Annotated in this window: 113 protein-coding genes, 2 tRNA genes and 1 other annotated feature (1 of these 116 running past the window's edge); of the genes, 98 read left to right on the top strand and 17 right to left on the bottom strand. The window is 46.1% G+C overall.

Features of this window, described 5'->3' with window-relative positions; genetic code table 11:
• Positions 1-130 precede the first annotated feature (130 nt).
• From dinB to AC5162_RS00015, 3 genes are all read left to right on the top strand, one after another.
• A complete protein-coding gene (dinB, locus tag AC5162_RS00005; RefSeq protein ID WP_496533213.1) occupies positions 131-1,240 on the top strand; it encodes a DNA polymerase IV in 1,110 nt (369 codons plus the stop codon).
• A gap of 90 nt (positions 1,241-1,330) precedes the next feature.
• A complete protein-coding gene (locus AC5162_RS00010; RefSeq protein ID WP_496533214.1) occupies positions 1,331-2,296 on the top strand; it encodes a DHH family phosphoesterase in 966 nt (321 codons plus the stop codon).
• A 20-nt stretch (positions 2,297-2,316) separates the two neighbouring features.
• A complete protein-coding gene (locus tag AC5162_RS00015) occupies positions 2,317-3,675 on the top strand; it encodes a DEAD/DEAH box helicase (protein ID WP_496533215.1) in 1,359 nt (452 codons plus the stop codon).
• 94 nt (positions 3,676-3,769) lie between these two features.
• Here the strand turns inward: AC5162_RS00015 and AC5162_RS00020 are convergent, their stop codons facing one another.
• Positions 3,770-4,714 (bottom strand): YslB family protein, encoded by a 945-nt coding sequence (locus AC5162_RS00020; RefSeq protein WP_496533216.1) that lies wholly within the window; start codon positions 4,712-4,714, stop codon positions 3,770-3,772.
• A gap of 97 nt (positions 4,715-4,811) precedes the next feature.
• On the opposite strand from AC5162_RS00020, the gene murI reads away from it, so the two are divergent.
• The 4 genes from murI (at position 4,812) to queA (ending at position 8,507) form a co-directional block, all read left to right on the top strand.
• Positions 4,812-5,627, top strand: a complete 816-nt coding sequence (gene murI, locus AC5162_RS00025) for a glutamate racemase (RefSeq protein WP_496533217.1) — start codon at positions 4,812-4,814, stop codon at positions 5,625-5,627.
• A 21-nt stretch (positions 5,628-5,648) separates the two neighbouring features.
• Positions 5,649-6,251: an XTP/dITP diphosphatase gene (locus AC5162_RS00030; protein WP_496533218.1), complete on the top strand. Its 603-nt coding sequence runs from the start codon at positions 5,649-5,651 to the stop codon at positions 6,249-6,251.
• 75 nt (positions 6,252-6,326) lie between these two features.
• Entirely contained in the window at positions 6,327-7,385 is a 1,059-nt protein-coding gene (gene ruvB, locus AC5162_RS00035) for a Holliday junction branch migration DNA helicase RuvB (RefSeq protein WP_496533219.1), read from the top strand.
• 60 nt (positions 7,386-7,445) lie between these two features.
• Positions 7,446-8,507 (top strand): tRNA preQ1(34) S-adenosylmethionine ribosyltransferase-isomerase QueA, encoded by a 1,062-nt coding sequence (gene queA, locus AC5162_RS00040; protein ID WP_496533220.1) that lies wholly within the window; start codon positions 7,446-7,448, stop codon positions 8,505-8,507.
• Positions 8,508-8,539: 32 nt separating this feature from the next.
• Here the strand turns inward: queA and AC5162_RS00045 are convergent, their stop codons facing one another.
• The gene (locus AC5162_RS00045) at positions 8,540-10,270 is read right to left on the bottom strand and encodes an MFS transporter (RefSeq protein WP_496533221.1); all 1,731 of its coding nucleotides are present in this window, start codon (positions 10,268-10,270) and stop codon (positions 8,540-8,542) included.
• Positions 10,271-10,420: 150 nt separating this feature from the next.
• On the opposite strand from AC5162_RS00045, the gene AC5162_RS00050 reads away from it, so the two are divergent.
• On the top strand, positions 10,421-10,987 hold the full coding sequence (locus AC5162_RS00050) for a TetR/AcrR family transcriptional regulator (protein WP_496533222.1): 567 nt from the start codon (positions 10,421-10,423) through the stop codon (positions 10,985-10,987).
• Between the two features lie 60 nt (positions 10,988-11,047).
• On the opposite strand, the gene budA is transcribed toward AC5162_RS00050, so the two are convergent.
• Positions 11,048-11,764, bottom strand: a complete 717-nt coding sequence (budA, locus tag AC5162_RS00055) for an acetolactate decarboxylase (RefSeq protein ID WP_496533223.1) — start codon at positions 11,762-11,764, stop codon at positions 11,048-11,050.
• Positions 11,765-11,870: 106 nt separating this feature from the next.
• Between budA and tsaE the strand changes: the two genes are divergently transcribed.
• Genes tsaE through AC5162_RS00070 form a run of 3 tightly spaced genes read left to right on the top strand, consistent with a single transcriptional unit; the run spans position 11,871 to position 13,413 of the window.
• The gene (gene tsaE / locus AC5162_RS00060) at positions 11,871-12,326 is read left to right on the top strand and encodes a tRNA (adenosine(37)-N6)-threonylcarbamoyltransferase complex ATPase subunit type 1 TsaE (protein WP_496533224.1); all 456 of its coding nucleotides are present in this window, start codon (positions 11,871-11,873) and stop codon (positions 12,324-12,326) included.
• A complete protein-coding gene (locus AC5162_RS00065; protein ID WP_496533225.1) occupies positions 12,326-12,883 on the top strand; it encodes a GNAT family N-acetyltransferase in 558 nt (185 codons plus the stop codon). Before tsaE ends, AC5162_RS00065 begins: the two co-directional genes overlap by 1 nt.
• Positions 12,880-13,413, top strand: coding sequence for a 3'-5' exonuclease (locus tag AC5162_RS00070; protein ID WP_496533226.1), 534 nt, complete (start codon positions 12,880-12,882; stop codon positions 13,411-13,413). The genes AC5162_RS00065 and AC5162_RS00070 overlap by 4 nt, the downstream gene beginning before the upstream one ends.
• A 52-nt stretch (positions 13,414-13,465) precedes the next feature.
• Here AC5162_RS00070 and AC5162_RS00075 read toward each other — a convergent pair whose 3' ends face one another.
• Together AC5162_RS00075 and AC5162_RS00080 are read right to left on the bottom strand one after the other, a co-directional pair.
• Positions 13,466-14,284 carry an exodeoxyribonuclease III gene (locus tag AC5162_RS00075; RefSeq protein ID WP_496533227.1) on the bottom strand — a complete coding sequence of 273 codons (819 nt, stop codon included), beginning with the start codon at positions 14,282-14,284 and terminating at the stop codon, positions 13,466-13,468.
• A gap of 76 nt (positions 14,285-14,360) precedes the next feature.
• Positions 14,361-15,200, bottom strand: a complete 840-nt coding sequence (locus tag AC5162_RS00080) for an NAD(P)H-hydrate dehydratase (protein ID WP_496533228.1) — start codon at positions 15,198-15,200, stop codon at positions 14,361-14,363.
• Between the two features lie 124 nt (positions 15,201-15,324).
• Here AC5162_RS00080 and pepV point away from each other — a divergent pair, with 124 nt between their 5' ends.
• The 11 genes from pepV to AC5162_RS00135 all read left to right on the top strand — a co-directional run bounded on the left by pepV (position 15,325) and on the right by AC5162_RS00135 (position 24,278).
• Entirely contained in the window at positions 15,325-16,740 is a 1,416-nt protein-coding gene (pepV, locus tag AC5162_RS00085) for a dipeptidase PepV (RefSeq protein WP_496533229.1), read from the top strand.
• A 196-nt stretch (positions 16,741-16,936) separates the two neighbouring features.
• The gene (gene pdxS, locus AC5162_RS00090; RefSeq protein WP_496533230.1) at positions 16,937-17,821 is read left to right on the top strand and encodes a pyridoxal 5'-phosphate synthase lyase subunit PdxS; all 885 of its coding nucleotides are present in this window, start codon (positions 16,937-16,939) and stop codon (positions 17,819-17,821) included.
• 14 nt (positions 17,822-17,835) lie between these two features.
• Entirely contained in the window at positions 17,836-18,390 is a 555-nt protein-coding gene (gene pdxT / locus AC5162_RS00095; protein WP_496533231.1) for a pyridoxal 5'-phosphate synthase glutaminase subunit PdxT, read from the top strand.
• 122 nt (positions 18,391-18,512) lie between these two features.
• Positions 18,513-19,805 (top strand): trigger factor, encoded by a 1,293-nt coding sequence (gene tig, locus AC5162_RS00100; RefSeq protein ID WP_496533232.1) that lies wholly within the window; start codon positions 18,513-18,515, stop codon positions 19,803-19,805.
• A gap of 73 nt (positions 19,806-19,878) precedes the next feature.
• Positions 19,879-21,132 (top strand): ATP-dependent Clp protease ATP-binding subunit ClpX, encoded by a 1,254-nt coding sequence (gene clpX, locus AC5162_RS00105; RefSeq protein WP_496533233.1) that lies wholly within the window; start codon positions 19,879-19,881, stop codon positions 21,130-21,132.
• Positions 21,133-21,134: 2 nt separating this feature from the next.
• Positions 21,135-21,719, top strand: a complete 585-nt coding sequence (gene yihA / locus AC5162_RS00110) for a ribosome biogenesis GTP-binding protein YihA/YsxC (RefSeq protein WP_496533234.1) — start codon at positions 21,135-21,137, stop codon at positions 21,717-21,719.
• 70 nt (positions 21,720-21,789) lie between these two features.
• Entirely contained in the window at positions 21,790-22,314 is a 525-nt protein-coding gene (gene msrA / locus AC5162_RS00115; protein WP_496533235.1) for a peptide-methionine (S)-S-oxide reductase MsrA, read from the top strand.
• Positions 22,314-22,751, top strand: coding sequence for a peptide-methionine (R)-S-oxide reductase MsrB (gene msrB / locus AC5162_RS00120; protein WP_496533236.1), 438 nt, complete (start codon positions 22,314-22,316; stop codon positions 22,749-22,751). The genes msrA and msrB overlap by 1 nt, the downstream gene beginning before the upstream one ends.
• A 179-nt stretch (positions 22,752-22,930) precedes the next feature.
• The gene (locus AC5162_RS00125; protein WP_496533237.1) at positions 22,931-23,350 is read left to right on the top strand and encodes a helix-turn-helix transcriptional regulator; all 420 of its coding nucleotides are present in this window, start codon (positions 22,931-22,933) and stop codon (positions 23,348-23,350) included.
• Positions 23,351-23,852: 502 nt separating this feature from the next.
• Entirely contained in the window at positions 23,853-24,020 is a 168-nt protein-coding gene (locus tag AC5162_RS00130; protein WP_496533238.1) for a hypothetical protein, read from the top strand.
• A 36-nt stretch (positions 24,021-24,056) separates the two neighbouring features.
• Entirely contained in the window at positions 24,057-24,278 is a 222-nt protein-coding gene (locus tag AC5162_RS00135) for a hypothetical protein (RefSeq protein ID WP_496533239.1), read from the top strand.
• A 35-nt stretch (positions 24,279-24,313) separates the two neighbouring features.
• On the opposite strand, the gene AC5162_RS00140 is transcribed toward AC5162_RS00135, so the two are convergent.
• Positions 24,314-24,760: a DUF3021 domain-containing protein gene (locus AC5162_RS00140; RefSeq protein ID WP_496533240.1), complete on the bottom strand. Its 447-nt coding sequence runs from the start codon at positions 24,758-24,760 to the stop codon at positions 24,314-24,316.
• A complete protein-coding gene (locus AC5162_RS00145; protein ID WP_496533241.1) occupies positions 24,757-25,200 on the bottom strand; it encodes a LytTR family DNA-binding domain-containing protein in 444 nt (147 codons plus the stop codon). Before AC5162_RS00145 ends, AC5162_RS00140 begins: the two co-directional genes overlap by 4 nt.
• Positions 25,201-25,447: 247 nt before the next feature.
• On the opposite strand from AC5162_RS00145, the gene AC5162_RS00150 reads away from it, so the two are divergent.
• From AC5162_RS00150 to AC5162_RS00210, 13 genes are all read left to right on the top strand, one after another.
• Positions 25,448-26,563, top strand: coding sequence for an AAA family ATPase (locus AC5162_RS00150; protein WP_496533242.1), 1,116 nt, complete (start codon positions 25,448-25,450; stop codon positions 26,561-26,563).
• A gap of 60 nt (positions 26,564-26,623) precedes the next feature.
• Positions 26,624-29,044 carry a primosomal protein N' gene (priA, locus tag AC5162_RS00155; protein WP_496533243.1) on the top strand — a complete coding sequence of 807 codons (2,421 nt, stop codon included), beginning with the start codon at positions 26,624-26,626 and terminating at the stop codon, positions 29,042-29,044.
• A 115-nt stretch (positions 29,045-29,159) separates the two neighbouring features.
• On the top strand, positions 29,160-30,122 hold the full coding sequence (gene fmt, locus AC5162_RS00160) for a methionyl-tRNA formyltransferase (RefSeq protein ID WP_496533244.1): 963 nt from the start codon (positions 29,160-29,162) through the stop codon (positions 30,120-30,122).
• A gap of 11 nt (positions 30,123-30,133) precedes the next feature.
• Complete coding sequence (gene rsmB, locus AC5162_RS00165; protein ID WP_496533245.1) at positions 30,134-31,483, top strand: 16S rRNA (cytosine(967)-C(5))-methyltransferase RsmB; 1,350 nt, start codon at positions 30,134-30,136, stop codon at positions 31,481-31,483.
• Positions 31,484-31,488: 5 nt separating this feature from the next.
• Positions 31,489-32,325 (top strand): PP2C family protein-serine/threonine phosphatase, encoded by an 837-nt coding sequence (locus AC5162_RS00170; protein WP_496533246.1) that lies wholly within the window; start codon positions 31,489-31,491, stop codon positions 32,323-32,325.
• A complete protein-coding gene (pknB, locus tag AC5162_RS00175; protein WP_496533247.1) occupies positions 32,325-34,136 on the top strand; it encodes a Stk1 family PASTA domain-containing Ser/Thr kinase in 1,812 nt (603 codons plus the stop codon). The genes AC5162_RS00170 and pknB overlap by 1 nt, the downstream gene beginning before the upstream one ends.
• A gap of 75 nt (positions 34,137-34,211) precedes the next feature.
• Positions 34,212-35,120, top strand: coding sequence for a ribosome small subunit-dependent GTPase A (gene rsgA, locus AC5162_RS00180; protein WP_496533248.1), 909 nt, complete (start codon positions 34,212-34,214; stop codon positions 35,118-35,120).
• Positions 35,121-35,159: 39 nt separating this feature from the next.
• Positions 35,160-35,816, top strand: a complete 657-nt coding sequence (rpe, locus tag AC5162_RS00185) for a ribulose-phosphate 3-epimerase (RefSeq protein WP_496533249.1) — start codon at positions 35,160-35,162, stop codon at positions 35,814-35,816.
• A gap of 58 nt (positions 35,817-35,874) precedes the next feature.
• Complete coding sequence (locus AC5162_RS00190) at positions 35,875-36,525, top strand: thiamine diphosphokinase (RefSeq protein ID WP_496533250.1); 651 nt, start codon at positions 35,875-35,877, stop codon at positions 36,523-36,525.
• Position 36,526: 1 nt separating this feature from the next.
• A complete protein-coding gene (gene trxA, locus AC5162_RS00195) occupies positions 36,527-36,844 on the top strand; it encodes a thioredoxin (RefSeq protein WP_496533251.1) in 318 nt (105 codons plus the stop codon).
• A 90-nt stretch (positions 36,845-36,934) separates the two neighbouring features.
• Positions 36,935-37,135 (top strand): 50S ribosomal protein L28, encoded by a 201-nt coding sequence (gene rpmB, locus AC5162_RS00200; protein WP_047974341.1) that lies wholly within the window; start codon positions 36,935-36,937, stop codon positions 37,133-37,135.
• Between the two features lie 147 nt (positions 37,136-37,282).
• Entirely contained in the window at positions 37,283-37,642 is a 360-nt protein-coding gene (locus AC5162_RS00205; protein WP_496533252.1) for an Asp23/Gls24 family envelope stress response protein, read from the top strand.
• A 4-nt stretch (positions 37,643-37,646) separates the two neighbouring features.
• A complete protein-coding gene (locus AC5162_RS00210) occupies positions 37,647-39,353 on the top strand; it encodes a DAK2 domain-containing protein (protein WP_496533253.1) in 1,707 nt (568 codons plus the stop codon).
• 58 nt (positions 39,354-39,411) lie between these two features.
• Here AC5162_RS00210 and AC5162_RS00215 read toward each other — a convergent pair whose 3' ends face one another.
• A complete protein-coding gene (locus AC5162_RS00215) occupies positions 39,412-39,651 on the bottom strand; it encodes a DUF4044 domain-containing protein (RefSeq protein WP_496533254.1) in 240 nt (79 codons plus the stop codon).
• Between the two features lie 106 nt (positions 39,652-39,757).
• Here AC5162_RS00215 and AC5162_RS00220 point away from each other — a divergent pair, with 106 nt between their 5' ends.
• The 23 genes from AC5162_RS00220 to cls all read left to right on the top strand — a co-directional run bounded on the left by AC5162_RS00220 (position 39,758) and on the right by cls (position 63,625).
• A complete protein-coding gene (locus tag AC5162_RS00220) occupies positions 39,758-40,099 on the top strand; it encodes a hypothetical protein (protein WP_496533255.1) in 342 nt (113 codons plus the stop codon).
• 151 nt (positions 40,100-40,250) lie between these two features.
• Positions 40,251-40,682 carry a division/cell wall cluster transcriptional repressor MraZ gene (gene mraZ, locus AC5162_RS00225; protein ID WP_496533256.1) on the top strand — a complete coding sequence of 144 codons (432 nt, stop codon included), beginning with the start codon at positions 40,251-40,253 and terminating at the stop codon, positions 40,680-40,682.
• Positions 40,683-40,711: 29 nt separating this feature from the next.
• Positions 40,712-41,668: a 16S rRNA (cytosine(1402)-N(4))-methyltransferase RsmH gene (rsmH, locus tag AC5162_RS00230; RefSeq protein WP_496533257.1), complete on the top strand. Its 957-nt coding sequence runs from the start codon at positions 40,712-40,714 to the stop codon at positions 41,666-41,668.
• Positions 41,669-41,713: 45 nt separating this feature from the next.
• Positions 41,714-42,088: a cell division protein FtsL gene (locus tag AC5162_RS00235; protein WP_496533258.1), complete on the top strand. Its 375-nt coding sequence runs from the start codon at positions 41,714-41,716 to the stop codon at positions 42,086-42,088.
• A gap of 6 nt (positions 42,089-42,094) precedes the next feature.
• Positions 42,095-44,239, top strand: coding sequence for a peptidoglycan D,D-transpeptidase FtsI family protein (locus AC5162_RS00240; protein WP_496533259.1), 2,145 nt, complete (start codon positions 42,095-42,097; stop codon positions 44,237-44,239).
• Positions 44,239-45,195 (top strand): phospho-N-acetylmuramoyl-pentapeptide-transferase, encoded by a 957-nt coding sequence (gene mraY / locus AC5162_RS00245; RefSeq protein WP_496533260.1) that lies wholly within the window; start codon positions 44,239-44,241, stop codon positions 45,193-45,195. The genes AC5162_RS00240 and mraY overlap by 1 nt, the downstream gene beginning before the upstream one ends.
• A gap of 51 nt (positions 45,196-45,246) precedes the next feature.
• Positions 45,247-46,602, top strand: coding sequence for a UDP-N-acetylmuramoyl-L-alanine--D-glutamate ligase (gene murD / locus AC5162_RS00250; protein WP_496533261.1), 1,356 nt, complete (start codon positions 45,247-45,249; stop codon positions 46,600-46,602).
• A gap of 12 nt (positions 46,603-46,614) precedes the next feature.
• Complete coding sequence (murG, locus tag AC5162_RS00255) at positions 46,615-47,721, top strand: undecaprenyldiphospho-muramoylpentapeptide beta-N-acetylglucosaminyltransferase (protein ID WP_496533262.1); 1,107 nt, start codon at positions 46,615-46,617, stop codon at positions 47,719-47,721.
• 13 nt (positions 47,722-47,734) lie between these two features.
• Positions 47,735-48,439: a cell division protein FtsQ/DivIB gene (locus AC5162_RS00260; protein ID WP_496533263.1), complete on the top strand. Its 705-nt coding sequence runs from the start codon at positions 47,735-47,737 to the stop codon at positions 48,437-48,439.
• Positions 48,440-48,547: 108 nt separating this feature from the next.
• Positions 48,548-49,894, top strand: coding sequence for a cell division protein FtsA (gene ftsA / locus AC5162_RS00265; protein WP_496533264.1), 1,347 nt, complete (start codon positions 48,548-48,550; stop codon positions 49,892-49,894).
• A gap of 24 nt (positions 49,895-49,918) precedes the next feature.
• On the top strand, positions 49,919-51,190 hold the full coding sequence (ftsZ, locus tag AC5162_RS00270) for a cell division protein FtsZ (RefSeq protein WP_496533265.1): 1,272 nt from the start codon (positions 49,919-49,921) through the stop codon (positions 51,188-51,190).
• 13 nt (positions 51,191-51,203) lie between these two features.
• Positions 51,204-51,647: a cell division protein SepF gene (locus tag AC5162_RS00275; RefSeq protein ID WP_496533266.1), complete on the top strand. Its 444-nt coding sequence runs from the start codon at positions 51,204-51,206 to the stop codon at positions 51,645-51,647.
• 6 nt (positions 51,648-51,653) lie between these two features.
• A complete protein-coding gene (locus AC5162_RS00280; RefSeq protein WP_496533267.1) occupies positions 51,654-51,914 on the top strand; it encodes a YggT family protein in 261 nt (86 codons plus the stop codon).
• A complete protein-coding gene (locus AC5162_RS00285) occupies positions 51,914-52,708 on the top strand; it encodes a YlmH family RNA-binding protein (protein ID WP_496533268.1) in 795 nt (264 codons plus the stop codon). The genes AC5162_RS00280 and AC5162_RS00285 overlap by 1 nt, the downstream gene beginning before the upstream one ends.
• A gap of 26 nt (positions 52,709-52,734) precedes the next feature.
• Positions 52,735-53,499, top strand: coding sequence for a DivIVA domain-containing protein (locus AC5162_RS00290; RefSeq protein WP_496533269.1), 765 nt, complete (start codon positions 52,735-52,737; stop codon positions 53,497-53,499).
• Between the two features lie 274 nt (positions 53,500-53,773).
• Positions 53,774-56,569 (top strand): isoleucine--tRNA ligase, encoded by a 2,796-nt coding sequence (gene ileS, locus AC5162_RS00295; RefSeq protein ID WP_496533270.1) that lies wholly within the window; start codon positions 53,774-53,776, stop codon positions 56,567-56,569.
• Between the two features lie 97 nt (positions 56,570-56,666).
• Positions 56,667-57,140, top strand: a complete 474-nt coding sequence (gene rpsP, locus AC5162_RS00300) for a 30S ribosomal protein S16 (RefSeq protein WP_496533271.1) — start codon at positions 56,667-56,669, stop codon at positions 57,138-57,140.
• A gap of 97 nt (positions 57,141-57,237) precedes the next feature.
• Positions 57,238-57,768, top strand: coding sequence for a ribosome maturation factor RimM (gene rimM / locus AC5162_RS00305; protein ID WP_496533272.1), 531 nt, complete (start codon positions 57,238-57,240; stop codon positions 57,766-57,768).
• On the top strand, positions 57,758-58,501 hold the full coding sequence (gene trmD / locus AC5162_RS00310; protein ID WP_496533273.1) for a tRNA (guanosine(37)-N1)-methyltransferase TrmD: 744 nt from the start codon (positions 57,758-57,760) through the stop codon (positions 58,499-58,501). The genes rimM and trmD overlap by 11 nt, the downstream gene beginning before the upstream one ends.
• A gap of 33 nt (positions 58,502-58,534) precedes the next feature.
• Positions 58,535-59,491: a ribonuclease Z gene (rnz, locus tag AC5162_RS00315; RefSeq protein WP_496533274.1), complete on the top strand. Its 957-nt coding sequence runs from the start codon at positions 58,535-58,537 to the stop codon at positions 59,489-59,491.
• Positions 59,478-61,571, top strand: coding sequence for a single-stranded-DNA-specific exonuclease RecJ (recJ, locus tag AC5162_RS00320; RefSeq protein ID WP_496533275.1), 2,094 nt, complete (start codon positions 59,478-59,480; stop codon positions 61,569-61,571). The genes rnz and recJ overlap by 14 nt, the downstream gene beginning before the upstream one ends.
• A gap of 20 nt (positions 61,572-61,591) precedes the next feature.
• Positions 61,592-62,125: an adenine phosphoribosyltransferase gene (locus tag AC5162_RS00325; RefSeq protein WP_496533276.1), complete on the top strand. Its 534-nt coding sequence runs from the start codon at positions 61,592-61,594 to the stop codon at positions 62,123-62,125.
• A gap of 33 nt (positions 62,126-62,158) precedes the next feature.
• Entirely contained in the window at positions 62,159-63,625 is a 1,467-nt protein-coding gene (gene cls, locus AC5162_RS00330; protein WP_496533277.1) for a cardiolipin synthase, read from the top strand.
• A 99-nt stretch (positions 63,626-63,724) separates the two neighbouring features.
• Here cls and AC5162_RS00335 read toward each other — a convergent pair whose 3' ends face one another.
• On the bottom strand, positions 63,725-64,444 hold the full coding sequence (locus AC5162_RS00335; protein ID WP_496533278.1) for an SAM-dependent methyltransferase: 720 nt from the start codon (positions 64,442-64,444) through the stop codon (positions 63,725-63,727).
• Between the two features lie 91 nt (positions 64,445-64,535).
• Here AC5162_RS00335 and AC5162_RS00340 point away from each other — a divergent pair, with 91 nt between their 5' ends.
• The 8 genes from AC5162_RS00340 to AC5162_RS00375 all read left to right on the top strand — a co-directional run bounded on the left by AC5162_RS00340 (position 64,536) and on the right by AC5162_RS00375 (position 73,282).
• Complete coding sequence (locus AC5162_RS00340; protein WP_496533279.1) at positions 64,536-65,210, top strand: uracil-DNA glycosylase; 675 nt, start codon at positions 64,536-64,538, stop codon at positions 65,208-65,210.
• 63 nt (positions 65,211-65,273) lie between these two features.
• The gene (pta, locus tag AC5162_RS00345; RefSeq protein WP_496533280.1) at positions 65,274-66,257 is read left to right on the top strand and encodes a phosphate acetyltransferase; all 984 of its coding nucleotides are present in this window, start codon (positions 65,274-65,276) and stop codon (positions 66,255-66,257) included.
• A gap of 87 nt (positions 66,258-66,344) precedes the next feature.
• Positions 66,345-67,808: a glycosyltransferase gene (locus AC5162_RS00350; RefSeq protein ID WP_496533281.1), complete on the top strand. Its 1,464-nt coding sequence runs from the start codon at positions 66,345-66,347 to the stop codon at positions 67,806-67,808.
• Entirely contained in the window at positions 67,793-68,626 is an 834-nt protein-coding gene (locus AC5162_RS00355; RefSeq protein ID WP_496533282.1) for a glycosyltransferase, read from the top strand. The genes AC5162_RS00350 and AC5162_RS00355 overlap by 16 nt, the downstream gene beginning before the upstream one ends.
• Before the next feature lie 24 nt (positions 68,627-68,650).
• Complete coding sequence (asp1, locus tag AC5162_RS00360; RefSeq protein ID WP_496533283.1) at positions 68,651-70,099, top strand: accessory Sec system glycosyltransferase Asp1; 1,449 nt, start codon at positions 68,651-68,653, stop codon at positions 70,097-70,099.
• An 11-nt stretch (positions 70,100-70,110) separates the two neighbouring features.
• Positions 70,111-71,649 (top strand): accessory Sec system protein Asp2, encoded by a 1,539-nt coding sequence (gene asp2 / locus AC5162_RS00365; RefSeq protein ID WP_496533284.1) that lies wholly within the window; start codon positions 70,111-70,113, stop codon positions 71,647-71,649.
• Positions 71,649-72,221: an accessory Sec system protein Asp3 gene (gene asp3 / locus AC5162_RS00370; RefSeq protein WP_496533285.1), complete on the top strand. Its 573-nt coding sequence runs from the start codon at positions 71,649-71,651 to the stop codon at positions 72,219-72,221. Before asp2 ends, asp3 begins: the two co-directional genes overlap by 1 nt.
• Positions 72,222-72,244: 23 nt before the next feature.
• Positions 72,245-73,282: a hypothetical protein gene (locus tag AC5162_RS00375; protein ID WP_496533286.1), complete on the top strand. Its 1,038-nt coding sequence runs from the start codon at positions 72,245-72,247 to the stop codon at positions 73,280-73,282.
• A gap of 53 nt (positions 73,283-73,335) precedes the next feature.
• On the opposite strand, the gene AC5162_RS00380 is transcribed toward AC5162_RS00375, so the two are convergent.
• The 3 genes from AC5162_RS00380 to AC5162_RS00390 form a co-directional block, all read right to left on the bottom strand.
• On the bottom strand, positions 73,336-73,992 hold the full coding sequence (locus AC5162_RS00380; protein ID WP_496533287.1) for an NAD(P)-dependent oxidoreductase: 657 nt from the start codon (positions 73,990-73,992) through the stop codon (positions 73,336-73,338).
• 135 nt (positions 73,993-74,127) lie between these two features.
• Positions 74,128-74,928 carry a sulfite exporter TauE/SafE family protein gene (locus AC5162_RS00385; RefSeq protein ID WP_496533288.1) on the bottom strand — a complete coding sequence of 267 codons (801 nt, stop codon included), beginning with the start codon at positions 74,926-74,928 and terminating at the stop codon, positions 74,128-74,130.
• Between the two features lie 83 nt (positions 74,929-75,011).
• Positions 75,012-75,095: transfer RNA gene (locus AC5162_RS00390), tRNA-Leu, on the bottom strand.
• A gap of 172 nt (positions 75,096-75,267) precedes the next feature.
• On the opposite strand from AC5162_RS00390, the gene serC reads away from it, so the two are divergent.
• The 4 genes from serC to AC5162_RS00410 all read left to right on the top strand — a co-directional run bounded on the left by serC (position 75,268) and on the right by AC5162_RS00410 (position 78,821).
• Entirely contained in the window at positions 75,268-76,356 is a 1,089-nt protein-coding gene (gene serC / locus AC5162_RS00395) for a 3-phosphoserine/phosphohydroxythreonine transaminase (RefSeq protein ID WP_496533289.1), read from the top strand.
• On the top strand, positions 76,356-77,534 hold the full coding sequence (locus AC5162_RS00400) for a 3-phosphoglycerate dehydrogenase family protein (RefSeq protein WP_496533290.1): 1,179 nt from the start codon (positions 76,356-76,358) through the stop codon (positions 77,532-77,534). The genes serC and AC5162_RS00400 overlap by 1 nt, the downstream gene beginning before the upstream one ends.
• Positions 77,535-77,536: 2 nt before the next feature.
• Positions 77,537-78,025 (top strand): phosphatidylglycerophosphatase A family protein, encoded by a 489-nt coding sequence (locus AC5162_RS00405; RefSeq protein ID WP_496533291.1) that lies wholly within the window; start codon positions 77,537-77,539, stop codon positions 78,023-78,025.
• A gap of 70 nt (positions 78,026-78,095) precedes the next feature.
• On the top strand, positions 78,096-78,821 hold the full coding sequence (locus AC5162_RS00410) for a YebC/PmpR family DNA-binding transcriptional regulator (protein ID WP_496533292.1): 726 nt from the start codon (positions 78,096-78,098) through the stop codon (positions 78,819-78,821).
• Between the two features lie 73 nt (positions 78,822-78,894).
• On the opposite strand, the gene AC5162_RS00415 is transcribed toward AC5162_RS00410, so the two are convergent.
• Positions 78,895-79,359 carry a flavodoxin domain-containing protein gene (locus tag AC5162_RS00415; protein ID WP_496533293.1) on the bottom strand — a complete coding sequence of 155 codons (465 nt, stop codon included), beginning with the start codon at positions 79,357-79,359 and terminating at the stop codon, positions 78,895-78,897.
• Positions 79,360-79,635: 276 nt separating this feature from the next.
• Positions 79,636-79,850: a binding site (T-box leader), on the top strand.
• Positions 79,851-79,926: 76 nt separating this feature from the next.
• Between AC5162_RS00415 and thrS the strand changes: the two genes are divergently transcribed.
• The 7 genes from thrS (at position 79,927) to AC5162_RS00450 (ending at position 87,900) form a co-directional block, all read left to right on the top strand.
• Positions 79,927-81,903 carry a threonine--tRNA ligase gene (thrS, locus tag AC5162_RS00420; protein ID WP_496533294.1) on the top strand — a complete coding sequence of 659 codons (1,977 nt, stop codon included), beginning with the start codon at positions 79,927-79,929 and terminating at the stop codon, positions 81,901-81,903.
• Positions 81,904-81,977: 74 nt separating this feature from the next.
• Complete coding sequence (locus AC5162_RS00425) at positions 81,978-83,339, top strand: amino acid permease (protein ID WP_496533295.1); 1,362 nt, start codon at positions 81,978-81,980, stop codon at positions 83,337-83,339.
• A 116-nt stretch (positions 83,340-83,455) separates the two neighbouring features.
• A complete protein-coding gene (locus AC5162_RS00430) occupies positions 83,456-84,115 on the top strand; it encodes a VTT domain-containing protein (RefSeq protein WP_496533296.1) in 660 nt (219 codons plus the stop codon).
• Between the two features lie 86 nt (positions 84,116-84,201).
• Complete coding sequence (locus tag AC5162_RS00435; protein ID WP_496533297.1) at positions 84,202-84,765, top strand: XRE family transcriptional regulator; 564 nt, start codon at positions 84,202-84,204, stop codon at positions 84,763-84,765.
• On the top strand, positions 84,762-86,153 hold the full coding sequence (locus AC5162_RS00440) for a nicotinate phosphoribosyltransferase (protein WP_496533298.1): 1,392 nt from the start codon (positions 84,762-84,764) through the stop codon (positions 86,151-86,153). The genes AC5162_RS00435 and AC5162_RS00440 overlap by 4 nt, the downstream gene beginning before the upstream one ends.
• 201 nt (positions 86,154-86,354) lie before the next feature.
• The gene (locus tag AC5162_RS00445; RefSeq protein WP_496533299.1) at positions 86,355-87,212 is read left to right on the top strand and encodes a fructosamine kinase family protein; all 858 of its coding nucleotides are present in this window, start codon (positions 86,355-86,357) and stop codon (positions 87,210-87,212) included.
• A gap of 85 nt (positions 87,213-87,297) precedes the next feature.
• Positions 87,298-87,900: an ECF transporter S component gene (locus AC5162_RS00450; RefSeq protein WP_496533300.1), complete on the top strand. Its 603-nt coding sequence runs from the start codon at positions 87,298-87,300 to the stop codon at positions 87,898-87,900.
• Positions 87,901-88,017: 117 nt separating this feature from the next.
• Here the strand turns inward: AC5162_RS00450 and AC5162_RS00455 are convergent.
• A tRNA-Arg gene (locus tag AC5162_RS00455) sits at positions 88,018-88,090 on the bottom strand.
• A gap of 139 nt (positions 88,091-88,229) precedes the next feature.
• Between AC5162_RS00455 and upp the strand changes: the two genes are divergently transcribed.
• The gene (upp, locus tag AC5162_RS00460) at positions 88,230-88,859 is read left to right on the top strand and encodes a uracil phosphoribosyltransferase (protein WP_496533301.1); all 630 of its coding nucleotides are present in this window, start codon (positions 88,230-88,232) and stop codon (positions 88,857-88,859) included.
• Positions 88,860-88,877: 18 nt separating this feature from the next.
• Positions 88,878-90,296, top strand: coding sequence for a D-alanyl-D-alanine carboxypeptidase family protein (locus AC5162_RS00465; protein ID WP_496533302.1), 1,419 nt, complete (start codon positions 88,878-88,880; stop codon positions 90,294-90,296).
• A gap of 56 nt (positions 90,297-90,352) precedes the next feature.
• On the opposite strand, the gene AC5162_RS00470 is transcribed toward AC5162_RS00465, so the two are convergent.
• Positions 90,353-90,721, bottom strand: a complete 369-nt coding sequence (locus tag AC5162_RS00470) for a hypothetical protein (protein WP_496533303.1) — start codon at positions 90,719-90,721, stop codon at positions 90,353-90,355.
• Between the two features lie 164 nt (positions 90,722-90,885).
• Between AC5162_RS00470 and map the strand changes: the two genes are divergently transcribed.
• The 8 genes from map (at position 90,886) to AC5162_RS00510 (ending at position 99,708) form a co-directional block, all read left to right on the top strand.
• Positions 90,886-91,674, top strand: coding sequence for a type I methionyl aminopeptidase (map, locus tag AC5162_RS00475; protein ID WP_496533304.1), 789 nt, complete (start codon positions 90,886-90,888; stop codon positions 91,672-91,674).
• 21 nt (positions 91,675-91,695) lie between these two features.
• A complete protein-coding gene (locus tag AC5162_RS00480; RefSeq protein WP_496533400.1) occupies positions 91,696-93,063 on the top strand; it encodes an RsmF rRNA methyltransferase first C-terminal domain-containing protein in 1,368 nt (455 codons plus the stop codon).
• A 25-nt stretch (positions 93,064-93,088) separates the two neighbouring features.
• Entirely contained in the window at positions 93,089-93,430 is a 342-nt protein-coding gene (locus AC5162_RS00485; protein WP_496533305.1) for a cysteine desulfurase, read from the top strand.
• Positions 93,427-94,080, top strand: a complete 654-nt coding sequence (locus AC5162_RS00490) for a histidine phosphatase family protein (protein ID WP_496533306.1) — start codon at positions 93,427-93,429, stop codon at positions 94,078-94,080. The genes AC5162_RS00485 and AC5162_RS00490 overlap by 4 nt, the downstream gene beginning before the upstream one ends.
• Before the next feature lie 61 nt (positions 94,081-94,141).
• Entirely contained in the window at positions 94,142-96,733 is a 2,592-nt protein-coding gene (gene recD2 / locus AC5162_RS00495; protein ID WP_496533307.1) for an SF1B family DNA helicase RecD2, read from the top strand.
• Between the two features lie 67 nt (positions 96,734-96,800).
• The gene (locus AC5162_RS00500; RefSeq protein WP_496533308.1) at positions 96,801-97,763 is read left to right on the top strand and encodes a ribose-phosphate diphosphokinase; all 963 of its coding nucleotides are present in this window, start codon (positions 96,801-96,803) and stop codon (positions 97,761-97,763) included.
• Positions 97,764-97,765: 2 nt separating this feature from the next.
• Positions 97,766-98,713, top strand: coding sequence for an SGNH/GDSL hydrolase family protein (locus tag AC5162_RS00505; protein WP_496533309.1), 948 nt, complete (start codon positions 97,766-97,768; stop codon positions 98,711-98,713).
• A gap of 2 nt (positions 98,714-98,715) precedes the next feature.
• Positions 98,716-99,708: an aldo/keto reductase gene (locus AC5162_RS00510; RefSeq protein ID WP_496533310.1), complete on the top strand. Its 993-nt coding sequence runs from the start codon at positions 98,716-98,718 to the stop codon at positions 99,706-99,708.
• Positions 99,709-99,741: 33 nt separating this feature from the next.
• On the opposite strand, the gene AC5162_RS00515 is transcribed toward AC5162_RS00510, so the two are convergent.
• The gene (locus tag AC5162_RS00515) at positions 99,742-100,299 is read right to left on the bottom strand and encodes a YiiX/YebB-like N1pC/P60 family cysteine hydrolase (protein ID WP_496533311.1); all 558 of its coding nucleotides are present in this window, start codon (positions 100,297-100,299) and stop codon (positions 99,742-99,744) included.
• A 148-nt stretch (positions 100,300-100,447) separates the two neighbouring features.
• Between AC5162_RS00515 and brnQ the strand changes: the two genes are divergently transcribed.
• The gene (gene brnQ / locus AC5162_RS00520; RefSeq protein ID WP_496533312.1) at positions 100,448-101,812 is read left to right on the top strand and encodes a branched-chain amino acid transport system II carrier protein; all 1,365 of its coding nucleotides are present in this window, start codon (positions 100,448-100,450) and stop codon (positions 101,810-101,812) included.
• A 97-nt stretch (positions 101,813-101,909) separates the two neighbouring features.
• Here brnQ and AC5162_RS00525 read toward each other — a convergent pair whose 3' ends face one another.
• Positions 101,910-102,857, bottom strand: coding sequence for a sugar-binding transcriptional regulator (locus AC5162_RS00525; RefSeq protein ID WP_496533313.1), 948 nt, complete (start codon positions 102,855-102,857; stop codon positions 101,910-101,912).
• Positions 102,858-103,143: 286 nt separating this feature from the next.
• On the opposite strand from AC5162_RS00525, the gene AC5162_RS00530 reads away from it, so the two are divergent.
• The 10 genes from AC5162_RS00530 to dnaG form a co-directional block, all read left to right on the top strand.
• Positions 103,144-104,298 (top strand): NAD(P)-dependent malic enzyme, encoded by a 1,155-nt coding sequence (locus AC5162_RS00530; protein WP_496533314.1) that lies wholly within the window; start codon positions 103,144-103,146, stop codon positions 104,296-104,298.
• Complete coding sequence (gene citC, locus AC5162_RS00535; protein WP_496533315.1) at positions 104,295-105,368, top strand: [citrate (pro-3S)-lyase] ligase; 1,074 nt, start codon at positions 104,295-104,297, stop codon at positions 105,366-105,368. Before AC5162_RS00530 ends, citC begins: the two co-directional genes overlap by 4 nt.
• Positions 105,358-105,651: a citrate lyase acyl carrier protein gene (gene citD / locus AC5162_RS00540; protein WP_496533316.1), complete on the top strand. Its 294-nt coding sequence runs from the start codon at positions 105,358-105,360 to the stop codon at positions 105,649-105,651. The genes citC and citD overlap by 11 nt, the downstream gene beginning before the upstream one ends.
• Positions 105,651-106,562: a citrate (pro-3S)-lyase subunit beta gene (citE, locus tag AC5162_RS00545; protein ID WP_496533317.1), complete on the top strand. Its 912-nt coding sequence runs from the start codon at positions 105,651-105,653 to the stop codon at positions 106,560-106,562. The genes citD and citE overlap by 1 nt, the downstream gene beginning before the upstream one ends.
• The gene (gene citF / locus AC5162_RS00550) at positions 106,552-108,090 is read left to right on the top strand and encodes a citrate lyase subunit alpha (protein WP_496533318.1); all 1,539 of its coding nucleotides are present in this window, start codon (positions 106,552-106,554) and stop codon (positions 108,088-108,090) included. The genes citE and citF overlap by 11 nt, the downstream gene beginning before the upstream one ends.
• A gap of 105 nt (positions 108,091-108,195) precedes the next feature.
• The gene (gene citG, locus AC5162_RS00555) at positions 108,196-109,605 is read left to right on the top strand and encodes a triphosphoribosyl-dephospho-CoA synthase CitG (protein ID WP_496533319.1); all 1,410 of its coding nucleotides are present in this window, start codon (positions 108,196-108,198) and stop codon (positions 109,603-109,605) included.
• Positions 109,606-109,634: 29 nt separating this feature from the next.
• Positions 109,635-110,432: an alpha/beta fold hydrolase gene (locus AC5162_RS00560; protein WP_496533320.1), complete on the top strand. Its 798-nt coding sequence runs from the start codon at positions 109,635-109,637 to the stop codon at positions 110,430-110,432.
• A 71-nt stretch (positions 110,433-110,503) separates the two neighbouring features.
• Complete coding sequence (locus AC5162_RS00565; protein WP_496533321.1) at positions 110,504-111,835, top strand: 2-hydroxycarboxylate transporter family protein; 1,332 nt, start codon at positions 110,504-110,506, stop codon at positions 111,833-111,835.
• Between the two features lie 145 nt (positions 111,836-111,980).
• Positions 111,981-113,300 (top strand): 2-hydroxycarboxylate transporter family protein, encoded by a 1,320-nt coding sequence (locus AC5162_RS00570; RefSeq protein ID WP_496533322.1) that lies wholly within the window; start codon positions 111,981-111,983, stop codon positions 113,298-113,300.
• A 181-nt stretch (positions 113,301-113,481) separates the two neighbouring features.
• Positions 113,482-114,899, top strand: the 5' portion of a protein-coding gene (gene dnaG, locus AC5162_RS00575; RefSeq protein ID WP_496533323.1) for a DNA primase. It continues 472 nt past the right edge of the window; the window shows 1,418 of its 1,890 coding nt (coding positions 1-1,418); its start codon is at positions 113,482-113,484; its stop codon lies off the right edge, out of view.

Below are 114,899 nucleotides of genomic sequence, written 5' to 3' on the forward strand. Positions count from 1 at the left end.
GACTGACGCCGATTGAATATCGGGCATCAGTCCTCAAGGCCGCTCAATGACATGTCCTAATTTTGGGGTTCATATCACACAGTGGGAGCTTTTTCTTTTACATAATTTTTAGTCGAAAGGAGGGACGGTTATGGCAGAATTTTTGCAGGCGAAAGATGAGCGAAAAATTTTACATGTCGACTTAGACGCCTTTTATGCCCAGGTTGAAATGCGGGATAATCCCAAATTAAAAACCGTCCCCCTGATTATTGGCCGTGACCCGGACTTACACCATGGACACGGCGTTGTTGCCACGGCCAATTACATTGCCCGTCAGGCTGGCGTTCATTCGGCGATGGGGTCAATTGAGGCCAAAAGAGCCTGCCCGAATGCCACCTTTGTCCAGCCAGACTTTGATAAGTACCGGTCGGTTTCAGCCCAAATCCATGCCGTTTTTGCTGAATTTACCGATAAGGTCGAGCCGGTTGCCTTAGACGAAGCCTACCTGGATGTGACTGATAACCCCTTGGCTGGGGCAACTTTAGCCGCCCAACTCCGTCACCGGATTTTTCAAGAAACCCAGTTAATTTGTTCGGTCGGGATTTCCTATAACAAGGTCTTAGCCAAGCTCGGTTCTGAATACAATAAACCTAATGGGGTGACGGTGATTTCACCAGAAGTGGCGCTGGACTTTGTGGCGGCGCTGCCGATTAAAGACTTTCGTGGCGTTGGTAAAAAAGCTCAGGAGAAGTTTCAGAAATTGGGAATCAAAACCGGGGCAGACTTACGGGAAATGAGTCAAGATGACCTGCGCGTCCACTTCGGCTCCTTTGGCGACCAGCTCTACTGGCAGGCCCGGGCGACTCACTTCGGTCAGGTCAAAGACCACCGGGTCCGTCAATCGGTTGGTAAGGAAAATACCTTTGAGTTTCCGCTGACAAACCGGGGCCAGGTCTTGTCAACCTTTAAGGATTTGTCCCAAAAGGTAGTGGCGGCCATGCAGCAAAAGCACTTGGTTGGTCGGACGTTGAATATCAAGGTTCGTGACGATGACTTTAAGACTCAGACCCGGTCAATTACCCAGGACAAGGCCTTTGACCTCGATGCTGACTTTTTGGCCCGTAAGGCCCAGTCAATCTTTGATGATTTGTACTTGGATGATTTTTCAATCCGCTTGCTGGGCATTACTTTTTCAAATGTCTCGGCTCAAAATTTTCAGCCGTTATCTTTATTTGACTATGATCAAAAAGGCCAAGATTAAGTCTGATTAAGCCAAGTTATTTCTTGCCTTACTAAGGGTGGGGGAAGTACGGTATAATAAAGGATAGTAGGAAAAAATGAAAGGGCAACCATGGCCAAGATTCAAGCAGATATTTTAGAACAAATTAAGCGTTACGACACGATTATTATCCACCGCCACCAGCGGCCTGACCCAGATGCTTACGGGTCACAATTGGGGCTAAAGGCCATCTTGCAAGCCTCTTTCCCTCAAAAAAAGGTCTATGCGGTTGGAAAAGAGATTCCAGGACTTGCTTGGATTGGGGATGGTCAGCCATTGGTTGATGATGTGCCGGATTCAGCTTATAAGAAGGCTTTGGTCATTGTCTGTGACACTGCCAATGACCCTCGGATTGATGACCAGCGTTGGAACCAGGGGTTGGAGATTGTTAAAATCGACCACCACCCCAATGTTGAACCATACGGGGACTGGCAGTGGGTTGAAGATGAAGCTTCGGCTACTTCTGTTTTGATTTACAAATTTTATGAAATGCTCAAAGACCAAGGCTTAAAGATGACTAAGGAAGCTGCCCGGTTCTTGTATATCGGAATTATCGGTGATACTGGTCGCTTTATGTACTCGCTTGACCAAGAAACCTTCGATGTAGCGGGTAAGTTGGTTGCCTATGACTTTGACTACCAAAAGATTTATAACGCGATGACAACTTTGTCTGAAAACGCGGTTAAGTTCTCAGGTTATGTCATGCAACACATTAACGTTTTGCCATCTGGCTTTGGCTACGTCGTCTTGAAGCGCGACTTGATTGACAGCTTTGACCTTGGCAATGCTGGGACTTCCTTTGTGGTTTCAATCCCATCCCGGGTTGATTCTGTGAAGGCCTGGGCAATTTTTGAAGAACAAGAAAACGGCGATTACCGCGTGCGCTTGCGGTCTCGGTCAGTCGTGATTAACACGATTGCCCAAGACTTTGATGGTGGTGGTCACCCAATGGCCTCTGGGGCCTGGGCTTACAGCGAGGCTGATATTCAAGAAATTATTGGCCGAGTAGAAGCTGAGCTTGAAAAGAGCCAAGATTAGTAACTTTTAAAGGACAAAAAATGACAACAGTTAACCAACAGTTTGCCGAATTTAATTTAAAGCCTGAGGTCCTAGCGGCCTTAAAGGCGATTGGCTTTGACCGGCCAACCCCCATCCAAGCCAAGTTGATTCCAACAATTTTGCGGGGTGGGGATGTCGTCGGCCAGTCTCAGACTGGTTCAGGTAAAACTCACACCTTTTTGGTGCCAATTTTTAACCAATTGAAGCCAACGCTGCAACAAACCCAGGTCGTGATTGCGACGCCCTCACGGGAATTAGCCGCTCAGATTACCAAGGCTGCCCGCGAATTTGCCGAAAAAATGGGCTTGGAAAAGGTTTCGATTGCCGAATATGTCGGTGGGACCGATAAGGCTCGGCAAATCCGTCAGCTAGAAAAGCACCAAGCCCAGATTGTCGTCGGAACACCCGGTCGATTGAAAGACTTGGTCCAAAGTTCTGCCTTGGTCGTTAACCAGGTTCAGACCTTGGTGGTCGACGAAGCCGATATGACGATGGATATGGGCTTCTTGAATGAAGTCGATTTCTTGGCCGGAGCGATGCCAAAGGACTTGCAGACTTTGGTCTTTTCAGCCACTATGCCAGAAAAGTTGAAGCCGTTTTTGAAAAAGTACTTGGATAACCCAGCCTTTCAAACGATCCCAACGGAAGCCACCATCGCTGATACGATTGATAACTGGTTGGTGCCAACTAAGTCCAAGGATAAGGAAGAAGTCATTGACAAATTGTTGACGATTTTCAACCCTTACCTGGCCTTGATCTTTGCCAATACCAAGGAGCGGGCCAAGGAATTGGCTGCCCACCTCCGTGGCCAGGGCTTAAAGGTTGCCGAGATTCACGGCGATATCCCACCCCGTGAGCGGAAGCGAACGATGAAAGGTATTTTGCACCTCGACTACCAATACGTGGTGGCCACTGATTTGGCTGCTCGCGGAATTGATATTGAAGGGGTTTCCCACGTCATTAATGACGGGGTGCCAAACGAATTGGAATTCTTCGTTCACCGGGTTGGCCGGACGGGCCGGAATGGGTTGGCCGGTACGGCCGTGACCTTGTATGGACCGGATGAAGAAGATAAGATTGCCGAATTGGAAAACTTCGGGGTTCACTTCGCTCATAAACAAATCCGGGGTGATGAAATCGTCGATGTCAAAGACCGTAAGGCCCGGGTCCAACGCCAGGCCACGACCAACAAGCTTGACCCCGAAATGGTCGGGATGGTCAAGAAAAAGAAGAAAAACGTTAAGCCTGGCTATAAGCGCCAAATTAAGAACAAGATTAAGCGTAAGCGCCAAATGGATCGTCGGATTGAGATGCGTCAAGAACGGCGGAATACCCGTCGCCAAAATAAGGAAGGTTAAGAAACAAGCCGACCGAGTCTAAGTACTTAATAGTTAATAAATTCATAAAAAATGTCCTCACCGTAAATGGTGAGGACGTTTTTATTTACTAAGGTTACTTTTCCAAACTAGAGCTTGAGTTCTTCTTCGCTTGGCGTTCCTGGCTAAAGGCCAAGAGTGAGTTGGTAATTGATTGTTCGATAGATAATGATTCGCCCATGGCATCCATTGGTCCTTCTTCGAAAGTATCAACTTGGTCGTCTGTTTGTTCTACAAAGCTGGCCTGGCTCGCTGAGAAGGATTGGCTGGCAGCACTAGTACTTGTGCTTGCTGGTGCTTTGGCTTCTTCGCTTTGGCTAGTGGCAGGAGTTGCTACTGGTGCGGTGCTTTCAACCGGTTCCTTTATTTCGGGCTCTTCAACTGCTGGACTTTCAACCTGGCTTTCTTCTTCAACCAATGGCGTTGATGGGGCAGCGCTTGAAGCGGGCACATCTGCTTGGCTAAAGGTAGCAGGTTCTGAAACGTCGATTTCTTCAGTTGAAGCGGCGGCGATTTCTTCACCACGTTCCAAGAAGAGGTCGCGCAAGGCGACTTCTTCGTTAGCTGCTAAGGCATCAATCTTGTGTGAAATGTCCGTTAAGACCGTTACCATCACGGCTTGCTGGCGGGGAAGAACTTGAAAAGTTCCTTCGGCCACAATCTGGTTTTGGTTTTCGATTTGTTGGGCAATAAAGCCGGCTTCAAGCGAAAAGTCTGCCTGTGGGTTGGTGGCCAACCGGCTTTGAACCATTGGACCAGCGATTACCCACTGTTGCTGGTCTGGACCTTGGTACTTAATTGTTAAGTCACCAAAGGCCGCTTGGGCAAAAAAGTCAGGGATATCAGCACTGGTATCGACAGGAAAGCGACGGGCTAGGTCCTTACCAGCCCAATAAGTAATGTTTCCGTAGTCATCATGAAGGAGGTTTCCAAGCAAAACGTCCCGGATTAGAAGTGGTGCAAACGCACTGACAGTAGTGTTTTGCAACCGACTTTTAGCATTAAGATCAGCTTTTGACATGAGTAGAAAATCCTTTCTTTGGGCTATTATAACAAATGTAGACTGATTCGGGGTTAAAAGGCTTGCATTTTCTTGCAAAGGGCTGATAATTATAATTATGAAGAAAAACGAACAACCAATCGGCATGATGGATTCCGGGATTGGTGGCTTAACGGTCTTAAAGGCGGCTGTTGCCAAAATGCCAAATGAATCCTTTGTTTATGTTGGTGATACGGCCCGGATGCCTTATGGTCCAAAGGACCCCGAAGAGGTCGCGGCCTACACCAAGCAAATCGCCGAATACTTAATTGAAAAACATAATATTAAAGCCTTAGCGATTGCCTGCAACACGGCAACCGCCTGCGCCTTACCAGCCTTAAACGATGAATTACCAATTCCTGTGATTGGTGTGATTGATTCAGGGGTCAAGGCGGCTGTTGCTGCCAGCAAGACCAAGAAAATTGGGGTGATTGCTACTCAAGGGACTGTTGATTCCGGCCAGTACCAATCAGAAATTAAGGAAGTCGCTCCAAATGCTGAAGTCACGGCCCAAGCAGAGCCGGACTTTGTCCAACTAGTTGAAAAAAACCAGTACCAGGATGCCGGCACTAAAGCTTTGGTGGCTGACCACTTGGCACCATTGAAGGCGGCAGGGGTGGATACCCTGGTTCTTGGCTGTACCCACTTTCCTTTGCTGGCTAAAAGTATCCAGCAGGCGATGGGCGACCAGGTGACTTTAGTCGACCCAGGAGTCGCAACCGCTGCTTTGTTACAAGAATTTTTGGCAAATAAAGAGCTCTTAGTCGCCGACCAAGCGGCCGGGACTTATTCACTGAACACCACTGGGGATGTTGACCAATTTGCCACGATTGCTAAGCAGTGGCTGGGTACGGACAAGAACTGGGTCTTTGGTCACGTTGATTTGACCAAGTAATTTGTAGGAGAGGAAGCGACGATGCGTTTAATTATCGCAACTGGCAATGCTAACAAGGTTAAAGAAATCAAGGCCGCTTTGGCTAAAAGCCAAATTGACTTAACCGTTTTGTCTTTAAAGGACCTGGACTCTGTGCCAGAAATTATTGAAGATGGGACGACCTTTGCCGAAAACGTCCATAAGAAGACGACGGCCCTGGCTGCTGTTTACCCAGCTGACATTATTATGGCCGATGATTCCGGTTTGACAATTCCAGCTCTTGGTGGCGAACCAGGCGTTTACTCAGCCCGGTATGCAGGAGACCACGATGATGCCGCCAACAACGACAAGGTGCTAACCAAGTTAGCGGGTAAGGCCGGGGCTGACCGGGAGGCCTATTTTACAACGGTGATGGAAGTCTTAGGGCCAGACCGTCAGGCTTTAGTCGTTGAGGGCCGGGTTAACGGTCAAATTACGGCAGAGCCAGCCGGTGATAACCTCTTTGGCTACGATCCAATTTTTTTCTATCCAGAAAAGGACAAGACCTTTGCCCAAATGACGGTTGCAGAGAAAAACGAAATTTCTCACCGGGGTCGGGCCTTGGCTAAGCTAGTCGCTGAATTACCAGACTGGCTAGCAAAATAATGAAATTTAAAACCGGCGGAGGCCGGCTTTTTTAATTGGAAAACGCTGACTGCAAATGCGTTATAATATTAAGTAATGACTGACGAAAACCCACAATTTAATACCTGGTTTGAGGGGCAAGACGAGACTGATGCGCTCTTGCGCGATGCGGCTGCTAACCAAAACGACCAGCAAGATGAGCTTTCTTTACGGCCTAAGTACCTGCGTGAATACATCGGCCAAAAGCCCTTAAAAGAAGAATTAGCGGTTTACTTAAAAGCTGCTAAAATGCGCGAAGAGGCCTTGGACCACGTCTTACTCTTTGGCCCTCCCGGACTTGGAAAAACAACTTTGGCGATGATTATTGCCAACGAGCTTGGCGTGAATTTGAAAACGGCTTCAGGACCTGCCATTGAAAAGGGGGGCGACTTGGTGGCCCTACTGAACGGCTTGGAACCAGGCGACGTCTTGTTCATCGATGAAATCCACCGCCTGCCCACCAATGTGGAAGAAATGCTCTATTCGGCGATGGAAGACTACTTTGTCGACATCATGGTTGGCCAAGGGCCGACAGCCCGGGCAGTCCACTTTCCATTGCCGCCCTTTACCTTGGTGGGGGCGACGACTCGGCCGGGGATGCTTTCAAAGCCCTTGCGTGACCGCTTTGGCATCATTAACTCCTTGGAATACTACCAACCAGAAGATTTGGAACAGATTGTCGTGCGGACCGCCGATATTTTTGAAGCCCCAATCACCAAGGAGGGAGCTTATGCCGTTGCTTCTCGGTCGCGGGGAACACCGCGGATTGCCAACCGCTTGTTAAAGCGGGTTCGTGACTTTGCCCAGGTTGCTGGTAAAGAAGCGATTGACACCGACTTGGTCCAGCTGGCTTTGGACAAATTAAGGGTTGACCAGCGCGGCCTAGATGAGACCGACCACAAGTTATTGAATGCCATGATCGACTTTTACCATGGTGGCCCAGTTGGGTTAAATACCCTGGCCGCTAATATCGGTGAAGAGTCTGATACCTTGGAAGCAATGGTCGAACCATACTTGCTCCAACTTGGCTTTATCCAACGGACTCCCCGTGGTCGGGTGGTGACTGAAGCGGCTTACCGCCACTTGGGCCGGCCGGTTCCGGAACAAAAACAGTAAATTTATTTGAAAAAGGGTCGGTGACAGCAAGGCCAGTATTAAGGATTGAAACGATTTTTTATGACAAAAGAAAAGCACTACCAACTAACCGATTTTGACTATGACTTGCCCCAAGAACTAATTGCTCAAACGCCCTTGAAGCAGCGTGACAGTTCCCGGTTGTTGGTCTTAAACGCCGAAACTGGTGATTACCAAGACAAGCACTTTTACGACATCTTGGACTATTTGAACCCTGGGGATGCCTTGGTGATGAATAACTCTCGGGTTTTGCCTGCCCGCTTGCACGGCATCCGGCCTGAAACCGGGGGCCATGCTGAAGTCTTGCTTTTACGTCAAGACCATGATGATGTTTGGGAAACCTTGGTGAAGCCAGCCAAGAAGTCACCAGTTGGGTCGACGATTATTTTTGGTAATGACCCAGACCACCCAGTCATGACTGGAACCGTTGTTGGTGAGTTGGAACACGGTGGTCGCTATGTGGACTTTTCTTATGATGGAATTTTCATGGAGCGGTTGAACGAACTGGGCGAAATGCCACTGCCTCCTTATATTAAGGAAAAACTGGCCGACCAGGAACGGTACCAAACCGTTTATTCCAAGGTTGACGGATCGGCTGCTGCCCCAACAGCCGGTCTGCACTGGACCCCAGAATTATTGGAAAAGGTGGCAGCCAAGGGTGTGAAGTTGGTCGAGTTGACCTTACATGTTGGTCTTGGAACCTTTCGACCAGTCGAAGAAGATAATATTGAGGACCACAAGATGCACTCTGAGTTCTACCAGTTGAGTGAAGCAGCAGCCGAGACCTTGAACGAGGTTCGTGATAACGGTGGTAAGATTGTGGCGACCGGAACAACTTCTATCCGGACCCTGGAAACCATCGGCTCAAAGTTTGATGGGGCAATCCAGGCTGATTCCGGTTGGACCGATATCTTCATCAAACCTGGCTACCAGTGGCAGGTTGTTGACGCCTTTATCACCAACTTCCACTTGCCAAAGTCAACCTTGGTCATGCTGGTGGCCGCCTTTACTGGCCGCGAGCATATCTTAAATGCTTACGAACACGCGGTGGCTGAAAAGTACCGGTTCTTTTCCTTTGGGGATGCGATGTTTATTCATAAGTAAAAAGAGCCTGGATATATATCCAGGCTTTTTTTCTATTCTCGTTTTTTAAACCAAGGCAATAGTGTGAGAGTTACTAGTGGAATCCAGCTCATAACTAGATAAACATTAGAGAAAGCATTAATCATTTTGACTTTAATATGACTTCGAATTTTATTAATAATAGTATTAGTGGTTTTAGTTGTTTGTTGTTCCTGTTGCTTTATTTTAGGTAAGAGTGAGGTATTAATATGTTCTTTAGTTTCTTGTTTTGTTGACTCTGGGATTTGGTCAATTGTGATATCTTGTTTTGCTGCAATTGCAGCAAATGCTTGTTGATAAGCATTATTTAATGCTGAGGTTTCAAGGTTCTTGTGATTATAATTGACCATAATTTTGTTATTTGTGTTTGTGGTACTTGAGTTATTCGGATTGAGTTTAGTTTCAATTTTTGCATTAATCTTTGTTTTCACTGTTGAATTAATTGGTTGAGTTTTAACTACTTGATGTCCGTAATCAATTGTTTGTTGCTTTGCATCTTTGATGTTGCTTGATAAAATTGAAGAAAAAAGAGCAATAGCGATAATTAATCCAATTTGCCTGAAAATATTGGCAACACTTTGTGAATCAGTTAAATCACTTCCAGAGAAGTCAGCTGCAACAAGAACATTGGCAGTAGCTGCTACAAGTCCATATCCTAAACCAAGTAAAATATCAGCAATGATTAAACGTGTGTAATTTGTTTCGATTTGTAGATGTGAAAATAGAAAGTAACTAGCAGCAATTGTGATAAATCCTAATCCGATGAGTAGTCGATTATTAATTTTTTTAACGAGTCGTGATACAATAACGACTGTCATTGTGACACTAACAGAATAAGGTGTAATTAGTAGAGCAGAATTTAATTCAGATTCTCCCATTACTTTAGTTAGAAGGGTTGGAATTAGGATAACCATTCCGCCCATAAAGTAGTTACAAAATAAAAGTGCTAAACTCGATCCTTTAAAATTATTGCTTTTAAATAATTTTAAATTAATCATTGGATATTGATTACGTGTTTCTTGAATAATGAATAAAATAAAACCGATTAAAGAACCGAAAAGTAGAAGTAATACGCTGACTGAGCTCCAACCCCAATCGTTGCCTTTAATTAAACCAAGTGAGAGAGCAGACAGAGTTAAACAGCTTAAAAGAGCACCAACCCAATCGATTCTAATTTCACGTTTCTTTTCGTTCTTGATGTTTAATACTAATGGATAAATCATTACAAGAATAATAATAAGTGGAACGTTGATAAAAAATACCCAACGCCATTCCCAATATTGTGAGATAAATCCTCCAATAGTTGGCCCTAAGGCGACAGCAAGGCCTTGAGCTCCTGCTAAGGCACCAATTACTTTATCGCGGTTATTTTGGTTACTGTGTTCAAGGCCGATTACCATACTAATTGGTGTAATAATAGCTGCACCAATACTTTGAATACCTCGAGCAACCAACATGGTTGGTAAGTTAGGAGACAATCCTGTCAGTAATGAGGCTAGTCCAAAAATAATTAATCCAATAAATACAAATCGATTTTTACCAATTCTTTCGGCTAAACGTCCAAAGGGAATGATTAAAGTGGCAAATACGATGGTGTAAATATTAATTGCCCATGTTAAGTTTGAAAGATTTTCGTTGAAAGCTGTCTGAATCTTAGGAATGACGATGGTCATGATAGAAACATCCATCATACATAAAAGATTGGCTACAAGCAGGATTGGCAGTAAAAGTTTTTTTGTTTTCATTTTCCCTCTCATTTCTGATAAAATCTAAGTGCAAATAAAAATGTACCACGTGTGACATTTCAATATGAATTATATTTTTGTAGTTTATAAAAAGCTAGCAAACTGAGCGAAGTGACACACAAAGCAAAAATTGTGAAGGAGATATAAGTAATGAATGGCCATCAAAAATTAGTTTTACAGTCAAAAAAGTGGTTACTAAAATCTTTTTTTGAGTTGTTAAATCAAAAAAGTTATGACAGTATAACGGTTAAGGAAATTGCTGATAATGCTAAGCTGTCTAGAAGAACGTTTTATCGATCATTTACTGATAAAAATGAGCTATTAAATTATTATATCGATTTATTAACTGATGAGTATTTGCAGTCGTTGATAGAATTTAATCGGACACAGGTGAGTTTTGGGGATGTTGTCAAGTTTTTCTTCTCTTTCTGGTGGCGCCATAAAAATACTGTGCAATTACTGATAGAACAGGATTTATTTAGTAAAGTTACCAAACGAATGGGCGAGAGCTCAGATAAAATATATGAGTTATTCACATTACCTTGGCATATTGATGGTGATCCCTATGAGGTTAATTATGTCTTAACGTTTTTCTTGGGTGGACTATGGAATGTTTTGGAAAGTTGGATTGTTAAGGATGAGCCAGAAAGTTATGAAGAGGTAGCCACGATATTGATGAAATCAGTCCAGAAAATTAAAGACGTGGAAATGAATTAAAAAAAGGTTCAGAAATCAAATCTGATTTCTGAACCTTTTTTGTACAGTTGGTTTCAAATTTTATTCCGCACCTTCAATGGCCTTGTGGACCATTTCAAGGTCGGACAAGTCAGCGTTTTGGAAGTCGGGGTTGTCGACAGGCAAGACCTGTTCGGAAGTATCGAACTTTTGCACCTTGATGGTTGCTTGACCAATCTTAGCGCTCAAGACGTGACCGGAAATTTGGTGGTCATCTGACAAGAAGTGGGAATGGAAGCCGGCAACTGTCGCACCCTGGAAAATAGCAGGGGCGTAGTAAGAAAGCAAGCGCCCCTTGACCTTTTGGCCGTCAAAGGTTTGTTGCTTTTCGGCAGCTTCGGTTAAAGTTGGATAGGGCTTGGTTGAACCAGCAGCTGACCGGGTGGTAATGGTTTCAAATTCACCTTCTACTAGCAAGGCGGCAAATTGGTTTTGAGCCTTGAGATGGTTAATAGCGTGCTGCATGGCATCGTTTAATACCTGGTTGCCAGCAGAGCCGAATTCCTGGAAGTCGCCAAAGTGAGCGGCAGCAAATGGCGATGAGAAGTCACTGTTGACGTCTAGTTCTTCGCATTCGCCAGTTACGGTCGTGTGGTAGGCTTTACCGTCTAAGATAATCAGTTCGCCGTCCAAGCCCTGGCCGGTACCGATACCAAAGTCGCCATGGGCTAACAGGTCCTTTAATGGCGCAGTTCCGTCTAGCAAGCCGTTGGCCAAAATTTGCATGGTACCGACTTGGTAAAGAGATGATTTTTTCATGGTAAATATCCTTTCAAATTTGCTCTGATTTAGTCTTATTATAGTCCTAATCGTCGATTGATTGCCATGGTTTCTGCCTAAGATTTGCCCGTGGTATAATGGGTGCATGAAAAGTTATCAAACACATCAACCAGCCGAAACACAGAAGCTGGCAGAACAAATTGCTGACCTGGCTTACCCAGGGTTGGTGATCACCTTACAGGGAGACTTAGGGGCCGGTAAGACGACCTTTACCCAGGGTTTTGCTAAGCAGTTAGGGATTACTAGTCGGGTGAAAAGTCCAACCTTTAATATTTTGACTCCTTACGAAGAAGGTCGGATCCCAGTTTACCACTTTGATGCCTACCGGCTAGAAGTTAGCGGGGCGGCTGACCAAGGCTTTGAAGACTATCTTGGGACCGATGGGGTGGCCTTGATTGAATGGCCTCAGTACATGGAAGACCTTTTGCCAAATGACCGGTTGGAACTAACCTTTACCCGACTTGGCACTGAAGAATCGGACCGAGAAATTACGGTCCGTGGCTTGGGGCAAGTGGCACAGTTGGAGGACAAGTTGGACTAATGGCAGAAGAAGTGGACTTTGAATATTCCTTGATTGGTCTGGATTTGAAAGATGCCATTGCTGCCCAAGACCTGATTGCTACTTTGCGCCAGGAAACCGATACCTTTGAGTTGGCGGAAAGTCGTGATGGCCAAACGGTCGCAGCCGATGACTTGGCTGTTTATGAGCCGGCCGAACCACAATCAACCATGCCACAAAAGACCTGGTTGTTGTGGGCGGAACCGATTAATGGGGCGGATACGCCGTCATCTAACTCAGACCAGGATGACCGTTTTCTAATTGGAATTGCCTCAGTAGTCGATGGTGAAATCGGCCTGGCAGTTTTAGCAGATTTCCAGGGCTTGGGCCTTGGAACTGCGATGATGGGGGCAATGGTCGATTGGGCCAAGCAAAACGGCTACCAGACAGTCTGGCTCGATGTTAAAAAGGATAATGCGGTCGCTCGGCACTTGTATGATCAGGCCGGCTTCCAAGTCGTCCAAGACCCCACCGCTGGTGCCTACCAAAACCAGCCAGCCCCACTGGAAAACTTAATTCGAATGGAGTTGACCCTATGAACTTTGCAGCCTTTGACTTTGAAACGGCTAGTGCTGCCCGCCATTCGGCGGTTTCACTGGCATTAGTGGTTGTCCGTGATGACCAGGTGGTTGACCAGTTTTACTCGCTGATTAACCCGCCAACCCCGTTTTCGGCCCGAAACTCACAGATCCATGGAATTTACCCGGAAGACGTGGTCGATGCGCCGACTTTTGCTGAAATTTGGCCAACGATTGCCCCGCTTTTCACGGAAGAAAAGCTAGTTGTTGCCCATAATTCCCCCTTTGATACTTCGGTTTTGCGGGCCTGCTTGGACTACTACGGTCTACCAGAAGCTCACTACCAGGTCTTAGATACGGTTAAGACCTCAAAACGGCTCTTACCAGAACTGCCAAACCATAAACTTAATACGGTTTCAGCAGCCTTAAACATCCGCTTGGACCATCACCACAACGCCTTGGCCGATGCCTTGGCTTGCGCTGAAATTTTGGTTAACCAGAGCAAGATGTTTGGTAACGATATCTTAAAAGAATATGTCCGTAACAAATAAAGACCCGCTGGCAGGTGCCAGCAGGTCTTTTAATTTGCTTAAAAATTTGAAATTAAAGGTCAATTGTTAATTCGATGGGAGCGTGGTCCTGGCGGGCCCCGGTGTCAACGACTGTGATGTCTTGGACTTGATCGGCAATTTGGTTGGAAACTAGGTAGTAGTCAATCCGCCAACCTGAATTGTTGATCTTAGAGGTCTTGACCCGTTGGGCCCACCAGGTATAGATGTCGGCTTGGTCGGGGTACTTGGCCCGGAGGGTGTCGGTATAACCGGCAGCCAGGAGGGTAGTAAAGTGTTCCCGCTCTTCATCGGTAAAGCCGGCCGAGTGGTGGTTGGTGTTGGGGTGCTTCAAGTCAATTTCTTCGTGGGCGACGTTAAAGTCACCGGAGAAGATCACGGGCTTTTTGGCATTTAAGCCATCGATGTAAGCTCGGTAGGCATCGTCCCAGTCCTGCCGGTCGTCTAGCCGGTCTAATTTGGAACCGGAGTTGGGCGTGTATACGGTTGAAACATAGAAGGTTGGGTATTCCAGGGTGACAATCCGACCCTCTTGGTCCATTTCACCAGGGGCACCAATGGTAGGGTAGTCAACAGCGATTGGTTCGTCCTTGGCAACCATCATCGTACCAGCATAGGACTTGCGGGCGGTCGATGAGTTGGTGTAAAAGTGGTAGCCGGGAAAAAGGGCTGTTAAGGCTTCTTGGTGTTTTTTAGTGAGGCCAGAATCCTTTAACTTGGTTTCTTGGATGGCCAAGACATCTGGCTTTTTAGCAGCGAGTCCTTCGAGGACGGCCCAGGTCATCTTGCCCCGGTCAGAACCGTGCTCGACGGCGGCGTTAATTGAATCGATGTTCCAGGAAATAAATTGCATAGGGACTTCCTTTAATTTAGTCTTTTAAATATTATACCGTGAAAAATCAGAAAGGCGAATACCGTCTGAATTGGCCCTAAAAATCCGGGTCTTGAACGGCCATTTTTTGCATATAAGCTGGAATCTGCTCAGCAATCTGACTTGGCAACGTCACATAGGCGGTTTGGGCTAGGTCACTGGCAATCGCTGAATGACTGTAAGTGGCTGCCAAAATAGCCATGCCCAAGTCTTTTTGACCAAATTGGGCAACAAAGCCAGCAACCATGCCGGCTAAAGTATCACCCATGCCACCAGTGGCTTGGTAGGGGCCACCAACGCTGAGCTGGTAGACCTTGTTCTCCAAGTAAACCTGGGTGGCATCGGACTTTAAGACTAGGATTGGTTCGGGGTCTAAGTTGACCAGGGCCTCCCAGTTGTTATCCTCTTTATCTTGGTCTTCAATTTCAACCTGGCTAAACCGCTCCCACTCTTTTTGGTGCGGGGTCATAATGACCTTTGCTTGTGGCAGTGGGGTGTTGCTTGCTGCCATCATCGTGATGGCGGACCCGTCTAAGATAATGACCTGACTCTTTTGAACAGTGGCTAAGACTTTGTCTAGAATTTCTTTTTCTTGGCCTAAGCCAGAGCCAACCAGAACAACGTCAGCTGATTGGACCAGACTGGTTAAGTCCTGGTGGTAGTCGACGACCATCGCTTCAGGTAGGCGGGAGTGGATGGCGGTTTTATTGACTGGGTCGGTGGCGACTGTCACCAGACCAGCCCCGGAATAAATCGCTCCCTGGGTGTTCATGATAGCGGCCCCACCCAGGTCTTGGTTGCCAGCCACGATCAAGACCCGGCCGTAAGTACCTTTGTGAGACTTGCTCTGGCGAATGGTAACGACTTCTTTGACAATCTTTTCTGTTAATTCAATCATTTTTCACCTCTAAGGAGCATTTTACCTTAATCTTGTGTATAATGAAAAATAAATAATGAGAAAATTATGATAATATCTGGTAATTTTTCCATATATTATCATTTAATGACTAGGAGGGCTTGAAATGGTGGATTGGCAGCAAAAAGCAAAGGAAGAAGAAAGTGCCTATTTGGCAGATTTACGGGACTTTTTGAAGGTTGAATCGGTCCGTGATGATACCAAGGCAACCAAGGGAGCACCGTTAGGCCCTGGCCCAAAGGAAGCCCTGGACCATATCCTTTCTTTGGCCGACCGGGATGGCTTTGTCACCAAGAATATTGATAACTTGGTTGGTTATATCGAAATTGGTCCTAAGGATGCCGATGAATATGTGGCCTTGCTTTCACACGTTGACGTTATGCCGGCCGGTGAAGGTTGGGAAACCGACCCATTTGACCCCGTGATTGAGGATGGCAAAGTGATTGCCCGTGGGGCTTCGGATGATAAGGGACCTGGATTGGCCGCCTACTATGCCTTTAAGATGATCCGTGATTTGAATTTGCCATTGAACCGTCGGGTCCGGTTGATTTTTGGAACCGACGAAGAAAACGATTGGACGGGGATGACCAAGTACTTTGAGGTCGAACCTGCGCCAGCCTTTGGTTTCTCACCTGATGCTGAGTATCCAATTATTAATGGGGAAAAGGGAAACTTGCAGGTGAACTTAACGGCCGATGGGTCAAATGGGGATGGCGCTCAGCTTGTTTCCTTTGATTCTGGAATTCGGACGAACATGGTGCCCGGGATTGCCCGAGCTGAGGTGACTGGGGTGGCCGTTGACCAAACCCTGGCCGCCTTTAAGACTTTCTTGGCCGACCACCCACAAATTAAGGGGACAGCCAAAGCAAAGGGTGACGGGGTTACCTTTGAATTGATTGGCCACCAGGTTCACGGGTCACTGCCCGAAACCGGTGAGAACGCCGGAACCTATTTGGCTAAGTTCTTAGACCAATATGACTTTGGTGCTTCGGCTGCCGGGTTCTTGCACTACTTGGGTGACTTGGCCCACGATGACCCAACCGGTAAGAAGCTTGGCGTTAACTATGAAGATGACGTGATGGGCGCCTTGTCAATGAACATTGGAATCCAGAAGTTTGATTTGACCGATGGGGCCTTTATTAACTTCAACTTCCGTTATCCAAAGGGGATTGAACCAGACTTTATCGAAGGTCAGTTGGCCAAGGCTTTGCCAGAATGGGACTTCAAGGCGGCCATTGGTGGTCACTCACAGGTACCACACTACGTGGCCCCTTCTGACCCAGTTGTGCAAACCTTGTTGAAGATTTACCATGACCAAACGGGCTTGGAGGCTTACGACCAAGTGATTGGTGGTGGAACATACGGTCGGTTGATGGAACGTGGGGTTGCTTTTGGAGCCTTGTTCCCTGATTCACCGGAAACGATGCACCAGGTCGGTGAGTTCGCCTTAGTGGATGACTTGGTTCGGTCGATGGGAATTTACGGCCAAGCGATTGTCGAATTGGCAAACTTGCCGGAATAAAAGTGAATTGGTTGGAAGAGGGACTGGGGAGACCTGGTTCTTTTTATTACATATTCCGCAACCTTTGTTAAATTAAAATAATATTAGAATAATTATAAAATGATATAATTATGACTATACAAAGTTCGTATTTTATCAGCTATTTGATTTGAATAGACGATAAAGTTAACTTAATTTTACAAAAGGGGAAGAAAACATGAAAGAAGTTGGATCAACGTTAGTAAAGCGGGGGATGGCCCAGATGCAAAAGGGTGGCGTGATTATGGATGTCGCCAATGTTGAACAGGCCAAGGTCGCCGAAGCAGCCGGGGCGGTCGCTGTCATGGCCCTTGAACGCGTTCCTTCCGATATTCGTGCCGCTGGTGGGGTTGCTCGGATGTCAGACCCAGCTATGATTGAAGAAATCATGGCAGCTGTTAGTATTCCAGTAATGGCTAAGGCTCGAATTGGCCATCAAACCGAAGCCCATGTCCTGGAAGCCATTGGTGTTGACTACATTGATGAAAGTGAAGTTTTGACGCCGGCCGATGATGTTTACCACATCGACAAGAACGAGTTTACTGTCCCCTTTGTTTGTGGTTGCCGGGACTTAGGCGAAGCCCTCCGCCGCATTGGTGAGGGAGCTTCAATGTTGCGAACCAAGGGGGAACCTGGAACGGGGGATGTTGTTGAAGCAGTTCGCCACATGCAACAAGTCAACCAGCAAATTCGTCAAATTGTGGCCGAAAAGCCTGAAAACTTGATGGTGATTGCCCGTGACCTGCGAGCTCCATTGGACTTAGTCAAAGAAATCCATGAAACTGGCAAGTTGCCAGTCGTCAACTTTGCCGCTGGAGGAATCTCAACCCCAGCTGATGCAGCTTTGATGATGAACCTGGGTGCCGACGGGGTCTTTGTTGGTTCAGGAATTTTCAAGTCTGAAAACCCAGCTAAGTTTGCCAAGGCAATCGTCGAAGCAACCGCCAACCCAACCGATTACAAGAAGATTGCCGAAGTTTCCAAGAACTTGGGGGCTGCGATGAAGGGAATCGATACTGCTAGCTTGGCTGACCAAGACAAGATGGCTCCCCGCGGAATTTAAGAGGAGGCTGACAAATGAAAATTGGTGTTTTAGCCTTACAAGGTGCCGTTGATGAGCACCTGCAAATGTTAGCTGACTGCGATGTGACCGGCACAGAAGTTCTGACAAAAGCGGACTTGGATGACATAGACGGTTTGATTATTCCCGGTGGGGAAAGTACGGCAATTTTGAACTTGTTGGAGAAGTTTGACATGGTTGAAACCCTTCGCCAACAAATCCGGGATGGTCTGCCAGTCTTTGGAACTTGTGCCGGCATGGTTTTACTAGCCCGTGAAGACGCCTTAGCTGGCTTCCACGGCACGGTTGAACGCAATGGATTTGGCCGGCAAAAAGATAGCTTTCAAGAAAGTCTAACAGTTGCCGGCTTTGAAGGTGACTTTGAGGGTGTCTTTATCCGGGCGCCATATCTTCATGATGTTGGTGCCGATGTTAGTGTCTTAGCAACCGTTGATGATAACCGGATTGTGGCCGTGCAAAAAGACAATGTTTTGGCGACCGCCTTTCATCCGGAATTATCTGGCGATACCCGGTTGCATGAGCGGTTTTTGGAGATGGTGGCTAAGGCTTAATTTGCTAGGAAAAGTAAATGCTTTGGTAAATGAAAATAAAGGTTCAAAGTCTGTCTGCCTAGCTTGAAAAAATCCCTCCGATAGTCTAAAATTATATGGAACACATTATTGGAGGATTTCACATGTCTAACTGGACAGCAGCTGCGGATGCAAACCGTGGTACTTTAGAATTTTCAATTGCACAAGAAAACGTGCAAAAGGCTTTGAAGCAAGCCTTTGATAAGAACAAGGACAAGATTGCCGTACCTGGCTTCCGTAAGGGAAAGGTACCAATGCCTTTGTTCTTGCAAAAGTTTGGTGAAGAAGCCTTGTACCAAGACGTGATGGACATTGTTTTGCCAGCTGCTTATGAAGCTGCTGTTGCTGAACAAGGCATCACAGTTGTTGGTCGCCCTGACATTGCTCCAATCTCAATGGACAAGGGTGCTGACTGGCAAATGAAGGCCGAAGTAGCCATCGCCCCAGAAATCAAGTTGGGTGACTACAAGGGCTTGTCAGTTGAAAAGCAAGACACAACGGTTTCAGAAGAAGACGTTGATGCCGAAATCAAGCGCCAACAAGAAAACCAAGCTGAATTGGTTTTGCAAGAAGACGGAACGAAGGCTGAACAAGGCGACACTGTCGTAATCGACTTTGATGGTTCTGTTGATGGCGACCACTTCGAAGGTGGCCAATCAAAGGATTACTCTTTGGAATTGGGTTCAGGTTCATTTATTCCTGGCTTCGAAGACCAATTGGTTGGGCACACTGCTGGTGAAGACGTTGACGTTAAGGTTACCTTCCCAGAAGACTACCAAGCCAAGGATTTGGCTGGTAAGGAAGCTTTGTTTGAAGTTAAGCTTCACGAAATCAAGCGTAAGTCATTGCCTGAATTGGACGATGAATTTGCTAAGGATGTTGACGAAGACGTTGATACTTTGGCCGAATTGAAGGAAAAGACCAAGAAGAACTTGCAAGAAGCACGCGACCAAGCTGCTAAGGAAGCATTTGAAGATGCTGCCGTTCAAGCGGCCGTTGACAATGCTGAAGTTGCCGGTGGTTCAATTCCTGAAGAAATGATCAACGAAGACGTTGACCGTCAAATGCAACAATACCTTGCTCAATTGCAACAACAAGGTATTTCACCTGAAATGTTCTTCCAAATCTCTGGTCAAAACCAAGATTCATTGAAGGAACAATTCAAGGATGGTGCTGAAAACCGGGTTAAGACGAACTTGGTTTTGGAAGCAATCATCAAGGCTGAAAAGGTTGAACCTACGGATGCTCAAGTTGCTGAAGAAGTGAAGTCATTGGCAGAACAATACAACATTTCTGAAGAACAAGTTAAGCAATCATTGTCAGATGCTTTGTTGAAGCATGACATCGCGATGAAGGCAATCGTTGATAAGATTGTTTCAGAAGCAAAGGCTAAGTAAGCCACACATGTAAAAAGCCCGACCGGGCTTTTTTTCATATCTAAGTACTTTTTGTAAGAAATTAGGAGGATTTATGGCACAGACTCCAGATGAAACGATGCCCGTCCACTGCTCTTTTTGTGGTAAGGACGCGGATGAAGTGAAGAAGTTAGTTGCGGGACCGGATGGACTCTACATTTGTAATGAATGTGTGGCTTTAGCGGACCAAATTATCGACGAAGAAATCCAAGTTGACCAAGCAAATGAACAAATTGCCTTGCCAACACCAAAGGAAATCGTTGAGAGCTTGGGCGACTATGTGATTGGTCAAGACGATGCTAAAAAGACTTTGGCCGTTGCCGTTTATAACCACTACAAGCGGGTCAATGAGAACGCCTTGAAGACCACTGACGTGGAATTGCAGAAGTCAAATATTGCCTTGCTTGGACCAACTGGGTCAGGAAAGACTTATTTGGCCCAATCGTTGGCTAAGATTTTGCAGGTGCCATTTGCCATTGCGGACGCGACGACTTTGACTGAAGCCGGTTATGTCGGTGAAGACGTTGAAAACATCTTGTTGAAGCTCTTGCAGGCGGCTGACTTCGACGTGGAATCAGCTCAACGCGGGATTATCTACGTTGATGAAATTGATAAGATTGCTAAGAAGTCCGAAAACGTTTCGATTACGCGAGATGTTTCGGGTGAAGGGGTCCAACAGGCTTTGCTAAAGATGCTTGAAGGCACTGTTGCTTCTGTGCCACCTCAGGGTGGCCGTAAGCACCCCCAGCAAGAACTAATCCAAGTGGATACCACCAATATCTTGTTCATTGTTGGTGGGGCCTTTGCTGGTTTGGATACGTTGATTAAGGAACGGTTGGGAAACCGGGTAATTGGCTTTGGGTCGACAACCTCTGACCAGGCCAAGGCTTTGGATAATCCCAACGTTTTGCAAAACGTTGAGCCCGAAGATTTGACCAAGTTTGGTTTGATTCCTGAATTTATTGGACGGTTACCAATTATTACCGTCTTAGATGAATTGACAGTGGAAGATTTGACTCATATTTTGACGCAGCCAAAGAACGCCTTGGTTAAGCAGTATAAGGCCTTGCTTGGTTTGGATGACGTTGACTTGGAATTCCAACCTTCAGCATTGTCGGCGATGGCCAACTTAGCTATCGAACGGGGAACCGGTGCCCGTGGTTTGCGGTCAATTATTGAAAACGTGATGAAGGACGTGATGTATGACATCCCAAGTCGCGACGACATTGAAAAGGTTGTGATTACGAAGGCAGCAGTTTTGTCCGGTAAGGAACCTAATTTGGTGTTGAAGAAAGCTAAAAAGGACTAATTATGGACGTTCATAACGTTGAAATGGTGATGTCCGCCGTTTCGCCCACTCAATATCCAACCGATGGCCGGGCTGAATTTGCCCTGGTGGGTCGGTCAAATGTCGGTAAGTCATCGTTAACCAATACGTTGATCAACCGAAAAAACTTCGCCCGGACTTCCAGTCAGCCTGGTAAGACCCAGACTTTGAACTTTTACGATGTCGAAGGGGAGTTGTACTTCGTCGACGTTCCCGGCTACGGCTATGCCAAAGTTTCTAAGAAGAAGCGTGAAGAGTTCGGTCAGATGATTGAAACCTACATTACTTCCCGGAAGCAGTTGCGTGGGGTCATCTCATTAGTGGATGCCCGCCATGCGCCAAGTGAAGAAGATGTAATGATGTACCGCTGGTTGAATTATTACCATATTCCAATCTTGTTGGTTGCTACGAAGGCTGATAAGGTTGCCCGTGGCAAATTAAACCAGGCTGAATCAATCATTAAGAAAAAGGTTGAATTTGACCCGGAAAATTCAGACTTCCAATTCTTTTCTTCACTGACTAAGAGTGGAAAAGACGAAGTTTGGCAGTGGATTGAAGACCGAATTTAATTAAAAAATCGCAACTATACCATTGACAGCTTTAACGGTTTATTTACAATAGTAGGTAGGAGGTAAGACAATGTCTCAAGATACCGCAATTTTTGCCGGAGGATGCTTTTGGTGCATGGTAGAACCATTTGATTCACTACCAGGGATCGAAAAAGTTCGTTCTGGCTATACCGGTGGCCACGTGGCCAACCCAACCTATGAAGAAGTTTGCTCGCACACAACTGGGCATACGGAAGCCGTTAAGATTTGGTTCGACCCAGACAAGTTCTCTTACAAGGACTTGGTTGAACTTTATTGGCAAGTTGCTGACCCAACCGATAACACTGGTCAGTTCGCTGACCGCGGTGATTCTTACCGTCCCGTTATCTTTGTTAATTCACCAGAACAGCGAGGAGTTGCAGAAGCTTCTAAAAAAGCTTTGGACGAATCTGGGCGCTTTGACAAGCCAATCCTAACGAGCATCGAAGATGCCAAGCCTTTCTATGAAGCCGAGGAATACCACCAAGACTTCTATCAAAAGGACCCATTGCGTGAAGCAATGATGATGGCACCCCGTCACCAGTATCAAGCAAAGTATTGGGAGGATAAGCAATAATGGCAAAGTATGACCAAGAAGAATTGAAGCAACGTTTGACCCCAGAACAGTTCGAAGTGACCCAAAATGCAGCCACTGAACGACCATTTTCTGGTAAGTATGACCAATGGTGGGATGATGGCATCTTCGTTGATGTTGTTTCCGGCGAACCATTGTTCTCATCAACTGATAAGTACGATTCCGGCTGTGGTTGGCCATCTTTCACCAAGGGGATTGATGACGTTGATTTGAACGAATCAACCGATAACTCCTTTGGCATGACCCGGACAGAAGTCCGGTCAAAGGATGCTGACTCACACTTGGGCCACGTCTTTAATGATGGTCCAGTTGACCGAGGTGGTTTGCGTTATTGCATTAACTCCGCCTCATTACGGTTTGTACCCAAGGCTGACCTCGATAAGGAAGGCTACGGCAAGTATAACTACTTGTTTAACTAAAAGTGATTTTAAAAGTCCACGAGAGTGGGCTTTTTTTGTTGGTGAATTTTCGAGATTGTCGTTGGCAAATCAAAAGGGTGCGTTGCTCATTAGATTTGCTGTAATTTCAAGTAACTTTTGCTTTGCAATTAATGGGTTTTGGATATACTAGAATTACCTTTAAGAAAGAGAGAACGGTAATGGAATTTACTTTCAATGAAAATTTTCTTCGCCTTCGTAAAGAAAGGGGGATTTCTCAAGAAGTTTTAGCAAAGGAATTATTTGTTACTCGGCAAACTATTTCAAAGTGGGAGACTGGCGAAGTGACACCAGATTTGAATAAGATTGCGTCTGTTGCTAAATACTTCGGTGTTGAACCAGAAGAAGTTTTATTTGGAAAACGAGAGATGATTGGCGTTAAAGAAAAGCTACACCATAAAGCTGATGAGTTTTTGACAGAAGATGAAAAGGACAAAGATTGGCATAAAAATCATCGTTGGCGAGAATGGCAATATGGACCAATAAATAATGGCTGGGAATTTCTAGCTCGTTATTATTGGATTATTTTTGCCTTGATTGCTTTTATTGGTTGGGCTTTTGGATTGAAAGCTTTTCAATAAAATGAGTCAAATATAAACGATTATTGTTAATCGTAAAAAGACAGCAATACTGGGTATGCTAAAATCATTTCTAATAAACTGAATTATATTTCATTTTTTATTGGAGAGTGTATGAAAATTAGGGCGAAGCAGTATCGACTTATTTTGTTATCGGTGGCCGTTTATCAGTTTGGTATTATAGGTTTTCTTGCTTTTATTGCTGGAAATAAATATGATTGGGCGAATTATCTTTTAAACACATGTGGTATTTTTCTGTTATTTGTTGTATTTGACTTTGTTGGTCGATGGATAGTTGCTCGGTTTATCAAATAATAAAGACTGTCTTACCAAATGGTAAGACAGTCTTTATTTACCTTCTATTCTAAGTTATTAGATATTTTCTAAGCGAATTTACTACTTGAAAATCAAAAGCAATGGTACAGAAACATTCTTAAACTGGTTAAAATTTTGGGGTGCTAAGATAGTGATATCTAAACTGCGTATTTTATGAAGGAGAAGTTTGATGGGGTATTACATTGGTAAGTTCGGGGTTTTGTTAGTTTACATTGCATCGATCTTGCTACTAATCGAAACACACCACGAGGCCTATTCGAAAGAAAAAATTTCTAAGATTCGAATTGCAACCTTGGCCTTGATTTGGGTGGCTGATATCGCTCTTCTTTTTTCATAAAAAATACTTAGAAGTAAAACGCTATAGGAGTATCTTATGAAAGCTAATTTTGCTATGTTTACAACCAAGTATCCCCGCTGGTCGGGTGTAATTGTTGTTGCCATTATTAACTTGGTTTATATTTTGCTCGCCAACCTCTTTTTACCAGGTCAGTCACTCTTTGGCTGGACGGTTAGTTTTTCATTAAACGTTGGTTTTTTCTCGATTATCATGGTCGCCAGTTGGCTGTGGTCTCGGTATTCAAAGAAAAATAGTTAAAAAGTTCCTGCTCGAAAGAGTAGGAACTTTTTGTTTTAGTGATTAATTTCTTGGTTTAATTGGTTAACGAGTGCTTTGGCTTTGGTCATTGAAATCAGCCAAATGACCACGTAGGTGCAGACATAGATGATGGTGAAAATGATGAACCAGACGACGTTGAACGGGAACCAGCCAGCCAAAACAGCTAAAAGGCTATAGCCAATATAGGTAACCAGAAAATGCAGGATGGTTTCTTTGGTGATACTGGAATGGTCATGCTTGAAGATCATACCTGATAGGCCAAATAAGGTGCCCATTAAAGCCCATAGTAAAATTGAGACGGTAAAGGCATCGATGGGATTTTGGAAGTGGTCATAAAAATTAGGATTGCTAGCATAGATGTTGTTTAATTTGAATAAATAAGAAAAGCAAAGGGCAAATAATAAGCCGATTGTAATTCCGGTGGTAGCTGACGACAAAATCTTTTTTACATACTTAGTCATTTGAGGAACTCCTTTTTGATAGCTTGCATATACCTTCTAGAGACGTAAGTCATGGTTTGATCTTTTAGGATAACCTGGTAAGCCCCGGTTTTGCTGAGCTCAAATTTATCAATGAAAGACCGGTTGATGATTTCTGACTGTGAAATTTGTAGGAATAACTTATCGGGTAGGAGGTCGGCCAGTTCATAGATCCTTTTTTTGACTTTAAAACGTTTGTCTTGGACTTGGCACCAAACCACTTGTTGGTCGGTGTACAGCCGGTCGATTTTAAAAATCGAAATTTGCTGGTAGTCACCACCGTCTTTAACAACTAGATAGTTATTGGCCACTACGGCTTCGATTCCTTGCTTAATCGCTTGAATTTCAGCCGAATCCCTTGGAGATTCAATGGTGATTTGGCTGTTTTTGACCTGTGAGTCAATCGATAAATTTACTTTCATTTGTCTCTCCTTAACGGTTTAAGTATACAAAAATTGCTTAAAAAAGGGTTGGATTTTAAGTATTTGGTCAAAATAGTTAGATATTTGGTAAAAAATCTACACATAAAAATCTATTAATTTGTCAAAAGGAACTCGAAGTGAGTCCCTTTTTTTGTTTGTCCGAATGTTTGGTATAATGTTAGCAACACGTCATTTTGAAAATGACGGTCAAGTAATCGATTTGATAATCGAGGAAGCATCGGAGAACATGGTAAAGTCAAACTTAGTCAAAGCCAACTTAACAGGGGACCGGATTGGGGTTTTCTTCGGAACGCTGGCACCAATGCACATTGGTCACCAGGCTGAAATCTACAAGGCGGCAGCCTTGAATGACGGGGTCGTGGTGATTACTTCTGGTTACACGGGTGACCGTGGTGACCAGATTGGACTGCCGGTTGAAAAGCGGTTCCGTTATTTGCGTGAAGCCTTTAATGACGAAGAGAATATCAAAGTTGACTACATTAACGAAGATGATATTCCGCAAATGCCAAATGGCTGGCAGGAGTGGACGGACCGGTTAACCAGTACGATTCGCCGCAATATTGTTAATCCAGATGCGAAGATTACCCTCTATACTGGGGAACCGGACTATAAGGAAATGTTGGAAAAACTCCTGCCCCAAGATGGAACTTTCCAGGTTTCTTTGATGGACCGGACAATTTTGAAGGTTTCGGCGACGGCTGTCCGGAATGACCCCTTGGGGAACTGGGACTACATTAACCGGGTCTTCCGCCGTCACTTTGCCAAGAAAATCTTGGTGGTTGGGGCACCGTTGACGGGGAAGTCGACTTTGACCAGGCGGTTAGCCCGGACCTCAAACTCACCATTTTCAATTGAGTTTTCTCGGACCTACCAAGAGAAGTCAAACGTCTTTGATAGCGAATTGCTATTGAAGGATTATTCACGGATTATCCAGGGACAGTACGATGCTAACTCGGCTGAAATCAACTCACCAGCCAACAATGGCCTGACTTTCTTTGACACTGATGCCATGGTAACGATGGCGGAAGCAAGAGCCTGGTTACCAAAGACTGACCGTGACAAATTACAGCCTTTATTTGACAACACAATTGCCGAAGAAGAATTGGACTTAATCTTAGTGATTCCACCAGAAGTAGCCGTGCAAAACGGGGCTGACGAAGACGAAAGCCATGATTTTGACGCTCACTTGTGGCAGGTAATTAAAGACTATGGCTTTGAACAAAAGGCCGTCGCCCTGGACCGGACCGGTGGTCCGGATGACCATGCCGGTTATTACGCCCGCTATTTGCAAGCCTTGGAAATTATCGAAGACAAGGTTGGCGTGAATTTGACCAAAGTCTAAAAAAGACTGACCTGTGTGTCAGCCTTTTTACTTAGAAACTCTTTTGAAAGGAGAAAGCCAATGGTACGCTATGCGCAAGTGGTTGTCGATGTTCCAACCAAACAAACGGACCGCCCCTATACGTACTTAGTTCCAGACGATTTAAGTGGCCAGGTCTTACCCGGGGTCCGGGTTCTAGTAGCCTTTGGTCACCGGTCGGTCTTGGGCTATGTTTTAAAAACAGACCAAGACTTACCGGCTGACTTAGAAGCTGACCAGGTCAAAGATATCTTGTCAGTCTTAGATGACCAGCCGGTTTTGAGCCAGGAATTATTAGACCTTGGCACCCGACTATCGGCCCAAAATTTCTCCTTTCAGGTTTCCTTTTTGGCGCTGATGCTACCAACGGCCTTGAAGGCCTCTTACCGTAAGGAAATTACAGCGGGGGCTGGTTTGACCGATGTTGACCGAGTGGCTTACTTAGACGGCCAACAAAGCCGGTTAGTGAAAACCAAGGACTTCTCTGCCAAAGAATGGCGGGCTCTCCGCCAATTAGAAGCTGCTGGCGCCGTTCATATTAAAACTGTGATTGAAAACCAGGGCCGGGTGAAGACAGAGCTTGGTTACCAGGTGGTTGATGATGAGGACTTGTTGCAAGGCGCTCGGGCTAGTTTGAAAAAGTCGGCGAAGAGTCAGGCGACCTTGCTCGACTTTGCTCTGGACCATGTCGGTCAAACCTTTAGTAAAAAGGACTGGTTAGCCCAGGTGGATGTCGCAGCGGCGACTTTGACAACCGGGGTGAAAAACGGTTGGTTGGAAAAGGCCCAATTAGAGGTGAAACGTCGACCCGAAAACTTAGTGGTTGGCAAGAATGAACCAGTAAAGGTCTTAAACGACGACCAACAGTCAGCTTATGACGAAATAACGGCCGCCATTGACAACAATCAAAGCAAGACGTTCTTACTAGAAGGAATTACCGGTTCGGGAAAAACCGAGGTTTATTTACAAGCGGCGCAACAGGCGGTTGACCAGGGTGGCCAAGTCTTATTTTTGGTGCCAGAAATTGCCCTAACCCCTCAGATGCAACGTCGAGTCGCCGAACGGTTCGGGGATAAGACGGCCGTTTTACACTCCGGTCTGTCGGCTGGTGAACGCTATGATGAATGGCGGCGGATTCAAGCGGGCCAGGTGGATGTGGTTGTTGGGGCTCGGTCAGCGGTCTTTGCCCCCTTGCAGAAGCTGGGATTGATTATCGTTGATGAGGAACATGAAAGTTCTTATAGTCAAAGCGAAAACCCACATTATTCAGCCCGCGATGTCGCCTTGTGGCGGGGTGACTACCACCAAGCACCTGTTGTGTTAGGGTCGGCCACACCGTCCTTAGAAAGTCGGGCTAGGGCTCAAAAAGGGGTTTACCAGCTTCTGAAGCTGACCCACCGGGCCAACCCTTCGGCTACTTTACCAAAAGTTGAAATCGTTGACATGCGTGAGGCCTTGGCCGGTCAGGGTGATACTAATTTTTCACCAGACTTATTAGAGAAATTAAAGGCTCACTTGGATAAGGGTGAGCAGGCGGTCTTATTATTGAACCGTCGCGGCTTTTCTTCCTTTGTGATGTGCCGAGACTGTGGTTATGTGCCAAGGGACCCCAACTGTAACTTAGCGATGACCCTGCACATGGATACCAAGACTTTGAAGTGCCACTACTGTGACTTTCAGGCGCCAATTCCAAAAATTTGTCCAAATTGCGGGTCCAACCGGATTCGCTACTATGGAACTGGGACGGAAAAGGTTGAAGCTGAATTAGCAAAACTGTTGCCCGGTTACCCAGTGATTCGTTTAGACCAGGATACAACCCGGAAAAAGGGTGCGATGGCCAAGGCCTTAGCTGAATTTGGCCAGAAAAAAGCTCAAATTTTATTGGGGACTCAAATGGTCGCCAAAGGACTGGATTTTGAGGATGTAACGCTGGTTGGCGTCTTAAACGCTGATACAGGCTTAGGGTTACCAGACTTTCGGGCTAGTGAAAAAACCTTTGACCTGTTAACCCAGGTAGCTGGTCGGGCTGGCCGTGGTGACCGTCAAGGTGAGGTTGTTATTCAGACCTTTAACCCTGACCACTATGCGCTGACTTACGCCAAAAACCACGATTACGAAGGCTTTTACCGGCAGGAAATGGCTATCCGCCACGCCGGTGAATTTCCACCATACTACTACACCATTCAAATTCAAACCTCTCATACCGATGAAAATGCGGTGGCGGTCCAAAGTGCTAAGATCGGTGCTTGGTTACAAAAACGGCTACCAGAAGAGGTCGTGATGTTGGGACCTTCACCACAATCAATTGCTAAGTTAAAGGGCCGGTATTACTTCCAGATTTTGCTGAAGTTAAAAAAGCCTCACGAGGCTGAAGACTTGCTCAGGGACCTTGTAGTCCAGTCACAAAAAGCTGAGGTCGGCTTTCAGTTGGAAGTCCGCCGCGACCCGGTAAACTTTATTTAAGGTTGGCTTGCTAAGGCCTAGGTTGGGTTTGATTTGCTAGTGGAAAAGTGGTCTGAACCGATTTGTTATAATAGAGAATACGAACACTTTTTTTAGAAATTACGTGAGGAAGAAAATGACCTACCGGATTGTTTTTATGGGAACGCCTAGTTTTGCGGTTCCGCTCTTAGAAGCTTTAAACCAAGATGACCAGTATGAAGTGGCGGCTGTGGTAACGCAACCAGACCGGCCTCAGGGTCGTAAGCAAAAGTTAACTCCTAGTCCGGTGAAAGAGGCGGCCTTGGCGGTCGGCTTGCCGGTCTTACAACCAGAAAAAATTGGCGGTTCTGCCGAAATGGACCAAATTATTGACCTGGCCCCTGACTTTATCGTGACGGCGGCCTTTGGTCAGTTCTTGCCAGACAAGTTGTTAGCGGCTGCCAAAATTGCAGCGGTCAACGCCCATGCTTCCTTGCTACCAAAGTACCGCGGTGGGGCGCCAGTCCACTATGCCATTATGGATGGTAACCAGGAGACTGGGGTGTCCTTGATGTACATGGTAAAGAAGATGGATGCTGGTGATGTGATTGACGTTGTCAAGGTGCCAATTGACCATGATGACAATGTTGGTACCATGTTTGACAAGTTGAGCCAAGTGGCAGCACCATTGGTCTTGGAAAACTTGCCCAAGTTGGCGGCGGGAACGGCGACGGCAACACCACAGGACCCAGACCAGGTTACTTTTTCACCAAATATCAGCCGGGACCAGCAGGTCTTGCACTTTGACCAAGAAGAAGCGAGCCGATTGGACTACCATATCCGTGGTTTGTACCCAACTCATTCGGCTCATGCTGATGTGGGTGGTGCCCGAGTGAAGTTTGTGTCTGCTACGGCTTTGCCGGATAAGACGGATGTCAAGCCGGGTGTGATCGTTGAAAAAACCAAGAAGAAATTAGTGGTGGCTGCTGCCAATGGCACAACCTTACAAATTGACCAACTTCAACCAGCCGGCAAGGCTGTGATGGCTGTTGCTGCTTACCTAAACGGGGCTGGTCAGAAATTTAATGTAGGCGACCAGTGGGTTGACCTCGGGGAATAAAGCAAAAGTAAATGGCAAAAAATACAGTAAAAAATAGTCAAAATCCTCGGCTTTTAGCCGTTGATACCCTGGCGAAGGTAAAAAACGGGGCCTACTCGAACTTACAATTAAACCAGGTTATTAAAAACCACGACTTGAAGCCAACGGACCGGGGCTTGCTAACCACCCTGGTCTATGGGACGATCCAATACCGGCTATTATTGGAATACTGGCTAGCTCCTTTCATCAAGGGCAGGAAGCTTGACCCTTGGGTGAAGGAGTTGCTTTTGACGGCTTTGTTCCAGTGGCATATGTTAGACAAAATTCCAAAGCACGCCATCTTTAACGAAAGTATCCAGGTTGCCAAAGACTTGGGTCATTCTGGCACTGCTAAGTTTGTGACGGCCATCTTGCATCGCTTGGACCGTGAAGGGGTCCGCGATGTTAAAGAGATTACCCATCCCTTGGAACGATTATCAGTTGAATACTCGTTACCTCAGTGGTTGGTGGAAACTTTGATTGACCAGTTAGGTGAGGCGAAGACCAAGAAAATTTTGGCCTCATTGAATGAAGCACCAGCCCAAACGGTCCGGGTTAATACTAAGAAGACGACCGTTGACCAGGCTAAAAAAGACCTTGAAGCCGAAGGCTTTACGGCCCGGTTATCCAAGGTTAGTGGGTCTGGCTTAGTGGTTACTGGTGGTCATGTTGCATCCTCAAAGCCGTTCTTGGATGGATTATTGACGGTCCAAGATGAATCGGCGATGTTACCAGTCGAATCTTTGCAAATTAACGACCAGGTTCAAACCGTGTTGGACGCGGCTGCTGCACCGGGTGGAAAAACCACTCAAATCGCCCAAGAATTAGCCGACGGGGCCACGGTGACCGCTCTAGATATCCATGACCATAAGGTTAAGTTGGTTAAGGACAATGCGAAGCGCTTAGGGTTGGCTGACCAAGTTGAAGCCCAGGCATTGGATGCCAGACAAGTACCAACGGCCTTTGACCATGACTTTGACCGAATCTTGGTTGATGCCCCATGTTCTGGGCTAGGGTTACTGCGCCGTAAGCCGGAAATTCGCTATGAAAAGTCCTTGCAGGATGTTTTGCATTTGGCCGACTTACAGCTAGAAATTTTAAATGCGGCTGTTAAACGACTGGCCAAAAATGGTATCTTAGTCTATAGTACTTGCACGATTTTAGACCAGGAAAACGATGGGGTGGTTGAACAGTTCTTAGCTGCTAACCCGGAAATCGAATTGGTTAAGACCAAGACGGCCTTAGATTTGAAGGCCGACCGGTCAGAAGACGTGTTAAAGATTTACCCAGATGATTATCAAACGGATGGCTTTTTCGTGGCAACCTTTCAAAATAGGGGGTAGTGTCAATGGCAATTGCTTATATCAGTGAAAAAGGACCTAGACGGTCCGATAACCAAGACGCAGTTGGCGCCTTTTTCAACCGGGCTGGTGAGCCCTTAGTCCTAGTGGCTGATGGGGTGGCTTCCAACCCTGGTTCGAAACAGGCTAGTCAGCTGGTTGTCAATGCTTTAGGAGCGGCCTGGGAGTCTAAAAGCCTATCAGACCCTGAAAGTGTTAAAGATTGGTTGGTTCATCAAGCTGATTTAGCCAATAAGTCAATTTTATTAGCGGGGCAAAATAACCCAAATGTCAACCAGATGGCAACCACGATTGTTTTGGCTGTTAGTTTACCAGATCAAATTTTGGTGGCGAATGCTGGCGATTCTAGGGCCTATTTGCTACGCAACAAGGAAACAGAGTTGCTGACCTTTGACCACACGTTGAAAAACGAATTGGAACGGAGCTCTGGCCAGATTTATGGGTCAGATTTGCCAGAAGCTAATTCGTTGACTCGGTACTTAGGGGTTAACCAGCAGGTTGACTTGGAGTGGACGACCTTTAAGCCCCAAAAGGGTGACTGGTTATATTTAACCTCTGATGGTTTGTCGAAGGTCTTGTCCTTAGAAGAACAGGTCAATATTATCCAACCAGGCCGGCTCCGTCCAGGCAACTTACCTAAATTGGGCTCAATTTCGGATTTGTTAGAGCGAATCAAGGCCTTGATGACAGCTGCGATTGCTCGTAATGCGCCCGATAACATTACTGCTTTATTGGTAACGGACTTAACCAACCCAAAGCAGCGAGTGGCCAACGATGAACAAGATACCAAGCACCAACACCACGAAGCAGGGGGAACCGACTAATGCCAGAAGGAACGATTATTGATAGTCGCTATAAAATCGTCAAATCCCTTGGAAACGGCGGAATGGCGAACGTTTACCAAGCATATGATCTGTATCTAAAGCGCTATGTGACCTTAAAGGTGATTCGCTTAGATATTAAAGACGAATCGAATGCAGTTGCCCGGTTCCAACGTGAAGCCAAGGCGGCTACGGAACTTTCAAATGACCACATTGTTCAAGTTTATGATGTTGGTGAGTACCAGGGACTGTCTTATTTAGTGATGGAATATGTGGAAGGCATGGACTTAAAGGCCTATGTCCAAGACCGCTTTCCAATCCCATATAAGCAAGTTGTCAACATGATGGAACAAATCCTGGAGGCTGTTAATGCTGCCCACCAGGCTGGGATTATTCACCGGGACTTGAAGCCACAAAATATCTTGGTCGATGATAACGACCAGGTTAAGATTACGGACTTTGGAATTGCAACGGCCCTAAAGCCCTTTTCTTATCCAAATAAAACGACTAGGGTGATCGGGTCAATCCATTATTTGGCACCCGAATTGCCAACCGGCCAGTCGGCTTCCGTGAAGTCTGACGTCTATGCTTTAGGAGTTATCTTGTATGAGATGTTGACCAACCAGGTTCCTTACCAAGGGGACACGGCTGACCAGGTCGCTTACAAGCACGGCAATGTCCCAATGCCATTTGTCCGTGACTTTGACGAACAAATTCCGCAGGCTTTGGAAAACGTCATCTTAAAGGCGACAGCCAAGAACCCAATGGACCGGTACTTGTCAGCCGAGACAATGGCAGATGATTTGAAGACCTCTTTGTCAAAGCGTCGGTCACAAGAACCCCGCTTTGTCCCAGAGACGTCTGATGAGACCCGTTTAGTTGATACGGACTGGGCAAAGCACCCGTATGTCGATGATGACCCGGATGATATCTATGATGTGGAAAAAGAAAAGCCAGTCGACCAAAAAATTATTGATTATGCCCAACAGGGTTATTCGGTTAAAAAGATTGCTCGGATGGTTGATCGGACGCCAAAGTATGTCCGGAAAGTTTTGGATGAAAACGGGATTAAGTACCGGTCTGCTAAAAAATGGGTCGTTGGAATTTTCTTCCTAACAATTGTTCTTGCTGGTGTCTTTGGTGCTGCTTACTGGAAGGGCCTTTATGTCGAAATGCCGGATGTAACGGGGATGACCAAGGCCCAGGCTGAAAGCAAGATTTCGGATGCTGGTTTGTCAGTTGGAAACGTGACAACTTCTAGTTCAAAGACGGTTTCAAAGGGAAATGTGATTAAGTCTAGTCCGGTGGCTAATTCCAATATTGAAAAGGGCAGCACAGTTAACCTGGTGGTTTCTTCTGGAAATGATCTGGTAACCCTCTCTGACTATACGAGCTGGACCTATTCATCTGCCTCATCAGCTTTGACCAAAAAAGGTTTTACTGTTAATAAAAAGACGCAGTCCAGTTCCGATGTTGCGAGCGGGGATGTGATTTCACAATCTGTATCAGCTGGTTCATCAGTTGACCCAAGTTCAACTACGATTACTCTGACGGTCTCTTCTGGGGCAGCCAAAGTGACCCTGCCAAACTTGGTTGGTGAAACACAGTCTGAGGCTTTGTCTTGGGCCAATAATAACAACGTTCAGTTGAGCTTTACAACGCAAAACTCATCGACAACAGCCGGCCAGGTCTTGAGCCAAAGTTCATCTGCCGGAACACAGTTTGCGGTCAACAACGTTTTGACGTTGACAATTTCAACGGGAACGAGTTCAAGCTCAAGTTCGAGCGCCTCATCGTCTTCATCAGGTAGTTAAAATTAAATTCTATGACGGGAATGTCATTTGGATTTTCCCGTCATTTTTATTTACAAAAGATGCTATACTTAGGCTATGAAAACAGGACGGATTATCCGGTCTTTAGCCGGTTATTATGACATTATGCAAGAGGGTGGTTCGGTTGAACGGACCAGAGCCAGAGGACAGTTCCGCCAAAAAAAGAACCGACCATTAGTTGGGGACTTTGCTGACTTTGAGTCAGAAAATGGCGAGGGCTTTATTTGGGCATTGCATGACCGGCAAAATGACTTGGTCCGCCCGCCGATTGCTAATGTTGATTTGGCAATTGTCGTGACTTCAATGGTCGAACCGGCCTTTTCACAAAACTTATTAGACCGGCAGTTAGTTGCTTTGGAAGCAGCCAAGGTCCAACCAATCTTATTCTTTTCCAAGATTGACTTGGTTGACCAGGAGGGGTTAGAGGTCTTAGCAAAGGCCGTGGCGGACTACCGAGGAATTGGTTATACGGTCATTTTGTCAACTGACGATTTGGAAGCAAGTTTCGCGCCGGTCCTAAAAAACCAAGTCGTAGTGGCGATGGGACAAACCGGGGCTGGTAAGTCGACCTTGCTGAACCGGTTAGCACCGGAACTAAAATTGGCGACTTCTGAAGTTTCTAAAGCCTTGTCGCGTGGAAAACACACCACCCGTCAAGTTTCTTTGATCGAAGTGCCAAAGTTTGAAACGCTGATTGCTGACACGCCTGGTTTTTCATCGTATGAAGTCTTTGACTTCCCGGTTGAAAAACTTGGCGATTATTTCCCGGAAATCAAGAAAGTCAGTGCTTTTTGTAAGTTTCGGACGTGTTCTCATTTGAACGAACCAGGTTGTGCGGTCAAAGAGGCGGTCGACCTTGGCAGTATTTCAGAAGCACGGTATAATAGTTATGAACTCTTTTACCAAATCATTAAAGGTAAGCGCCCAGTCTACCAGAAAACTAGCCAGAAATGGCGGCAGCAGTAGGTTGTAGCGGTTGGAAGTTCGCTGAGAAAGAGGAGAAACATGGCTGGAATTATCGCCCCATCAATTTTAAGTGCCGACGTTACCAAGTTGGGTGAAGACGTTGCAACAGTTGAACAAGCTGGTGCAAAGTACCTTCACATCGACTTGATGGATGGAACTTTTGTTCCATCAATGGCTTATGGACCCGCTTGGGTTAAGCAACTCCGCCCACAAACTAAGTTGTTCTTGGACGTTCATTTGATGGCTGTCCACCCTGAAAACCATGTAGAAGAGCTGGCTGAGGCTGGTGCTGACTTGATTGGTGTTCACGTTGAAGCAACTGACCACATCCACCGTGTCTTGCAAATGATTAAGGCAGCAGGCGTGAAGGCTGAGGTTGTCATTAACCCTGGAACCCCTGTTTCAGCCATTATCCCAGTATTGTCAATGGTCGACCAAGTTTTGGTGATGACGGTTAACCCTGGTTTTGGCGGCCAAGAATTCTTGCCAGAAATGGTTGAAAAGATTAAGGAATTGACTGCCTATAAGCAAGAAAATGGCTTGGACTTTGATATCGAAGTTGATGGTGGGATTAACGATAAGACGATTGCCTTGACAGCTGCGGCTGGTGCCAACGTCTTCGTGGCTGGATCATATGTTTATGATAAGGTTGACCCAGCGGCTAAGGTTCAAAAGTTAAAAGAATTAACTGATTAATTTGATGTTAGCCAGAAAAGATTTTCTTTTCTGGCTTTTTTAGTAAGGGGAGTAGGGGATGCGTGTCAATATTCTAGCTGGCGGGCCAACAGATTTTTGGCCCAGTGATATTTTTGACCGACCAGGAACCTGGGTTGGGGCAGACCGTGGGGCTTGGCGGCTCTTGCAAGCTGGCGTTGATTTTGCCATGGCGGTGGGTGATTTTGATTCACTGTCACCAGCGGAATTTGACGAGCTGACCAGTCATTTGGAAAAGCACAGCATCCATCGTTTTATTCCTGAAAAAGACTATACCGATGTTCAATTGGCAATTAAGTATGCCGATGCTAAATTAGGCGCGGATGAAATTTATGTCTATGGGGCGACTGGTGGCCGGTTGGACCATTTATTGGCCAATTTAACCATTCCCTCGATGACTGGTTTTCATGAATTGACGGAAAAGATTTTTCTGGTTGACCAAGATAACGTCGTTTCTTATTTGTTGCCTGGGGAAAAGACGGTTCACCAAGTTCCTGGGATGAAATATTTAGGGTTTATGCCATTGGGTATAGTTGATAATTTGAAGATTATTGACGCTAAGTACACCTTGACACAGCCTAAAAGTCGGGCTATAATGTGGTCATCAAATGAATTTATTGGCGAATTGGTACACATCTCGTTCGAGACTGGTATCATCGTCGTGACACAGAGTAAGGATGGAGGTCAATAACATGGCAGTAACAGCAATTACCGATGCAGATTTCGCAAAAGAAACTGATTCAGGCGTTTCAATTACCGATTTCTGGGCAACTTGGTGTGGCCCTTGCAAGATGCAATCACCAGTTTTGGATGCTTTGTCTGAAGAAGACGGTGTCAATAACATCAAGTTTTTGAAGATGGATGTTGATGAAAACAAGGAAACACCATCGAACTTCGGCATCCGTGCCATTCCAACTTTGGTTGTCATGAAAGATGGCCAAGCGGTCGAACGGTTGACTGGTTTTCACAACAAGGAACAACTAGCTGAAATTTTGCAGAAATACGCTTAAGTTCTTGCCAAGGTCGGTCCTTTCTGGTAAAATATTGTATTGTTGATAAGAAGAGCATGAACAACCTCGGCTCGGATAGGAGGGTCAGACATGGCAAAAGATGCAATTACTGGTGCACGCACCCGTTTTGGTAATCAACGTTCACACGCCTTGAATTCAAGTCGTCGTAGCTGGAAGCCAAACTTGCAAAAGGTTACTGTTAAGATTAACGGTTCCGCACCTAAGAAAGTTTACTTAACGGCACGTACTTTGAAGGCCGGATTAAAGAACGGTTCAATCGAACGTGTTTAAAAACCACTCACTTCGGGTGGTTTTTTTATTTAAACTAGGAAATTTAAGATGCTGTTTTAAATCTAAGGTAGGTCGACCTTAAGCATGGTAAAATAGAATTATCAGGTTTAGAAAGGAACGTGGGGACTTTTCCTCACAAGTAATCAAATGGCAATTAAGATTCAAACTAAAAATGGTGAAATCAAGGTTGAAAATGACGTGATTGCTTCAGTTGTTGGCGGCGCCACAATTGAAAACCCAGGCGTGGTTGGGATGGCCTCACGTTCTGCTTTAAAGGATGGAGTTAACCAGATTTTGAAGCGAGAAAACTATAGCCGAGGGGTTGTGGTTTCGCAAAGTGATGCCGGCATGTCAGTCGATGTTTATATCGTCGTTCAATACGGGATGAAACTGGCTGAAATCTCTGCCTCTGTCCAACGCAAGGTGAAGTACTACCTTGATACCTACCTGGGTCTGCATGTCCCAGAAGTGAACGTGATTGTTCAAGGAATTGCAACCAAGGATTAAAGGAATGACTGTAGAAAAAATAATGACGGTAACCGCTGCTGATTATGGCAAGATGGTCAATGCCGCCGCTGCTAAGCTTTCTGCTAATGCAGAAAACATTAACAAATTAAACGTTTTCCCCGTTCCTGATGGCGATACTGGGACTAATATGGCCTTGTCGCTTGCTTCAGGGGCCCAGTACGAGCGGGATTCTCAAGATGAAACTGTCGGCTTATTAGCCAAAGCAACCGCTAAGGGGCTTTTGATGGGCGCCCGTGGTAATTCTGGTGTCATCTTGTCGCAAATTTTCCGGGGAATGGCTGATTCGTTGGCGGACAAGGATAACTTGTCTGCCCGCGATTTGGCGGATGCCTTGATGGAAGCGGCCAAAGTAGCCTACCAGTCGGTGATGAAGCCGACCGAAGGGACAATTTTGACGGTTATCCGGGAAGCGGCGTCGGCTGCCGACCGGTCTGTTAAAGACGGAGCTGATTTGCCAACGATGATGACAGCGGTCGCTCAAGCTGCCCAGGTAGCTTTAGATAAGACACCAGAAATGTTACCCGTCTTAAAAGAGGTTGGCGTAGTTGACTCTGGTGGCCAAGGCCTGGTCTTAGTTCTGTCAGCCTTTGCAGAGGTTATTGCTGGAACGGTCAACGATGAAGACCTGCAGGCACCTGATAATGCTGAATTAGACCAGATGGTTGCTAAGCTTCATGCTGGGGCTCAAGCCAACGAATCCCTCCGCCCTGAAGACATTAAGTATGGTTATTGTACCGAAGTGATGGTTGAACTCGGCCATGGGACAACCTATACTAAGGACTTTGACTACCAAGAATTTTATGATTACATCGCTGACCGTGGAGATTCATTACTAGTCATTAACGATGATGATGTGGTGAAGGTTCATGTTCACACCGAAGATCCTGGTGCGATTATTCACTGGGGAACGGAATTTGGTTCCTTACTGAAGGTCAAGGTTGACAACATGCGCGACCAACAGCAGGCAGTGATTGACGAGCAGGCGAAGGAAGATGCTGAGAAAAAGGTCGGTCAGGCAGAGACAAAGCCCGTACCTGCAGTTGCCATTTTTGCGGTTGCTTCAGGCGCTGGGGTGGCTGAACTTTTTGAATCGCTTGGTGTCTACCAAGTCATTACTGGTGGGCAAACGATGAACCCATCTACAGCTGACTTTGTTGACGCAATCCAGGCTTCCGGTGCTGAAAACGCGATTATTTTGCCAAATAACTCCAACATTTTCTTGGCTGCTGACCAAGCAAAGGACTTAGTCGAAGTTCCGGTTGAAGTGGTGAAGTCAAGGACGGTCCAACAAGGGCTGACTGCCATGCTCGGCTATAACCCAGATGCTTCTGTGGCAGATAACCAGGCGGCAATGACGGAAGAATTGGCAACAGTTATTTCCGGTCAAGTAACCAAGTCTGTCCGTGATACGACTTTAAACGGTCAAACAATCAAAAAGGGTGACTTTCTGGGCATGGTTGACGGTGAGATTGCCGTTGTTGGTCAGAAGTTACTTGAAACCTCGACAGATATGTTAAAAAAGATGCTAGATGACGATAGTGAAATCGTGACCATTATCACTGGTAAGGGTGCGAAGGCGAAGGATGCCAAGGCCTTGACTGCAGCGATTGAAGAAATTGATGAAGACTTGGAAGTCGAAGTTCACGACGGTGGGCAGGACTTGTACCCATTTTTAATTTCAGTCGAATAATTTGATAAGCAAAAAACGCTACTTGTACAAGTAGCGTTTTTTACTTTGCTTAAAGTTGTTATTTAATAGCAGCGATAGCGGCATAGATAACAGAACCGGCCATAACTACCACCATAAAGATGGCCATGATCCAAGTCCAAACTTGGAACTTACTCTTCTTTTTCTTTTCCACGCGTGGGATTGGCTTGCGGTCTAATTGACGGTTGACCTCGGCTTGTAATGCTTGGTCAACGTCAGCGCTGGTTGTGTTTGTGGCTGTTTGGGCCTTTTCAACTTTTTTGTTCTTCTTTTTAGGCATATTAGTAACCCTTGTCTCCTGATAATCTAAAAATATCATACCATAATCGTAGTTAAAATTGAAATTCTAGCCGGTGCTTGGTAGAGTAATTCTAGAGGTAAAGACGATGAATTGGTATATTTGGCCGGCAATCTGGCTTTTAGTAATTTTATTAATGACGATTTGGCGGTTGTTTTACCGGGCCTTTCCAAGCCTTGGAATTTTAGACTTAGCCATGGTGCCCACTTGGGTTTTAGCCTATTTTTTGTGGGGTGCAGCCTTTTACCGGTCTGATATTCTAGCCATCTTGGTTGCTTGGCTGATTATTGGGGCGATCTGGTCTTTTGCTTCAATTCGACGGGGCCGAACAATTCGAGTGTTTTTACACCGTTATTGGCAAGTTACAGCTGTCATTGGTGTCATCTTAATGTTGGCTTTGTCGGTAGCAGCCGTTATTTTAGTAAAATAGGGAAAATCCCCCACCAGGCATAAACCTTGATTTATCAAGGTTTATGCCTTTTTTGTTACTTATTTTTCGAAAAAATGTCAATAAAAGTGGAGGAATGTGGGGGAATGTGGTAAATTAATGTTAAGTTAAATTTAAGAAAGGAGGTGAGCCTATGTTCATGGGAGAATCTTCACATAATTTAGATCCTAAGGGTAGGCTCACTATCCCAGTTAAATTTCGAAACCAGCTGGGCGAGTCCTTTGTCATCGTCCGTTGGATGGAACATGCCCTAAGGGCAATGCCAATGTCTGTCTGGCAAAACCTAGAAGAACAGTTAAATGACTTACCGCTCGGGAAGAAAGAAGCCCGGGCTTTTAAGCGTTTTGTTTTGGCGGGCGCCAAGGAGGCCGAGTTTGATAAGCAGGGCCGAGTGATTGTTGACGGTAACCTGAAAGACTACGCTCAGATTGATAAAGAAGTAGTTGTGACGGGTGCTGGTGACTCGTTTGAAATATGGTCAGCAGAGAACTGGCAAGAATACACCGCTGCAACGGCTGAAAACTTCGACGACATTGCCGAAGGCTTGGTAGATTTTGATTTTTAAGAAGATGAAGAGGAAAGGAGGACAAGCAAATGGCATTTGAACACATCACGGTCCTCCAAAAAGAAGCGGTCGACTTACTAGACGTTAATCCAACCGGAACCTATGTTGACGCCACCCTTGGTGGGGGTGGCCACACTGGTGAGATTTTAAAGAAGTTGACGACTGGTACTCTTTATTCCTTTGACCAAGACCAAACGGCCATCGACCATAACAAGGCCCAGTACGAACAAGAGATTGCAGCTGGCAAGTTGGTGCTGGTTTTCCAAAACTTTCGCACTTTGAAAGATAGTCTGGCTGCCCACGGTGTAACGGCCGTTGATGGTGTCTTGTATGATTTGGGTGTTTCTTCTGTGCAATTTGACGAAGGAGACCGGGGCTTTTCTTATAACCATGACGCCCCCTTGGATATGCGGATGGACCAGCGCCAAGACTTGACGGCCTTGACGATTGTTAATGACTGGCCTTTTGCCGACTTAGTCCGAGTCTTAACCCGGTACGGGGAAGACCGGTTTGGCAAAGCAATTGCCCGTAAGATTGAACAGACCCGGGAAAAAGAACGGATTGAAACAACCTTTGACCTGGTTGAAATTATCAAAGAAGCAATTCCAGCACCAGCTCGCCGGCATGGTGGCCATCCGGCCAAGCGAACTTTCCAGGCTTTACGAGTTGCCGTTAACGACGAACTTGGGGCTTTGGAAGATTCGCTTAGCCAAGCGTTAGACTTGTTGGCTGTTGACGGTCGGATTGCTGCGATTTCTTTCCAGTCTCAAGAAGACCGGTTGATTAAGCAGATGTTTCGTGAAAAGACGGCCTTGCCGGATGTACCACGAGGCTTACCACTTTTGCCAGAGCAAATGCAGGCCGACTACAAGTTGCTCACTCGAAAGGCAATTAAGCCTAACGAAGAAGAACAAAGTGAAAACCACCGTTCCACCTCGGCACAGTTACGCGGCATCGTCCGTTTAAAAGTTGACGAGACCAAGTGATTGTTTTTCAAGTTAACCCAGTGAATTTAAGTAAAGGAGTTTCCAATGGCACAAAATGCTTACCGATACCAAAACGTTGCGACAGCCTTACCCAAGCAAGATGTCCCGGCGGTCAAAAAAGTCCGGACCAAGAAGCGCTACCAGGCGGCCGTCTGGACGAAGCGCGAACGAGGACTGGTTGTCTTTATGGCAGCAGTTGTGGTGTTCTTGATGCTTGGAACAGTGGCTACCACAGTTTCAATGCAGCGAGTTGCTGTTGAAAATCAAAGTGTGACTTCAAAAATTACTCAGGTTAAAGAAGAAAACGATTCTTACCGTGGCGATATTCAGTCAAAAACTAACCAAGAAAACTTGGAAAAGGTCGCAAAATCGGCTAATATGGAACAGAGTACTAACAATGTCCGCAATGTAAACCAATAGTAAAATATGAGTAAAGATAAAAGACGACAACCTGGTAAAAAAGTAACCAAGAACGCAAAAGTTTTTGGCGGCCTCCTATTCATGGGGGCTTTCTTTGTTATTTTGATTATGGCTGGTCGTCTTTTTCAAATTGCTGGCATTAAAGTCGTTAATGGCCACAACCTGACCACCGCTACCCGGTTGACCTTTTTGCAAAAGGATACGGTTCAAGCAACCCGTGGCCAGATTTTAGATTCAACTGGCCAGGTGTTGGCCGATAATTCAACGGTTTACGATATGTATGCCGTCTTAGATAAAAAACAAGTCACTAGCGGTGGTAAGCCTGACTATGTTGTCAATAAAAAGGAGACTGCTGAAAAGCTCAGTGAAACTCTTGGCATTTCTTACGAAACCTTTTATAGTCAATTAACTTCGGGTAAGCTCCAAGTTGAATTTGGCTCAAAGACCAAGAGTTTAAGTGTTGACCAATATAATAAAATTAAGGCGTTGAAGCTGCCGGGAATTAAGTTCACCTCACAGCCAGCCCGGTATTACCCAAACAACCGGATGGCTTCTGAAATTATTGGTTTGACTAATTCCGTACAAAACGCTGTTGGTCAGCGGACATTGAACGGAATTCTTGGTGTTGAAGCCTTTAAGAACAAAATCTTACGAGGGAAAGACGGGGTAACCACCTCACTTGGGTCTCAAGTTCAAACTTCTAAGAAAAACCAAGTTCAAAATGGTGATAACGTCACTTTGACCATCAATGAAAAGCTCCAAGCAACTTTGGAAAACCGGATGGATGTTTTGTTCTCAGCTACCAAAGCTAAGTCAGCCGTAGCGGTAGTGATGGAAGCGAAGACTGGTAAGATTGTGGCAGAAACACAACGGCCAAACTTCGATCCCAATACCCAGGACGGTTTGAGTGATGCTTGGGAAAACTTGTTGAACCAAGGTTCCTTTGAACCAGGGTCAACGATGAAGACCATCACCTTGGCGGCTGCCATTCAAGAGGGGAAGTGGAAGCCAAATGACACTTACCAGTCTGGAACCTATGAAATTAATGGTCAGAAGGTTGTCGATGCCTTTGGGAATAACGAAGGGACATTGACCTTTGAACAGGCCTACGAACGGTCTTCAAACGTTGGTTTTGCCCACGTGGAACAGTCGTTGGGGGCTAAAACCTGGCTGTCTTACTTAAAGAAGTTCTTGTTCTTGCGTAAGACTGGTTTGGAATTGCCAAACGAAGAGTCTGGTTCAATTTCCTTTACTCAGCCAATTGACCAAGCCAACACGGCCTATGGTCAGGCAATCCGAGTCACACCAGCACAACTCTTGCAGGCTTATTCAACCTTTGCCAATGGTGGTAAGGAAATTAAGCCGTACTTAGTTGAAAAGATTACGGATCCAACGACCGGAAAGGTTGTTTATAAGGGAAAGACCGAAACGGTTGCTAACCCTGTTTCCGCGTCAACAGCTAAGCAGGTTTTGGCAAGTATGAATAACGTTGTCAACGCCGATGATGGAACAGCCAAGGCTTACTCATTGTCTGATGTTGGTTACCAGGTCGGTGCTAAGACCGGAACGGCCCAAATTTCTCAAAACGGAAAGTACTTAGATGGGTTGACCAACGATATTCATTCGATCATGACAATCGTGCCAACTAATAATCCAAAGTATATAATGTATATAGCTGTTAAGCAGCCACAGGTCTTCCCAGACGCCAACATTCAGATTACTTTAAATAACGTGTTCCGTCCTGTGATGTTGCAAGCCCTAAACGATGGTGATGGAGATGTCAAATCCAAGACTAATGAAGTCACGATTCCAGATGTCCGCGGTAAGTCGGTCAGTGATGCGACCCAAACGTTGCAAAACCTTGGGATGCGGGTTGCCGCCGTTGGCTCAACTGGTAACGTGACGGCTCAGTCAATCAAGGCTGGCCAGAAATCAGTCAAGGGAAGCTTGGTCTTACTGACGGCTAAGGGTGCGGCCACTGTACCGGACTTCACGTCATGGACTAAAAACGAAGTCTTGGCTTGGGGTTATTTGGCCAACGTTAAAATGTCTTTGACCGGTTCTGGCTACGGTGAAAAGCAAAGCATTCAGTCAGGAACAACAATTTCAAAGCAAACTAAATTGACCGTTAACTTTAAGGAGAAGTCATAATGTCAGTTGTACTCGAATTTTTATTGGGGATGGTGATTACGGCGTTACTAATGCCGACCGCCATTAAAAAACTAAAGCAAAGTAAGGAGCAAGCGGTGATTCGCACGCTTGGCCCTGACCACCAGCAAAAGGCGGGAACGCCATCACTGGGTGGGGCAGTCTTTGTTTTAGTTGCCATCATCGTGGCTTTTTGCCTCCCTGGTACTTACAGAAACCACGTGGCCTTTACAACGACGCTGGCTTTATCCGTTGCGGTGGGAAGCTTTGCTTTGATTGGAGCGATTGACGATGGGCTAAAAATGCTCCGCCATGCCGATGATGGTTTTGCCTTCAAGCCAAAGCTGGCGGCCCAAACGGCTTCCGCCTTTGTCGTGATGCTTTTGCTTTGGTCCTTGCACGTGCCAGCCGCTTTGAACTTACCTTACTATGGGGTGGTTTACCTTGGGGTCTTCTACATTGTCTTCTTGTGGATCTGGCTGGTTGGCTGGTCCAATGCAACCAACTTGACCGACGGCTTGGATGGCTTGCTTGGTGGCTTGTCCGTGATTGCCTATGCTGCCTACACCATTTTGGCCTTGCGAGCTTCCAACTGGGCAATGGTTTCATTCAATTTAATTTTGATTGGGACAATCGCTGGCTTTTTGATCTTTAATTTGCCAAAGGCCAAGATTTTCATGGGCGACACTGGGTCATTGGCCTTAGGGGCTGGCCTAGCGGTCGAATCAATTCTCTTACACGCCGTGATTTCGCTTTTGATTATTGGCTTGGTTTTCGCGATTGAAACCTTGTCAGTGATTATTCAAACGATTTCTTATCATTACTTTAAAAAGCGAGTCTTTCCAATGGCACCAATCCACCACTCTTTTGAAAAGTTTGGTTGGAGCGAATGGCAAATTGATATTGCCTTTTGGGCCTTTGGCATTCTCCTAGCTGTCCTAGGTCTGTGGCTCTTTTAAAAAATGGTGGCTTGGCCACCGTACATATTTCAAATTTAATCGGGGGAAGAAATGAACAAGTTGAATTTTAACAATCAAAAAGTACTCGTACTTGGCTGGGCCAAATCAGGCCAAGCGGCAGCAAAGCGGCTGGTTCAACTTGGAGCCCAGGTGACGGTTGCTAACCGGGATGAAATCCCTGAAGACCAAACTGTTAAAGATTTGAAAGAGGCCGGTGTTATTTTTGCTGAAAATGACCAGGCTGACGCCTTGGATACCGATACCAATTACGTGGTTAAAAACCCAGGGATTAAATACGAACAGCCGTTACTGGTTAAAGCAGCAGAACTTGAAATCCCGATTTTGACTGAAGTAGCAGTCGCCTTATCAACTTTTACCGGCCGGTTGATTACAATTACCGGGTCTAATGGAAAAACCACGACGACGACGCTTGTTTTTAAGATGCTCCAAGCTGATGACCACCAGGGCAAGGTCGTTGTTGCCGGTAATATTGGAACGCCGGTCTGCCAAGTCGTTGGTGACCTGAGTTCAGAGGATACCTTGGTCTTGGAGTTATCTTCTTTCCAGCTGGAAGGAATTCCTGAAATCCAACCAGATATTGCGGTCATCACGAATGTCTTCTCCAACCACTTAGACTTCCACCACAGTCGTGAAGCCTATTTGGCAGCTAAGGTTCACTTGGTTGAAAACCAACGGCCCGACCAAGTTGCCATTTTAAATGGCCAGGGCCAAGATACGCCGGTGATTGCCAAAAAGACGCAAGCCAAGGTTTTGACTTTTGACCCCGAAGACCAAAGTGCATATGCTCATCAAACGGGTGATGACTTGGTCTTTGGCGACCAGACCTTAATGGCCTTTGCTGATGTTGCCTTAGTTGGCCGGCCAAATTTGGAAAATGTTTTGGCTGCCACCGCTGCAACGACTGTAGCTGGTGCCAGTGCTGACGCTGAAAAGTCGGTTTTGACGACCTTTGCAGGTGTTGAACACCGGTTAGAATTTTTGTTTAAAAACCAAGGAGTCTTGTACTACAACGATTCAAAGGCCACTGATATCGAGGCTACTCAGGCGGCTTTGTCAGCCTTTAGCCAACCAACGATTTTGTTGGCCGGTGGGTTGGACCGTGGTGATGATTTGATGCGGTTGGCCCCAGATTTGAAAAACGTGAAGCAAGTGATTGCCTTTGGGCAAACAAAGGACAAGGTTGTTGCCTTGGCTGAAGCAAAAAAAATTCCGGTTTCAGTAGTGGAGTCGGTTAAGGAGGCGGCCCCGTTGGCTGTTTCAATGGCCCAGGTTGGTGATGTGGTTTTGCTATCACCATCCGCGGCATCTTGGGACCAGTACCCAAACTTTGAAGTTCGTGGTCAGGTCTTTGTGAAAGCCTTGAAAGAGGCATTACAAAAAGCATAGGAGGAAGAGCCAATGAAAGTTGTTTTGTCCGGTGGTGGAACTGGTGGGCACATTTACCCAGCTTTAGCCCTCGCCAAAGTAATCGAAGAAAAAGAACAAAATACTGAATTTTTGTATATTGGTTCTTACCGTGGTGTTGAAAAGAACATTGTGCCAAAGACTGGCATTCCATTTTTGCAATTAGAAGTCCAAGGCTTTTCCCGGTCATTGAAGCATACTGGTACTAACTTTAAGACAATCTACTTGTTCTTAAAGGCAGTGGCTGATGCTAAAAAAATGTTAAAGGACTTTGAACCAGATGTTGTTGTTGGAACCGGAGGCTATGTCTCTGGAGCAGTTTTGTATGCAGCTCAACAAATGGGTATTCCAACGGTTATCCATGAACAAAACTCTGTTGCTGGGGTAACCAATAAGTTTTTGGCTCGGAAGGCGACTAAGATTGGCTTGGGTTTTGAAGCTGCTAAGGACCAATTCCCAGCAGAAAAAACGGTTTTGATTGGGAACCCACGGGCCCAAGAAGTGGCCAACTTGAGTTCTGATTTTTCATGGACTGAATTTGGGTTGAAAGATGACCAAAAGACCTTGTTGATCTTTGGTGGGTCACAAGGAGCACCAGCGATTAACCTGGCAACCTTGGAAGCAATTAAAGACTTTAATGACCGTGATTACCAGGTCGTCTTGGTGGCTGGTCCAAAGCGGATTGATAACTTTAACCGTTTGTTGAAAGAAGATGGCCAAAGTCTTGGTGACCATATTAAGGTTTTGCCATATATTGATAATATGCCAGCCGTGATGAAGAAGGCGACCGCCTTAGTTGCCCGTGCTGGGGCGACGTCCATTGCTGAAATTACAGCCTTGGGCTTGCCAGCTATTTTGGTACCATCACCATTTGTTACCGGTGACCATCAGACTAAAAACGCTAGTGCCTTAGTGAAGGCTGGCGCAGCCTTGGCAATCAGGGAGCCCGATTTTGACGGCGCTAGTTTGGTTAAGGCAGCCGATGCCTTGATGTTAGATGACAAGCAAGCCAAAGCAATGAAAAAACAATCTGAAAAGGTTGGCATTACCGATGCCGGCGACCGGTTCTACCAGTTGATTAAGTCCGTTATTTCAGACTAGGAGTTTGTTTTCCGTGCAAGAAGAAACCATGACAATTCCAAGGTCAGTCAAAACTGCCAGTGTCTTAACGGCCCTGGTCTTTTTGGCGTTGGCCGCTTTGGTCTTGGTCTTCTGGCAACCCTGGCAAAAAATCACGAGTGTGACGGTTGATGCCGGTAATATTCCGACTGAAACGGTTGAAAGTCAGATTGGGATTCATGAAGGTGACTACCGTTACCAGGTTTTCTTGCAAGAAGCTTTCTTAGCTCAAAAACTAAAGAATGCTAATGGCAAGGTCGCCCGGGTTAAGGTTTCTTTGACTGGCCAATCGGTGACGATTGAAGCTAGTGAGAAAATTAATGCCGGCTTTATTCAAGAAAAAGGCCACTGGTACCAACTTGATTCAGCTGGAAACAAGAGTCTTGTTTCAAAACCTGATGGTCAGGGACCGGTTTATACGGACTTCAAGAGTAATGCTCGTGTTCAAAAAGTCGCCCGGGCGATTTCTTCTTTGAACTCGTCAGTCCGGCAGAGTATTGGTGAAATCATTTACTCGCCAAATAGTAACAATTCGGACCGGCTAGTCTTGATGATGGAAGATGGTAACACCGTTTATGCTAGCCAAGGAACATTGGCCGAAAAGATGCCGTATTATGCTGGAATTGCCGCACAATTATCGAGTGCTGGCGTTGTTGATTTGCAGTATGGTTCTTATTCATATGCATACGGTAGCCAGTAATCTAAAAGTTTCTAAGAAATCCGGCTGTATTCCTACCAGACTAAGGTAGAATATGATAAGATTGTGTTTAGGTTTAGTTTCTAAATTTTTATTAAGAGGGGAAAATGCATGACCCAAGATGGCGTGATAGTTGGATTAGACATCGGGACGACAATGGTTAAGGTTGTCGTCGCTCAAAGTGATGGTGACCGCTTTAACGTCATTGCGACGGGAAGCGCTCCCGGGGCAGGTTTGCGCCGGGGTGTCATCGTTGATTTGAACAAGACTTCTGCGATGATCCAACAGGCAGTTGACCAGGCTGCTAAAAAAGCAAATATTGAAATTAACGAAGTGGTTGTTGGTCTGCCAGCTAACCATGTTGATATTCAAAAAATTTCTGGTCTGGTTTCGATTGAAAACCAAAACAAACAAATTACAAATCACGATATTAAAAACGTCACGGAGCAGGCTTTAAGCACCTTGGCATTACAAGACCAAAGTGTTGTTGAATTCTTGCCGAACCAATTTATCGTTGACGGCTTTGATGGTATTAAGGACCCAACCGATATGATTGGTGTTCGCTTAGAAATTGAAGGATTGGCCTACTTGGCACCAAGTAAGGTTGTTGATTCAATTAAGATTGCTGTCCAAAAGGCTGGCTTGAAGATTAAGTCCTTAGTCTTAGCGCCAATCGCCTTGGCACCATCATTTCTTAATGATGCCGAACAAGACTTTGGAGCTGTCTTAATTGACTTGGCCGGTGGCCAGTCAACGGCTTCTGTTGTTCATGACCACAAGGTCAAGTACATGACGGTTGACTATGAAGGTGGCGTATCGGTTACCAAGGATATTTCAACGGTCTTGGGAATTTCGGTTGCTGACGCTGAATCAGTCAAGCAAAAGTTTGGTTCTGCTGATCCTCACCAAGCTTCTGCTGACCAAGTCTTTTACGTTGACGCCGTTGGCTTGACGGATAAGAAACCGGTTGATGAACACTACTTAGCTGAAATTATCGAAGCTAGGTACGACCAAATCTTTGACCGACTAGGCCAACAGCTTCAAACTATTGGAGCGGATGAGTTGCCTGGTGGTTACTTGATTACCGGTGGTGGTGCAGCCACTGCTGGAATCTTGGCTAAGGCTAGGGAACACTTTGGCGAAAACGTCCAAGTGGCTTCACCAAACCAAATTGGTTTGCGTCACCCAAGTTTTGCTCGGGCCTTAGCCTATGCTTCACACCAAGCTTACCAAAGTGATTTGTCAGCACAGATTATGGCAGTCTTGATGGGTAAGCCATTATCAGAAAAAGAAATTGCGGAAGTGGAAACTTATCACTTACCAGCAGAAGAAAAAGAAGTAATCCAAGCAAAGGGCGATGGCGAAAGCTTTGAAGATGGTCAAGGTAAGAAGCCTGGCATGATGTCTCGGATGAAATCAACCATCACTTCACTGTTTGCAGAAACAGATGACGACTAAATCATTCCCAAAGGAGTAATTTTCATGGACTTTACAATCGACGAAACGCAGGATCAAACCGGCGCTGTCATCAAGGTAATTGGTGTTGGTGGTGGTGGGTCTAACGCGGTCAACCACATGATTGACGAAGGAATCCAAGGTGTTGATTTCATCGTTGCCAATACGGATGTCCAGGCCTTGGATAAGTCAAAGGCTGCTCAAAAAGTACAAATTGGACCAAAGTTAACAGGTGGACTTGGTGCCGGGTCAAACCCTGACCGCGGGGCGAAAGCTGCCGAAGAATCAGAAGAAGAAATTCGAAACGCCTTGACAGGGGCCGACATGGTCGTTGTTACTGCTGGAATGGGTGGTGGTACTGGAAACGGTGCTGCACCAATTATTGCTAAGATTGCTAAGGACCTTGGGGCTTTGACAGTTGCTGTGGTTACCCGCCCATTTTCTTGGGAAGGACCTAAGCGGTCAAAGTATGCGGTCGAAGGTTTGCAAGCTTTGTCTGAAGCTGTTGATTCTTTGATTGTGATTACCAACGAAAAGTTGAAGGACCGAATCGACTTGAGGACGCCATTGTCTGAAGCCTTTAAGATTGTCGATGACGTTGTTTCACAAGGTGTTCGTGGTATTTCAGAATTGATTACCAGCCCTGGCTTTATCAACCTTGATTTTGCCGACGTTAAGACGGTCATGCAAGATGCTGGTCCAGCCTTGATGGGTGTTGGGGTTGCCAATGGTGAATCACGGGCAAGTGATGCCACCAAGGCAGCGATCTCTTCACCACTGCTTGAAGTTGATATGGCCGGTGCCGAGGACGTTTTGCTAAACATCACTGGTGGTCCAGACATGTCTTTGTATGAAGCTCAAACGGCTGCGGATGTGATTAACCAAGAAGCTGGACGCGATGTCAACGTAATCTTTGGAACGTCAATCGATGAAGACTTGGCTGATTCAATCCGGATTACGGTTATTGCCACTGGTTTGCAGGCGAAGGGTATTCAAACTAAGAATAGCCGACCAGCGGAACCAAAGACAAGTACTGATCATGTAGCACCTGCTCCTTCAAATGAACCAACGAACCAAAACACTTTGTTTAGTCGGTCAGATGAGGGAGAAGCTGACCAGACTGATGACCCATTTAAGAACTGGGACATCACAACGACTAAGCGACCAAGTAACCAAGCTGGTCAATTTGACGGTGTACAAAAGCAAGCCTTTGAACCCGTTGAACCAGTTAACCAAAACATTGACTTAGACTTGTCAAATGAAGATGACGACAAGCCACCATTCTTTAAAAAGCGCTAAGGAGGGCTAAGTAATGGCATTTGATGGTATTAAACGATTATTTTCAGGTGATGACGATTACTACGAAGAAGAGGGCTATGAAGAAATTCCTGAAAAGGAACCTGCCCAAGCTCCTAAGCCAAAGGCTAAGCAAATGACTGCTTTTAAAAAGCAAAGTCAAGCAAACACTGATGGTCAACCAGCAATCCAAGGACGGATTGCTCTGTTTGAACCAAAGGTTTACGCTGACTCACGGGCAATTGCTAGCCAAGTTATCGAAGGGGATGCAGTGGTTGTTAACTTCTCCCAGCTGGAAGAAGAACAAGCTAAGCGGATCTTGGATTACATTGGTGGAACTGTATATGCTATTTCTGGTTCAATTGAACGGATTGGCGAACGTATCTTCTTGTTGACCCCAGCTTCTTATGAAGTTGCTGGTTCAATGAGCGAAAACTTGGACAACCAAAACCGGTATTAATTAATCATGTTTGAATTCGTATTCTTAGTAATTGTTTTGTGGGCCATTCGGTTATATAGCTGGGCAATGTTTGTTTACTTCTTGCTGAGCTGGTTCCCTGGGGCTTACAAAACCTGGGTTTACCGAGAGCTTGCGAAATTAATTGAACCATTTTTACAGTTGTTTTCATTTATTAAACCGCTGGGAATGTTAGACTTAAGACCAATTTTTGCTTATTTGGCCTTAAACGTTTTACAATACGTCTTTGTTTGGGTGCTTGTCCGCTAATGGCTGATACAAAAGCAATTGGTCAGCACTTTCATTCCTCTGAGCAGGAATTTGTGCAACAGGCAAAAGATTGGATTAACCAGGCGGCAAGCGATTACCGCCTGGTTTTGACTAAGTTTTTAAATCCCAGACAGCGCTATATTTTACAAACCCTGGTGAATGGTGCTGACAACTTGCAAATGCAAGCAAGCGGTGTTTTTGACCGGGCAGAATCCCAGCGGGTAGTGGTTGGCCCAGACTTTTATGAGGTTGACCCAACCGACTTCGACCTAACTTTATTGGAATTAACGTACCCTAAAAAGTTCGTGACTATCCGTCATAAAGACTTGTTGGGCGCCTTGGTCCATGCCGGCTTAGACCGGACCGGCTTTGGTGACATTGTGATTGATGAAGACAGTGGCAAGGCTCAGGTTGCCGTTGATTCGGCGTTAGCAGCTTTTATTAGCCAGCAGATTGACCGAATCGGTAAAAGTACCGTGACTTGGCAGTCGGTTGACTTAGCCAATGCTTTGGCTAAACCGGTTGATGGTCAAGAAGAGTTTTTGTTACTAAATTCTTTGCGGCTTGATTCGGTAGTGGCAGCGGCCTTTCATTTACCAAGGGCGAAAGCTCAGGAAATGATTGACCACGACCTGGTTTCGGTTAATTGGGCGGCTGAAAGTAAGAAAGACCGGCTGATTTCTGTCCAAGATGTGATTTCTGTGAGAAAATTTGGAAGAATTTGCTTAGAAAGCTTGGCAGGACAGAGTAAAAAGGATAAAATTAAAGCAGTTTTTAATATTATTCACCGTTGAGGTGGATTGGGGAGGCAAGATAATAGATGGCATTAACACCAGATGAGATTTTAAACCATGAATTTACCCGACGCGGTTCACGAGGCTATGTTGCCCGTGAGGTTGACGCATTCTTAGACGAAGTTAACAATGACTATCGAAATGCCATTGCTGAAAACGAAAAGTTGCGCCAGCAAAACCGTCAAAAAGAAATTCAAATTGAGGACTTAGAAGGGCAAAAGAACCAAGTTAACGAATCAATTATGTTTGCCCAAGGAGCCGCTTCACGGTTGCGCTCTGAAACTGAAGCCGAAGTAAAGACCCAGTTAACCCACGCCCAAGACGAAGCTAAGCAAATTATTGCAGATGCGCGGGCCAAGGCTGAAGCTGAATCAGTTCGTTTGGCCCAACAAAACGTCAACTTGATTGATGAACAAAACCGTTTGCGCCAAGAAGTTGATAACTTCCGCCGTGGATTCTTGTCGTTGATTGACCAGCAAAAGTCATTGCTTGAACAAGACCAGTTGGCCAAAGCTGTTGAAGCCTTGCCTAACTCAACCATGTCAGATGATGTCTTGGCTGATAGCGGTGCCTTGAATGATGCCACTGCTTTGGATGAAATTTCTGAAGGTGGTCACCCTGCTTCTTCTTTGCCAACTGATTTGAAGGATGTCCCTGACTTTGCTAAGGGACCAATCGAAAAGCAAGAAGATTCAGTTGATGATGCTGAAGATGAAAAAGAAGAAGTTGCTGAAGAAGAGGAAACGGTTGACCCAACTGTTGTTGTCTTCCCAGGCAATGAAGAAAAGTAATTTTTAATTTAAGAAGAAGACGCGCACGAAAATTGAAATTGTCAGCGAGCCATGGATAGTGTGAGATGGCCAATCACTCAATTTGATGTGTATCACTTGTTCTTACCGAAAACTGAACGCCTTTTGGCTACTAAGTTTTTGCGGTTATGGCCCGTTACCACCGATTGAAGCACTAAGAAGTCCTTAGTGGAAGATAGGTGGTACCACGTGCAAACGTCCTGTTTTACCCAATTTGGGTAAAACAGGACGTTTTTATTTTAAAGGAGTAGAGATTATGAAGTATAAAGATACCTTGAACCTTGGCAAAACAGACTTTCCAATGCGCGGTTCTTTACCAAAGACTGAACCAGTCCGCCAGCAGGGTTGGTACGATGCCGACCTGTACAACCAACGTTTGGCCCAAAATGAGAAAAAGCCCCACTTTAACCTCCATGATGGCCCTCCCTATGCCAATGGAAACATTCACTTGGGCCATGCTTTAAACAAGATTACCAAGGATATTATTGTCCGTTACAAGAACATGAATGGTTACTATGCCCCTTATGTTCCTGGTTGGGATACCCACGGTTTGCCAATCGAACAGCAATTGACCAAGGCCGGCCACGACCGCAAGTCAATGCCAAAGCACGAATGGCGGAACTTGGCCAAGGACTTTGCCTTGGAACAAGTCAACAAGCAACGCAATGACTTTAAGCGCCTGGGCATTATGGCTGATTGGGACCACCCATATATCACCTTGCAGCCAGAGTTCGAAGCAGCCCAATTGCGGGTCTTTGGTAAGATGGCCGAAAAGGGTTATATCTTCCAGGGCGCTAAGCCGGTTTATTGGTCATGGTCATCTGAATCAGCCTTAGCTGAAGCCGAAATTGAATACCACGACTTGAAGTCAACGTCATTGTTCTACGCTAACCGGGTCAAAGATGGTAAGGGCATCTTAGATGGTGATACTTACTTGCTGGTTTGGACAACGACACCATTTACGGTTACTGCTTCACGTGGAATTACCTTAGGCCCTGACTTTGACTATGTCTTGGTCAAGCCAGCTGGTTCCGATAAGAAGTATGTGGTTGCAAAAGACTTGCTTGAAACCGTTGCACCTAAGTTTGGCTGGGAAGACTGGGAAATCTTGGATTCTTATAAGGGCCAAGACCTAGACAAGATTACGGCTTACCACCCCTGGGATGAAGATGCCGAAGAAATGGTGATGAACGCAGACCACGTTACCCTTGATTCTGGTACTGGTTTGGTCCACACTGCCCCTGGCTTTGGTGAAGACGATTATAACGTTTCTAAGCAGTATGGCTTGGACATCGTTGTGACCGTTGATGAAAAGGGAAATATGACCAAGAACGCTGGTCCCGACTTTGAAGGTCGGTTCTATGATGATGTGACCGGAACTGTTATTACCAAGTTGCAGGATGCCGGTTTGTTCTTGGCCAAGGAAAAGATTACCCACTCCTACCCATTTGACTGGCGGACAAAGAAGCCAATCATCTGGCGGGCCGTGCCGCAGTGGTTTGCTTCAATTGATGACTTCCGTCAAAATATCTTAGACCAGTTGGATGACGTCAACTTCTACCCAGCATGGGGTCAAAAGCGGTTGCACAATATGATTGCCGGCCGTGGTGACTGGGTTATCTCTCGCCAACGAGTTTGGGGTGTGCCGTTGCCAATCTTCTATGCTGAAGATGGCACGGCCATCTTGGATGCCGACATCATTGAACATGTTGCTCAATTGGTCGAAAAGCACGGATCAAACGTTTGGTTTGAACGCGAAGCCAAGGACTTGTTGCCAGAAGGGTATTCAAACGAGCACTCACCAAACGGTGTCTTCAAGAAAGAAGAAGACATCATGGATGTTTGGTTTGACTCTGGTTCTTCTTGGTCAGGGGTAATGAACACCCGGCCACAGCTCGATTACCCAGCTGACTTGTACTTGGAAGGGTCTGACCAGTACCGTGGTTGGTTCAACTCATCGTTGATTACTTCAGTTGCTGTGACGGGCAAGGCTCCTTATAAGAACTTGCTATCACAAGGCTTTACCTTGGATGGTAAGGGCAACAAGATGTCTAAGTCATTGGGTAACACGATTTCACCAGCAGATGTTGCTGACCAGTTTGGAATTGAAATCTTGCGCTTGTGGACGATTTCGGTTGATACTTCTCAGGACATGCCGGTATCAAATGAAATCTTGAAACAAGTCGCCGATGCCTACCGGAAGATTCGCAATACCATGCGGTTCTTGCTGGCCAACACCTCTGACTTTGACTACCAAAAGGACCAGGTGCCATTTGAAAAGCGGGCAGCCCATGACCAGTACGCAACAGTTTTGTTGAATGACTTGGTTGCTAGCTTGGAAGATAGCTATGATAACTACCGCTTAAACGAAATTTATCAACGCTTAATTAACTTTATTAACGTTGATTTGTCAGCCTTTTACTTGGATGTTGCCAAGGATGTTGTTTATGTTGAAGCCCCAGATTCAGACTTGCGCCGGTCAATGCAAAGTGTTTTCTATGAAATCTTGACGGCGTTGACTAAGTTGATTTTGCCAGTCTTGCCACACACGGCCGAAGAAATCTGGTCATACACTAACGGTGCCGACACGGAATTTGCCTACTTGCAAGACATGCCAAAGGTAAAAGATTTGGGTGACACCACTGACTTGAAGGCTAAGTGGGAGGTGGTCTTTGCCATCCGTTCAGCTGCCAACAAGGCAATTGAAGAAGCTCGGTCGAATAACTTGGTTGGTAAGAACGCGGAAGCCGCAATGACTTTGTACTTGACTGCTGACCAAAACCAGGTTTTGGCTGACTTGAACTTAGACTTACGGTTGATTTTGATGGTTTCGCAGTTAGATGTTGCAGCATTTGATGCTGCTAATGGTGTTACGGTTTACGATGAGATTCCAGTTAAGGTCGAAAAGGCCCGCGGAGGCTTGTCACCACGTGACCGTCGTTACCACGAAGATTTGGGGGCTGATTCAGCCTTCCCAGAACTATCAAAGGCTGAAGCGGACCTTGTTCGCCGCTACTACCCAGAAGCTGTTAGCGAAGGCTTTGAAAAGTAATTAAATGAAAATGAAAGTGATGTCAAGTATTTTTACTTGACATCACTTTTGATATTTGGCATAATAATTGAGTAAAGAAAGACGGAGGAATTACATTATGGCAGTTAAAATTCGCTTGAAGCGGATGGGTGCTAAGAAGCGTCCATTCTATCGTGTTGTTATCGCTGACTCACGTTCACCACGTGACGGTCGTTTTATTGAAACAGTGGGTACTTACAACCCAATCGTTGTTCCTGCAGAAGTGAACCTCGATGAAGAAAAGATTATGTCATGGTTGGCCAACGGTGCTCAACCATCAGACACTGCTCGTAACTTGTTGTCAAAGGCTGGCATCATGGCTAAGTACGCTGAACAAAAGGCTGCTCAAGCTGGTGAAGCAAAGCCTGCCAAGAAGGCAGCTAAGAAGCCAGCAGCCAAGAAGGCCGCTGCTCCTAAGGCAGAAGCTAAGTCAGCATCAGCTGAAAAGCCAACTGCTAAGAACAAGGTTGCTGAAATTAAGGAATACTTGGATGCTCAAGGTATCAAGTACCCATCATCAGCTAAGAAGGCTGACTTGTTGGACCTTGTCTAAGACAATTAACTTTTAAAGAAAACTACCAAAGTGATTTTGGTAGTTTTTTTCTTTGTCACAGTGCTATCAAGGGCTTGGCTTTGGTATAATAAAGGTTATGGAAACGACTGAAGAATTTTACAAATTAGGAACGATTGTCAACACCCACGGTATCCGGGGTGAACTCAAGATTAAGGCAATCACGGACTTTGCTGCTGACCGCTTTCAAAAGGGCCAAGCAATTTACCGGTTCGACCAAGGAGCCTACCAGAAGGAAATGGTCGCTAAGGCCCGTCAACATAAGGGGATGTGGTTGGTCACGTTGGAAGGTTTTGATAACATTAACCAAGTGGAAGCCTTTAAGGGCCAAGATGTCTTTGTGGCTGGTAGTGACCGCGAAGAACTAGCAGATGGCGAGTACTATTATAGCGACATTATTGGCGCAACCGTTGTTAGCTTGGAAGGACAAGAAATTGGCCAGGTCAAAGAAATTATGGAGACTGGGGCTAATGATGTTTGGATTGTTAAGCGGCCCAAGGGAAAAGATGCTTTAATCCCAATGATTGAAGATGTGGTCAAAGAAGTGAATTTGGATGAAAACCGAGTAACGATTGATGTCTTGGAAGGGTTGTTAGACGATGAAAATTGATGTACTGAGTCTCTTCCCGGATATGTTTGCCCCGATGCGTCAATCCATTATTGGTAAGGCAGTTGACCGCGGTGACTTGGAATTCCAGGTGACTGACTTCCGTGATTACACGACCAACAAGCACAACAATGTGGACGACTACCCCTTTGGCGGTGGGGCGGGGATGCTCTTAACCCCACAGCCCATTTTTGACGCCTTAGAAGCTGTCAAAGAACAAAGCCCCGAGAAAAGTGCTGGTCACGTGATTTTACTTGATCCTGCTGGGAAGAAGTTTGATCACCACGATGCCAAGCGCTTAGCGTCTTATGACCATTTGACCTTTATTGCCGGTCACTACGAGGGCTATGACGAACGGATTAAGACCTTAGTTGATGAGGAATTATCACTGGGGGACTATGTCTTAACTGGTGGTGAGTTGGCTTCAATGGTGATGATCGATGCTACTGTCCGTTTTATTCCAAATGTTTTGGGAAATGCTGAGTCAGCAGCCGGGGATACGTTCTCTGATAACCTACTCGAATATCCCCAATATACCCGTCCAGCCGATTTTAGAGGCTTAACGGTGCCAGAGGTACTAACTTCAGGTAACCACCAAAAAATCGCTGATTGGCGGTTAAAAGAGGCCTTAAAGAAAACTTATCTTAGGCGCCCGGATTTGTTAGAAAACCGGGAATTTACCAACCACGAGCGCGACTTGCTCGATGATATCAAAAGTGAACTGGAAGAAGATTAACTTTGACCAGTTCCTTCACCAAAGGAAGAACCGATGGAATTAGAATTCTTAGGGACCGGTTCAGGTCAACCATCAAAATTTCGCAATGTTGCTAGTATTGCTTTAAAGCTGTTAGACGAACGAAATGCCGTTTGGCTTTTTGACGTTGGGGAAGCGACTCAGCACCAAATCTTAAAGACGACAATCCGTCCGCGTAAGATTGAAAAAATCTTTATTTCGCACCTGCACGGTGACCATATTTTTGGTTTACCTGGTTTATTGTCTTCTCGGTCCTTTCAAGGAGCGGATAAGAGTGAACCGTTGACGATTTATGGGCCTAAGGGGTTGAAGAGTTTTGTTCAAGCAGCTTTGCGGGTTTCAGATACGCACTTGTCTTACCCGATCCACTTTGTTGAAATTAAAGCTGGAACAATTTTTGAAGATGAAACCTTTAAGATTGTGGCCGCACCGCTCCGTCACCGGATTGAAGCTTGGGGCTTTCGGGTTGAAGAAAAACCCCACCAAGGGGAACTCTTAATTGATAAGGTCAAAGCCGACCAGATTCCAGCTGGACCAGTTTATGGCCGGTTGAAAAATGGTGAGACGGTGACTTTGGCTGACGGCCGCACCGTCAATGGCCAAGACTACTTAGGCGAAGAACAGCCAGGCCGGGTGGTGACGATTATTTTCGATACGCTGCCTAACCAAGAAGCTGCTTTCTTGGCCAAGGATGCAAACGTCTTAGTCCACGAATCAACTTACGGCTTGAGCAAGGAAGAAAGCAAGCTAGCGAAGGCCCATGGCCATTCGACTACGCGGGATGCGGCCAAGCTGGCCTTGGAAAACAATGTCGGTCAACTGGTTTTGACCCATGTATCGGCCCGGTACATCGGTCCGCTCTTAAAGAAGTTTATTACTGATTCAAAGAAGTTGTTTGAAAATACCTACGTGGCCCGGGACTTTGATGTCATCGATGTGCCGTTCCAAAAGGAGAAAAATGGTACCAAGTAAGTGGCGGGTGGCTGACCTTCCTGACCAGGATGCAGCCAAGCGCTTACAAGAACAATTGAATTTGAGCCCAGTCACTGCTGGCTTTTTGGTGCAGCGGGGCTTGACGAAGGAAGTCGACGTTCAAAAGTTTTTGCACCCAGACTTCGACCAACTCCATCAGCCAGAAGAGTTTTATCAAATGGCAGAAGCGGTGGAACGGATTCAAGAGGCGGTCTTTTCTGGAGAACCAATCGTCGTTTACGGCGATTACGATGTCGATGGCATCACTAGTACGGCCATTATGGTTGAGACGCTGTCTTCTCTAGGAGCAGAGGTAACACCGTATATTCCAAACCGGTTTAAAGATGGTTACGGGCCTAACCAAGCAGCTTACGAACGCTTGATTGACCAAACTGGGGCTGGCTTGATTATCACGGTTGATAATGGGGTTTCTGGCTATGATGCCATCGAATGGGCCAAGACCCAGGGGGTTGATGTGGTTGTCACTGACCACCACGCTTTACCAGACAAGTTGCCAAATGCCTATGCGATTATCCACCCCCGCCACCCAGAAGGAAACTATCCCTTTGGTGAATTGTCGGGTGCTGGTGTTGCCTTTAAGGTTGCCCAGGCAATTTTGGCCGACGGCCAGCCGGCGGCTGATTTGTCAGACTTACCAACTGAGTTTTTTGACTTGGTTGCTTTAGGGGCGGTGGCTGATGTTGTTTCCTTAACGGATGAAAACCGAGCCTTTGTAACCTGGGGTTTAAAGCAAATTGAACAAGAACCCCGGCCAGGCTTAAAGGCGCTGTTAAAGGCAGCGAAACATGGTAAAGATGAGCCAGTTCTGTCTGAGACTGTTGGTTTCAAGATTGCCCCACGGCTTAATGCGATTGGCCGGTTAGGGGACGGTCAACTAGGTTTGGACTTATTGCTAACCAAAGACGATGACCAGGCTAAAGAAATTGCCGGTCAAGTTGAAAAAATCAACGATGACCGCCGGGCCTTGGTTGATGAGACTTTGAAGGAAGCAAGTGCCCAGGTTGAAGGTGATGACAGTCAGGTACTGATTGTTGCCGGTGAAAGCTGGCACCAGGGTATCTTAGGAATTGTAGCGGCCCGCTTGGTTGCTAAGACCAACCGGCCAGTCGTTGTTTTGACTAAGGTTGATGACACGTATAAGGGATCAGGCCGGTCATATGGTGACTTTGACCTCCACCAGTTTTTAAGCCAGTTCCAAGAAATGCTGACAACTTTTGGTGGCCACGCTGGGGCCTTAGGCCTTGGACTTGGAGCAGCAACTCTCGCTGACTTCCAGAAAAAGGTGAAAGAAGCAAGCCAAGACTTGCACTTTGATAATGAATACTTGGACGTTAACTTGCTGGTTCAGCCACAAATGCTCACACCAAATCTCTACCAAGAAATTGCTCGGTTAGAACCCTTTGGTGAGGGTAACCCTAAGCCAATCCTTGGTTTAGAGGCAGTTTCTTTGACCGGGGTATCAACCATGGGAAAAGAAAACCAGCACTTGAAGCTCGCCTTTAACGGTGGTCGCGGTCCGGTAGAAGCCTTGCTCTTTAATGAGCCCGCTCAAGCCAAAGAGGCTCAGGGAAAAACGGCCGTCACGCTGGCTGGTGAAATTGGCGTAAATACTTTTGCCGGTCGGACCAGGCTTCAAATTATGATTGAAGACATGGCCTTTGACCAAGATTCTGCTGGCCATGGCCAAAAAGATGGCTTGACTAGTCAAATGGCAGAAAGCCAAAAAATTGTTGAAAGCCGCAAACAAAAAACTTCGGTCAACCGCCAGGTTAACCAGGCTGGACACAGCTTGGCCAAAGCCTTAAAGGAGACGACAGAAGTCGACTTTGCTCGGGTATACAAGTACCTATACACTCACCAAGAACTTGATGTAATTGGAAACTTAGCAGCGGTCATCGCTGCTTTGACACTTGAAGAAAAACAATTTAAATTGATGATTCAGGTATTTTTAGACCTTGATTTTGTTAAAATGAATGGTGGGAAGATTACTTGCTTACCAAGCAAGAGTAAACAAGCACTATCAAATTCTGCAACATACCAACGGTATTTTGCCGGTTAGAGCCGGTTTGAGGAAAAAAGATGACTAAAATTGATTTACATGATTACGTTGCCACAGTCGAAAATTACCCAGAACCAGGGGTATCATTCCGTGATATTTCACCTTTGATGGGGAACGGGGCGGCTTATAAGCAGTCAATTGACCAAATCGTTGACTTTGCCAAGGACTTAAACGTTGACTTGATTGCTGGCCCTGAATCACGTGGTTTTATCGTTGGTTCACCATTGGCTTACGCGATGGACATCGGCTTTGTTCCTGCCCGTAAATCTGGAAAGTTGCCCCGTAAGGCAGTTTCTGCTTCCTACACGTTGGAATACGGCGGGGTTAATGAACTAGAAATTCACGAAGATGCGATTAAGCCTGGTCAACGGGTTTTGATTGTTGATGACTTACTGGCAACTGGTGGAACGATTAACGCTACTCGTAAAATCGTTGAAAAATTAGGCGGCGTAGTCGCCGGTGTGGCCTTTATCATCGAATTAGAGGACTTGCATGGTCGTGAAAAGATCATGCAAGCCGGTGATGTGCCATTCTTAGCCCTAATGGAATACTAAGATAAACAATTTTAGTGGAGAGAAGGAACCCCTATGCTAATCGGAATCGTTTTAATTTTAGCGATTAACACGATTTTAGCAATTATTACGGTCTTTCGTGAACCTGGCGATATTGCCGCTACCTGGGCTTGGATTTTAGTTTTGATTTTTATCCCAGTCTTTGGCTTTATTATCTATTCTTTTGCTGGTCGAAAGTTGTCACCACAGCGCCTGAAGGCCTACCGTGGACAAGACACTGCTGCTTTACAACGAAAAGTTAATGAACAAATTGCAAAATCGACGGTCGCTTTAAAAGATGCGACTTTAACCAAAACAAGTGAAACGGTTAAATCCAACCGGGTAAAGTCCCTGGTTACTTTATTTCACACGATCAATAAAACGCCATTGTCTTTGGGCAATGACGTGCGACTCTTTACCAGTGGTCAAGAGTTTTTCGGCCAATTGAAAGAAGATTTGAAAAAGGCCCAAACTAGTATCAACATTGAGTTTTATACTTTTTACGGGGATGAACTTGGTAATGAAATCCTAGAGATCTTAGTTGACCGAGCTAAAGCTGGCGTGGAAGTTCACGTCGTTTACGATGGTCTGGGTTCATTTGGAACGAGTGACCGCTTTTTCAACCCACTCCGTAAAGCAGGTGGTCATGTAACGCCGTTCTTGAAACGAAGCTTGAACATTATCGACTTTCAGTTGAACTTCCGTGACCACCGTAAGATTGTCGTGATTGACGGTAAAATTGGCTTTGTTGGTGGCTTTAATATTGGCGACCAATACCTTGGTCGCAGCAAGAAGTTTGGCCACTGGCGCGATACACACCTCAAAATGACGGGGTCTGGCGTTTACTTCTTACAAGGTCAGTTTATCCTGGACTGGAATGCATCAGCACCAAAGGATGGGATGGCGATTACGGCCGACCGGTACTTCCCAATGCTGACCCATGACCTTTTAGGTGAGAGCCCCTTGCAAATTGTGGCATCCGGACCAGATTCGAGTGATGAACAAATCAAGATGGGTTATATCCGCTTGATTCAGCTAGCTAAAAAGCGATGCTGGATTCAAACGCCGTACTTAATTCCAGATGACTCAACGGTTGACGCCTTACGGATTGCCGCGAATTCTGGTGTTGATGTCCGGATTATGATTCCATCCATGCCAGACCACGCCTTCGTTTACCGGGCAACCCAGTACTATGCGGCCCAGTTAGCCGAGTATGGTGTGAAGATTTACTATTACCAAAACGGGTTCTTGCATGCTAAGACGATGGTTGTTGATGATGACCTCTCTTCGGTTGGCTCGGCCAACTTTGACTTCCGTTCGTTCAAATTAAACTTTGAAATCAATTCCTTTTTGTACGACGAAAAGATTAACGACCAATTAGCCAAGAACTTTATGCGGGATGCTACTTTATCGACCCTCCAAACCCCAGCCTTGTTTAAAAAGCAGGGGCGGTGGCTGGTCTTCAAGCAGTACATCTCGCGCTTACTAGCACCAATCTTATAAAATAAAAAAGCTTTGTTTTTAACCATAAAAACAAAGTTTTTTTTGATTTATTTTTTATCTAAGACGTCTACAATCAAGGTAATTAGACGGTAACACTGGCTAATTAACGATGTAAACAGCATCATGAATTCGGTCAAAGGCCTGGTAATTTTGGTTGAGGAGGGCAGGTTTGGCTAAATTGGCGGTCTGCCAAAATGCTCTTGAATTGGTGGACCCGTTTTCTTCGCCAATGATTACTAGGTCAAAGTCCTGGTGCTGGCCGCGGAGGTATTCCAAGACCTGTAAATCGCTGTCATTAGTATCGGGGGCCCAGGCTAAAATAAAGACAGGGCTCTTTGTTGGCGATAGGGCTTCTTTGACTGCTGCCAGGGCTGATTTTTGTTCGACGTTCGTCCAGGGGTTTGGCCGTTCGTTATCCTGGCCAGCCCAGTCAAAGGAGTCAGTTGCAGTGACTTGGTTTAGCCCAATTTGACGGAGACCGGTTGAAATTAGGCCGTTGCCAGCCATTAGTTCAACGACGGGTCGGTGGCCAACCCAGGCTGCCAGGTCTTTGACCCAGGCTTGGTTAGGCAAGAACCAGAGACCAAACCGTTCGATTAACGTTTCGCGGACTTCAAAGAGAGCGTCATCTAGGGGCAGACGACTGGGGTGCTTGGTGAGGGCTGCTAAACTTTCTGGCAGGTAGGGGAGGGGCTTTGCGGGTAGCTCTTGTTGGGCTAGGTTTGCGAACGCTTCTTGGACGGCCATGATTTTTGCCGAAGCCTTGCTATCATCTTGGTAGCGGATTTTTAAGTTGTTTAAGTCAGTATCTGAAAGCATGTTTTTTCCTTGGCAAATTTGATCAAAATCCTTGGCGGTTTGGCCTGGATTTGGTACATTGAAAGAATAAGAACCTCTAGGAGAGTATACCATGGCAGACTTCAACTTAACTAAGACAGACTGGGATGAAAAATTGGCCCAATTTTTGCCAGCAGGGTACCAGGCCGAGGCAGAAGCTTTTTTAAACCAGGTTTATGCTGGTAAAACCCCGGTTTACCCGCCTAAAACAAACGTCTTTAAGGCCTTTATGCAAACGCCCTTGGCCAAGACTAAAGTGGTGATTTTAGGCCAAGACCCCTACCACCAACCGGGTCAGGCCCAAGGATTGGCCTTTTCAGTTCCAGAAGACCTGCCAGAACCACCATCGCTCCGTAATATTTTAAAGGAATTGGCTGGTGACTTGGGTCAAAGTCGGGACCACCATGACCTGACGCCTTGGGCCAACCAGGGCGTCTTGCTGTTAAATACCGTTTTAACGGTAGAAGATAGCCAGGCCAACAGTCATCAGAAATTGGTTTGGGAGAAACTGACCGACGCTACTATTCAAGCCGCTAGTCAAAGCCCACACCCAACTGTTTTCCTACTGTGGGGCAAGTCAGCCCAGGCCAAGGAAAAACTGGTCACAGGGCAACAAAACCAGGTGATTAAAGCACCCCACCCAAGCCCATTGTCGGCTTACCGTGGCTTTTTTGGGTCGAAACCATTTTCTAAAACAAACCAGTTCTTAGCTGACCGAGGAGAAAGTGGAATTAAGTGGTTAAAATAGGGACTTACCGTAATTTTTTTGCTATAATTTAAGAAAAGACCAGTTAGAATAGGAGAAATCTTAATGTCACTTTTCGACCAGTTTAAAACTCAAATTAAGGGCCAAAAAATTCGCCTTGTTTTCCCAGAAGGTGATGACAGCCGGATTCTCCGGGCAGCCGTTGAATTAGCTGCTGAAGACTTAGTGGAGCCAATTGTTTTGGGCCCTAAGGAAAGTATTGCTGCCTTAGCAGAAGCCTTGGATTTGTCATTGGACCAAATTACGGTCAAAGACATCGCAGACGTTCCGGCCAATGAAATGACTGAAATGGTCCATGCCTTGGTTGCTCGTCGCAATGGTAAGACTGACGAAGCGACTGCCAAAAAGTGGCTTCAAGATGTTAACTATTTTGGAACGATGATGGTTTACTTAGGCCAGGCCGATGGGATGGTTTCTGGTGCTACGCACCCAACCGGGGACACGGTTCGTCCAGCCCTACAGATTGTTAAGACAGTACCAGGGTCAAAGCGGATTTCTGGAGCCTTTATCATGCAAAAGGGTGACGAACGCTACGTCTTTGCTGACTGTGCCATTAACATCAACATGGATGCTGAAACGATGGCTCAAGTGGCCATCCAATCAGCTAAGACTGCTAAAGTCTTTGGCATTGATCCAAAGGTAGCTATGCTATCATTTTCAACTAAGGGGTCTGCGAAGGCGGCTGAAGTTGATAAGGTAGTAGAAGCAACGAAGTTGGCCAAGGAACAAGCACCCGACCTTGCCATTGACGGCGACTTGCAGTTTGATGCAGCGGTTGTCAACAAGGTGGCCAATGCGAAGGCTCCAGGGTCAGATGTGGCTGGTTCAGCCAACGTTTTTGTCTTCCCAAGTTTGGAGGCAGGTAACATCGGCTACAAGATTGCCCAACGTTTGGGTGGCTTTGAAGCGGTTGGCCCAATCCTACAAGGTTTGGCTAAGCCAATTTCTGATTTGTCACGGGGAGCATCAAAGGACGATGTTGTTAAGGTAGCAATGATTACTGCTGCCCAAGCCTTGGCAGACCGTTAATAGTTTTAAATTTGAATAATTGGCTGAAGAAGACGTGTGTTTGACAGCCAATTTTTTTGTAAAGACGAGTTGATTGGAGTAAGTGGTATGAATTTCTTTTTGAACCAAGGATTAGGACATGGAAATTCGGGGGTGGAACACGCTCAGTTTTACCGGGCAGAGTGTTTTACTGAAAATCAGAGCACTTACAAGTATGTTTACTCGGACCTTTTACCAGAACTTCACCAGCACATGGCTGAGTGGGACTTGGCGGAAAACCAGGTGATTGGTCTTTATGACTTTTTACTGGCTGATGACCCTGACGATTATTTGGACAATGGCTTAGCTGCCGACCAAATTCAAAAGTTTCACACGAAGAAGGTAACTGACTTAACGAAGACTGACCGGATTGAAACTAGCCAGGCGACTGGTGGGTACCAAATCCGGCGGTTGAAGGACAAGGTTTATAACGAAGAGAAGAAGCTCTTTATTGTCTCAGATGCCCAGGTTGAATTGACTAGGGAAGACCATGAGGTTTCTTGGTCAGTGACCAACCAGGCTGGTGAAACGCTGACCCAAGATATTCACTTGAAGAACTTCAAGGGCCAGGATTACTTTTTTTATACCTTTGAAGAACTGATTGATTTTTTCATTGGTCAATTAGACCAACACTTTGGCCAAAGTACTTATTACATCGACCGTGGTGCCTTCTATGACGAGGTTTTGGTCCAACGGCACCAGACTGGTAGTAATCAGCAACTAGTCGGGATTATCCACGCTAGTCACTTAGTTGAAATTGCGGATGGCCACCCACTCTTTAATAATTTCTACCAGTACATGTTAGACCACCTAGACGACTATGAGGCCGCCGTGGTAGCTACCCACGCCCAAAAGGCGGCCTTGGTTCACGACTTAGATGGGTACACAAACCCAGCTAACTTGGAAAAAATCAAGGTAATCCCGGTTGGTGGTGTTAAAAATCTTGGAACTGCTAAGAAAAAGGAAGACAAACACTTTAACTTGGTTACGGCTTCCCGTCTCCATCCTGAAAAACACATTGACCAAATCATTGATGCGGTGGCCTTGTTAGTAAAGGATGGCTACCAGCTGTCCTTTACGATTTATGGAGCCGGAGCGGAGGACAAGCCGCTTAAAGAGCAAATTAAGAAGTTGAAGTTAAAAAAACAAGTCCATCTGGGTGGGCTATCCCAGAACTTGACGAATGACTTTAAGAACTACGATATTTTTATCTCAGCTTCTTATTCAGAAGGCTTTGGTTTGACTTATTTGGAAGCCTTAGGACAAGGGTTGGCAGTGGCTAGTTATGCCAATGACTTTGGTGCTAGAGAACTGATTCACCCGGGCCAAAATGGTCACTTAGCTGACTTTGACCGAGCTGATGACAAGCGGTCTGAAAATGTTGTGAAACTAGCAGAGACAATTAAGCAGTGCTTTACTGATACTGATAAGTTGTCTGAGGGTGCGATTGAAACGGCTAAGGGCTACGATTTAGAAACGATTAGACAGTCGTGGGCAGACCTTGAAAAGGAGCTTTCATGCAAGTTGGATTAATTGATACATTGGATGAACGCACAAAGCCAGAAGTCGCCTGGTTAATTAAGCTAGTGAAGACTGGCAAATTAGCCGAACTGTGGGTGGCTACTCCGCACGAAGATGGGGTGGCGATTGCCAGTGACTTAGGCCTTGACCTGGATAAAGTTTACGACCTTTATAGTCAAAGTTACCTGTCCGAGCAAAAGGCTGGTCAAGGACTGTGGTTTTATGATTTAAAGGTTCCCAACCAGGCTCAATTGGTTGTCAATCCGGATTGGACTAGTAGTATTGCCTACCGTGGTCACCAGTTAGCCGATGTTCGTTGGTTTGCCAATTCAAAACGACTCGTTCAAGCCGTGTCTTGGCAAAACCAACAGGGTAAGCTCGACCGTAAAACGATTTACCAGCGCAATGGGGCGTTATTTGCCAAGCAGTACTTTAATAACGGCCGTTTGCTGCAGTCAGACTTTTACCTCGGCTTTGATGACGTCAAGGTTCAAGACTTTTACTTCCAAGGTGGTCGAAACTTAGTTTTAGACCAGTTCGGTGCCCGTCATCCGTCGGCTGAAGAATATTTACAGGCCGTGGTTAAAAAACGGTCAGATTGTCAAATCTGGGCCAGCAATACTGGTAGAGCCTTGTCTTTGATTGTTAAGGATGGGGTTTTGGCCTTACCAGGTGGGATTTTGAACCAAGACAAGCAAATCCGCCCTGAAATTGTAGCCGTTTTGGCTAACAATCACCATCCTGTGACGACAATCAAGGTAACCCGGGCTGACTACCAGGTATTGGAGTCGCTTGGCATCCTAGTTGATAAAGTCCAAATTTTAGATTAATTCCGTGACCTAAAGGAGGTTGCTGTGAACGTATCATTGTTGCCAGCATGGCAAGAAAATTCGAATTCAAAGTCACATTCAGATGCTAGCTTGGCATTGACCAAGCTTTTTTTGAGTGCTGACCAAGAGGTTTCCCTTACGATTCCGGCCTATTTGCCCAAATTAAGGACCTGGTTACAAGAGGCTCAGATTGAACAAGTGGCTTACTGGTCAGCTTTTGACGAGTTACAACAGGTGACTTTAACAGACCGGATACCTTTGCAACTGTCAGACTTTACCTGGCCAGCAGGGGCTCAGTTTGTCCGGATGTATGACCGGGTGGTTGTTTTAGTCGAAATGGCCCAGTATGCAACGGTCTTTTACAACTATCCTAAGGGTGACTTGATTGACCGGATTGACCTGCTCAAACACGGTAAGGTGGACCAGCAGTTAACAGTTGATGACCGGGGCTTTGTTTCCCGAGTCCTATCTTATGAAGACGGTCAAATTCGAGAAGTAACTTATTTGAGTCAAAGTGGGGCGGTAGTTGCAAAAGAAGACTACCAGCAAAAAATGGTTGTTGCCAAATTGCCAGATGGGTCACAAAAAAAGTATCAGACCTTGGCGGCCTTGGTGGAAGAATTGACCAAGGATCATTTGGCAAAAGTGAAGCCTCAATCCCTATTGGTTGGCTTGAACCGGGTTAATATGGACCTAGCCAAGCAAATTCGTAACCAGGTGGCAGTCACTTTGCTAGACTACCCACTCACAGATAGCCTCTGGCCTAAGCAAGTTGGCCAGCAAGAAATCGAACAATACGACCGTCTGGCCGGTCAGGCTGAAGTTAACGCCAGCCAACCAGCTGAATTAATGGCGCCGTTTGCCCTTGATTTGACTAAGTTCAAGGCCAATCCAAAGGGGCGGTTAGTTTGCTACTGGCGCCTTGGCGTAATGTCAGCCGACTTGGCTAACCAAGTCTTTGCCGGTTTGTTTACGATGGTGAAAGAAAACCCAAGGATGACCTTGGTGGTTGAAAATGACTTGAACCAGGTCGGTTTCGACCAGCTGTTGAAGGATAAGTTGGAACAAGCCCTAGCTGAAGCAACTGAATTGACTCAGCCAGAGGCCTTGGCCTCGCAGTTTGTTCTCGTTGGCCAGCAAGAAAAGCAGGCCAGAGATTCTTACATGGCGTCAGCGACAGTCCTACTCGACTTAGCTGACCAAGTCGACCTGTCGTTCCAGGCCCAGGCCTTGGAACACGCTGTGCCAACCGTGACCCGGTTTCAGACAGCTTACCAAGAAAAAAATGCCAAATTAGTGACTGGTTTTGACCAGGTTCAAGAAGTAGTTACCGAATTATTGGACGCCGATTACTGGCAAAAGACCCAGCAAGACCGGGCTAAAACTCAGGCTCAATTTGGTCCAAGTATGTTGGCTCAGGCTTGGTTACAAAAAGTATTTCAAAATCCCGCATTAAGACTAAGTGACCGTTAAAGGAGAAGTAGATGGCGCAATTGTCAATTTTACAAATTGGAGGAACAGATTGGACCGACCAGGTTCAGACTGATTCAATTGACTGGCACTACACAGCGACTGTTGACTTGCCTGTCTTGCTGTCCCGACAACAAGATCCTAGCTTTTTGGCCTATACTTATGTCCTCTTAACTGACCCCGTTATCGATTCGACGATGATTGCCCGTCAAGTGAAAGAATGGCCGGCTTACCGGGTGATTTATTTAGGTGACTTGACGCACTTTAATACTGAATTACAAGAGTCTTTGACTAAAAAGGGCGCCTTTTACTTTGATGAGAAGACTCCGGATGAAGTCGCCAACCGAATCTTGAAGGACTTGTACCTTGGTCAGGCTGGCTTCCCGACCCGGTTTTCAGAAAGTCAATTTATTCCGGTCACCAACTACGGCTGGCATTTGAAGCGGACGGGGCGGTTCTCAACTGCCTTTGAAGGAGACTTTGGGGCTGACTACCAGCAAATTGGAACCTTAAAAACTTTCCCTGGTGACTTTGTACCTGGTCAGGAAAACCTGATTTACGTTGACTATGACCGCAGCGGGGATGCCGAGCTGGTTTTGTGCTTTGTCTTTTACCAAAACGGGGCCTTGCAACAGTTGCAAATGATTCAGGGAAAGGGCATCGACCAAGTGACCACAATTAAGGCCCCCGCTAACTACCAAGATTACCAGCTCTTAGTCTTGGCCAAGGGCCATGGGGAAGTGGATTTGCACACCGTCCACCAACGTAAGTCTCGCCATGGTTTGGGTGACTTCTTACCTGGTGGTCACCGTGATGTGACAGAAGACGGTCAAGAAGTATTGTCATACTTCAACCCTGGTACGAAGAGGGGGCCCTTAGTGGTCGCTTTTGCTGGGACCCGTTTGCACGTAGAGGGCTTTGAATTGATGGGACCACTTGGCAACCTTGGTTACCCTTACTTGGTCTTCACGGACCCTCGAGCTCAAGGTGGGGCCTTTATGGTTGGTAATGACCAATATGAGACCCTCGTTTCTCAAAAAATTGAAGAAGCTCGGGACAGTCTTGACCTTGATAATGCCGAAATTATTTTTACGGGTTATTCGATGGGGGCCTATCCGGCTATGTATTATAGTGGCTTGATGAGCGCTTCTCACATGGTTTTGGCAAAGCCAATTGTTAACCTGGGAACCTTTACGGCCCGGGGTGACTTCGCCCACCAGGGACAAAACCGTGATTGGAACTTGGATGTCCGCTATGTTTTGACTGGTCGTTTGGATGAAAATGATACTGACAAATTAAACCAGAAGCTTTGGCGAGCTTTGGAAAACTTGCCTTGGACCGACACGGCGGTCTCATTGCTGTCAATGGACCAAGATGATTACGACGGGGCCTCTTTGCCGGAATTGTTAACGCACTTAAAAAAGAAGGGGGCCAAGGTCGACCATGAAGAAAAACATGGCCGTCATGAAGACCAAGTCGATGAAATGATTGCCTTTATCCACCAAGAAATTGAGCGGCAAGCAAAGGCCATCCGTAGGGGGGACTTGATTTAATGCAATACCAAATCTACTTGCAACCACAAACAAAGTTAATGGAGTTGCAGGGTGCAACCATTGACTTTTTGAAAGAAAATGAAGTCCACTATACGAACCACTTCTTGCCATCTGGCCAGGTGATTGCCTCGTGGACGGACTCTGCTAGCTATTTTCAGGAAAAGACAGCATCGAATTTGCCACGATTGCGACCAGGAAAGACCTATAAAGCAATTCGCCGAGTGAAAAATTCAAAGAAGATGCACGCCTATTTGGCCTGGACTTTTTTTGATGACCAGAACCAAATTGTTGCTAGCCAGTACCAAAATGGTGACCAGTTGGACTTGAAGGTTCCAGACCAATACGATCACTACCAGTTGGACTTGATGTCTGCTGGAACCGGTGATTTCACTTTTTACGAAGTGACAGTGTCTGACAAGGTTGACGGTTGGTTACTTGACGGTGACCAGAAGGTCACTGACCATTTGGGTGCTTACCTGCAGGTTCCTGAAAAAATTAATACTAAGACGTTGCGGGTCATCTTGGCTGAACCAGAATTCTTGAAACCAAGTACCCAACAGAAGCGGTTTTAGCTGCTCCGCAAGCAGTCTTGTACTTGGCAACAGACTTAGTCCACTGCCAGGACTTCTACGATGAAGGGGTCTTGGACATCGTGACCCAGGCCAAGAAAGCGGCCAAGGCTAAGGAAGTCGAATTTGTTGGTTACGGTCTTGTTTCGGCAATGGCCGCTCTCCAGTACCGTCAGGCGGTTAAGGGTGCCAAGGCGGTTATTCCTGACCCTAACCACCTTCATTTGCCAGCCGGGTATGACCGCCGGTCTGTCGGCTTGAAAGACTTCTTACAGTCACTACCACAGCAAATTAACCAGGCCCTCTCGGCTGAAGATAGTTTCTTGGTGGAACAATCCTTAGCGGAAAACCCTAGTCCAGTAATGGTGCCACTACCAAAGCAACACTTGCTCAGCCAGCTGTCTTACCCTGATTGGCCAGAGACCAAGAGAGAACGCGCGGCTCGATTAAAGGCCGAAAAGGAATCAGCTAAGCAAGAAAAGAAGTCGGCTAAGCAAAAGGACCGTCGCAGTAACAAGCGGGAACCGGTTGAGAAAAAACAGCCAGAACCGGTCTTGCCAAAAATGGCTGCTTCGACTGAGTCAAGTAGTGTGGCGTCTTCACAGACGCCAGTGGTACCGCAATTTGGTGAGCCAACAGCTGAAACAGACCACTCTGCGGTCTCAGCTAGTCAAGCGCTGGACCAAGCTGACAACCGTCAGCCAGCCAAAAATGATGGTGACCACGGTCAACCAGCCATTACCTTTGGTGATGTTAGTCAAAGTGATGCCCCTCAACTACCAGTTAGCCAGAGTATTCGTGAACCGAAGCTTGAATCAACGACCTTGGTTGATAGCCAAAGTCAAAGTGCTCAAGCCAATGCTGATAGCCGGCTGATTACTGCTGACAATCCGGCACCAACGATGAGTCGCCGGCATAAGAAGAAGGGTAAACCTGCGCCTGCCGACCAAAAGAAGCAAAAAGCGGTTCAAAAACCAGTTCAACAGCCTGCTAAGAAAAGCAAGAAAACGAACGATTCAGATGATAACCAGCTTCAAAGTTTCTTTACCCGTAGCAAAAAATAAACAGACAAAAAGCGTTAACCGCTATGGTTAACGCTTTTTTGACTGAGATAATTTTAATGGTTAGCAACCGTAAAGCGTTCGTTTTCGTGCTTAGGGTTGTGGTATTCTTCGACCAAGACTTTGGCCAATGTTGGTGGGGTTACCTTTGAAACACCAGCTTCGTTAACAAGTAAGTGGTCCTTTCCAAGCAATGGGTTTTCGTCCAATTCGTCACCTTCGCTAAAGTCGGCAGCAGGTGAAATTCCAAACCATTGTACGTTTTGAACGTTTTGCAAGAAGAGCAATTCGTAGTAGGCGTTTTCGGGAATGGCAATCCAAGCTTCAGCACCTGGTGCTTTTTTCAAGTCGTCGAGCAAGAGGTGGTCGTCATCACCAGTCATTAGTGAAGCAGCCCCCAAAATCATCGCTAACCGCGGAGACTTTTCTTCGCGGAGTTCTTTGACCAAGTGGGTGGCAACATCAACGTGGCGGTAGGCGTGGACGGGATCGATGTTAAAGGCGTTCACGACAACGTCGTAGGCCTTTAAGTCCGCTTTAGTTAGGCCAAAGACATCCTTTACTAAGGTGTTAATACCAGTAAACTTTTCCTTTAAAGCGGTTAATTTTTCTTCTGACCGACCGTTAGCGGTGACTTCATCACCTGCTGCTAGGGCTTCTTTGACAATCGCTGTTCCGGCCATTCCAGTTGCGCCAATAATTAAGACTTTCATAGTGCTCCTTTCAAGAACATTCAATTTGATTACCTGTATTTATAATAAATACAACCCAATTAAAATGCAAGGGATAAATTGAATTTGCCAAAAAGAGGCATAAAAAAAGACAGCCGGATGGCTGTCAAAAGTTTTTTAGAAGTAGGCCTTAATAAATAAATCAACGGCCAAGCCAAAGGCCAAAATACTAACAATAATCTTTAAAATCTTTTCAGGAATAATGCGGACAATCATTGGGCCGATGTAACCGCCAATGAAAAGGCCGATTCCAAGGGGCACAACTAATGACCAGTAAATATGGGATTCGAAGGCGTAAATAACAGCGGCAATCAGGTTTGAAGCCCCAAGGGACACGTTTTTCACGGCACTGTAAGATGAAAAGGACATGGTAGTGGTGGCGGAAAGAATTGCCAAGAGCATCACGCCACCGGCGGCTCCAAAGTAACCACAGTACATTCCAACTAGTAAAATACCAACGGAAACAACAACCCGGTAAACTGGTGAATGGGTATCATTTTCAAGTGATTCGTTCTTGGTCAAATTAGTAGGGGCGTTCTTACCTTTGTTAAGCTGTGACAGCAACAAAAGAGCGGCAATGGCGACAAAGAAGGGAACAACCTTTGAAAAGGTTGAAGCTGGTGCAGCCAACAGGGCCCAGGCCCCTAGAATACTTCCAAGGACTGTCAAAGGCAAAACTTTGAACAGTTCCTTTTTATGTTCGCCTAGTTCCTTATGGGAAGAAAAGGTAGCGCCTAAACCAGTCATGACTAAGGCGGCCGTGTTAGTTACGTTGGCAAAGACCGGAGGAACTCCGACGGCTAACAAAGCAGGGTAGGACACAAGGGAAGCAAGCCCTGCGGTTGTGGAAACAATCCCAGCCAAAATTCCCATTGGTAATAGGACAGCAACCATTTCTAAGTAATGATGAGTAAGCATGTATTTTCCAATCTATATGTAGTAAGTGCATAGAAAAACGGCTCTTTTAAGTAAAAAAGCCGTTTTTTCTGTATGTTGGTTAATGCCGATGACAGGGATCGAACCTGCACGGTGAAATCACCATACCGACCTGAACGGTACGCGTCTGCCAGTTCCGCCACATCGGCAACAAACAGGTTAAATTATACCCGGTCTAAAGGTGAATTACAAGTCTTGATAATCACTTTTCGCAACGTATAATTAAGGTTATTATGAGATTTTAATAATGACAATCTCATTTGTATTTGTTGTAGTCGTTGAAAATTTTACTCAGGAAATGAAAGGATGATAGTGGCAACAATGCAAAGTTACAACTTTTCAGCGGGGCCGGCGGTCTTACCAGAGAAAGTTCTAAAAGACATTAGCCAGGAATTAGCAAATGACTTGGGCCAACATACCAGTATTTTAGAAATTTCTCATCGAAGCCAACGGTTCGAACAAATTTTAGACCATGCGAAAGACCGACTTAAAGAACTAATGGCCATCCCAGCTGATTACGAAGTTCTCTTTATTCAGGGGGGCGGGTCCTTGCAGTTTGAAATGCTGCCACTAAACTTTGCCAACAAGACAGGTAAAGTCGCTGTCTTAGATTCCGGTAACTTTGCTCACAAGGCAGCAAAGGCGGCTGATGCAGTTGGTAAGTCTGCGGTGGAAGTTAATTCGAGCCGGTCAGGTAAGTACCAAACTTTGCCACAGTTACCAAAGGACTTTGCTGCTTGTGACTTTGACTACCTGCATTTGACAACTAATAACACAATTGAAGGGATTACTTACCACCAGGACCTGTTGCCAGAGGTCGATTTGCCATTGGTAGCTGATATGTCTTCTAATATCTTAGCGGAGCCATACGATGTTACCCGCTTTGGGGCCCTTTTTGCTGGTGCTCAAAAGAATTTGGGGCCAGCAGGGGTCACGGTTGCTGTGATTAAAAAATCCTGGTTAGCTAACCAAAAAATTAGTCAGGTTGGACCGATGATGCGGTACCAAACTTATATCGACAAGGACTCAATGTACAATACGCCACCAGTCTTTAACATCTATGCCTTGGGTAAGGTCTTGGATTGGGTGGCCGACCAGGGTGGCGTGGCTGAAATGTATGCTCGCAACCAGAAAAAGGCTAAAACGCTCTATGATTACTTAGACCAGTCAGACTTTTTTAAACCATTGGTACAAGGACCAGCCCGGTCGATCACTAACGTGGTTTTCACCACTGGCGATGCGGACTTGGATAAGACAATTAGTCAAGAAGCCGACCAAGCTGGCTTGCACAACCTCGCTGGCCACCGGTCGGTGGGTGGTTTCCGGGCCTCCTTGTATAACGCCCAACCCGTAGAGGCGGTCGATGCATTGATTGAATTTTTGGATAAAGCTGCAAAGGAGCATAAGTAATGAACATCAAGACCTATAACGCCATTAGCCACAAGGGCCTGGAATACTTAGAAGAAAAGGGCTACCAAATCAACCAAGAAGCCGCCCCAGACGGCCTCTTACTCCGGTCTGAAAACCTCCACGACAAAGAAATTGAGCCAAGTATCCAAGCCGTCGTTCGGGCCGGGGCAGGTTTCAACAATATTCCGGTCGAGGACTTGTCAAAACGTGGAGTACCAGTCTTTAATACGCCGGGTGGGAACGCTAACGCTGTTAAGGAATTGGTGATTGCTTCTTTGATTATGGCCGCTCGGCCAGTCGTTTCAGCAATTGCCTTTGCTAACGAAACCCGCGGTGGCGATGTTTCCTTACGGACTGAAAGTAACAAGGGTGGTTATCGAGGAACTGAATTGACTGGTAAGACCTTGGGGGTAATTGGTCTTGGGAATGTTGGTTCCAAGGTTGCTAACACCGCCTTAGCACTAGGAATGACTGTGGTTGGTTTTGATCCCGGCCTGAATGCCAATACTGCATGGCGGATTGACCGGCACATCACCCATGCCAAGTCAGTTGAAGAAGTCTTGCAGCAGGCTGATTATTTGACGGTTCACATTCCATTGACCGATGACAACCATTTCTTTATTGATGCCGGTAAGTTGGCCCTCTTAAAGGACAGCGCAGCGTTGTTAAACTTTTCTCGCGGTGGGATTGTTGATGATGAGGCGGCGGTGAAGGCCTTGGATGCTGGTAAATTACGGACTTACATTACTGACTTTAGTAACGAAGTTTTGTTTGACCAAGATAAGGTCATTATTACCCCGCACATTGGTGGGTCAACGGTTGAAGCCGAAGACACCAGTGCCTTGATGGCGGCCCACCAGTTGGACCAGTATTTGATCACTGGAAATATTGTCAATTCGGTCAATTACCCAGACATTAACGAACCTTTTACCACGACTGACCGGATTGGGGTCTTGCACAAGAATGTGCCGAACATGATTGGCCAGATCTCTCAAGTTTTGGCTGAAAAGAATGTCAACATCGAGCAATTGAGTAACCGGGCTGTTGGTGACTATGCCTATAGTTTGGTTGCTATCAATGATTTGCCGGCAGAAGACCACCAGGCAATTAAAGACCAGCTCCAAGAAATCGATAATGTCTTGAACGTCCGCTTTTACCAGCAAGAAGGGAAAAACTAATCATGACTGAACAATTACAACAAGCAGCGATCGATAAGTTGGCTGAACGCGGGGTTAACCGCCAGGATATTTATGAGGGAACGGAGACTTTTTTGGTCGACAAGTACCACGATGAAATCCAAACTGAAGCTTTAAATCATTCAATTGACCGGGTCTTGCATAAAGATGAAGTCGCTGATATTATTTTGACCGCGATTTATTTGGATGAACAAGCGGTCTTAATGCCTGACTCAGAACCGTTGAAGGCACGGCTGCAACGGGATGCGAATGGCCATAACGTCGATGAGATTTTGGCGATTGCCATCACTCAGCAGTTCTCTGCTGCGGCCACGGTCCACTATGGTCTCTTAGATGACTTAAAGCCCGGCTTGATTGGAGTCTTAAATGACAAGACGGACAGTGTTAACGTCTATTTGGACGACATCTTAGCTGCCTTGATTGCTAGTGCGGCGATGACCTACTTGGAAATTCTAGGTGGGAACCAATATTAATTAGTCCTTTATTGTTGTCCCTTTTTTTGGTAGAATAAATTGTATTTTTATTTTTAAAGGAGAAGACACAATGTCAGGACATAGTAAATGGCATAACATTCAAGGTCGTAAAAACGCCCAAGATGCTAAGCGTGGAAAAATTTTCCAAAAGCTTGCGCACGACTTATATGTTGCAGCAAAGGCTGGCGGTGCTGATCCCGAAATGAACGCTTCATTGCGTTTGGTTGTTGATAAGGCTAAGGCTGCCAACATGCCAAAGGATAACATCCAACGTGCATTGGATAAGGCTTCTGGTGCTGGTGGCGCCAAGTTCGAAGAAGTTACTTACGAAGGTTATGGAACTGCTGGGGTGGCTGTTTTGGTCGAAGCCTCAACCGACAACATTAACCGGACAGTTTCATCTGTTCGTAACTCATTCAAGCACTTTGGTGGGTCACTTGGAACTTCTGGTTCCGTGGCTTTCCAATTTGACCGCAAGGGTTACTTGGTCATCGACCGGTCAGAAAAGCCTGACTTGGATGAAGACACAATTTTGGAAGCAGCCCTTGAAGCTGGTGCCGAAGATGTCCAAACATCTGACGAAGCCTTTGAAATTTATACGGAACCAAACGACTTCCAAACCGTTGAATCTGCCTTGGTAGAAGCTGGTTTTGAATTCGCGGATGCCGAAGTTTCAATGATCGCCCAAAACCCAATGTCAATCTCTGATGAAGACCGTGAAAAGCTTGATAAGCTGGTTGATGAATTGGAAGAAAACGAAGATGTTTTGGCCGTTTATACAACTGCTGAAGATTAATAAAAAAGAGCAAACCTTAAGGTTTGCTCTTTTTTTGTGGGTAAAGCCTAGCAGCAGCCCAGGTTATTAACTTTTACTTGGCTTGAACGGCTTGTAAGGCCTGGCCAACCAGGACGGTTAGGTTTTCTTGGTCCTTTTTACCAGGGTAAAGGTTAACCCGGACGAGGTCACCGGCCCGACTGGCCCCGGTTTGCTTAAACTGGTCATCGAAGGCATCTAAGGCGACACAGTAGTCATCACCGTAGTAGGTGTCACCTGACCCGGCTAAGCCATAAACCAGGTTACTTAAGTCAACATCAGCCAAGTCGTCAAAGTAGTCTAAGCCTTCGTCTGGCAAAGACCCGTTGTCATAAGTGTAGGGGACCAAAAAGGCTAAGTCATAGTCGGCCAGTTCTTCTGGTTCGCTTTGCGAAATTTCACTTTTGGTAACGGCTACGTCTTTGTCTTCTAAGGCTTCAATCACTAAGTCGGCCACGGCTTCGTTATTACCGGTGATGGTCGCAAAGACTACCTGTGCTTTTAGTTGCTGGTCTGACATAAAAATCCCCCTGTTTATTCTAAGTTCAATTATACAAAATTTAGGCCGACTTTGACCTGAAATTACTAGTATTTTGGCAAAACTTGCCTTATAATTGGCTTAAATACGAGGAGGGCATGTCAGATGGCATTGAATGAAAAACAAGTGAAAGCATTACAAAACGTTTATGATAACGGAATTTTGGACCATGATGAAACGGCCCGCCAGGCTTTGGCCCAAGTATTAGAAGATTTGAAATAATTTGAATTTTCTCATAACCATGGTATAATCAAATTTAGTAAATTGTTGATAAGGATAACTTTACTTAAGTCACCTTGATAGAGAACTTGCGGTTGGTGGAAGCAAGTAGGCCTTGAGTTAAAGACTCCCTTGGAAATGACTAGTGATTAGGAAACCAAAGCTAGCCCGGGTCACGCCGTTAACCGTCTTAGAGATTTCACCAGAATTTTTTGGTGTGAACTTGGGTGGTACCGCGATGATTCGTCCCTTTGTGCAAACGCACAGAGGGATTTTTTATTTCCCAGGATATTTTTATCAGCAGTTAAGAAAAGAAAGAAGGCAAAAGCAATGGCAGAGATTACTTTGAATTTCCCAGATGGGGCAAAAAAGACATATGAGGCAGGCACGAAGCCAATTGAAGTTGCTAGCCAAATTGCCAAGTCATTGGCTAAAAAGTCTGTTTCAGCCAAGCTAAACGGACACTATGTTGGCATGAACGACCAATTGACTGAAAGTGGTGACTTCCAGTTGATTACCAAAGACGATGACGAAGCTTTGCAATTGCTCCGTCACTCAACTGCCCACTTGCTGGCACAAGCAATGCGCCGCTTGCCAAAGTTCAAAAACGCTCACTTTGGTGTTGGTCCTGCCATTGATAACGGCTTTTACTATGACACCGATAACGGTGCTGGTAACCAGGTTTCAGTTGAAGACTTTGCTGAAATCGAAGCCATGATGAAAAAGATTGTTAAAGAAGACTTGCCAATCGTTTCTCATGAAATTTCTCGTTCAGAAGCCTTGGAAACTTTCAAAGACGACCCTTATAAGGTGGAGTTGATTAATGATTTGCCAGAAGACCAAACCATCTGGGTGGCTGTCCAAGGGGAACACGTCGAATTAGACCGGGGTGGTTTAGTCCCATCAACTGGGTGGATCAAGCACTTTAAGTTGGTTTCTGTTGCCGGTTCATACTGGCGGGGAAATTCTGACAACGCCGTTTTGCAACGGGTTTATGGAACAACCTTCTGGAACGCCTCTGACTTGGAAGAAGACTTGCAACGTCGGGCCGAAGCCAAGGAACGTGACCACCGGAACATTGGTCGGGACTTGGACTTGTTCTTTACTAGCCAAAAGGTTGGGTCTGGCTTGCCAGTTTGGTTGCCAAATGGGGCCACTATCCGCCGTCAAGTTGAACGCTATATCGTTGATAAGGAATTGCAAAACGGCTACTTGCACGTTTACACGCCAGTTTTGTCCAACTTGAACTTGTATAAGACTTCTGGCCACTGGGACCACTACCGTGAAGATATGTTCCCACCAATGGATATGGGTGATGGTGAATTCTTGGAATTGCGGCCAATGAACTGCCCATCTCACATTTCTGTTTACCAACACAAGCCACGGTCATACCGGGACTTGCCACTTCGAATTGCCGAATTGGGCATGATGCACCGGTACGAAAAGTCGGGAGCCTTGACTGGTTTGTCACGGGTCCGTGAAATGACTTTGAACGATGGTCACACCTTCGTTGCCCCTGACCAATTGGAAGAAGAATTCAAGTCAATCTTGAAGATGACCATGGGGGTTTACGAAGACTTCGATATCACCGACTACCGGTTCCGTTTGTCATACCGTGACCCTGAAAACACGGCTAAGTACTATGATGATGACGAAATGTGGGAAAAGTCTCAGGCACAGTTGAAACAGGCCATGGATGACATGGGCTTGGATTACTTCGAAGCGCCTGGTGAAGCGGCCTTCTACGGTCCAAAGCTTGATATCCAAACCAAGACGGCCTTGGGTGGTGAAGAAACTTTGTCAACCATCCAATTGGACTTCTTGTTGCCAGAACGGTTTAACTTGACTTATGTCGGTGAAGACGGTCAAGACAACCACCGCCCAGTAATGCTCCACCGTGGAATCGTTGGAACGATGGAACGGTTTACGGCTTACTTGATTGAAATTTACAAGGGTGCCTTCCCAACTTGGTTGGCCCCACAACAGGTTCAGATTATCCCAGTTAACTTGGGTGCTCACGGGGATTACGCCCGTCAAATCCAAGCCGATTTGCAAGAGGCTGGCCTTCGTGCCAACGTTGAAACCAAGGAAGCTAAGATGGGTTACTTGATTCGTGAAGCTCAGACTAAGAAGGTTCCATATACCTTGGTCCTTGGGGATGACGAACAAGATAGTCAAACTGTGACAGTTCGTCGTTACGGTCAAAAAGAAACCGAAAAGATGTCTGCCAAGGACTTTAAGGAAATGGTCTTGGCTGATGTTGCTAACTACTCTCGGGTAGAAAAGAAAGAAAGCCCAGCAAGCTAATCGCACTGGGGAAGGGGCTGGGTAGTTAATCAAACTGTCAGCCGGTTAAAGTTGAAAAACGAAAGAGAAGCACAATGTCTGTTTTAAATAATCAAAAAACTTCTGAAGAAAGCCGCGGCTTAACAAACCGCCACGTCCAATTGATTGCGATTGGTGGGACGATTGGAACCGGACTTTTCATGGGAGCTGGTGACTCGATCCACTTTGCTGGACCAGCGATCCTTTTGATTTACGCCGTTATCGGAATGATGATGTTTGTTGTCATGCGCGCGATTGGGGAATTGCTTTACGCTGACCCAACCCAACACACTTTTATCGCCTTTATGAACCGCTACCTCGGTCAAAAGACCGGAAGCTTTGCTTCCTGGTCCTACTGGCTAACGGTGGCCTTCATGGGAATGGCGGAATTAACCGCGATTGGTAAGTATGTCCAATTCTGGTTCCCAACTTGGCCAGCCTGGTTAATCCAAATTGTGGTGTTGGTGGTTTTGACCTCGGTCAACTTGATTGCCGTCGCCTTATATGGGGAAGCCGAATTCTGGTTTGCCATGATTAAGATCATTGCTATCTTGTCATTAATTGCCACTGGAATTATTATGCTTTTGACTGGCTTTAAGACTAGCCAAGGAACGGTTTCACTTAACAACTTGTTTGGCCATTTTTCACTGTTTCCCAATGGTTGGGGGAACTTTGTCAACGGGTTCCAGATGGTGATGTTTGCCTTTGTTGGAATTGAATTCATTGGTATGACAGCGGCTGAAACGCCCAATGCCCGTAAGGTTTTGCCAAAGGCGATTAACCAAATTCCATTGCGGATTTTGTTCTTCTACTTGGGAGCCTTGGCCACGATCATGGTGATTTACCCCTGGCAGCAAATCCCTGCCAACCAAAGTCCCTTCGTGGCGGTCTTCAAGTTGGCTGGTGTTAACTGGGCCGCTGCCTTGGTTAACTTTGTGGTCTTGACCTCTGCTGCATCAGCTTTGAACTCCGTTATCTTCTCAGCATCACGAAACTTCTACTCACTAGCAGTGGAATCAAAGAATCCTTTGCTGACGAAGTTTACTAAGATGTCAAAGCACAAGTTGCCAGCCAACGCGGTTTTGATCACGGCGGCTTTGATTGCCTGCTCGGCTATTATTGCGGTTATTCCACAAATTACGGATGCCTTTACCTTTGTCACTTCTGCCTCAACCGACTTGTTCATTATGATTTACATTTTGACCTTGGTTACTTACTGGCAGTACCGGAAGTCAGATGACTACTTGAAGGATGGGTTCTTGATGAAGGCGCCAAAGCTCTTTGTGCCATTGGCCATTGTCGGCTTTGTCTTGATTTATATGACGTTGTTCTTTAACAGTTCAGCCTTGGTACCAGCAATTGGGGCAACAGTTTGGTTAGTTGTCTTTACTGTTGTTCAATGGTTTAAGAAATCTTAACTAGTAATTTCTTGTATTTCTGGTAAAATATTAAGCAATTTAGCAAACCGCCTTGCAAAGGGCGGTTTTTGTTAAAATCGCAAGCCGGTTACCGGCTCAATAGTTATGGAGAAAAAATGAGTACCTTAATCGATTTTACGTTGCACATTGATAAGCACCTGGCCAATTTGACTGCTCAATTTGGTATCTGGACTTACCTAATCCTGTTCGTGATTATCTTGGTTGAAACTGGGGCGGTAATCCTGCCATTCCTACCAGGGGATTCCTTGCTCTTTGCCGCTGGGGCGATTGCTATGACCCCAGCTGGAAAAGAAGCTGGCTTGAACCACTGGGTTTTCATGGTTGTCTTCTTTATCGCCCCATTGATGGGTGACACGATTAACTACTTTATTGCTCGTAAGGGTGGCCGACCACTCTTGGAAAAGAAACCGTTCTCGATTATGGTCAAGCCAAAGAATATCGAAGCGGCCGAAGCCTTCTTTGAAAAGCGCGGTTCACTGGCCATTATCTTTGGTCGGTATGTGCCAATTATCCGGACCTTTGTGCCATTTGTGGCCGGGTTGTCAGCCTTTGAATTCAAGAAATTCTTTGAATACTCAGTAATTGCAGCCTTTTCATGGTCATTCATTGCGACCGGGGCTGGGGCCTTGTTTGGTAACATTCCATTCGTCCAAGAACACTTCACTTTGATTTTGCTTGGTATCATTGTGGTAACCTTGTTGCCATCAATCTTTGGGATTATTTACTCTGCCTTTTCCGGTAAGAAGAATAAGTAAAAAATTTAATGAAGCAGACCGCTGGCCTAGGCCTCCGGCCTGCTTTTTTGTCTGACAAATATAGGGACGGTTGTTATAATAAAAACATGAATAATTTTGAGGTACTACAAAATATTAGTCGGCAAAGCCTGGACCAGACGGCGGCGGAAAGCGAAATTAGTTCGGACCGGTTGGTTGCTTTTTCAAAGGGCCAAGTGGCATTGGAACCAGCTGAACTTGAGCGACTCTGCTTATTCTACTCAAATAAGTTTGATGATTTGGGCAATATTAGTCAGGTTGAACCGGTCAAGCACCACCCAATTCATTTGCGGTTAACCACCGATTACTTGCTGAACCGTGGTATCACTTTGTCAGATTGGATTTCATTAAAGTGGGCCTTGGAAGGACAGTGGTCTGGGGCGGTTTTGGCTGTTGGCTTTTTTGATGGCAAGGACAACTTGGTCCAGGTTATTGAAAGCACCGCTGAATTTACAAAAGCCTTTGCCGGTTACTTAATTTTAGAGTTGGCAGGTGAGTTTACCCCTTATATCGATGAAATTCACGACAATGTCCACTATGACTGGCGAATTTTAAAGTACCGGTCCAAACAAGATTTTCAAGATATTACGAATGACCTGGCAAAAACGCCACTAACGGAGATAAAACCATGACCTTGAACTTAATTTTAGCAACGGATGCTTATAAGTTGACCCACCACTTGCAATACCCGCAAAATATTAATAAGCTTTATTCTTACGGGGAGGCCCGTTTGGGTGGCAAGTACCCAACGGTTTCTTGGTTTGGTTTGTCGATGATTTTACATGATTACTTCCAAACACCAATCACAGATGAGATGATTGATGAGGCTGAAAAGGTTTCAGAAGAAACCTTTGGTACTAAGACCTACTTCAACCGTGAAGTCTGGGAAAAGGTCCGCGACCTGGGTTATTTCCCGGTTAAAATTAAGGCCCTGCCTGAAGGGATGGAAGTGCCAACAGGGACAGCGCTCTTTACCTTGGAGTCAACAGCAGACTGGTTTGCGACTTCGCTGAATGCCTTGGAATCAATTTTGATGCACGTTTGGTACCCAACCACGATTGCCACTAATTCGATGTATATCAAAAAGCGGTTATTGCCGCTGGTTGAAAAGACTGGTGATGAAAGTGGCTTACCATTGATGGTTAATGATTTTGGCTTCCGTGGTGCAACCGGTGTTGAAGCTGGCGAACAGGGGGGGGCAGCTCACTTGCTCCACTTCCGTGGTTCTGATAACCTGTCAGCCTCTAATTACTTTGACCAAGTGTATGGCATTTCCGGTCGGGCCTTGTCAATTTGGGCGACGGAACACTCTGTCGCAACGGCCTACGGGCCTGGTGAAGGGGAAACCAACTATGTCAACGCTCAGCTGGACCGGACACCGGATAATGTGCCATTGTCAATCGTAATTGACTCCTATGATACCTTTAACTTTGTCAAAAACGTCATTGGTGCTGATGCGATGGTGGCCCGAATCAAGGCCCGTGAAGGTCGGGTGGTCTTGCGACCTGATTCAGGGGACCCAATTACGATGGACCTAGCTGTTTTAGATATGCTGGCTGAAATTTTTGGTACTCATGCAAATTCCAAGGGTTACAAAGTTTTGAATGATAACGTTGGCTTGATCCAAGGTGATGGGATGAAAGCCGATACCATTATTGCTTTGTACCAGGCCTTGATTGGCCATGGCTGGTCAACCGATAACTTGGTAGTTGGCTCGGGTGGGGGGCTCTTGCAAGAGGGCTTTACCCGCGATACGGAACGGTTTGCCATTAAGGCCGCTTATGCTCATACAACGGATGGTCAGGACTTAGTGATTAAAAAACAACCAAAGACCGATCCAACCAAGGCCTCAAAGGCCGGTTTATTGAAGGTGGTTGCCGATGAGAGGGGCAAGCTTCACACGGTCCCACAAGACCAACCGGGTCAAGATTTGCTCCAGACCGTTTATGAAGATGGTCAGTTAGCACCAATTAACGGTCAGGTTATCTTAGACCGGGCGGCTGGAAAAGACCAGCTTTAAGCTTCGGTTACAAAAAGATTGCCAAAAGTAAAAATTCTGTGGTACAGTAAGCTATAGATACGAGAGAGGAGTCTTTATGGTTTACCGGCTAGTTGATCTCAATTTAACTAACTTAATCACAACGATGAAGGCCCTTATTTGCCCAAAACAGTTTTCCAAGCCAATGGAAAGCTGTTTTTTTATTGAAACCAGGAGGTAGAGATGGCAGATGTAGCAGAGAACGTTACGACAGAATTTATCACGAGGTTGAACTTGCAACACCCGCATGATGTCAAACCGATTACCGGGGGTGCAACATCGGAAGCATACTCGCTTTATTCGGGCTTAGACCGGTACTTTTTGAAGGTCCAACATAACCAAAGTAAGCACTACTTTGACGCGGAAGTTGCTTCTTTAAAGGCCTTGAGTAAGGTCGTTAAAACTCCGAAAGTGGTTAAGCAAGGTGAAAGCCAAGGCAATGCCTATTTGCTCTTGGACTGGGTCCAAAGTGGTTACAGTGACCAGGCAGCCTTGGGCGAAATGGTGGCTACCTTGCACCAAGAAAAAGGGGAATACTTTGGTTTTGAAGTCAATGCCGATTACGATGTGATTCCAAAAGATAACAGTCAAAGTGATTCATGGGGGGATTTTTTCGTCCACCAACGGCTGGAACCGTTGATGAAACAAGCCATTCAAAAGGCTTTTTGGTTGTCGCAGCGTGGTGACCACTTTGAAAATTTGAAGAAAGCCATTCTATCAGATGAACATGTGCAAAATGTAAAGCCATCATTGTTGCATGGTGACCTGTGGGCCGGAAACTTTATGTTTGATAGTAACAGTGACCCTGTCTTAATTGACCCTAATTCTTTTTACGGTGACCGGGAGTATGACCTGGCGGTTTCTAAGGTCTTTCCAGGCTTTAATAAGCACTTTTATGAAGCCTACCAGGCCGCTTATCCATTAGACCCAGGCTATCAAGACCGGTTTAAGTGGTATGAGTTCTATTATGTTTTATTGCACTTTGTCCGCTTTGGCGATATCTATGCACCACGGTTAAACCGGTTATTAATTAGTTTCTAAGTGGACAGTTTTTGAAAGATTGACAAGTGCCGGGCGGCTCTGTATAATTTTTGAGATTGATACGACAAGTAGAGGAGGTCGCCCAATGTCTTCAAACCAAACGAAACGATTCGTTGCCACCACACTATTTGTGGCCTTGTTACTCTTACAAAGTTTTGTGCCATTCTTAGGGTCTTTGCCACTTGGAGCTTTCTTTATTGGCGCATCCGTGACGATTTTGCCAATGACCGTTGCTTTGGCTGGAATCTTACTCGGCCCTGGACCCGGCTTGGTTGTTGGCTTTTTCTGGGGGATGATTTCTTGGCTAAGGAACCTGTCTCATCCAGGAACAGTTGGGGCTTTGATGTTTTCCAACCCCTTAGTAGCGGTTTTGCCGCGGCTAGCGGTTGGGTTATTAATTGGTTACTTAGCCGACCGTTGGTTGAAAAAACACCAACCTGGCTTTGTTTCGCTCTTTAGCCTTGGGTCTCTGGCAGCCCTGGCAAATACCACCTTCGTGATTATGATGACCACGGTTTCTTTCAAGCTCTTCCATGTTCACAGCTTGGGCGTGCCATCGAACCATCTGTTAACTTGGCTAATTGGCATTTTAGGTTTTAATGCAATCTTTGAAATTATTGCCAATGGCTTGTTGGTGATGGTGATTGGCCGGGCTTTGGTGCGGACGTTGCCAGATTTGAAAAAATAAGTGAAATAAAAATGGTCTAACCGTAAGGTTGGACCATTTTTTTAGTGGAGTTGTATTGAATTTGCGACATAATGACTGACAAATGGTTGGAAAACGTTAATTTACCAACGTTTTAAATGCGCCCACCCAGACTCGAACTGGGAGCAAAGACTTAGGAGGTCCTCGTTTTATCCCGTTAAACTATAAGCGCTGAACTATGTCATTATAAACAAAAATCGCTGGTCTTTCAATTTTTATGGCAAAGTTTACTGCTTTAGACTAATTTAATTTTTGCCAGAAAAATATTTGCTATACTGAATGTAGTAAAAAAACGAAAGTGGGTAGATTTCATGGGGAAAGTAGTCGAAGTTAACCATCCATTAATCCAACACAAGTTGACGATTATTCGAAATGAGGAGGTTGGAACCAAGGACTTTCGGGCCTTGGTCGATGAGATTGCGATGCTTTTGACTTACGAAGCGAGTCGCGATTTGCCATTGGAAGAAGTCCAAGTCAAAACACCTATCCAAGAAACGACGACGAAACAACTAGCTGGTAAGAAGTTAGCGGTTGTGCCAATCTTGCGGGCTGGCCTTGGAATGGTTGATGGGATTTTGCAATTGATCCCAGCCGCTAAAGTCGGCCACATTGGCATGTACCGGGACGAAGAGACCTTGGAACCGGTCGAATACTTTGTGAAGTTGCCAGATGATATCGACCAACGAGAAGTTTTGTTGGTTGACCCAATGCTAGCAACAGGTGGGTCAGCTAAGGATGCCATCGCTGCTTTGAAAAAGCGTGGGGCAGACCAGATTAAGCTGATTACCCTCGTTTCATCACCTGAAGGGATTAAGGCCGTTACGGACGCTCACCCTGACGTTGACCTTTATACCGCTGCCATTGATGAAGGCTTGAACGAAGATGGCTACATTATGCCTGGTCTTGGTGATGCCGGCGACCGTCTCTTTGGAACCCATTAAGCACAATAAAAACCGATTATGAAAAAGTTTAAAAAAAGTCCTTTGGACAAGGTCAATAAGAATCTGGCCCAGTCCCGCTCTGCAATCTTTTCCACACCAAATAAAAAACCGAACCTGGTTAAACGGGTCCTGGTCTTTTTTTTGCTAACACTCGTGGTGGCGGCTGCTGTCTACGTGGCGGTTGCCTTTTGGCAAAACCGTAGTAAAACCAGCTTGGTCGGCCAGTCACAGACCAACCAGCCGATCAAGTTATCAGTTAATGCCAAGTCGGCGATTGTAATTGATGCCAAGACCGGCCAGGTCTTAGGCGAGAAAAACGCTGACAAACAGGTCGGAATTGCCTCGCAAAGTAAGCTGTTAACCGCTTATGCAGTCTTGCAGGCTATTCAGGAAAATAAAATTTCTTGGACCGATAAGGTTGAAATTACGACTCATTCTGACTGGTCGGATAAGGATGCCGATACTTATGCCCACTTAGACATTAAGGCCGGGGAAAAGATTCCTGTTAAGGAACTCTTTGCAGCGATGTTTACTTCCAGTGCCAATGACGCGGCCTTGGCCTTGGCTGACTACGTCAAGCCAAGTACCTTAACCCAGCAACAGGCATTGCAAAAGTGGGCCAAGGAGCTGAAGCTATCCGGGTCAAAGTGGTATAACGCTGCTGGTCAGGTGAACGAAGATGCCTTTGACTACCAGGTCAAGACGGCCAGTGCTAAGGCTGAAAATACGGCTTCTGTTCGAGAGTTGGCCATGATTGCCTTCAAAGACTTGGCTTTGGATGGCAACATCCGGTCTTACTTTACTGAAAGCACTCTGACTTATCACACGGATGATTCAACCGCTAAGGTGAAAACGACCGATGGCTATAAGTTTGCTACGGAAATCAAAAGCCAGTTGAAAAATACCAAGAACTTAACCTTTGAAGGCTTAAAGACGGGGTCAACGCCAGCCTCTGGTGGTGGCTTTACTGGAATCATCAAGGATAACCAGGGCCATGAGTTTATTACCGTTATTTCTGGCTCTGGTTCTTATACCGACCAGGTTTCCCGGTACCAGGCTACGATTGACGCAGTCAATGAAGTTTTGGACAAGGAAGACCAAGTGAGTGTTAAGGCCGGTTCAACGATTAAGGGCGCTAAGACGGTCAAAAACATCAATTTGAAGACTAATCGTCAAAACCTAGTGGTGGTTAATTCAGTATCTTATTGGTTGAATAAGGACCAGACCAGCCTAGGTTTCTATGTTCCAGATTCATTAACTAGCAAGGTGACTGGCACAAAGCAAACGGTGGTTGAATTAACCTCTGGCTTAAAGGCCACATACTTGCCGGGTGTTGGTAGCGATGACACCAAGGTACAATTGGTCAATCAGTCAAGTGTTGACCAGGCAAGTTGGTGGGAAAAGACTCACCACTGGCTAACCTTTTGGAAAAAATAAGTAGACAAAAAAGGAGCTGATCAAAATCAGCTCCTTTTTGATTTGGTCAAAGAAAGTTAGGCTTCAACGCCAGCCCGTTCCTTCAACTTAGCAAGTTGTGCATCCAAGTTGTCATCAGCGGCTTGCTTGGCTGCTTCCGCCTTATCTTGGCCTTGTGACAACTTTTCCTTACCAGCAGCAGTTAGTTCGCTAGCTTTTTGCTTACCAGTTTCAGTCAAGTCAGCGGCTTTTTGCTTGCCAGCTTCGGTGAAGTCAGCAGCCTTTTGCTTGCCGGTTTCGGCCCAGTCGGCGGCCTTTTCTTTACCAGCTTCCGTTAAGTCGCCAGCCTTTTTCTTTAAATCAGCAACTCGTTCATCGTCCTTTAACAACATGTAGGCCAATGCGGCGTTACCAAACAAAGAGACACCCAATAAAAAGTTCTTCATGACAGACACACTCCTTTTCTCATCTAAATTCTTACCTCCATTATGGTAAACCAATTCTAAAATGTCAATCAATATTTCAAAAAGATGTCAGAGTTAGACCAGTTCAAGGGCTTTTGAAAATGATATAATAAAAAGTGATTGAAACGTTTAAGAAGGGGTTATTCATGATTAGTTTAAAATCACCACGCGAAATTGAAGCAATGCGCAAGTCAGGGGCGATTATTGCCGGGATGCACCAGATGCTCCGCGACTTTGTTAAGCCTGGTGTCGATACTTGGGATATCGAATTGAAGTGTAAGGAATACATCGAAAGTCACGGTGGGGTTCCGTTGCAAATTGGCTTTGAAGGCTTTAAGTATGCCACAACCATTTCAGTTAACAGCGAAGTGGCCCATGGTTTGCCACGCAAGGGCTTGAAGTTGAAGAACGGAGACTTGTTGAAAGTTGATACAGTTGTTGGCTTAGACGGTGCTGTTTCAGATTCCGCCTGGTCATATGCCGTTGGCGAAGTCTCAGATGAAGTCAAGAAGTTGATGGAAGTTGCTAAGAAGTCTTTGTACCTTGGAATTGACCAAGCCCAAGTTGGCAACCGAATTGGTGATATTGGTTGGGCTATTCAAGACTACACTGAAAACCAACATGGTTATGGTGATGTTCGCCAGTACATTGGTCACGGCGTTGGCCCAACGATGCACGAAGACCCACAAGTTCCTCACTACGGTAAGCCGGGTCACGGCTTGCGCTTGAAGGAAGGAATGGTCATCACAATCGAACCAATGATTAATTTGGGCGGTTGGGAAGTTGAAACTGATGACACCAAAGAAGATGGTTGGACTGTTCGGACTTTGGATGGTTCTTGGTCAGCCCAGTATGAACACACCTTAGCAATCACCAAGGATGGCCCAAAAATTTTGACTAGCCAAGACCCAGAAGAAGACGCTAAGTACCTTTAAAAGACTAGTAAGGAAAAAGACCTGATGGATTTACCAAAAGACTTTATTGATAAATACCAAGACCTGCTCAAAGAAGACAGCGGGCCTTTTTTCGCGGCCCTAAATGAGGAGGGGAAGAAGGGCTTTCGCACCAACCCCTTAAAGGAAAATCCGGTTCCACAGGATTTGTCTTTGGCTGGCCCAATTGCTTATAGCAAAAGTGGCTACTTCGGCCAGGTTGATGGTCATGGTGCGGACCACGTTGCTGGCTTAGTTTATTCCCAAGAGCCTTCAGCCCAATTTGTGGGCGAAGTAGTAGCCGCTAAGCCTGGTGAAAAGGTCTTGGATTTGGCAGCGGCACCAGGCGGTAAGTCAACCCAGTTAGCTGGGCAGATGCATGGCCAAGGCCTATTGGTTACCAATGAAATTATGGGCGACCGGGCCCGGGTTTTGTCACAAAATATCGAACGGTTTGGGGTCCAAAATGCAGTGGTGACATCGATGGATTCCAAGGACTTAGCCAAGGTGCTACCCGGTTACTTTGACCGGGTTTTGTTGGACTCGCCTTGCTCGGGGGAGGGGATGTTCCGGAAGAACCATGATGCGATTGACGAGTGGTCGGCGGATTACCCGGCTGCTTGTGCTGAGCGGTCCCATGAAATTTTGGAATCGGCAGTCAAATTGGTCAAGCCCGGCGGCACCTTGGTTTACTCAACTTGTACTTTTGCCCCTGAAGAAGATGAGCAAACGATTGCCTGGTTGACGCAAACTTACCCAGACTTTACCATTGACCAAATCCAGGTTGATGCAGATTCCGGTATTCAAGCTGGCCGGCCTGAATGGGCTGATGGCCAAGCTGATTTGACGAAAACAGCCCGGCTTTGGCCGCAAGACTTACCAGGGGAAGGGCACTTTGTTGCCCGCTTGGTGAAAAAGGAAACGGCCGAAGAGGCCGGTAAGCCGGTTAAAACGCAAAAGCCAAGTAAGCTGACGGCTGACCAGGAGGCTTTGTTGAAGGACTTTTTGGCCCAGACTTTGTCTTCTGACTGGCAGGTCGATTTTAACCGGTTAATGGTTGTCAAAGACCGGGTCTTCTTGCTACCGGTTGATTGCCCAGATTTGAAGAAATTAAATGTCTTGCGACCGGGTCTTTGCCTTGGTACATTTAAGAAGAACCGCTTTGAGCCAGACCATGCCTTGGCCTTAGCAATCAAGCCTAAGGATGTTTTACAGACCTATGCCTTGGATGACAGTGAATTTAAGATTTTTGTCCATGGCGATGTTATCAATACGAAAGAAGCCTACCAAAAGGGCTTCGTCTTGGTGACCGTGAATGGGAACGGCCTTGGCTGGGCCAAGTTTGTCAACGGACAATTGAAAAACTTTTTCCCAAAGGGCTTACGCTTTTAGCAGAACTGACAGATAGGAGAACTTAATGGCTTTTACAACGAAGGTAGCAGTTGATCACGATGGCACTTACCAGGTCAGCTCACAAATTAAAAAATTTACCCTCTTGGACCTGGGTTTTATCACTAACAATGCCGGGGCCTTCATTTTACAGCGGTCACTCCAACCAGAAGTCGACTTTGACAAGGCGGTGAAGCTCAAAATTACTTTTAGTAAGGACTTGGCTGGCTTTAAGCTAGCCACTCTGGCGGCTTCTGGCCTAGCCCCGGTTGATATTTTTGCCCACCAAGACCACGAAACAATGGTGGAACAGTACCATTATTATATGGACGAGTTGGTGGAACGGGAGGTTTTTGAAAAAATCTCATGACAACTTTTTACTTTGTACGACACGGACAAACAGAATGGAACTTGGAACGGCGGTTCCAAGGAGCACAGGGAGATTCCCCGTTGCTATCGACTTCTTATGACGATATGGAAAAGGTGGCTGGCTTTTTAAAGGACAAAGAAATTAGCCGGGTTTATGCTTCACCATTGCCTCGGGCGAAGGTGACAGCTGAAAAAATCCAGGCGGATTTACCTGGTAGCCCCCGACTGTCATTGCACTCCAGTATTGTCGAAGTTGGTCTTGGTGAATGGGAAGGGCAATCGATGCAGGTTGTCCAAGAAAAGTACCCAGAAGCCTATGACATCTATAAGAACCACTTGGAAGAGTTTGAAGGACAGGGCTTTGGTGGTGAAGGCTACACCAAGGCGGTGGCTCGGTTCCAAGAAATGATGAAGCAAATTGTGAAAAATCACCCGGACGAATCTGTACTGGTGGTGGCCCATGGTTTGATTTTAACCTTTGGAATGACCAGTTTGCTCAAAATTCCAAGAACTGAAATCCGGTCTTTGGGTGGGTTATCCAACACTTCAACGTCAATCTTGAAGACCAGTGATGGTAGCGATTACGAGCTTCTTAAGTGGAACGAAACCAGTTACTTAAATAAGGCCCAAGACGGCAGCACGACGATTTAAGCCGGCCGTCGAGGTTCAAACTGCCAATTTGTGGCAGGTACATAGTTGATTTAAAGGGAAAATGCCAAGAACAATCCAAGAAGACAATCAAGTCCTCGGGACTTTGCAAAATGTGATTTTTCAAGCCAGCGACTCGTACTTTAAGATTTTGTCGGTCCAAGTCGAAGATAATGACTTTGACTGGGATGAAGACGAGTTGATTGTGACGGGGACCTTTGCCTCGGTCAAACCAGGGACGACCTATGCCTTCTTTGGCCAATTGGTGAACCACCCCAAGTATGGCCAGCAGTTTCAGGCTGCCCGGTATGAAAATCAGGTCCCGGCTGATGAAAAAGGTTTGGTGGCTTTCTTTTCTTCTGGCGACTTTACTGGGATTGGGAAAAAGACTGCTGAGAAGATTGTCGACGCTTTGGGAACGGATGCGATTGATTTAATTCTCGCCGATGCTAGTGTTTTGACTGGTTTAGTCAAGCCCAAAGTGGCGGATGAACTGGCTAGTAAATTAAAGGAAAACTTGGGGCTAGAACAGCTCTTTTTGCTGGGACATAAGGTTGGCTTATCAGCCGACTTGGCTGGAAAACTCTACGATTTTTATGGGCAAGAAGCCCAAGATGTCTTACAAAAAGACCCGTACCGGCTGGTTTACGAATTTGACGGTTTGCCTTTTAAAAAGGTTGATGCAATCGCCAGCCAAGCTGGTTTTGCTGCAGATGACCCCGAGCGAATCCAGGCAGGGGTTTATGCCGGCATCCTCGGTGCCTGTTTTTCAGGTGGCCACACTTACTTAGCAGAAGGGGAAGCTAAGGCAGCGGCTAGTCGGGCCTTGGGTGCCGATAGCCAAGCAATGGTGGTTGCGATCGACCAGGCCTTGGAAAACCTAGTCATTAGTAAGCGGTTAGACTACCAGGATGGGACTTATTCTCCGAAAGATTTAGCAGATGCCGAAACTTTGGTTGGAAACCGCTTGACAGAATTACTGGCTGAAAAACCGGCTGTGACGACTGACCGGGCCGCCATTGAAGATGCCTTTGTCGTACCAGCTAATTTGACCCTGGATGATGTTCAAAAAGAGGCTGTGATTAACGCCTTGGAAAACCAGGTCTTTGTCTTGACCGGTGGCCCTGGAACGGGAAAGACGACTGTTACAAAGACTTTAGTTGCTTCCTGGGAAGCCTTGGTTCGCCGGCAAGCAACCACGGACAAGAAAGACCAGGAGTGGGTCAAGCAAAACCGGGTCCGCCTGGCTTCGCCAACTGGCCGAGCCGCCAAACGGATGACAGAAATTACGGGTTATGAGGCAACCACTATCCACCGCTTGCTTGGCATTTCAGAAGGCGACGATGCTGAATTTGACGCTGATAACCCCTTGAGTGGGGGCCTTTTGATTATCGATGAGGCATCGATGCTGGATATTTCTTTAGCAGCAGCCTTGTTCCAAGCTTTGCCAAAGGGAATTCACCTAGTGTTGGTGGGGGACGCCGACCAATTACCATCGGTTGGTCCCGGCAATGTTTTATTTGACTTGATTCAAAGTGGCCAAGTCCCACACGTTTCATTGCAGCGGATTTACCGGCAAGGCAAAGGGTCGAGTATTTCGGCCTTGGCTAAGGCAGTCAATGCCGGGTCACTGCCAGCAGACTTTCAGGAGAACCAGGCTGACCGGTCAACTTTTTTAGTTAATGCTGACCAGGTGCCAAAGGCAGTTGTCCAAGTGATTCGATCAGCTGTCAAAAAAGGTTTTACAGCTGATCAAGTCCAGGTCCTAGCACCGATGTATAAGACACCGGCTGGGGTTTTAGCTTTAAACCAAGCAGCGCAAAACCTATTTAATCCAAGTAAACCGGGTGAAAAGACTTTGCAACAGGGGGACACCACTTTCCGCTTGGGTGATAAAGTCTTGCAGCTCGAAAATGATTCAGAGCGTGATATTTACAATGGCGACATGGGGAAAGTCACGGCGATTTACTATAAAAAAGACCCGGGTGTTTCTGCTGATTCACTGGTGGTCGACTTTGACGGCCAGGAAGTTTGGTATACCTCAAAGACACTGAACCAGTTGAACCTAGCCTATGCGACGACGATTCATAAGGCTCAGGGAAATGAATTTAAGCTGGTTATCTTAGTTTTGACGGGCCAATTTAAGATTATGCTCAACCAGAACCTGGTTTATACGGCAATCACGCGGGCCAAGGAGGCCCTAGTGATGGTCGGGGACTACAGTGCTTATGATTACGCTGCTACCCACTCAGTGCCGGTTCGACAGACCCGGTTGCAATCAATGCTTGGCCTAGGTGGTACTGCTAGTCGGGTAAAAGAACCCGCCCATGAACCGGTGACCGATGGAACTTTAGTGGTCGACCAGGACCCAGACTTTGGCCTAACTGACCAAAAAATTGCCAATACTGACCAAGTTGAGTTGACCGGTGTTATCGACCAAGCAAGTGGTGAGGCTAAAAAAATAGCCAATCAAGAAGCACAAGTCGACCAAGCGGGCGCCAATGGTGCCAATCCTAAGCCAACTGCCGTAAAGTCAGCTAACCAGCCGACTAAGGTTACCGGCTTAACCGCTGAGAACTTAGACCAAGCGATGGCCAATCCGTTGATCGGTGTTTCTGAAATGTCACCCTATGATTTTATGCCAGAAAAGCCATAAATCTTGTATAATATAAGCAAGAAAGTTATTTTAAATTTGAAAATAATGCTACTGATTTGGAGAACTTATGACTGCCAATCCAAAGTACCGTCTCTTTGACCTGGGAACCAACTCAGAGTTAACGGCGGCGATTGCTAAACATTTGAAAACACCGGTCGCTCCGGTTGATGTCAAGACTTTTGCGGATAACGAAATCTATGAACGAATTGTCGATTCGGTCCGTGGAATTGATGTTTACGTGGTTTCGCCGATTTCTGACCCGGTCAATGAAAACTTTATCAAATTAATGATTTTCATCGATGCCGCTAAAAGAACTTCGGCTAAGTCAATTAACGTCATTATTCCTTATCTTGGTTACGCCCGGTCAGACCGCAAGACTCGGTCACGTGAACCAATTGTGGCCCGGCTAATGGCGGACCTATTGGAAAGCCAAGGAATTAAGCGGGTGATGACGATGGACTTGCACACTAGCCAAGTCCAAGGGTTCTTTGATATCCCAGTTGACCACCTGATCGCCATGCCGGTTCAAGCCAAGTATTACGAAGAACGAGGATTGACTGGTTCTGACGTTGTGGTGGTGGCCTCAGGGGCTTCTACTTTGAAGCTGGTGCAGCGCTTAGCCGAAGTCTTAAACGCCCAGTGGGCGATTGTTGACCAGGACCGTGACCCTAATAAGGAAGCCACGGTGACGGGAAAGGTCGAAGGCAAACACGCAATTATTGTGGCCGATATTATTGATACTGGTAAAGCGATGATGAAGGCGGCGACTGCCGTTAAAAAGGCTGGGGCAACGGCGATTGATGCTTTGGCTACCCACGGGGTTTTGTCTGGGGATGCTCCCCAGAAGTTGCAAGATTCTGACTTAGACAAGGTGATCGTCACGGATACGGTGCCGATTCCAACAGAAAAGCGCTTTGAAAAACTGGAAGTGATTACGGTTGCCCGGCTCTTTGCCGAAGGAATCGCCCAAGTGATTGCTCATAAGTCAATGGCCAAGGTCTTGCTAAGCCCTGACCAGCGTGAGGAATAAGAATGGTTGAGTTGGATTTAACAGCAATCACATCACCAGAGTGGTCACCAACTGATAATGGTTTTTGGACTTCACAGTATGGGGCTTACCTGGCATTTGCCGGTTCTCAGGCCGGGGACTTAACGCTCAGCTTTTTGGATAATTACCCTGACCTAGTTTTCACCCTGACTGTTGATGGCCAAGACCGCGAGCAAATTCAAGGACATGGCAAAGAATTGGTTGTGAGCCTACCGGCTGGGAAGCACCGCTATCAGCTAACCCTTGACCAGTGGGCGACCGGTCAGGTTGCCTTTTGGCAAAACGGGTTAATATTGACGGGTGCAACTTTTACGGATGAAGGAGCTTTGCAGCCAATTCTACCAGCCTACCAGACGGTTGCAGAGGCCAAGGCGAACCAGGAGGTCCCATACCTGACCTTTGTCGGTGACTCAATTGTCGCCGGGGAAGCCATGACCGGGGCTAACCATGACCACCACCGTCCCAGTCAGTCTTTTCCAGTCTTGGTTGGTCAGGTTTTCAACCGGCCAGTCAACCGGATTGCTTATGGTGGGACAGGGTTGACCTTCCGAGCGCCTTTCCAAGAGCCAAAAGCCGTTGATGCTTTGTGGCAGGCTGGGCCAAATATTGTTCGCCGGGCCGTTTGGACCGATAAGGTCGTCGTCGCTTATGGCATTAACGATGCCAACTATGGGGCCAGTGACCAGGAATTTGCCTTTGGTTTACGCGTTTACTTGCTTGAATTAGTTAAGCACTTTCACGGTGCTCATTTTTACTTACTAACACCTTGGAATGGCAAGTTTGCCGATATTGTGGCAGCTGAGGTTCAACGTTTCGATAACTTTACCTTAGTTGAAGCCGACCAGTGGAAAATTGCCACTCGGCCACACCACCCTGACTTTGCAGCCCATTTAGCAATCGCTAAGCACTTAGTTAACATAATGGAGGAATGACAATGGTTTACCAAGCAGCAGAAGATCGATACGAAAAGTTACCTTACCGCCGGGTCTCTGATTCCGGTTTGATTGTGCCCGCCGTTTCTTTTGGATTATGGCGGAACTTGGGTGACCAAATGCCTTTGGAAAATTCTCGTAAAGTCATTTTAAAGGCCTTTGACCAGGGAATCTTTTCATTTGATAATGCCTTTAACTATGGTCCTAATAACGGGACAGCCGAGGAGACTTTTGGCCAAGTTTATAAGTCGGACTTGAAGCCTTACCGGAATGAATTGGTGATTACGACTAAGGCTGGTTATCACATGTGGCCTGGCCCACTAGGTGAGTTTTCTGGCCGGAAGACTTTGATTAACGCCTTGGATACTTCTTTGCAAAAGATGAACTTGGACTACGTTGATATCTTCTATGCCCACCGTTTTGACCCCAATACGAACTTGGAAGAAACGGCCCGGGCCTTGGATACCCTGGTCAAGCAGGGCAAAGCCTTGTACGTTGGGGTGTCAAACTACACCGCTGAACAAACTAAGGCCATCGCTGAAATCTTTAAGGATTTGGGGACGCCATTTATTGGAAACCAAGTTTCTTATAACATGTTAAACCAGCAGGAAAAAAATTCTGGTTTACTGGATGTCTTAGATGAGCACCATGCTGGTCTCTTTGCTTACGGTCCATTGGCGGAAGGCTTGTTGACAGACCGCTACTTAGACGGCATTCCAGCCGATTTCCCAATTCACAAGACCAATGGATTCTTGTTTGAAAAGGGTGGCGATGCTTTGGCAGCTAAGCTGCGCGCTTTGAATGACATGGCAAAAAGCCGGAACCAAACTTTGAGTCAAATGTCTTTGGCTTGGCTGTTGCAAGACAAGCGGGTTGCTTCGGTTGTGATTGGCACTTCTTCAGTTGACCACTTGATGGACAACTTGGAATTTACCAAGAACTTAGACTTCTCAGCAGATGAGTTGGCTATGATTGAAAAAATTATTAATGACTAAACAAAAAAGGACCGGAAGGTCCTTTTTTTGTTGTTAATTTAGTTTGCTTAGAAATTTTGACTCTGCTAAAGAGTTTGGTGATGAGCCGAGGTCGTCAATCGGTATTGGCCGACCTAGCCTTTGATAGTAGTCGACCCAATGAGGCAGGATGGTGCCATTGGGTCCAAAGGATAATGGCCCCTCTGTAAAGACTTGTTCCTTAGCAAAGGCGTAAGTCACTAGCTGTGAGCAGTAAAAGCCAGGACCATTTTGAAAGAAACCGTCGTTGTAGGGTTGACCAAGTTGGCTAGTAGCCCGGTCGACGATGGCCTGGGAATTTTTCAATGGTGACTTGACTCGGTAATAGTCAATCAGCCCCTGGTGGTCTTGCTGGAAGTCAGCCAGGGACCGCTTTTGGACACCAACTTCTAAGCAGGCTTCTAGAACGTTGGCTTGACCGTCAGATTCAAAAGCGATGATGGCAACGTGGGCGTAACCTAGCTGACTGGTGGTACCAGTACTTTGGTCAATCGCCTGGTCAAGGGGCTTTGGACCTGCTTGAACGAAGGCCAAGTCGGCTGTTTTTAAGTTGAACGCTTTCGTGTTTTCCATAGTCTTAGGATAGCAAATTTATTGGATAAAGAGTGAGAAAGTCGGCTTTTTAAGATTTTACTAGCCGAAACTAATTTTTTCCTGTAAAATTTTATTGTTATCCTCTAAGTTTTGGTGCAGTCAAAACTTAAGAAGAGTGGAGTTTATCATGGAAAAAAAGTTAACTTGGAAGCAGACCTTACTCCTGTTTTCCCTTATATTCGGAATGTTTTTTGGATCGGGAAACCTGATTTTCCCAGTCTATCTCGGCCAAATTGCTGGTGGCCATTGGACAATGGCCACCATTGGTTTTTTGCTGAGTTCAGTCTTAGTACCGTTGCTCGCCTTAGTCGCCTTGGCGGTTACTCGGTCAGAATCAGTTTTTGATTTGATCCGTCCGTTGGGACACAAGCCAGCTACTTGGTTCTTAGTAGCCCTGCAATTAGTCCTGGGACCAACTATCGTGGCGCCTAGAACGGCGACGGTTGCCTATTCTTTCTCATTTGCCAATTGGCTACCAAAAGGCCAGCAACAACTAGGCCTCGTGATTTTTGCTTTGATCTACTTCTTGGCAGTTTACTGGGCCTCAACTCAGTCAACTAAACTATTGGATATTATTGGTCGGTACTTGAACCCAATCTTCTTGGCGATGATGGCTTTGATTTTTGTCTTAGCGTTGATTCACCCGATGGGTTCAACCCACCAAGCAGTGACAACGGCGTACCAGCATAACGCCTTTGCCCCAGCTTTTATCGAGGGTTATAACACGGTCGATGCCTTGGCCGCCTTGATTTTTGGGGTGACGATTGTCCATGCTATTCAAAAGTTGGGCTACCAAAAGCCGGGCCAAATCGCCTCTGTCATTGTTAAAACGGGGATTTTATCCATGGCGGTCTTGGCGGTTATCTATGTTGGCCTAATCTGGCTGGGAGCGACCTCGTTGGCCCATACCGGTGTGTCAGCCAACGGGGCGGAAGCCTTAACGGTGGTCGTGACCTACTTCCTTGGTACTTTTGGCCAGTATTTCTTGGCTGTTATGGGAACGGTGGCGGTCTTCACGACAGCGATGGGGCTCTCGGCTTCCTTTGCCCGGGACTTGAACCGCGTCCAACCTAAGTTGTCTTATAAGGCTTGGCTGGCCTTTGCCAGCACTTTGGCCTTTTTGATGGCCACGCTGGGGTTAGATAAGATTATCGTTTGGGCAACGCCAATTTTAATGTTCTTATACCCAATTGCAATTGTCTTGGTTATCTTAAGCCTCTTGTCACCTTGGCTTGGCCAAGGTCGGTACCTTTATAGTTGGACGGTTGGTCTGACCCTGATTGCGGCTGTCTTTGATGGTTTGTCGAATGCCCCCTTTGCTAAGGACTTGCATGGCTTAGTGTCTTATACACTAGCCAACGGGGATATCCATACTGGCTGGTACCAGGCTCACTTCTTTGGTGCGAGTGCTGGTTTTGGTTGGTTAGTGCCAGCAGCAGTTGGCTTGGTCCTTGGTTTAATTTGCCAGAAGATTTTTACTAAAAATGATTAATATAAAAGGCGGTTACTTTCTAGTAGCCGCCTTTTTTGCTGTCAACTTTTGCCAAATAAAAAATTCTAGGGCAAAGTGCCTTAGAATTTTTAGTCGATTAAGCTTCGATTTCGTTTAAGATCCGGTAAGCCAGTGATTCTGACATAACCAAATCCGTCAAGAAAGTCCCGCGCAAAGCGCCGATGGTAGCCTTAGCCTTAGCCTTTGACCGAACAACCCCAATTCGCTTAGGAGTTGAAAGGATGGAATTCATGCCCAACCCAACCGTCTTATCAGAGTCTTCGTTTAGAAGCTGACCGTTAATGTCATAAGGGCGGCCATAAATCATCCCGGCCACTTCGCCAAGTTTAACGTTTGGAAAGAGACGGTTGATATTTTGGTTCCAGATGCTGATTGATTCAAGGGAAGCAATGGTACCAAGGCCAGTTAAGATAGTATCCATTTGCTTGGCCAAGTCCAAGGTTTGCTTGATGGAAACAGCTTCGTACAAACCGTTACGGACGTCATCGTTTGATAGGTACAAAGGTGCTGGCAAAGTCAAGAACTCACCGGCGACCTTCTTAGCAGCCCGTTCAACGATTCGAACAGAACCAGCAGTGGAATTGTACTTCATGTTTTCACCAACAAACTGGGTGAACTTGACTTGGTCCAATGGGTTTGATGTGATGGCATCAATCAGGGAATACATCGTATCACCCCAGGTCATTCCAACCACGTGTGGACCATTTTCCAAGTGCTTGACCACGATGTTAGCAGCATAGTTGGACAAGATGTCTTCAGTAGCACTAGTGGTGGTGTCGTCTTGGATAATGTAGCAAGTCGTATCAGGGAACTTTTCCTTAAAGACTTGTTCTAACTGTGAGTTCCGACTAGCGGTTGAATTAATTTCAATCTTAACAATCCCAGTCTTAACTGCTTCCGTTAGGTACTTGTTAATCAAGTAGCGGGAAACGTTGTACTTGGTTGAAATGTCACCAAAAGATAACTTATTGAGGTAGTAATCTTCTGAGATTTGCGCCAAGAGGGTTGGATCTGTTGCGGGCATAACATTTTTTCCTTTTCTGCTAAAATTTAATATTTATTTAATCTGACCCCTAAAATTGAGATTCGGTAGAAATCATTAAGTAAAGTGTACTACAAAATTCTAGTTTTTTACAATCAACCTGGAATATTTTTTAAAAACAATACCAGTTAAAAGATATTAAAACATTTTAAATATTGAAAAATAGACAAAAATGAATGTATTTTATAAAAATATAAACGATTTTTCTTTACTTTTAAGATTGAAAATTTTACAATAAAGGCAAGAAAATCGCATTGGAGGAAAACAGATGGTCGATATGGACGAAGTCTTTGCAGAGCACGAAGACCACCAAGGGGTTCTCGAACTGAAAGGAACCCTACCAATTAAAGATTCGGTTGACCTGGCCAAGGCTTACACGCCTGGTGTTGCAGGGTTAGCTAAAAAAATTGAACAAAACCCTGCTGATAAGGGCAAATACACAGTTTCAGGTAAGTTAATTCCAGTCATTACCGATGGGTCGGCTGTCTTGGGCTTAGGCGATATTGGCCCGGGGGCTGGTTTGCCGATTGTGGAAGGGAAAGCTTTGATTTATAAGGAACTGGCTGATGTGAATGCCATCCCAATGGCCTTTAACCAGGGCAGCGTGGCGGACTTTGTTCAAGCTGTTAAAACGATTGCCCCTTCCTTTGCAGGAATTCACTTGGAAGATATTGCTGCACCAAAGGTTTTTGAAATTGAGAAACGCCTGCAAGAAGAGTTAGAGATACCGGTTTACCATGATGACCAGACCGGGACGGCGATTGTCGTTTTGGCTGGGTTGATGAATGCGGCCAAGGTTGTTGGCAAAAAGTTGACTGACTTGAAGGTCGTGGTGAATGGGATTGGTGCTTCTGGAGTCGCCACGGCTAAGTTACTCTTGGCGGCGGGTATTAAAAATCAAACTCTAGTTGATATCCATGGGGTTGTCCGGCCCGATGATAAACGTTATAACTCGTTCCAGCAAGATTTGGCGGCTGCTGTTAACCAGGCAAGGGGCGAGAGCCTGGCAGAAGTGATTCAGGGCCAAGATGTCTTTATCGGCCTATCTGATAAGAAAGTTTTGACCACTGCAGATGTGGCCAAGATGGCGACTGACCCAATTATTTTTGCCTTGGCTAACCCAGTGCCAGAAATTATGCCAGATGATGCTCATGCTGGTGGGGCTGCGGTGGTAGCAACTGGTTCTTCCCAGTGGGCTAACCAGGTGAATAACATCTTGGTTTTTCCCGGGTTATTCAAGGGGTTATTGGCTTCTGGCTTGAAAAAAGTTGACATTGACCTACAAATTGAAGTAGCCCAAGCCTTAGCTGACCTAGTGGCCTCAGTCCGAGCAGATAAAGTTGTCCCCGCCGTCTTTGATGATGGGGTTGTCAAGGCTGTCACCCGTGCGGTGGAAAAATACGCAAGGAACCGCCAAGCATGACAGACCGGGTTCGAGATATTTTTTTAGCCAATCCAATTAGTAAGGCCCAGTGGCAGGACTTTTTGGTAGGTCATGGGATTACCACTTTTAATGAAAGTGAACTGACCCAGATTGATCAAACAATTGGCCTTTATGACGACCAAGGCGCCCTAGTTGGGACGGGGTCATTGGCTGGTCAAATTTTAAAGTACTTAGCGGTTGAAAAGGGTGGCGAGAATTCAGGCAGCCGGTTTAACCAATTAGTTTCAGAATTACAAAGCCGTCTGGCTCAGGCGGGCGACTTTCATTCCTTTGTGTTTACAAAGGCGAGTTACCAAGCAAGCTTTGAACAAGTCGGTTACCATTTACTGGCCCAAACTGACCAGGCGGTCGTCTTAGAACAGGGGAGCCCGAACGTTCAAGATTTTTTGGCGGGGTTGCCAAAACCTTCAGCTAGAGAAATCAATCAGGGTAGCTCGGTAGCTAGTTTGGTCTTAAATGCCAACCCTTTTACCAGGGGACACCGCTACTTAGTTGAACAGGCTGCTAAAGAAAACGACCTTGTTTATCTTTTTGTGGTTAGCCAGGATGTCTCCTTATTTTCGGCGGCTGACCGGTTGAATTTGGTTAAGGCTGGAACAGCAGACTTGAAGAATGTGGTCGTTGCTAGTGGTGGGCCTTATATGGTTTCTTACCTATCATTTCCGGCTTACTTTATTAAAGATCAAGACCAGACTGTCCAGTACCAAACCCAGTTGGATGCCGATTTGTTTAAAAAACAGATTGCCAAACCACTTGGGATTACCAGCCGGTATTTGGGAACGGAACCAAAATCTAAGACAACTAACCGCTATAACCAAACGTTAACGACTGTTTTGGAACCAGAGGTCCAGGTGAAAATTGTGAATCGGTTAGTCAGCCAAGAAAGTCAAAGGGCTGTTAGTGCCACTGATGTAAGAGAGGCGATTGGACAAGGAGATTTGGACCGGGTAAACGACCTGGTGCCTGAGACGACGTTGGCTTTTATCCAAAAACATTTTGAAGAATTGCAGAAAAAAGTTTTGAAAGGAAGTACAAACCATGGAAATTAAGCAAACGGCCTTAGCTGGTACGCTCGAATCTTCCGATGTACAAATTATGTTAACAAAGGGCAATAATGGGGTGACCTTTGACTTGGTTTCAGATGTGGCCAAGCAATTTGGCGACCAAATTAAGGCGACCATCCAAGCAGTGTTAAATGACTACCACATCGACCAAGTTCAGGTGAAAGTGGTCGACCAGGGCGCTTTGGACCCCGTTATTAAGGCCCGGGCCATTACGGCTTGCCAACGGGCTTTGAACTTGGCTGACACACCACAGTGGGAGGTGCTTTAATGGCAACAGCGGAACGGTTACGGCGGACAATGATGTTTGTGCCTGGTAATAACCCCGGCTTGATTAAGGATGCCGGGATTTACGGGGCTGATTCAATCATGTTTGACCTGGAAGACGCAGTTTCAATTACTGAAAAGGATTCTGCCCGGTACTTGGTCTATGAGGCACTCAACCATTTGGACTATGGCGATGCAGAGTTGGTTGTTCGAATCAACGGCTTGGACACGCCCTTTTACGAAAATGATATTAAGGCGATGGTGAAAGCTGGTATCGATGTGATCCGTTTACCAAAGGCTGAATCGGCTGATATGGTTCAAAAACTAGAAGGCTTAGTGGAACAAGCCGAAAAGGACTTCGATAAAGAAGTTGGTTCGACGCACTTGATGGCAGCCATTGAATCTGCTAAGGGTGTGGTCAACGCCTACCAAATTGCCTCAGCTTCTGACCGGATGATTGGGATTGCCTTATCAGCCGAAGACTATACAACGGATATGAAGACCCACCGCTACCCGGACGGCCAAGAACTGCTATACGCCCGCAACGTGATTTTACACGCTGCTCGAGCAGCAGGGATTGCGGCCTTTGACACGGTCTTTACGAATTTGGATGACGAGGAAGGCTTTACCCGCGAAACAAAGTTGGTCCACCAGCTCGGTTTTGACGGCAAGTCTGTCATTAACCCCCGGCAGATTCCACTGGTTAACGCTGTTTACCAGCCAAGTCAGGCGGAAATTTTAAACGCTCAAAACGTGATGGCAGCAATTGAAGCGGCCAAAAAGAAGGGGTCTGGTGTGATTGCGATGAATGGTCAAATGGTTGACCGTCCGGTAGTTCTCCGGGCAGAGCGAGTGATGAAGCTAGCCAAAGCCAACCACCTAGTCGATGAGGAGGGCAATTACCTTGAAAAATAAAGTGAAGCGCGAAATTCCAGACCAAATTTTGCAAGACTATGACTACCAAGGCTTCCAATCGGTTGACTTTGGTAATCCAGAAATTGACCGAGTAGCTCCAAAGGTGACGGCTCAAACTGGTCCTTCTAAGGTCGTGGAATCGATTGAAAAGGTTGTGAAAGAGACAGTGCAAGATGGGATGACGATTTCCTTCCACCACCACTTCCGTGAGGGGGACTTTGTCTTCAACGCCGTGATGCGGGCCATTATCGATGCCGGTTACCAAAACTTGTCGTTAGCACCTTCATCTTTGACGAACGTCATGAATGATATTGTCGTCGAGGCCATTCAAAAGGGAACGGTGACGAATATCACCTCTTCCGGGATGCGTGGAACTTTGGGAGATGCTATTTCTCACGGGGCGTTGAAGAACCCGGTGATTTTCCGGTCACATGGTAACCGGGCCCGAGCAATTGAAACCGGGGCAATCAAAATCGATGTGGCCTTTTTGGGGGTACCGAACGCCGATGAAATGGGTAACGCCAATGGAATGAATGGCGAAACTGCCTTTGGGTCGCTGGGTTATGCCTTGATGGATGCTCAGTATGCCGATAAGTTGGTCTTACTGACCGATGACTTGAAGCCTTATCCAAATACGCCGGCCTCAATCAAACAGACTCAGGTGGACTATGTGGTCAAAATGGATAAAGTCGGTGACCCGGATAAGATTGGCTCAGGGGCAACCCGGTTTACTAAAGACCCGAAGGAACTGCAGATTGCTAAGATGGTCAATACGGTCATTACCCATTCACCTTACTTTCAGGATGGCTTTTCTTTCCAAACCGGTTCTGGTGGAGCCGCTTTGGCGGTGACTCGATTCTTGCGGCGGTCGATGATTGAGCAAAAAATCAAGGCTTCATTTGCCCTTGGAGGAATTACTAAGCCAACGACTGACTTACTGGAAGAAGGTCTGGTTGATAAGGTGATGGACGTCCAAGACTTTGATAAGGGCGCTGCCTTTTCGATGAAGAAAAACCCGAACCAGCAAGAAATCGATGCTTCCTGGTATGCTGATGCTGCCAACAAGGGGGCAATGGTCGACAAGCTTGATGTCGCAATCTTATCAGCCCTTGAAATCGATACGGACTTTAATGTTAATGTCATGTCGGGATCGGATGGCGTTATCCGTGGCGCCATTGGTGGACACCAGGATGCAGCCACTGCCAAATTAACGATTATCTCGGCCCCATTAGTTCGGGGCCGGATTGCAACGGTTGTGCCAAAGGTAACCACTGTGATTACACCGGGTGATTCCATTGACGTCTTGGTGACTGAAGTTGGGATTGCGGTTAATTCAAAGCGGACGGACTTGGTTGATTTGCTGAAGAAGGTTCCAGGATTACCAATTTACTCAATTGAAGAATTGCAGCACCGAGCTGAAAAATTGGTTGGTACACCAAAGCCACTGGAATTTACGGACCGAGTCGTGGCATTGGCGGAGTACCGCGATGGGACTTTAATCGACGTTATTAAGGAAGTCAAAGACTAGGTTTTGAAACGCAAAAGACGGGCAATTCCGTCTTTTTTGTTTAGAAAAGATACTTTCAAAAGCTCAGCTTTGGTACACTAAAGAAAATAAACGAATGGTAGAAAAATGCTAGCAGACTTATTACAGGGCGGACAAAAGGTTGACTTAGACCAAGTCTTGGCTAACCGGGAATGGCGGGCTAACTTGCAAGGCCAGTTGGAAAACCGCTATGCAAAAGCGACGATTGTCGCAGTGAAATTAAATATTCCTGGCGATATTAAGAATTCACCTGCAATCCAGCAAATTTTTCGAGCGGGCTGGCAGGAATTAAAGGCTCGGTTGAATTTGGCAGGTCAAAGCCCTGAAAAAATCTCCTTAGAGTTCGAACGGTCAACCGGTCCTGAAGGCTTTTTGGTCCTTTCGGCTGATCAGGGTGCGGTCAAAGAACTAACGATTGGCTTGGAAGATGATTTCTTCCTTGGACGACTCTTTGATTGCGATGTGATGCAAAAGGCTGGGGAAGGCTACCAGCTTTCCCGCCAAGACTTGGGTTATCCTACCCGGCAGTGCTTAGTTTGTGACCGTCCTGCTAAAGCCTGTGCTAAGGAAGGCCGGCACCAACAGATTGAAGTCTTACAAGCGGTGGCTGGCCTGTACCAGGCTTATTTTGTAACCGACCCGGTTTTACCAGCCCGGGTAATTGAAGACCTAGCTGACTTAGCGGTTTATTCCGCCATTACCGAGGCCAACCTGGCACCAAAACCTGGCCTGGTTGACCCGGTTACCCCTGGGGCCCACCGGGATATGACGGTCGAAACTTTAACGGCCTCCGCCTTGGCTTTGCGGCCCTACTTTATCGAAGTCACCCAAGCAGGCCGTGCTTTTAACGGGGGAAAACTAACAGATTTGTTTGGAATTATCCGCCCCTTGGGAGTCCAGGCTGAAAAACGAATGTTTGCTGTTACTGACGGGGTCAACACCCATAAGGGAATGGTCTTTACGATGGGGATTTTATTGGCGGCTTACGGCTACCTGACTAAAAATGGTCAATCGATTAAAGTGAGTGACTTGCAAGTAACCATTCAGAAAATGACCGCTGACCTTCTAGACGACTTCGACCAAGAAAATACTGACCAAGGCCAAACCGCCGGGCAAGACCAATATAACCGGTTCAAATTAACAGGCGTTCGTGGTGAGGCAGTCGCAGGGGTGCCAGCCCTATTCCAAGTTGGCTTACCAACCCTGCAAAAGGAGCAGGGGACCCAAACCAATCGCCTCTTAGATACCTTGATGGCTCTTGGTAAAAATATCCAAGATTCAACCTTGATTAAGCGAGCAGGTAACTTGGAAGTGCTCGCCTGGTTTCAAGAAAAGGTCCAATCTTTTGAAAAGTTGGGCGGTGCCAAGACGAAAGCGGGTCGGCAATTCTTAGTTGATTTAGACCAAGAAATGACTGCTAAAAACTTGAGTATTGGTGGTGCTGCCGATTACTTAATTCTCACAATTTTCTTGGGTAAAATGACCGGGCTGATTTGAACAGATAGATTGATATTAAAGGAGCAAAAATGGCAACTTTTCAAACAAGTGATGGGGTGACCATCGCTTATACTGATCGACCAGCCAACCGGACTGGTGGTCCAACAATTCTCTTGGTTGCTGGCTTTTCTGGTATCCAAGCCGAATGGTCTTACCAAGTTCCAGGACTGTTAGACCGGGGCTTTCGGGTGGTCACGATGGACTGGCGGTCACACGGCCAGTCAGAACGAACAGATAAGAACCTCCGGGTAACTCGGTTAGCAGCGGACTTGCACGAACTCATTATCCGATTAGACTTGCAAGACTTGATCTTAGTCGGCCATTCGATGGGTGGGTCAACTATTTGGGCTTACTTATCGCTTTTTGGCCAAGACCGGCTGAAAAAATTGGTGATTGTGGATGAAAGCCCAAAGCTCTTAAATGACGACCGGTGGACAGCCGGTATCCGTAATTTGACTTGGGAGACCTTCCACCAAGTGGCACCAGACTTCATCCACCACCGGCTAACGGCTAGCCCGGTTGCCGAAGATTTCAAGGCGGAACTGAAAAAGGATAAGGTTAAAAATCCCTTTAACTTTGACTTGGCTTACCCACTTTTAGTTGACCACCTCTTGTCCGACTGGCGGCAAAACTTGGCTGACTGTACCTTACCCACCTTGTTTGTAGCTGGTGGCGCTTCGCCGTTGTGCAAAATCGGCTACTATCAGGACTTTTCCAACTTACTAAATGATCAATCAGACCTAATTGTTATACAAAAGGCTGGTCATTTGCCTCATTTGGAATTACCAGAAGGATTTAATCAATCGTTTTTTAAATTTATTAGTTAAATTACTAATTTTCTGTGTTAAAATAATTGTAGTGAAATAATGCACAATTTATTTAATGCAGGAGATTGTAGATGCGTAAGAAAACGAAACCCAAGTTGGGTCTTAGTTTCTTTTCGAATTTCGAAAGCAAGCTAAGAATTGTTGGCATTGGCGGGGGAGCCTTTTCGGTGATGGCCTTGGTCCTCGTCTTAGTTGTGGGTTTGAATATTTTGCCCGATAATATGGCCGGGGCCATCTTAGTGATGGGACTCCTTGGCGGTTTGCTCTACTACTTAGGGGCCAACCTGCCGGTCGTGAAAACTTACTTAGGCGGCGGTTCCGTCTTTACCACGGTTGGAGCGGCGTTGTTAGTGACTGCTGGGCTGGTACCGGCTAGCACGGTTAGCACAGTCAAACACTTTTTGTCTGGCAGTAACTTTTTAGAGTTTTACATCGTTTCTTTGATTGTTTCGGCGATTTTAAAGATGGACCGGGGACTGTTGTTAAAATCAACGGTCCGGTTCTTGCCGGTAGCCTTTTTGACCATGGCAGTCACTTTTGTAGTGGTGGGCTTGGTTGGTGAACTCCTCGGGATTGGCTTTGGCCATACAGCACTCTTTATCGCCTTTCCGATGATGGCCGGTGGAGTTGGAGCCGGCATTGTCCCGCTCTCGACAATCTATAGTCCGGTGCTCGGACAGCCGGCGGGAACCATTCTTTCCCAGCTTTTTCCACCATTAGTCCTATCCAACCTGTTGGCGATTATCTTGGCTGGCTTAATCGTTAAAAATACTAGCAAATCGAAGTGGAATGGTCAGGGATCCTTGCTCAGACAAGGTAAAGTTACCCAGGACCAAGCTGGTCAGACGAAGGACCAAGTATTCCAGTCCAACCGCTTGTTAGTTGGAATGCTAGTTTCTCTTAGTTTTTACATGGTGGGGCTTTTAGGCCACTACCTCGTTCCAGCCATCAATTCCTTTGCCTGCTTGATCTTAGTTGCCGTCTTAGCTAAGGCCTTTAACCTGGTACCAGCATATTATGAAGAGGCAGCGGTGACCTTTGGTCAATTAATTGTCCAAACGATGACTAAGGCTCTCCTGGCTGGTGTTGGTCTAGCCTTATTAGACCTCAGTGCTCTAATGGCGACATTAACCTGGCAACTGACGGTCTGTGTCCTGGTCTCGGTAACTTCGATGACCTTGGTCGCGGGTTACCTAGGAAAGGTCTTTGGCCTCTACCCGGTTGAAGCAGCCGTGACCGCTGGTTTGGTTAACAATTCGATGGGTGGGACTGGTAATGTGGCCGTCTTGTCAGCAGCTGATCGGATGAACCTAATTGCCTTTGCCCAGATGGGCAACCGGATTGGTGGCGCCATTATTTTAGTGGTAGCAGGCTTTTCAATTTTTTTTCTTATATTAGAATAAAACGGAGTAAGCAAGAATATTGCTTACTTTTTTCTTTGCAAAGGACTTACAGATAAAATAAAAATAAAAAAGCTGGCATTTATTGTTTGCTTTTTTTGGCATTGGTGTTACAATACTAAAGTTGCTTTGCAAAAAGGAGATAATAATGTCTGAAGATACACAGGCGTCACAAAACGCCGGATTCTTTTCAAAGATTGAAGAAAAACTCCAAGTGACAGGTCTAGGAGGGGTAGCATTTTTCTTGATGCTCTTACTCTTGGTTGCCATCTTGAGCTTGAATGCGTTGCCAAATAACATTGCTGGTGCAATGTTTGCTTTGGTTATCCTTGGAGGAGTTTTCTTCTTCGTAGGAAATAACACGCCAATTCTTAAGTCTTACCTAGGTGGGGGTTCTGCCCTTGCCGTTGTTGCTGGATCAGCATTGACTGCCATGGGCGTTGTCCCAGCACCTGCTGTTACTAGCATCCGGACTTTCATTTCAAACGATAACTTCTTGGAATTCTACATCGTGGCTTTGATTTGCTCAGCCATCTTGAAGATGGACCGGGACTTGTTGTTGAAGTCAGCTGTTCGTTTCTTGCCAGTTGCTTTTGGTGCCATGATCATTTCATTTATCGTGGTTTCATTGGTTGGTATGGGACTTGGATTCTCATTCAAGCACGCCGCTTTGTACGTGGCCTTCCCAATGATGGCTGGTGGAATTGGGGCCGGAATCGTGCCACTTTCTGCTAGTTATGCTTCAGCCCTTCACCAATCAGCCGGAAACATTTTGAACGAATTGTTCCCAGCTGTTGTTATCGCTAACTTGTTGGCCATCATCGGCTCATCATTGTTGGTTAAGTTCACCACTAAGTCAAAGATGAACGGTCAAGGTGAATTGTTGAAGAACACTGAAGGAATGGAAATCAAGGAATACAAGGCACCTGCCATGAACAACCGTCAATTGTTGAACGGTATGATGGTTGCTTTGTCATTTTACATCATGGGAACGATGTTGAACCATTTTGTTCCTAAGATCAACGCCTTTGCTTTCATGATCTTGTTGGTTATCTTGGCTAAGGCCTTCAACTTGGTTCCTAAGTTCTACGAAGATTCAGCTGCTATGTTTGGTGGTATGATTACTTCAGCTACTACGCCTGCTTTGTTGGCTGGTATCGGACTTGCCCTTGTTGATATGAACAAGTTGCTCCAAACTGTCACATGGCAGTTGGTTGTCTGCTCACTTGTTTCTGTTATTACGATCGGTATTGCTGGTGGTTTGCTTGGTAAGCTCTTTGGCTTGTACCCAGTTGAATCAGCGGTTTCAGCCGGTATGATTAACAACTCAATGGGTGGAACTGGTAACGTTGCTGTTTTGTCAGCTTCTAACCGGATGGGCTTGATTGCCTTTGCCCAAATGGGTAACCGAATCGGTGGTGCGATTATCTTGATTCTTGGTGGAATCTTGATCACTGTTATCCACTAATTCAAAAATTAAATTTTGCTTTGTTGGCGCTCTCAGAAATGGGGGCGTTTTTGTTGTCTAAGAACTGGTGTCATCGAGGCCAAATTCTTTGACAAAAAGGTCAATCCTCCTTTATAATTTTAGGTAGCATAGTATTGGGTGAAAGTGCGGACAAATAACTTGTCCAAGACCAAGGAGGGGTATGGCAGAGCGGATTCCACAAAGTCTAATCGATGAAGTCCGAGCCAAGACCAACTTGGTCGACTTAGTCCAAGAATATACCCAACTGGTCAAGCGGGGCCGGGAGTGGAATGGGTCTTGTCCCTTTCACGAAGACCGGCGCCCGTCACTGTTCGTCGATGACAAGAAACAGGTCTTTCACTGTTTTTCTTGTGGCCGGTCTGGGACCGCTTTTTCATTTATCATGGAAAAAGAGGGCTATACTTATCCAGAAGCAGTTTTGGCCTTGGCAGAAAGCCTGAATATTACTGGTTTAGACCAGTACCAGGGGCAACCATCGGCCCGCCAGGAAAAGTTCCAAGCAATCTTTGACTTGTATAGTGATGCTGAGCGGCTTTACACCCACATCCTATTAAACACGGTGGCGGGGGAGCAGGCCTTAGAATACTTGCACAATGACCGTCAACTCGATGATGAGACGATTAAGAAGTATGGCTTGGGCTTTGTTCCTAGTAATAACATCTTGTTATCCTATGCCAAGGACCACAACCTAAGTGACCAGCTCTTACAAGATAGTCAGCTTTTTATCGAACAAGATGGTGAAATCAGTCGGGACCGGTTTAATAACCGGGTTGTTTGGCCGATTAAAGATGAACGAGGACAGACCCGAGGCTTTTCTGGCCGGTCACTTGATCCGGATAATCCGGCCAAGTACATGAATTCGCCAGAAAGCGAGTTTTTCAACAAGGGACACTTGCTTTATAACTTCGACCAGGCGAAACCGGCCATTCGGGCTGGTCAGCCCGCGATGATTTTTGAAGGCTTTATGGATGTGATCTCGGCGGCGATGGCTGGTGCCACTGGAGCTGTTGCAACGATGGGAACCGCTCTAACCGAGAACCATGTCCAGCAATTAGCCAAGCTAACCGACCGGATTTTACTAGTTTACGATGGTGATGCCGCTGGGCAAAAGGCCGCAAAGCGGTCGATTCCACTAATCCGCCACCAGGCCCCCCAAGTTGAAATTGGGGTGATTTCCTTAGCGGATAACCGTGACCCCGATGAGGTTCGTCGCGAACAGGGGCTGGACGTCTTGAAGCAGGACTTAGACCAGGGGATTTTAACCCCAACGGAGTTCTTAATTCAGGCTGCTAAGAATGGCAAAAACCTGCAAAATCAGTCCCAGTACCTCGACTTCTTAAACGAAGTTTGGCCAATCTTGGACCAGGCCCGGCCGGTTGAACAAGACCACTTCTTGAAGCGGTTTAGCGAAGACTATGACTCTGACTTGGCTGCCTTAAAGGCCGAATTTTCGGATTACCAGCAAAGCCACCAGGGACAGCCGGCTGGCCAAGATTTTGACCAGGACTTTGGTGGTCCGGTTGGCTTTGACCCAGGACCAGTACAAGTTGCACCGAATTATCAGGTCAACCAAAGCTC

This window comes from Fructobacillus sp. ChS1-6f1-1-27 (assembly GCF_059579415.1).

Excerpts from the sequence above, each read along its gene's own strand:
- AC5162_RS00405 (WP_496533291.1), top strand. The coding sequence starts at position 77,537 with ATGACTGAACAATTACAACAAGCAGCGATCGATAAGTTGGCTGAACGC.
- recJ (WP_496533275.1), top strand. The coding sequence starts at position 59,478 with ATGGTACCAAGTAAGTGGCGGGTGGCTGACCTTCCTGACCAGGATGCA.
- AC5162_RS00240 (WP_496533259.1), top strand. The coding sequence starts at position 42,095 with ATGAGTAAAGATAAAAGACGACAACCTGGTAAAAAAGTAACCAAGAAC.
- tig (WP_496533232.1), top strand. The coding sequence starts at position 18,513 with ATGTCTAACTGGACAGCAGCTGCGGATGCAAACCGTGGTACTTTAGAA.
- ileS (WP_496533270.1), top strand. The coding sequence starts at position 53,774 with ATGAAGTATAAAGATACCTTGAACCTTGGCAAAACAGACTTTCCAATG.
- clpX (WP_496533233.1), top strand. The coding sequence starts at position 19,879 with ATGGCACAGACTCCAGATGAAACGATGCCCGTCCACTGCTCTTTTTGT.
- AC5162_RS00050 (WP_496533222.1), top strand. The coding sequence starts at position 10,421 with ATGAATGGCCATCAAAAATTAGTTTTACAGTCAAAAAAGTGGTTACTA.
- pepV (WP_496533229.1), top strand. The coding sequence starts at position 15,325 with ATGGTGGATTGGCAGCAAAAAGCAAAGGAAGAAGAAAGTGCCTATTTG.
- priA (WP_496533243.1), top strand. The coding sequence starts at position 26,624 with ATGGTACGCTATGCGCAAGTGGTTGTCGATGTTCCAACCAAACAAACG.
- rsmB (WP_496533245.1), top strand. The coding sequence starts at position 30,134 with ATGGCAAAAAATACAGTAAAAAATAGTCAAAATCCTCGGCTTTTAGCC.
- AC5162_RS00440 (WP_496533298.1), top strand. The coding sequence starts at position 84,762 with ATGACCTTGAACTTAATTTTAGCAACGGATGCTTATAAGTTGACCCAC.
- rpsP (WP_496533271.1), top strand. The coding sequence starts at position 56,667 with ATGGCAGTTAAAATTCGCTTGAAGCGGATGGGTGCTAAGAAGCGTCCA.
- AC5162_RS00340 (WP_496533279.1), top strand. The coding sequence starts at position 64,536 with ATGGCAGACTTCAACTTAACTAAGACAGACTGGGATGAAAAATTGGCC.
- AC5162_RS00205 (WP_496533252.1), top strand. The coding sequence starts at position 37,283 with ATGGCAATTAAGATTCAAACTAAAAATGGTGAAATCAAGGTTGAAAAT.
- ruvB (WP_496533219.1), top strand. The coding sequence starts at position 6,327 with ATGACTGACGAAAACCCACAATTTAATACCTGGTTTGAGGGGCAAGAC.
- rpe (WP_496533249.1), top strand. The coding sequence starts at position 35,160 with ATGGCTGGAATTATCGCCCCATCAATTTTAAGTGCCGACGTTACCAAG.
- AC5162_RS00510 (WP_496533310.1), top strand. The coding sequence starts at position 98,716 with ATGGTTTACCAAGCAGCAGAAGATCGATACGAAAAGTTACCTTACCGC.
- AC5162_RS00425 (WP_496533295.1), top strand. The coding sequence starts at position 81,978 with ATGTCTGTTTTAAATAATCAAAAAACTTCTGAAGAAAGCCGCGGCTTA.
- asp2 (WP_496533284.1), top strand. The coding sequence starts at position 70,111 with ATGGCGCAATTGTCAATTTTACAAATTGGAGGAACAGATTGGACCGAC.
- mraY (WP_496533260.1), top strand. The coding sequence starts at position 44,239 with ATGTCAGTTGTACTCGAATTTTTATTGGGGATGGTGATTACGGCGTTA.
- AC5162_RS00140 (WP_496533240.1), bottom strand. The coding sequence starts at position 24,760 with ATGACTAAGTATGTAAAAAAGATTTTGTCGTCAGCTACCACCGGAATT.
- citG (WP_496533319.1), top strand. The coding sequence starts at position 108,196 with ATGCTAGCAGACTTATTACAGGGCGGACAAAAGGTTGACTTAGACCAA.
- ftsA (WP_496533264.1), top strand. The coding sequence starts at position 48,548 with ATGACCCAAGATGGCGTGATAGTTGGATTAGACATCGGGACGACAATG.
- AC5162_RS00435 (WP_496533297.1), top strand. The coding sequence starts at position 84,202 with ATGAATAATTTTGAGGTACTACAAAATATTAGTCGGCAAAGCCTGGAC.
- AC5162_RS00470 (WP_496533303.1), bottom strand. The coding sequence starts at position 90,721 with ATGAAGAACTTTTTATTGGGTGTCTCTTTGTTTGGTAACGCCGCATTG.
- yihA (WP_496533234.1), top strand. The coding sequence starts at position 21,135 with ATGGACGTTCATAACGTTGAAATGGTGATGTCCGCCGTTTCGCCCACT.
- citC (WP_496533315.1), top strand. The coding sequence starts at position 104,295 with ATGACAGACCGGGTTCGAGATATTTTTTTAGCCAATCCAATTAGTAAG.
- AC5162_RS00505 (WP_496533309.1), top strand. The coding sequence starts at position 97,766 with ATGGTTGAGTTGGATTTAACAGCAATCACATCACCAGAGTGGTCACCA.
- trmD (WP_496533273.1), top strand. The coding sequence starts at position 57,758 with ATGAAAATTGATGTACTGAGTCTCTTCCCGGATATGTTTGCCCCGATG.
- msrA (WP_496533235.1), top strand. The coding sequence starts at position 21,790 with ATGTCTCAAGATACCGCAATTTTTGCCGGAGGATGCTTTTGGTGCATG.
- AC5162_RS00350 (WP_496533281.1), top strand. The coding sequence starts at position 66,345 with ATGAATTTCTTTTTGAACCAAGGATTAGGACATGGAAATTCGGGGGTG.
- AC5162_RS00380 (WP_496533287.1), bottom strand. The coding sequence starts at position 73,992 with ATGAAAGTCTTAATTATTGGCGCAACTGGAATGGCCGGAACAGCGATT.
- AC5162_RS00275 (WP_496533266.1), top strand. The coding sequence starts at position 51,204 with ATGGCATTTGATGGTATTAAACGATTATTTTCAGGTGATGACGATTAC.
- AC5162_RS00220 (WP_496533255.1), top strand. The coding sequence starts at position 39,758 with ATGAATTGGTATATTTGGCCGGCAATCTGGCTTTTAGTAATTTTATTA.
- rimM (WP_496533272.1), top strand. The coding sequence starts at position 57,238 with ATGGAAACGACTGAAGAATTTTACAAATTAGGAACGATTGTCAACACC.
- AC5162_RS00135 (WP_496533239.1), top strand. The coding sequence starts at position 24,057 with ATGAAAGCTAATTTTGCTATGTTTACAACCAAGTATCCCCGCTGGTCG.
- thrS (WP_496533294.1), top strand. The coding sequence starts at position 79,927 with ATGGCAGAGATTACTTTGAATTTCCCAGATGGGGCAAAAAAGACATAT.
- serC (WP_496533289.1), top strand. The coding sequence starts at position 75,268 with ATGCAAAGTTACAACTTTTCAGCGGGGCCGGCGGTCTTACCAGAGAAA.
- AC5162_RS00500 (WP_496533308.1), top strand. The coding sequence starts at position 96,801 with ATGACTGCCAATCCAAAGTACCGTCTCTTTGACCTGGGAACCAACTCA.
- rpmB (WP_047974341.1), top strand. The coding sequence starts at position 36,935 with ATGGCAAAAGATGCAATTACTGGTGCACGCACCCGTTTTGGTAATCAA.
- AC5162_RS00210 (WP_496533253.1), top strand. The coding sequence starts at position 37,647 with ATGACTGTAGAAAAAATAATGACGGTAACCGCTGCTGATTATGGCAAG.
- fmt (WP_496533244.1), top strand. The coding sequence starts at position 29,160 with ATGACCTACCGGATTGTTTTTATGGGAACGCCTAGTTTTGCGGTTCCG.
- upp (WP_496533301.1), top strand. The coding sequence starts at position 88,230 with ATGGGGAAAGTAGTCGAAGTTAACCATCCATTAATCCAACACAAGTTG.
- AC5162_RS00335 (WP_496533278.1), bottom strand. The coding sequence starts at position 64,444 with ATGCTTTCAGATACTGACTTAAACAACTTAAAAATCCGCTACCAAGAT.
- AC5162_RS00570 (WP_496533322.1), top strand. The coding sequence starts at position 111,981 with ATGTCTGAAGATACACAGGCGTCACAAAACGCCGGATTCTTTTCAAAG.
- AC5162_RS00565 (WP_496533321.1), top strand. The coding sequence starts at position 110,504 with ATGCGTAAGAAAACGAAACCCAAGTTGGGTCTTAGTTTCTTTTCGAAT.
- murG (WP_496533262.1), top strand. The coding sequence starts at position 46,615 with ATGAAAGTTGTTTTGTCCGGTGGTGGAACTGGTGGGCACATTTACCCA.
- AC5162_RS00385 (WP_496533288.1), bottom strand. The coding sequence starts at position 74,928 with ATGCTTACTCATCATTACTTAGAAATGGTTGCTGTCCTATTACCAATG.
- AC5162_RS00075 (WP_496533227.1), bottom strand. The coding sequence starts at position 14,284 with ATGCAATTTATTTCCTGGAACATCGATTCAATTAACGCCGCCGTCGAG.
- AC5162_RS00125 (WP_496533237.1), top strand. The coding sequence starts at position 22,931 with ATGGAATTTACTTTCAATGAAAATTTTCTTCGCCTTCGTAAAGAAAGG.
- trxA (WP_496533251.1), top strand. The coding sequence starts at position 36,527 with ATGGCAGTAACAGCAATTACCGATGCAGATTTCGCAAAAGAAACTGAT.
- murI (WP_496533217.1), top strand. The coding sequence starts at position 4,812 with ATGAAGAAAAACGAACAACCAATCGGCATGATGGATTCCGGGATTGGT.
- AC5162_RS00290 (WP_496533269.1), top strand. The coding sequence starts at position 52,735 with ATGGCATTAACACCAGATGAGATTTTAAACCATGAATTTACCCGACGC.
- AC5162_RS00145 (WP_496533241.1), bottom strand. The coding sequence starts at position 25,200 with ATGAAAGTAAATTTATCGATTGACTCACAGGTCAAAAACAGCCAAATC.
- AC5162_RS00065 (WP_496533225.1), top strand. The coding sequence starts at position 12,326 with ATGGCAGAAGAAGTGGACTTTGAATATTCCTTGATTGGTCTGGATTTG.
- ftsZ (WP_496533265.1), top strand. The coding sequence starts at position 49,919 with ATGGACTTTACAATCGACGAAACGCAGGATCAAACCGGCGCTGTCATC.
- AC5162_RS00445 (WP_496533299.1), top strand. The coding sequence starts at position 86,355 with ATGGCAGATGTAGCAGAGAACGTTACGACAGAATTTATCACGAGGTTG.
- pdxS (WP_496533230.1), top strand. The coding sequence starts at position 16,937 with ATGAAAGAAGTTGGATCAACGTTAGTAAAGCGGGGGATGGCCCAGATG.
- AC5162_RS00430 (WP_496533296.1), top strand. The coding sequence starts at position 83,456 with ATGAGTACCTTAATCGATTTTACGTTGCACATTGATAAGCACCTGGCC.
- AC5162_RS00045 (WP_496533221.1), bottom strand. The coding sequence starts at position 10,270 with ATGAAAACAAAAAAACTTTTACTGCCAATCCTGCTTGTAGCCAATCTT.
- AC5162_RS00130 (WP_496533238.1), top strand. The coding sequence starts at position 23,853 with ATGGGGTATTACATTGGTAAGTTCGGGGTTTTGTTAGTTTACATTGCA.
- pta (WP_496533280.1), top strand. The coding sequence starts at position 65,274 with ATGTCACTTTTCGACCAGTTTAAAACTCAAATTAAGGGCCAAAAAATT.
- AC5162_RS00450 (WP_496533300.1), top strand. The coding sequence starts at position 87,298 with ATGTCTTCAAACCAAACGAAACGATTCGTTGCCACCACACTATTTGTG.
- queA (WP_496533220.1), top strand. The coding sequence starts at position 7,446 with ATGACAAAAGAAAAGCACTACCAACTAACCGATTTTGACTATGACTTG.
- asp3 (WP_496533285.1), top strand. The coding sequence starts at position 71,649 with ATGCAATACCAAATCTACTTGCAACCACAAACAAAGTTAATGGAGTTG.
- AC5162_RS00010 (WP_496533214.1), top strand. The coding sequence starts at position 1,331 with ATGGCCAAGATTCAAGCAGATATTTTAGAACAAATTAAGCGTTACGAC.
- AC5162_RS00080 (WP_496533228.1), bottom strand. The coding sequence starts at position 15,200 with ATGATTGAATTAACAGAAAAGATTGTCAAAGAAGTCGTTACCATTCGC.
- AC5162_RS00285 (WP_496533268.1), top strand. The coding sequence starts at position 51,914 with ATGGCTGATACAAAAGCAATTGGTCAGCACTTTCATTCCTCTGAGCAG.
- pknB (WP_496533247.1), top strand. The coding sequence starts at position 32,325 with ATGCCAGAAGGAACGATTATTGATAGTCGCTATAAAATCGTCAAATCC.
- AC5162_RS00020 (WP_496533216.1), bottom strand. The coding sequence starts at position 4,714 with ATGTCAAAAGCTGATCTTAATGCTAAAAGTCGGTTGCAAAACACTACT.
- pdxT (WP_496533231.1), top strand. The coding sequence starts at position 17,836 with ATGAAAATTGGTGTTTTAGCCTTACAAGGTGCCGTTGATGAGCACCTG.
- AC5162_RS00280 (WP_496533267.1), top strand. The coding sequence starts at position 51,654 with ATGTTTGAATTCGTATTCTTAGTAATTGTTTTGTGGGCCATTCGGTTA.
- AC5162_RS00235 (WP_496533258.1), top strand. The coding sequence starts at position 41,714 with ATGGCACAAAATGCTTACCGATACCAAAACGTTGCGACAGCCTTACCC.
- recD2 (WP_496533307.1), top strand. The coding sequence starts at position 94,142 with ATGCCAAGAACAATCCAAGAAGACAATCAAGTCCTCGGGACTTTGCAA.
- AC5162_RS00215 (WP_496533254.1), bottom strand. The coding sequence starts at position 39,651 with ATGCCTAAAAAGAAGAACAAAAAAGTTGAAAAGGCCCAAACAGCCACA.
- citE (WP_496533317.1), top strand. The coding sequence starts at position 105,651 with ATGGCAACAGCGGAACGGTTACGGCGGACAATGATGTTTGTGCCTGGT.
- AC5162_RS00030 (WP_496533218.1), top strand. The coding sequence starts at position 5,649 with ATGCGTTTAATTATCGCAACTGGCAATGCTAACAAGGTTAAAGAAATC.
- AC5162_RS00355 (WP_496533282.1), top strand. The coding sequence starts at position 67,793 with ATGCAAGTTGGATTAATTGATACATTGGATGAACGCACAAAGCCAGAA.
- AC5162_RS00410 (WP_496533292.1), top strand. The coding sequence starts at position 78,096 with ATGTCAGGACATAGTAAATGGCATAACATTCAAGGTCGTAAAAACGCC.
- AC5162_RS00400 (WP_496533290.1), top strand. The coding sequence starts at position 76,356 with ATGAACATCAAGACCTATAACGCCATTAGCCACAAGGGCCTGGAATAC.
- AC5162_RS00560 (WP_496533320.1), top strand. The coding sequence starts at position 109,635 with ATGGCAACTTTTCAAACAAGTGATGGGGTGACCATCGCTTATACTGAT.
- mraZ (WP_496533256.1), top strand. The coding sequence starts at position 40,251 with ATGTTCATGGGAGAATCTTCACATAATTTAGATCCTAAGGGTAGGCTC.
- AC5162_RS00415 (WP_496533293.1), bottom strand. The coding sequence starts at position 79,359 with ATGTCAGACCAGCAACTAAAAGCACAGGTAGTCTTTGCGACCATCACC.
- cls (WP_496533277.1), top strand. The coding sequence starts at position 62,159 with ATGCTAATCGGAATCGTTTTAATTTTAGCGATTAACACGATTTTAGCA.
- AC5162_RS00325 (WP_496533276.1), top strand. The coding sequence starts at position 61,592 with ATGACTAAAATTGATTTACATGATTACGTTGCCACAGTCGAAAATTAC.
- rsmH (WP_496533257.1), top strand. The coding sequence starts at position 40,712 with ATGGCATTTGAACACATCACGGTCCTCCAAAAAGAAGCGGTCGACTTA.
- AC5162_RS00190 (WP_496533250.1), top strand. The coding sequence starts at position 35,875 with ATGCGTGTCAATATTCTAGCTGGCGGGCCAACAGATTTTTGGCCCAGT.
- dinB (WP_496533213.1), top strand. The coding sequence starts at position 131 with ATGGCAGAATTTTTGCAGGCGAAAGATGAGCGAAAAATTTTACATGTC.
- AC5162_RS00070 (WP_496533226.1), top strand. The coding sequence starts at position 12,880 with ATGAACTTTGCAGCCTTTGACTTTGAAACGGCTAGTGCTGCCCGCCAT.
- tsaE (WP_496533224.1), top strand. The coding sequence starts at position 11,871 with ATGAAAAGTTATCAAACACATCAACCAGCCGAAACACAGAAGCTGGCA.
- AC5162_RS00170 (WP_496533246.1), top strand. The coding sequence starts at position 31,489 with ATGGCAATTGCTTATATCAGTGAAAAAGGACCTAGACGGTCCGATAAC.
- brnQ (WP_496533312.1), top strand. The coding sequence starts at position 100,448 with ATGGAAAAAAAGTTAACTTGGAAGCAGACCTTACTCCTGTTTTCCCTT.
- AC5162_RS00525 (WP_496533313.1), bottom strand. The coding sequence starts at position 102,857 with ATGCCCGCAACAGATCCAACCCTCTTGGCGCAAATCTCAGAAGATTAC.
- AC5162_RS00485 (WP_496533305.1), top strand. The coding sequence starts at position 93,089 with ATGGCTTTTACAACGAAGGTAGCAGTTGATCACGATGGCACTTACCAG.
- rsgA (WP_496533248.1), top strand. The coding sequence starts at position 34,212 with ATGAAAACAGGACGGATTATCCGGTCTTTAGCCGGTTATTATGACATT.
- murD (WP_496533261.1), top strand. The coding sequence starts at position 45,247 with ATGAACAAGTTGAATTTTAACAATCAAAAAGTACTCGTACTTGGCTGG.
- AC5162_RS00530 (WP_496533314.1), top strand. The coding sequence starts at position 103,144 with ATGGTCGATATGGACGAAGTCTTTGCAGAGCACGAAGACCACCAAGGG.
- AC5162_RS00515 (WP_496533311.1), bottom strand. The coding sequence starts at position 100,299 with ATGGAAAACACGAAAGCGTTCAACTTAAAAACAGCCGACTTGGCCTTC.
- AC5162_RS00465 (WP_496533302.1), top strand. The coding sequence starts at position 88,878 with ATGAAAAAGTTTAAAAAAAGTCCTTTGGACAAGGTCAATAAGAATCTG.
- budA (WP_496533223.1), bottom strand. The coding sequence starts at position 11,764 with ATGAAAAAATCATCTCTTTACCAAGTCGGTACCATGCAAATTTTGGCC.
- AC5162_RS00150 (WP_496533242.1), top strand. The coding sequence starts at position 25,448 with ATGGTAAAGTCAAACTTAGTCAAAGCCAACTTAACAGGGGACCGGATT.
- citD (WP_496533316.1), top strand. The coding sequence starts at position 105,358 with ATGGAAATTAAGCAAACGGCCTTAGCTGGTACGCTCGAATCTTCCGAT.
- AC5162_RS00490 (WP_496533306.1), top strand. The coding sequence starts at position 93,427 with ATGACAACTTTTTACTTTGTACGACACGGACAAACAGAATGGAACTTG.
- AC5162_RS00015 (WP_496533215.1), top strand. The coding sequence starts at position 2,317 with ATGACAACAGTTAACCAACAGTTTGCCGAATTTAATTTAAAGCCTGAG.
- map (WP_496533304.1), top strand. The coding sequence starts at position 90,886 with ATGATTAGTTTAAAATCACCACGCGAAATTGAAGCAATGCGCAAGTCA.
- rnz (WP_496533274.1), top strand. The coding sequence starts at position 58,535 with ATGGAATTAGAATTCTTAGGGACCGGTTCAGGTCAACCATCAAAATTT.
- msrB (WP_496533236.1), top strand. The coding sequence starts at position 22,314 with ATGGCAAAGTATGACCAAGAAGAATTGAAGCAACGTTTGACCCCAGAA.